Consider the following 108,174-nt stretch of genomic DNA (forward strand, 5'->3'; position numbering starts at 1 on the left):
CCGAGATGCGGCGCGTCGCCGACCGGGTCATCGAGAAGTACCCGGTCCGCGCGCTGGCCGCGGTGCACCGCGTCGGCGACCTGGCCGTGGGCGACCTCGCCGTGATCGTCGCCGTCTCCTGCCCGCACCGGGGCGAGGCCTTCGAGGCCTGCCGGATGCTGATAGACGACCTCAAGCACGAGGTCCCGATCTGGAAGCACCAGACGTTCTCGAACGGCACGGAGGAGTGGGTCGGCGCCTGCTGACGCGGACGGCCGGGTACGGACACCCCGGGCACGGGGGCGTCCCCGCGGAGGAGTAGCCTCACACCCGTTCGGCCGCGCAACACGCCCTCGATTTGCGTAACCCCCTCCCGGGCACGAGCGTTGAAGCCACAGACGACACGTACTTTCGGGGCAGGGAGGCACGTCCATGGCGTCACTGGCGTGGTTGCTGATTCCGCTGTTCGCCGCGATCGGGGCGGCGATATGGGGCAGCTGGGCGGCACGCGACCGCACTCAAGGCGACATATCCGAGCTCGCCGGTTACGCGAGGTTCCGCGAGGTCATGGACGAGGCAGACCGGGCCCATCAGGCCCGTATGAAAGAAAAGGCGCACTCCGGTTCCGACGCCGTCTGAGGCGTCCCGAGAGTCCCGCCGGGAAGCACCGCCGGAAGGTTCCGCGGGAAGGCAGCGCGGGGAGTACCGCGAGCCCCATCCGCCGGAAGGTTCGGCTCCGCTGAGAATCCCCTGAGAGTTCCGCCCGAGGACCCCGTACGGACCGGCCCCGGGGGCCGCCCGCAGAGGCCGTCACGTACTGTCGAGCCATGCCACGCCGCACCGCGACGATGCTCGCCTCCTTCCTCGTGCTGTTCGCGCTGCTCTGCGTGGGAGTGTTCGTCAGGGTCCCGTACTCGGAGATGAGCCCGGGCCCCACCGTGAACACGCTCGGCGACTCGCGCGGCGAGCCGGTCCTGAACATCTCGGGCCGCAAGACGTACCCGACCAGCGGTCACCTCAACATGACCACGGTCCGCGTCACCGGCGCCGACTACGACATGAACCTGCTGGAAGCGGTCTACGGCTGGGTGGCCGGCGACAACATCGTCGTGCCGCACGAGAACCTCTATCCGAACGGCAAGACGGACAAGGAATCGACGCAGGAGAACGCCGAGGAGTTCAGCCAGTCGCAGGAGAGCGCCAAGGTGGCGGCCCTCAAGCAGCTCGGCATCCCGGTCACCGCCCGGGTCATCGTCTCCACCGTCGTCAAGGGCAGCCCCTCCGAGGGGAAGCTGCACGCCGGGGACGTGATCAAGGACGTGGACGGCTCCCCGGTCAACGAGCCGGGCGACGTGGCGAAGCTCGTCACCAAGCACAAGCCCGGGGAGCCGGTGGAATTCACCATCGTCCCGGCCGCCGACGCCGCCGCGGCCGAGAAGGAGAACCGCGAGCCCACCGGCAGCACCAAGATCACCATCACCGCGGGCAAGGCGCCCGACGACGGCCACGCCATCGTCGGCATCCGGGCCGGGACCGACCACGCCTTCCCGTTCCCGATCGACATCAAGCTCGCCGATGTCGGCGGCCCCAGCGCCGGGCTGATGTTCGCCCTCGGCATCGTCGACAAGCTCACCCCGCAGAGCCTGACCGGCGGGAAGTTCATCGCGGGCACCGGCACCATCGACGACACCGGCAAGGTCGGCCCCATCGGCGGCATCCAGATGAAGACCATCGGAGCCCGCCAGGCCGGCGCCGAGTACTTCCTCACCCCGGCCGAGAACTGCGCCTCCGCCGCGGCGCACACCCCCGACGGCCTGACCCTGGTGAAGGTCTCCACCATCGACGACGCCACCAAGGCCCTGGAGAAGATCGGCAAGGGGGACACGGCGGGGCTGCCGCGGTGCACGAAGTCCTGACCGCCGGACCCCGCCGCACCCGCACCCGCACCCGCCGCACCCGCCGGGTCCCGCCCGGTCGGTCCGACTAGTCCAGGAAGGTCGCGGCCAGGGCCTCGGCCAGGCCCGGCACCAGGGTCGCCCCGGTCAGCACCTCGCTGGAGGAGTCCTTCTCCCGCAGCCGCACGGCGGACTCCCGCGACCCGTCGCGCAGCACGCCCACCGTCAGGCGGACCTCCTGCCGGTCGGGGTGCCCGGCGACCCACTTGGCCAGCTGCTTGTCGCTGAGCCCCTCCGGTACGGAGGCCTCCGCGGACGGCGGCAGCATCAGCCGCTCCACGGTGAGGGCGCAGCCGACGATCGCATCGGGCCAGGCGATGGTCCCCAGGAACTTGTCCAGCGGCATCCCGGCCGGGACCTGGTCCTGCTCGATCGGGGTCAGCTGGCTCTTGCCGGCGTCGTCGAGGTCGAGGCCCAGCTGGTTCGCGAGGCCCGGCTCCGAGCGGCGCAGGCGGGCCGTGTCGACCAGGGCGAAGAGCCGGGCGGGCTTGTCCCAGCCGAGGGTGGAGGCGTACTCGTCGATTTCGAGGACGGCGCGGGTCAGCGGACCGGCCGCCATCGGGGTGCCGGGGGAGGGAGAAAGGTTGGACATGGACAACATCCTGCCTCCTTTCTCCCCGATAGCGGGAACTGACTAAAGCCTCAGTAAGTTGCATGAGTGGGCCCTACGATCGGGGGCCCAGCTTTGGACACTTTTCCAGTACGCCAGAGACCGACCAGACCACAGCGACTTTCGAGGTGCGCACCTTGGCTTTCCAGATGCCGGACCGCGGCGGAGGCCCCTCCGGGCCACGGATGAGAGTCGGCCGCCCCTCCCGGCGCGCCCGGACTCTTCTGATGACCCTGGGCGTCCTGGCCGTCCTGGCCATGGCGTTCATCATGTTCGCCGGGTTCTGGACGGACTGGCTCTGGTTCCGCTCCGTCAAGTACTCCACGGTCTTCACGACCACCCTGTGGACCAAGATCGGGCTCTTCGCCGTCTTCGGTCTGCTGATGGCCGGTGCCGTCGGGTTCAACATCTGGCTGGCGCACCGGATGCGGCCGCCGCTCAGCGCGATGTCGATGGAGCAGCAGAGCCTCGACCGCTACCGGATGAGCGTCGCCCCGTACAAGAAGTGGCTGCTCCTGGGCATCGCCGCGGTCGTCGGACTGATCGCGGGCGCCTCGGCGGCCGGCCAGTGGAAGACCTGGCTGATGTACGTGAACGGGGTGCCCTTCGGGCGCAAGGACCCCCAGTTCGGTCTGGACGTGTCCTTCTACACCTTCGACCTGCCCTGGTACCGCTTCCTGCTCGGCTTCGGCTTCGCCGCCGTCGTGCTCTCGGTGATCGCCGCCGTCGTCGTGCACTACCTGTACGGCGGCCTGCGCGTGACCAGCCCGGGGGCCCGGGCCACCGCCGCGGCGACCGGGCACCTGTCGGTGCTGCTCGGCCTCTTCGTGACCTTCAAGGCCGTCGCCTACTGGCTCGACCGGTACGGCCTCGCCGTGAAGTCCAGCGACTTCAAGGCCGCCGACAACTGGACCGGCCTGCGGTACGTCGACGCCAACGCCTACCTGCCCGCGAAGACGATCCTCGTCGCCATCGCGGCCATCTGCGCGCTGCTCTTCTTCGCCACCCTGTGGCGCCGCACCTGGCAGCTGCCGGTCATCGGCTTCGGCCTGATGGTCCTGTCGGCGATCCTGATCGGCGGGCTCTACCCGGCGATCGTGCAGAAGTTCCAGGTCCAGCCGAACGAGCAGGCCAAGGAATCCCCGTACGTCGAGAAGAACATCAAGGCCACGCGCGACGCCTACGGGATCGCCGACAGCGACGTCAAGGACTACCCGGGCGTGCCCACCGCCGGCACGAACAAGGACCAGCTGCGCAAGACGGCGGACACCACCGCCAGCGTCCGGCTCCTCGACCCGAACATCGTCTCCCCGGCCTTCCAGCAGCTCCAGCAGGTCAAGGGCTACTACGCCTTCCCGTCCACGCTGGCCGTGGACCGCTACAGCGGCCAGGACACGGTCATCGGGCTCCGCGAGCTGAACATCGGCGGCATCCCGAAGAACAACTGGATCAACGACCACTTCCGCTACACGCACGGCTTCGGCGTGGTCGCCGCCAAGGGCAACACCGCCACCGACAAGGGCGCCCCCGACTTCACCCAGTCCGACCTGCCCTCCAAGGGCATGTTCGGCACGGACTTCGAGCAGCGCATCTACTACGGGGAGCAGACGAAGCAGTACTCGATCGTCGGCGGTCCGCAGAAGGAGCTCGACTACTCGGACGACAAGGGCGAGAAGGAGACGAGCTACAAGGGCGACTCCGGCGTCAACCTCGACAACCCGGTCAACCGGGCCGCGTACGCGCTCGCCTTCAGCGAGCCGCAGATCCTGTACTCGGGCGCCATCGGCGAGGGCTCGCGGATCCTCTACAACCGCACCCCCAAGGAGCGCGTCGAGGCCGTCGCACCCTGGCTGACCATCGACGGGGCCCCGTACCCGGCGGTCGTCGACGGCCGGATCAAGTGGATCGTCGACGCCTACACGACGACGAACGGCTACCCGTACGCCTCGCGCACCACGCTGGGCGACAGCACCGCCGACTCGCTGACCAACAGCCAGCGCGCGGTGGTGGCCCAGGAGAGCCAGGTCAACTACATCCGCAACTCGGTGAAGGCCACCGTCGACGCGTACGACGGCACGGTCAGCCTGTACCAGTGGGACACCGAGGACCCGGTCCTGAAGACCTGGATGAAGGCCTTCCCGGGCACGGTGAAGCCCAAGAGCGCGATCGACAAGCCGCTCATGGACCACCTGCGCTACCCGCAGGACCTCTTCAAGGTCCAGCGCGAGCTGCTCACCCGGTACCACGTCACCGACCCGCAGACCTTCCTCAGCGGCAGTGAGGCCTGGCAGGTCCCGGACGACCCGACGACCAAGGCCGGCACGGCGGTTCCGCCGTACTACCTGTCGATGAAGATGCCGGCGCAGAAGGAGAAGGACCAGGTCTTCTCCCTCACGACGACCTTCACGCCGAACGGCCGGGACAACCTGAGCGCCTTCATGGCGGTCAACGCCGATCCGGGCACCGCGGACTACGGCAAGATCAGACTCCTGAAGCTGCCGACCAGCAGCCCGGTCGACGGCCCCAAGCAGGTCCAGAGCAAGTTCAACTCCGAGCCGAAGATCGCGGAGTCGATCCGTCTGCTGCGCGGCGGTGACTCCGAGGTCGAGTACGGGAACCTGCTCACGGTCCCGCTGGACGGCGGCATGCTCTACGTGGAGCCGGTGTACGTCCGCAGCTCCGGGCTCAAGTACCCGCTGCTGCGCAAGGTGCTCGTGACCTACGGCGGCCAGACGGCCTTCGAGGACACCCTGGAGAAGGCGCTGAACGTGGTCTTCGGCGCCGAGGCCCCCACCACGCCCACCACGCCGACGCCCCCGACGACGACCCCGCCGGGTGAGGGAACCGTCACTCCGCCCACCGCCCAGGACCCGACGGTCAAGGCGGCCCTGGACGACGCCCAGAAGGCCATCGACGCGGCGGAGAAGGCCCGGCAGGCCGGCGACTGGACGGCCTACGGCAAGGCCCAGGACGACATCAAGGCCGCGCTGAAGCGGGCGATCGACGCCGAGGCGAAGCTGACGGCGCCCAAGACGGGCGGCTAGGCACCCACGTGGTCAAGGCCCCTCCCCGCGTCGTGATAGTGTGGTTTCACCGACGCGGGGTGGAGCAGCTCGGTAGCTCGCTGGGCTCATAACCCAGAGGTCGCAGGTTCAAATCCTGTCCCCGCTACTGAAGACGAAGGCCCGGATCCAATGGGATCCGGGCCTTCGTCATGTCCGGACGGGGGCCGGAGGAAGAAGCCGGGAGACACGGGGTCACTGGGGCGGGTGAGTTGGGGTGTGAGCGTGTTTGACTTGTCTCTCTGTGGGCATGTCGACAAAACGCTGTAGTGACCTCACTGGCTGCGACATACCAGGTGTACGCGGGTAGCAGGTGATGCGACGATGGGATTTATGGGGGACAGGTCAACTCTGCTGGAGACAGGGCGGTTTGTGAGGGCGGAGGCCGAGTCGGGTACGGAGTCCGGTGAGGCGGCTCAGTCTGTCAACGCGCAGACCGCACTGACCGATGCGGTGTTCGCGGAAGAAGCCTTCGGCGAGGCCGAAGGCGCCACCGAGGCCGAGCTGGAGGCCCGCCACCGGCTGGCCGCCGACAAGGGCGACTCGGGCGCCATGAGCGTGCTCGGGGCCCTCCTGCTGCGCCGCGGCGACCTGGCCGGTGCCGAACCGTACCTGCGCGGAGCCACCGCGGCGGGCGACCGCGCCGCCGCGAACAACCTCGGCGTCCTCCTGCACCAGCGCGGCTACCCCGACGACGCCGCCGGCTGGTGGCGGGTCGCGGCCGTCGCCGGATCGGCCCCGGCCGCACACGCCCTGGGCCGCCACTACCGCGAGCGCGGGGACGAGCCCGCCGCCGAGTACTGGCTGCGCCAGGCGGCCGAATCCGGCCACGCCCTGGGCGCCTACGGCCTGGCCGACCTGCTGGAGCACCGCGGGGACAAGGGCGTCGAGCGCTGGTTCCGCGCCGCCGCCGAGCAGGGGCACCGCGAGGCGGCGTACCGCCTGGCACGGCACCTGCGCAAGGGCGACCCCACCGAGGCCGAGCAGTGGTACCGCCAGGCCGCCGCGCGCGGCCACCGCCGCGCCGGGCTCCACCTGGGCGCCCTGCTGGAGGCGCGCGGCGAGCTCAAGGAGGCCGGGCGCTGGTACCTCAGCTCGGCGAAGCAGGGCGAGGCCCGGGCGGCGTGCGCCCTCGGCTTCCTGCTGCGCGACGCGGGGGACGAGGAGAGCGCGGCGTCGTGGTGGCTGCGGGCCGCCCAGGACGGCGACGGCAACGCGGCGAACGCCCTGGGCGCGCTGCACGCCGCCCGGGGCGAGACCCAGACGGCCGAGAAGTGGTACCGGGCCGCGATGGACGCGGGCGACCAGAACGGCGCGTACAACCTCGCCCTGCTGTGCGCCGCGCAGGAGCGCACGGCGCAGGCCGAGCAGTGGTACCGCCGGGCCGCCTACGCGGGCCACCGCGAGGCCGCCAACGCGCTCGCCATCCTGCTCCTCCAGGGCGGTGACGCGGCCGGGGCCGAGCCGTGGTTCTCCAAGGCGGCCGAGGCCGGCAGCGTGGACGCCGCCTTCAACCTGGGCATCCTCTTCGCCAGCCGCGACGAGGACCGCACGGCGCTGAAGTGGTACGAGCGGGCCGCCGCGGCCGGGCACACCGACGCGGCGCTCCAGGTCGGGATCGCCCTGGTGCGCGACGGGGCCGAGCGGGCCGCCGAGCGGCACCTGCGCTGCGCGGCGGGCGGCGGCAGCGCCGAGGCGGCGTTCCGGCTGGCCTCCCTGCTGGAGTCGCTCGCCCCGCCCCCGGAGCCGGTGGCGCTGGGCGAGCCGGTCGGCGGGGCCGCGCGGACCGAGAGCGAGGAGTGGTACGAGCGCGCCGCCGAGCAGGGTCACCGGCGGGCCCAGGTCCGGGTCGGGATGCTGGCCGCCGCCCGGGGCGACCTGACGGTGGCCGCGCGCTGGTACCGGGAGGCGGCGGAGGCCGGCTCCCGCAACGGCGCGTTCAACCTCGGGCTGCTGCTGGCCCGCGAGGGCAACGAGCCCGAGGCGGCCCTGTGGTGGACCCGCGCCGCGGTGGCGGGGCACGGCAGGGCGGCGCTGCGGCTGGGCCTGCTCGCGGCCCGCCACGGAGACCTGTCCGAGGGGCAGAAGTGGTGCGTCCGGGCCATGGAGCTGGGCCCGGCGGAGGTCTCCGAGCGGGCGGCCCGGCTGCGCGACGCGCTGGCGGAGGAGCTGTCGGCTTGAGGTGCCGGTTAACTGATTTGCATCTGCCGGGTGGCCTCACGTACAGTCGTGTTTACCGACGCGGGGTGGAGCAGCTCGGTAGCTCGCTGGGCTCATAACCCAGAGGTCGCAGGTTCAAATCCTGTCCCCGCTACTGAAGGCCCAAGGCCCGGATCCCATGGATCCGGGCCTTGAGTCGTTTCTGATCGTGAACGGCCGCCCCGTGGTGGCGGCCGTTCAAGGCAGCGAATGGGCCCGGGGTCGTAGGCAGCGAAAAGGCCCGGGGGCCGTGGCCCCCGGGCCTTTTTCCGTTCGTCCGTGACCCGGCTACGCGCCCGCACAGTTCGGGCAGAGGCCGCGGTACGTCACCTCGACCGCCGAGACCACGAAGCCGAAGCGCTCCGCGGCGGGCAGGTCGGCCAGCGGGTCCCCCGCCGGGTGGACGTCGCGGATGGCCCCGCACCGGGCACAGACCAGGTGCTGGTGGGGGCGGTGGGCGTTCGGGTCGTACCGCTTGGCCCGCCGGTCCGTGGAGACCTCCAGCACTTCGCCGAGGGTGACCAGCTCGCCCAAGGTGTTGTAGACCGTCGCTCGAGAGATCTCGGGCAGTTTGGTCACGGCTCGCGCGTGGACCTCGTCGGCCGTCAAGTGGACGTGGTCGCCGTCGAGCACTTCGGCCACGACGCGCCGCTGGGCCGTCATGCGCCAGCCGCGTCCGCGAAGTCGTTCCAGCAGGTCACTCATACACGCCAGCCTAACAGTGGGGATTCGGTGCAGATCCCGAACCGGTGTGGACTTGGATGCTTACTTGACTTAGACAAAGTCCATCGTAGGATCGAGAACGGCGAACGCCAAGGACAGGACACGCAGGAATGACGCAGGAGGCGCACGTGACGCAGCAGGGACCGCTCACCACGGAGGCCGGGGCTCCGGTCGCCGACAACCAGAACAGCGAGACCGCTGGCGTCGGCGGGCCCGTTCTCGTCCAGGACCAGCTCCTCCTGGAGAAGCTCGCCCACTTCAACCGCGAGCGCATCCCGGAGCGCGTGGTGCACGCCCGCGGCGCCGGTGCCTACGGAACCTTCACCGTCACCCGTGACGTGAGCCAGTGGACCCGGGCGAAGTTCCTCTCCGAGGTCGGCAAGGAGACGGAAACGTTTCTGCGCTTCTCCACCGTGGCGGACAGCCTCGGCGGCGCCGACGCCCGCCGCGACCCCCGCGGCTGGGCGCTGAAGTTCTACACCGAAGAGGGCAACTACGACCTCGTCGGCAACAACACCCCGGTCTTCTTCATCCGGGACGCGATCAAGTTCCCCGACTTCATCCACACCCAGAAGCGCGACCCGTACACGGGCTCGCAGGAGGCGGACAACGTCTGGGACTTCTGGGGTCTGTCGCCCGAGTCCACCCACCAGGTGACCTGGCTGTTCGGTGACCGCGGCATACCGGCGTCCTACCGCCACATGAACGGCTACGGCTCGCACACGTTCCAGTGGAACAACGAGGCCGGCGAGGTCTTCTGGGTCAAGTACCACTTCAAGACCGACCAGGGCATCAAGAACCTCACCCAGGCCGAGGCCAACACGCTGGCCGGCGAGGACCCCGACTCGCACCAGCGCGACCTGCGCCAGTCCATCGAGCGCGGCGAGTTCCCGACCTGGACCGTGCAGGTCCAGATCATGCCGGACGCCGACGCGGCGAACTACCGCTTCAACCCGTTCGACCTCACCAAGGTGTGGCCGCACGAGGACTACCCGCCGATCGAGATCGGCAAGCTGGAGCTCAACCGCAACCCGGAGAACGTCTTCGCCGAGGTCGAGCAGTCCATCTTCTCCCCGGCGCACTTCGTCCCCGGCATCGGACCGTCCCCGGACAAGATGCTCCAGGGCCGCCTCTTCGCGTACGGCGACGCCCACCGCTACCGCGTCGGCATCAACGCCGACCACCTGCCGGTGAACCGCCCGCACGCCACCGAGGCGCGCACCAACTCCCGTGACGGCTTCCTGTACGACGGCCGCCACAAGGGCGCGAAGAACTACGAGCCGAACAGCTTCGGCGGCCCCTTCCAGACGGACCGCCCGCTGTGGCAGTCCGCCGCGGTGACCGGCGGCACGGGCAACCACGCCACCCCGTCGCACTCCGAGGACAACGACTTCGTCCAGGCGGGCGACCTCTACCGCCTGATGTCGGAGGACGAGAAGTCCCGTCTGATCGAGAACCTGTCCGGCTTCATCGCCAAGGTCTCCCGTGACGACATCGCCGAGCGGGCGATCAACAACTTCCGCCAGGCGGACGGCGACTTCGGCAAGCGGCTGGAGGCCGCGGTCCAGGCCCTCCGCGGCTGACACCGGACCGCTTGCCGTGGCAGGACGACGGGCCGGCACCCCCTCGGGGGGTGCCGGCCCGTCGTCGTCGCGGTCTACGCGGCGATGCTGCGCCGCGCCCGCACCCAGCAGCGGATGACGTCGCGGACGGAGACGATGCCCACCGGGCCACCGTCCTCCAGAACGATCAGGTGCCGGAAACCGCCGATGGCCATGGCCTCGGCGGCCTCCTGCACGGTGGCCTCCGGGGTGCAGAAGACGACGTTGTTCGTGGTGTGCGCGCCCACCGACTCCCGGTCGGGATCGTGGCCCGCGCCGATCGAGTTGAGGATGTCGCGCTCGGTGAGGATGCCGATGCCGCTGTGGTCGGGGTCGAGGACCACGGCCGCGCCGACGCGCCGGCCGGACATCAGACAGGCCGCCTGTCGAAGGGTGTGCGCGGGTCCGAGGGTGAGGATCACGGTGCTCATGGCGTCACGGACGAGCATGAAGAGAGCCACCTCCTGGGTGAGTCCCCCGCTTGGGTGGGTGCACCCGTGGGCGCCCCTTTCGAGAATCGCTTCACAAGTGCACAAGCGGGGGAGTCTCAGATTCCCACGGATACGGAGAGTCATCAAGGGGGCGCGCTGAGCGCACTCACCCGCGCAGCGGGGTCAGGCCCGGGGGCGCAGGTGCGCGAGCATCTCGTCGTGCAGCAGGCCGTTGGACGCCGCCGCGTTCCCGCCGTGGACGCCCGGGGCGCCGTCGAGGTCGGTGAACCGGCCCCCCGCCTCCTGGACCACGACCGCGATCGCCGCCATGTCCCACAGGTTCAGCTCGGGCTCGGCGCACAGGTCCAGCGAACCCTCCGCGACCATCATGTACGGCCAGAAGTCCCCGTAACCCCGAGTGCGCCAGCAGGCGCGCGTCAGGTCCAGGAACCCGGGGAGCCGGCCCTGCTCCTCCCAGCCGCTCAGCGAGGAGTACGCGAAGGAGGCGTCACCCAGGCCCGCGACCTTCGAGACCCCCAGGGACGTCGGCTCGCCCAGCGCCCCGCCGGAGAAGGCCCCCGAACCCTGCGCGGCCCACCAGCGGCGGCCCAGCGCGGGGGCCGAGACCACGCCGACGATCGGGTGGAACGCCCCGTCGTCGCCCTCCTCCATCAGGGAGATCAGCGTCGCCCAGACGGGGACCCCGCGGACGTAGTTCTTCGTTCCGTCGATCGGGTCCACGACCCAGCGGCGCGGGCCGTCGCCCCGGAGTCCGTACTCCTCGCCCAGGATGGCGTCGGCGGGCCGGGCCGCGAGGATCCCCGCCCGGACGACCTCCTCGGCGGCCTTGTCGGCCTCGCTGACCGGGGTCATGTCCGGCTTCGTCTCGACCTGGAGGTCGAGGGCGCGGAACCGCCGCATCGTGACGGCGTCCGCCGCGTCGGCGAGTTCGAGGGCAAGGCGCAGATCATCGGCATACGTGGACATGCCCGAACAGTATCGACACCGGGGCGGCCCGGCGAACGAGGTCCACAGTGCGGCCGGGGAGGCGCCCTTGACAGGATCTGTCGGCCCGTCAACTCTGACGGGGGAGCCCAGCGGGAGACCGACAGCGGGGAGGCGACGATGCCGGCGGGCCGGGAGTCCTTGCTGCGTGCGGCCGGAGCGGCACTGTCCGCGCGCCCCTGGCCGGCCGTGCGGATGGTGGAGGTCGCGGCCGCCGCCGGCGTCTCGCGGCAGACCCTCTACAACGAGTTCGGCGGCAAGGACGGCCTGGGCCGCGCCCTGGTGCGCCGGGCGGCGGAGGAGTACCTCGACGGGGTCGACCGGGCGCTGGCCCCCCGGCCCCTCTGCGTACGGGACGCGGACGCGGACGCGGGCGCGGGCACGGACGCGGGCGCGGCTGTGGATGCGCACACGGACGCGGATGCCGCCGGCCGGCTCGCCGCCGTCGCGGAGTGGACCGTGCGCGCCGCCCGCACCCGGCCCCTCGTACGGGCCCTGCTCACCGGCGGCTGGGAGCCGGCACTGCCCGCGCCGCCCCCGCCGGGCACCCGGCAGGCCCTCGCGCCGGGGGAACTGGCCCGGACGGTGCGGGACCGGGCCGCGGCCGCGCTGAGCCCGGGAGAACCGGCCTGGCGCTGCGAGCTCGCCGTCCGGCTCGCGCTGTCCTACGTGATAGCCCCCGGTGAGGACGCCATCGGGGACCGGGCCGCCGCCGAGCTGCTGAGGCTGCTCGGACTGCCGGCCGTGCCGCCTCCGGCGACGCCCCCCGGTGCGCCGCTCAGTGCGCCGAACCGGACAGCTGGAGCCCGATGACGCCCAGGATCACCAGCGAGATCGAGACGAGTTTGAGGGTGGAGACCAGGTCGCCGAGGAAGACCATGCCGTAGATCGCGGTCCCGGCGGCCCCGATGCCCGTCCAGACCGCGTACGCGGGGCCCACGTCCAGCTTCTTCAGGGCCAGCGTCAGCAGGCCGAAGCTGCCCAGGGCGAAGCAGGCGAAGGCGACCGTGGGCCACAGCCGGGTGAAACCGTGGGACAGCTTGAGGCAGACCGCGAAGCCGGTCTCCAGGATCCCCGCGACCACCACGAGCAGCCACGCCATGTCGATTGCCTCCCCGCCTCGCGTGACGACGCGTCACTTGGTGCGATGATGCATTTACCAGACAGGACGCCCTGCAAACCCCGCCGCCCGGTCAGTCGCCCTCGCGACGCTCCCGCGTCTGCAGCAGCCGGCGCAGCGAGTACAGCCGTGCCGGGTCCGCGTGTCCGTCCTCCACCCACTGGTCGAGCGCGCAGTCCGGCTCGTCGTGGCTGCACGCGCGCGGGCACCCCTCCGTCCCCGGCACCAGCTCCGGGAAGGCCAGGATCACCCGGGACGGGTCCACGTGGTGCAGGCCGAAGGAGCGCACGCCCGGGGTGTCGATGACCCAGCCGTCCCCGGCGGGCAGCGGCAGGGCGAGCGCCGAGGTGGTGGTGTGGCGGCCACGGCCGGTCACCGCGTTGACGTGGCCGGTGGCCCGCTGGCGGCCCTCGGCGACCAGCGAGTTCACCAGGGTGGTCTTGCCGACGCCGGAATGCCCGACGAAGGCGGTGATCCGGCCGTTCAGGCGCTCGCGCACCCGGTCGGCGGCGCCGCCCGTCGCCAGCTCCTCGCGGTTGGTCACCACGTAGTCCAGGCCGAAGGTGGAGTAGATCTCCAGGATCTTGTCGGCCGAGGTCAGGTCGGACTTGGTGAGCACCAGCAGGGGCTCCAGCCCGGCGTCGTACGCGGCCACCAGACAGCGGTCGATCATGCGGGGCCGGGGCTCGGGGTCGGCCAGCGCCGTGACGATGGCCAGCTGGTCGGCGTTGGCCACGACCACCCGCTCGTACGGGTCGTCGTCGTCGGCGGTGCGCCGCAGGACGGACTTGCGCTCCTCGATCCGCACGATCCGCGCGAGGGTGTCCTTCTTGCCGGACAGGTCACCGACGATCCAGACCCGGTCGCCGACCACCGCCGCCTTGCGGCCCAGCTCGCGGGCCTTCATCGCGGTGATCGTGCGGTCCCCGACCAGGCAGGTCAGCCGGCCGCGGTCCACGGTCAGCACGAAGCCCTCGGAGGCGTCCTCGTGCTTGGGCCGGATGTTCGTCCGCGCCCGGTTGCCCTTGGGGTTCGGGCGCTGGCGGATGTCGTCCTCGTCGGTGTGCTTGCCGTACCTGCGCATGACGGGCCCTACGCTCCCGCTCCCGTGCCCGCGAGCATGTCTGTCCACATCTTCGGGAAGTCCGGCAGGGTCTTCGCGGTCGTCGCCACGTTCTCGATCTCCACGCCCTTGACGGCCAGGCCGATCACCGCGCCGGCCGTGGCCATCCGGTGGTCGTCGTAGGTGTGGAAGACGCCGCCGTGCAGCGGGCGCGGGCGGATGTGCAGGCCGTCGGCGGTCTCGGTGACGTCGCCGCCGAGCCCGTTGATCTCGGTGGTGAGGGCGGCCAGCCGGTCCGTCTCGTGCAGGCGCAGGTGCTGGACACCGCGCAGCACCGACTCCGAGTCGGCCAGCGCCGCGACCGCCGCGATGCCCGGGGTCAGCTCGCCGACCTCGCTCAGGTCCACGTCGATGCCGTGGATCTTGCCGGTGCCGGTGAAGACCAGGCCCGCGTCGGTCAGCTCGCAGGAGCCGCCCATCTCGGTGAAGATCCGGCGCAGCGCGTCACCGGGCTGGGTGGTGCGGCGCGGCCAGTCCGGCACGGTCACCGTGCCGCCGGTGATCAGGGCCGCGGCCATGAACGGCTGGGCGTTGGACAGGTCCGGCTCCACGACCATGTCGCGGCCGAGCAGCGCACCCGGCGCGACCCGCCACACGTTCTTCTCGCCGCCGGCCTCGGGGGTGTCGACCTGGGCGCCCGCCGCGCGCAGCATCTCCACCGTCATCCGGATGTGCGGCATCGACGGGAGCGTCGCGCCGGTGTGGCGGACCTCGACGCCCTGGTTGAAGCGGGGTGCGGAGAGCAGCAGGGCCGAGACGAACTGTGAGGAGTTGGAGGCGTCGATCTCGACCGTGCCGCCCTCCAGGGCCCCGCCGCCCTGGACGGTCATCGGCAGCGCGCCGCGGCCGTCGTCGTCGATCCGGGCACCGAGGGCGCGCAGGGCGTTGATGACCTCGCCCAGGGGGCGCTCGTAGGACCGCGGGTCGCCGTCGAAGCGGATGTCGCCGGCGGCCAGGGTGGCGACGGGCGGCAGGAAGCGCATGACCGTGCCCGCGTTGCCGACGTCGACGGTGGCCGGGCCGTGCAGGGCCGCCGGGATGATCCGCCAGGCCTCGCCGCCCGCGCCGTCACCGGAGCTGGAGGAGACGGTCTCCTCGATGCCGACGCCCAGCGCGCGCAGCGCGTCCGACATCAGCTGGGAGTCGCGCGAACGCAGCGGGCGGCGCACCCAGCCCGGCTCGGCGGCGAGGGCGGCCAGGACGAGGGCGCGGTTGGTGACCGATTTGGACCCCGGCACGGTGACGGTGGCGTGGACGGCCCCGTCGGCGAGGGGGGCGGGCCAGAGGGCGTGGAGCGCGGGGGTCTCGGTCATGGCCACCACTTTAGTGGCTTCCCCCGGGCCCAGATCTTGATCGCGGGCCCGTCTCAGAGGCCGAGAAGCCAGCGACCGCCGCCGATCAGCGAGCACAGCGCGACGGCGTGGAAGAGCAGCAGCCAGGCGAGCGCGGGCACATGGGTGAGCCGCCCCAGCTGATCGGCGTCCGAATCGGGGGCTCCGCCGTGCCGTCGCTTGGCCTGGAGCTCGAACACCGGCCGCACCCCGCCGAGCAGCAGGAACCACACCACCGCGTACGCGAACACCGCCTGCACCCCGGACGGCGCCAGCCAGGACACCAGGACGAACGCGGCGCCGGTCAGCACCACCGTCAGCAGCCCGTACGCGTTGCGGATCATCACCAGCATCGCCAGCAGCAGCGCGGTCGCCGCCCACAGCAGCAGCGTGATCCGGTGCGCCGACAGCAGGGCGGCCCCGCCCAGGCCCAGCAGCGAGGGCGCCGTGTAACCGGCGGCGGCCGTCAGGATCATCCCGAGCCCGGTGGGCTTGCCGCTGCTGACGGTGACCCCGCTGGTGTCCGAGTGCAGCCGGATGCCGTCGAGCCGCCGTCCGGTCAGCAGGGCCAGCAGCCCGTGTCCGCCCTCGTGCGCGATGGTGATCGCGTTGCGCGAGAGCAGCCACACCGGCCGCGGCCCCACCGCGGCCAGGGCGGCCAGGCCCGTCAGGACCACCAGCCACCAGGAGGGCTGGGGCTGTATGCCGGTCAGCCGGTCCCAGAGACCGGCCGTCGTGGTGCTGTCCATGGAGTGGCGGACTCCTTGCGGTGGAGGGCGGGTGCCATGGCAGTGTGTCAGCCATGTGCGGAAGGTTTGCGGCGAGTCGGACGCCCCGGGAGCTGGCGGCGGTATTCGGTGTCGAGCGGTGGGAGCCGCAGGAGACCCTGGCCCCCGACTGGAACGTGGCGCCGACGAAGGAGGTCCACGTCGTCCTCGACCGTCCCCTCAAAGACGCGGGGGACCCGCGTCCGGTTCGCCAGCTGCGGGTGCTGAAGTGGGGCCTGGTCCCCTCCTGGGCCAAGAACCCCGAGGGTGCCGCCCGGATGATCAACGCGCGCTCCGAGACCCTGCACGAGAAGCCGTCCTTCCGCCGCCCCTTCGCCCAGCGGCGCTGCATCGTCCCCGCCGACGGCTACTACGAGTGGGTCACCGCCCACGACGAGCGGCAGCTGGAGGTCGAGGGGAAGAAGAAGCGGTCCCGCAAGCAGCCGTACTTCGTCCTGCCCACCGACGGCTCCGTCTTCGCGATGGCCGGGATCTACGAGTTCTGGCGCGACGGGACCCTGCCGCCCGAGCACCCGCAGGCCTGGTGGGCCACCTGCTCGGTGATCACCGCCGAGGCCGAGACCGGGCCGCTGGGCTCGGCTCCCGCCGAGGGCCCGCGCTCGCTGTCCGACATCCACCCCCGGATGCCGCTCATGCTGACCCCGGACCGCTGGGACGCCTGGCTGGACCCCGCCCGCACCGACGAGGACGAGCTGCGCGGCCTCCTCGCCCCGCCGCCCGGCGGGCTGATGCGCGCCTACCCGGTGTCCACCGCCGTCAGCAACGTCCGCAACAACGGGCCGGAGCTGCTCGGCGAGCTGGCCGCGCCGGAGGAGGGCACCCTCTTCTGACCCGGCGACCGGCATGATCGGGGGATGACCACCGAGAGCGTCGACACCCCGGCGGGCGAGGCCCGCGTCACCTGGCACCCCGCCCGCGCCGCGCGGCTCGTCCTGGCCCTCGGCCACGGTGCCGGCGGCGGCATCGAGGCCCGGGACCTCGCGGCCCTGGCCGCCGCCCTGCCCGCGCGGGGGGTCACCGTCGCCCTGGTCGAGCAGCCCTGGCGGGTCGCGGGCAAGAAGGTCGCCGCCGCCCCCGGGACGCTGGACGCGGGCTGGCGGGCCGTGTGGCCCGTGCTGCGCCGGCCGGGCCTGCCCGTGGTGGCCGGCGGACGCAGCGCGGGGGCCCGGGTGGCCTGCCGGACCGCCGTGGAACTGGACGCCGCCGGGGTGCTCGCGCTGGCGTTCCCGCTGCACCCGCCGGGCCGGCCCGAGAAGTCCCGGGAGGCCGAGCTGCTGGGGGCCGACAGGCCGGTGCTGGTGGTGCAGGGCGGCCGGGACCCCTTCGGGCGGCCCGAGGAGTTCCCGGCGCCGGCCGGAGCGGACCCGTACGAGCTGGTGGAGGTGGCCCACGCCGACCACGGCTTCGCCGTGCCGAAGAAGGCGGGCCCGACCCAGGAGGAAACCCTCGCCGCGATCACCGGTGCGGTGGGGCCGTGGCTCGACCGGCTCATCGGATGAGCGCGGCCGAACGCCCGACCTGACGGATTCCGGAGTGATCCCGGTCACCCGCCCCCGGACGGACCGGAATATCGCCCAAGACCCTTGGCGGGCCCGGGAATGCCCCGCACCGCCCGCCTGTTGTGTGGAGTGTCGGAACGTAGGGGAATTCGTCGGAGGAGAGGGAGCGCATGACCCAGGTCATCAGCCAGAACCGTCCGCAGGCCGCTGACCTGGACTGGACGGTGCTGCCTGCCCCCAAGCGCGCCTCGCTTCGGGCGGCGGAAGGCCGGGATGGTCGACTATTCTCCGATTCGAGCGGATCCGCTTTCGGAGCCGCCACGCTGTCGGAGGAGGTGGGTCCTGTCGCTGGGACCGACGAAGGCCAGGCGCAGGAGACAACGGCGGAGCGCAACGCGCGTTTCGAGCGGGACGCCCTCGGCTACCTCGACCAGATGTACTCCGCCGCGCTGCGCATGACGCGCAACCCGGCCGACGCCGAGGACCTGGTCCAGGAGACGTACGCGAAGGCGTACGCGTCCTTCCACCAGTTCCGCGAGGGCACCAATCTCAAGGCGTGGCTGTACCGCATTCTGACCAACACGTTCATCAACTCCTACCGCAAGAAGCAGCGCGAGCCGCAGCGCAGCGCGGCGGAGGAGATCGAGGACTGGCAGCTGGCGCGCGCCGAGTCGCACATGTCGACCGGTCTGCGTTCCGCGGAATCGCAGGCGCTCGACCACCTGCCCGATTCCGACGTGAAGGAAGCCCTTCAGGCCATTCCGGAAGAGTTCCGCATCGCGGTCTATCTTGCCGACGTAGAGGGCTTTGCGTACAAGGAGATCGCGGACATCATGGGTACACCCATCGGTACGGTCATGTCGCGACTGCACCGTGGCCGCCGTCAACTCCGCGGAATGCTGGAGGACTATGCCCGTGAGCGCGGGCTGGTCCCCGCCGGCGCGGGAGAGTCGAACGACCTGAAAGGCTCGGGCTCATGAGCTGCGGAGAGCCGCACGAGACGGAGTGCGCCGAGGTTCTGGACCATCTCTATGAGTTCCTGGACCACGAGATGCCCGACAGTGACTGCACGAAGTTCGAGACCCACTTCGGCGAGTGCAATCCCTGTCTGGAGAAGTACGGCCTGGAGCAGGCCGTCAAGAAGCTGGTGAAGCGCTGCTGCGGTTCGGACGACGTGCCGAGCGATCTGCGTTCCAAGGTCATGGGACGGATCGAGCTGATCCGCTCGGGTCAGGCCGTGCCCGACCACGACGTGACCGCCGGTCCCGCGACCGGCTGAACAGCCGCCCCCGGAAGGCCACTTCGTTCACTCGAAGGTGCTAATCCGGGGGCGCCCGTACGGCGCAATGCATAAATGTGCCCTGCTTTCCCAGGGGGCCCGCCTATTCTCCCCTCTCGGTGCCGGTTCCCTTCGGCACCCGGTGCGCACGGCACAGGGGGGAGGCGAGCGCCATGCGGGCACTTCCGCCGACGGCGCGCGCGTACGTGTCGGCCGCCGTGCTCGCCGCCGCCGCGTGTGCCGCCCCCGCCCTGACGGACCCCGCGACGCCCTGGACGGCCGTCGTCCTGCTCGCCGCGCTCTACCTGGGCTGCGAACTGGTCCGGGTGTTCGCCCCGGCGGGCCGCCTGGCGCCCGACGGCCCCGGCTCCTTCTTCCCCGTCGTGATGGCCGCCGTCTTCCTGCTGCCGCCCGCGGCCGCCGCGCTCGTCGCCGTGCCGGGCGCGCTCGCCCAGACCGTCGTCCGGCGGCCCGCCGCGGTCCGCCGGGTGTGGCACGCGGCCCAGCAGGCGATAGCCGCCCACCTGGCCGGGCGGGTCTACGGGCTCCTCGGCGGCCGGGAGCCGACGGCCGGAGCCGGGGGATCCGCCGGCGGCACCGGACCCCCGGGCGGGACCGGACACGCCGCGGATCCGTCCCTGTGGGTGGCCGGCTTCCCCTCCGTGATGCTCCCCGCCGCGGTCGCCGCCGTCGCCTTCTGCCTGGTGCTCACCGCCCTCGACGGCGGGATCCTGGCCGCCGCCGAACACCGGCCGGCCGCCGACGCCTGGCACGGATTCCCCACCGGGTCCCTCGCCCCGCACTGCGTGCACGGCCTCGCCGGACTGATGATGGCCGTGATGTGGCGCAGCCCCTACGGGATCCCGGCCGCGCTCCTCGTCCTCCTGCCGATGTCCGTCTCCTGCTGGGTCTTCGCCCAGTACCACCGCGAGCGCGCCGCCCACCGGGCCACCATCCGCGCCCTGGTGCAGGCCGTCGACATCAAGGACCGCTACACGCGCGGCCACAGCGAACGCGTCGGCCAGGCCTCCGCGATGATCGCCCGCGAGCTGGGCATGGCCGACGACCGCCTGGAGGTCGTCCGCATCGCCGGGATCCTGCACGACGTCGGCAAGCTCGGCGTACCGACCCGGCTGCTGCGCAAGGACGGGCCGCTGACCCCCGAGGAACGCCGCGTCATCGAGCTGCACCCCGAGTACGGGCACGAGATGGTCCGGGGCATCGGCTTCCTGGGGGAGGCCCGGTCCGCGATCCTGCACCACCACGAGCGGGTGGACGGCTCCGGGTACCCCTACGGGCTGAGCGGGGAGCAGATCCCGGTGCTGGCCCGGGTGGTCGCGGTGGCCGACTCCTTCGACGCGATGACCTCGACCCGCTCCTACAGCCGGGCCCGGCCGGTGGCCGTCGCCCTGAAGGAACTGGAGCGCTGCGCCGGGGCCCAGTTCGACCCGGCCATGGTGCGGGCGCTGGTCACCGCGATCGGGCGGCACGGCTGGCACCCCGTGGTCACCTCCGACGACGACCTCCAGGTGATCGGCGCCACCGCCGGTACGACCGGCACCGCCGGCACGGCCGCAGCCGCCGGTACGACCGGTACGACCGGCACCGCCGGCACGGCCGCCTCCGCGGCGCCGGCGCTGCCCGCCGTGCCCGCCCAGCCGCCGGGGCACGCGGCCGACCGCCCGCGCGGCGAGGGCGAGCCGGCGCCCGGGCCGGCGCCCGAGCGGCCCGCGCCGGGTGCCCGGTGAGGGCCCCGTCCGCGTGGGGCGTGCGGGCGGCCGCCGCCCTGCTCACCCTGGCGGGGCTCGGCCACACCCTGTGGACCGGAGTCGCCGATCCGGGCGCCGCCCTCGCCTTCGGCATCCTGATCACCGTCGGGGAACTGGCCCGGTGCGACCACCGCGACCCCGCCGGGCACGTCCCCGGTGAGGACCGCCGGCCCGCGCCGCTCGGTTTCGCCGCGGCCCTCGCGTACGCCCTGCTCGGCCAGAACGCCGGGCACCCCACCCACCACGGGGTCCTGCAGACCGTCGCCGTCGTCGTCGCGGCGGCCCTGGCCGGGGTGGTGCCGCACGTCGCCCGGGGGTGCGGGCCGGCCCTGGACCACGTGGCCCGCAGGGTCCTGACCGTGGCCTTCGCCGCCGCCTGCTTCCAGCCCCTGCACCACTCCGGACGGCTGGGCCAGTGGCTCGGGCAGGGCCCGTACCTCGTCCTGTTCCTGGTGCTCCTGCTCGGCCTGACCGCCCTGTGCGACGCCGTCCTCGCGGCCGCGTCGGCCCGGTCCCGTACCGGATGGCCCTTCGGGCCGCTGCTGCGCGACGAGCTGCGCGCCCGGCTCGGCATCGGCGCCGCGATCTGCGCCACGGGGGTCGTCATGGCCCTCGGGGTGGCCGTGGCGGGCCTGTGGGCGCTGCCCGTCCTCAGCGTGCCGCTGCTGCTGACCCAGATGTCCTTCCACCGGATCACCGCGGTCCGCACCACCTACCGCCAGACCATCACCTCCCTGGCGCGGGCCACCGAGGTCGCCGGCTACACCCCACCGGGGCACTCCCGCCGGGTCGCGGCCCTGAGCTGTGCCGTCGGCCGGGAGCTGGGGTTCTCCGAGCGGGAGCTCACGGTGCTGGAGTACGCCGCCCTGATGCACGACATCGGGCAGCTCTCGCTGGTCGACCCGGTCCCCTCCGGCGCCACCGCCGCCCTGCCCGCCGACGAGGCCCGCCGGATCGCCGGGCTGGGCGGCGAGGTGGCCCGCCAGACCGGGGTGCCGCCCGAGGTCGCGGTGATCGTGGAGCGGCAGGCGGACCCGTACCGGGACCAGCCCGTCGCCGCCCGGATCGTGCGCGCGGTGAACGCGTACGACGACCTGGTGGGCGGGAACCGTCACCCGGGCGGCTCACTGGCCGCCCTGGAGCAGCTCCGGCTGGGCACCGGGCACGATTACCAGCCCGAGGTCGTGGAGTCCTTGGCGAGGGTTCTGGCCAGGGGCGGGCGGGGCGGAGTCGTCCCCGTCCCACCGGGGTAACCCATGGGTAATGAGCGGCCGTCCGAGCGGGCATGGTTGGATGCAGTAGGAGTGTCCGTGAGGGTGTCCGCAAGGCTGCACCGTTGGACCGGCAGGCGGGAATCGTGAGGATCTTCGGGAAGGTACGGCATCGGCCCTCCGCCTCGTGGCGGCAGGCCACCGACCGCGCGTTCACGCTGATCGGCGACGGTCGGTACGAGGACGCGGGCGCGCTGCTGACCAGGGCGGCGGATCTGGAGCCCTGGCTGTCCGAGTCCTGGTTCAACCTGGCCCTGCTCCACAAGTTCCGGCACGACTGGGAGCAGGCGAGGGCCGCAGGGCTGCGCGCCGTGGCCCTGCTGGACCGCGAGACCGGCGCCCCGGACTGGTGGAACGTGGGGATCGCCGCGACCGCCCTCCAGGACTGGCCGCTGGCCCGCCGGGCCTGGCAGGCGTACGGGCTGAGGGTGCCCGGCGACCCGCACAGCACCGCCGGGACGGGCGAGCCGGTCGGCATGGAGCTCGGCAGCGCCGCCGTACGGCTGTCGCCCGAGGGCGAGGCCGAGGTCGTGTGGGGCCGCAGGCTCGATCCGGCCCGGATGGAGGTCCTGTCCATTCCGCTTCCCTCCTCGGGACGGCGCTGGGGCGAGGTCGTCCTGCACGACGGCGTCCCGCACGGCGAGCGGATCACCGCGGCCGGCCCCTCCTACCCGGTCTTCGACGAGATCGAGCTGTGGGCCCCCTCCCCGGTGCCGACCTGGGTGGTGCTGCTGGAGGCGGCCACCGAGGCCGACCGCGACGCCCTGGAGCAGCTGGCCTCCGACGCCGGCTTCGCCGCCGAGGACTGGTCCTCGTCGGTCCGGCTGCTGTGCCGCACCTGCTCGGAGAGCGCGATGCCCAGCGGCGAGGGCGAGGGGGACCACCTGGACCCCCACGACCACAGCGAACCGGGCCATCCGGGCCCGCTCGGCCACCGCACGGCCGGTTCCGGATCCCTGTGGGTACCCGAGCGCGAATGCGGCATCGCGGCGCCCGCCGGCCTCGTGCGCGGACTGCTCGACGGATGGGTCGCGGACAGCCCGGACAGCCGCGAGTGGCGGGATCTCGAAGAAGTCTGCTGACCCCGGGCCGTAGGCTGTACGGGCACACCACGGACTTGAGGGAAGGCGTACGGCGGACATGGCGCAGCAGGAGAACCAGGTGACCCCGATCGACGACGAGGGCTACGTCGTGGACACCGAGGACTGTGAGGCGCGCGAGCTCGCCCACCGCGAGCGCGGTACCTCCCGTCCCATCACGGTGGTCGGCAACCCGGTGCTGCACCGGGAGTGCAAGGACGTCACCGAGTTCGGCGAGGAGCTCGCGCAGCTGATCGACGACATGTTCGCCAGCCAGAAGACCGCCGAGGGCGTGGGCCTGGCCGCGAACCAGATCGGCGTGGACGCCAAGGTCTTCGTCTACGACTGCCCGGACGACGACGGCAAGCGGCACACCGGCTACGTGGTCAACCCGAAGCTGGTGGAACTGCCGGCCGCCGGCCGCGTCCTGGACGACTCCAACGAGGGCTGCCTCTCGGTCCCGACCGCCTACGCCCCCCTCGCCCGCCCGGACTACGCCGAGGTGACCGGCCAGGACGCCCAGGGCAACCCGGTCAAGGTCCGCGGCACCGGCTACTTCGCCCGCTGCCTCCAGCACGAGACCGACCACCTGTACGGGTACCTGTACATCGACCGCCTCTCCAAGCGCGAGCGCAAGGACGCCCTGCGCCAGATGGAAGAGGGCACCCCCCGCTACCCGGTCGTCCCGAACGCCTGATCCCGCACGGGACCCGCACACGACGAAGGCCCCGCCCCGGAATCCGGGACGGGGCCTTCGTGCGGGCCGTGCGGTGGAAAGGGTGCCGGGACTAGAAGTCCTCGTCCAGGTCGACCGTGCCCTCGACCGCGACCTGGTAGGCCGACGGGCGGCGCTCGAAGAAGTTCGTCAGCTCCTGGACGCCCTGGAGCTCCATGAACGAGAACGGGTTCTGCGAGCCGTACACCGCCGGGAAGCCGAGGCGGACCAGGCGCTGGTCCGCGACGCACTCCAGGTACTCGCGCATCGACTCGGTGTTCATGCCCGGCAGGCCGTCACCGCACAGGTCGCGGCCGAACTGCAGCTCCGCGTCGACGGCCTCCTTCAGCATGTCGGTGACCTGCTGCTGGAGTTCGTCGTCGAAGAGCTCCGGCTCCTCCTTGCGGACCGTGTCCACGACCTCGAAGGCGAAGTTCATGTGCATGGTCTCGTCCCGGAAGACCCAGTTCGTGCCGGTCGCCAGACCGTGCAGCAGGCCGCGCGAGCGGAACCAGTACACGTACGCGAAGGCGCCGTAGAAGAACAGGCCCTCGATGCACGCGGCGAAGCAGATCAGGTTCAGCAGGAAGCGACGGCGGTCGGCCTGCGTCTCCAGCCGGTCCAGCTTCTCGACCTCGTTGATCCACTTGAAGCAGAACTGCGCCTTCTCGCGGATCGACGGGATCTCCTCGACGGCGTCGAAGGCGGCCGCGCGGTCGTCCGGGTCGGGCAGGTAGGTGTCGAGCAGCGTCAGGTAGAACTGGACGTGCACGGCCTCCTCGAACAGCTGGCGCGACAGGTACAGGCGCGCCTCCGGGGAGTTGATGTGCTTGTAGAGCGTCAGCACCAGGTTGTTCGAGACGATCGAGTCACCGGTCGCGAAGAACGCCACCAGACGGCCGATCATGTGCTGCTCGGCCGGCGTCAGCTTCGCGAGGTCGGCGACGTCCGAGTGCAGGTCGACTTCCTCGACCGTCCAGGTGTTCTTGATCGCGTCCCGGTAGCGCTCGTAGAAGTCGGGGTAGCGCATGGGGCGCAGGGTCAGTTCGAAGCCCGGGTCGAGCAGGTTCTTCTTCTTGTCGGTGGTGCTCATTACTGGCAGGCCTCGCAGGACTCGGGGTTCTCAAGGGAGCAGGCCAGCGCCTCGGCGTCGACGGCCTGCGGGAGGGGGGTGGCGGTGGCCGGGACGGCGCTGCCGGAGGCGGCGCGGGCGATCTTCGTGGCCGGGCGGGACCGCAGGTAGTACGTGGTCTTCAGACCCTGCTTCCAGGCGTACGCGTACATCGAGCTGAGCTTGCCGATGGTGGGCGTCTCCAGGAACAGGTTCAGCGACTGCGCCTGGTCCAGGAACGGGGTACGGGCCGCCGCCATGTCGATCAGGCCGCGCTGCGGGATCTCCCACGCCGTGCGGTACAGCTCGCGCACCTCGGCCGGGATCCAGCCGAAGCCCTGGACGGAACCCGAGGAGTCGCGCAGCGCCTCGCGGGTCTGCGCGTCCCAGACGCCCAGCTGCTTGAGCTCCTCCACCAGGTAGCCGTTGACCTGGAGGAACTCGCCCGACAGGGTCTCGCGCTTGAAGAGGTTGGAGACCTGCGGCTCGATGCACTCGTACACGCCCGCGATGGAGGCGATCGTCGCCGTCGGGGCGATGGCCAGCAGGAGCGAGTTGCGCATGCCGGTCTTCGCGATGCGGGCGCGCAGGGCGTCCCAGCGCTCCGGCCAGTTCAGCTCGACGTCGAAGTGGTCGGGGTGCAGCACGCCGCGGGCGGTGCGGGTCTGCTCCCAGGCCGGGAGGGGGCCGCTGCGCTCGGCGAGGTCGCAGGAGGCCTCGTAGGCGGCCAGCATGATGCGCTCGGAGAGCTTGGTGGACAGGGCCTTCGCCTCGGGGGAGTCGAAGGGCATCTTCAGCTTGAAGAAGACGTCCTGGAGGCCCATCGCGCCCAGGCCCACCGGCCGCCAGCGGGAGTTGGAGCGGCCCGCCTGCTCGGTCGGGTAGAAGTTGATGTCCACCACGCGGTCGAGGAAGGTCACGGCCGTGCGGACGGTCTCGTCCAGGCGCTCCCAGTCGATGTCCCCGTCCACCACGAAGGCGCCCATGTTGACCGAGCCGAGGTTGCAGACGGCCGTCTCGCCGTCGTTGGTGACCTCGATGATCTCGGTGCAGAGGTTGGAGGAGTGGACGACCGTGCCCGGCTCGGCGGTCTGGTTCGCCGTGCGGTTGGAGGCGTCCTTGAAGGTCATCCAGCCCTGGCCGGTCTGCGCGAGGGTGCGCATCATCCGGCCGTACAGGTCGCGGGCGGGCATGGTCTTGCGGGCCAGGCCCGACGCCTCGGCCTTGCGGTAGGCGGCGTCGAACTCGTCGCCCCACAGGTCCACCAGCTCGGGGACGTCGGCCGGGGAGAACAGCGACCAGTCGGCGTCGGCGTTCACGCGGCGCATGAACTCGTCCGGCACCCAGTGGGCCAGGTTCAGGTTGTGGGTGCGGCGCTGGTCCTCACCGGTGTTGTCGCGGAGCTCCAGGAACTCCTCGATGTCCGCGTGCCAGGTCTCCAGGTAGACGGCGGCGGCGCCCTTGCGGCGGCCGCCCTGGTTCACGGCGGCGACGGAGGCGTCGAGGGTCTTCAGGAATGGCACGATGCCGTTGGAGTGGCCGTTGGTGCCGCGGATCAGGGAGCCGCGGGCGCGGATGCGCGAGTACGACAGACCGATGCCGCCGGCGTGCTTGGAGAGGCGGGCGACCTGGTGGTAGCGGTCGTAGATCGAGTCCAGCTCGTCCAGCGGGGAGTCCAGCAGGTAGCAGGAGGACATCTGCGGGTGGCGGGTGCCGGAGTTGAAGAGCGTGGGGGAGGACGGCAGGTAGTCCAGGCGGCTCATCAGCCGGTAGAGGGAGGCGACTTCCTCGACGGCCTGGACGGTGTCGTTCTCGGCGAGGCCGCAGGCCACGCGCAGCATGAAGTACTGCGGGGTCTCGATCACCTGACGGGTGATCGGGTGGCGCAGCAGGTAGCGGCTGTGCAGGGTGCGCAGACCGAAGAAGCCGAAGCGGTCGTCCGCGCCCTCGGCGAGCGCGTGCTCGACCAGGGAGTTCAGGCGGGCCGCGTGGAGGGCGACGAACTCGGCGGTGCGGTCCGCGATCAGGCCCTCGCGGTGGCCGACGGCGACGGACTCGGCGAAGGAGCCCGAGCCCTGGCCCGCGGCCTCGTCGGCGACGGCCAGCGTGAGCAGGCGGGCGGCGAGGCGGGAGTACGCCGGGTCCTCGGAGATCAGGCCCGCGGCGGCCTCGGTGGCCAGCCCCCGCAGCTCGGCCTCGTCCGCGAGGGCGCTGCGCCCGCGCAGGGCGGCGGCGGCGACCCGGCCCGGGTCGGTGTCGGGGAGGTCGACGGTCAGCTCGGTGAGAGTACGCAGCAGCGCGGCCCCCGGGCCTTCGGTGGTGTCGCCAGAAGTGGACTCGGCGCGCGGTGCGGAAGGCGCGATGGTCACGGCGGGAGCTCTCCCTCGCTCGGCCCGGTCATCGGCGGGGGCGCGGGCGGGCGCATGCGGGCGCACGGGAAGGCGCGACGTGCCGCATGGCGTCCACCGGCCCAACCGCGAGGCCCGGACGTGTCTCTACCCGGTTCGGTCGATCCGGGCGCGCTGCCGGCAGGTCCTCGGACTTGCGGAATGCACCAATGGGTGCACGTCATACCGTTGCGGGACAGTTCCGGATTCACACCGGATTCCCCTGCGGCGACAGCGAGGATGAGCATACATGTGGGGGCGCCCCGATGCGTGACCCCCCACATGTTGTGTCGGCCCCTTGCTGAGCGTGGTGTTACAGCTCCAGCCGGTACGTGAGCAGGGTCAGCGCGGGGATCGGCGCCCAGTCCCGCTCGGGAGTGCGTACGAAACCCAGGCGGGCGTAGATCCGCTGCGCGCCCCGCATGGCGGGCTGGGTGGACAGCACCAGCGCCGTCACCCCGTCCAGGGCCCGCGCCCGGTCGACGCAGGCCCGCACCAGGGCCTCCCCGACCCCCGCCCCGCGCGCCTCGGCGGCCACGGCCAGCATCCGGAACTCGGCCTCGTGGGGGCCCGCGATGTCGGCGAGGGGGCTTCCGGGTGCGGCGAACGTCACTCCTCCGAGTACCTCGCCGTCCCGGGCCGCGACGATCACCTCCCCGTGGCCGGCCCGGCCGGCGACGTCGCGCAGGACGTTCAGGTAGTGGTCGTCCTCGTTCAGGTCGAGCAGCCCGTCTCCGGTGTAGGCCCGGCCGGTGATCTCCCCGAGCCGCTCGTACTCGACGGGCAGGGCCGCCCTGATCTCGATGTCCATGCCGTCGAGTGTGCGCCACGCGTGACGGTGCCCGGCGCTATCGTCGAACCAGCACCGTCGAGGAAGGCGAGCGAGGCGTGACCGTGATGACCGACCGTCCCCAGATGCTGACCGAGGAGTTCGAGATCCTCGCGCGTATAGCCGCCAGAGAGGTGGAGGGGCTGCGGCTGGAGTTCATCGACGGAAAGCTGGGGGTCAAGGCAGTGCCCGACGGAGATCACGACCGGATCGTCGTGTGGCTGTCCCGCATCTGCATGCAGCACAGGCCGGAGGTCTGGCTCCACGTGGAACGCGGCCTGAAGATCGACCAGTACCGTTCGGGCCGGGCGCGCCCGGACGCGTCCCTCGCGCCGGACGGCGCATTCGAAGGACAGGGGGAGTGGGCCGACCCGGCTCCTGTCCTGATGGTCGTCGAGGTCACGTCGTATGACTCCGACACCGACGAACGCGATCGCAAGGCGAAGCCCCGTGCGTACGCGGCTACCGGCATCCCCGTGTACCTCCTCATCGATCGGGACAACTGCCTGGTGCACGTCCACAGCGATCCCAACGGGATGCTGTACGAGACGGTGCGCACTGTTCCCTTCGGTAAGGACGTCGAGCTGCCCGAGCCCGTCGGGTTCGCCTTTCCGAGTGAGCCCCTCAAGGACTGGGTGCGCTGAGTACGCCGAAGGGCCCCGCCGGGTGTCCGGCGGGGCCCTTCGTGCGTGCGGCAGCGGTTCAGCAGCAGCGGAAGCCCTCGCGGGGGTCCGCCTCGCGGGCGTCGGTGCGGGCCCGCTCGAAGGCGCGCCGGGTCATGACCTCGGCGTCCGGGTCGTGGGAGCGGGCGTGGGCGACGTAGCGGTCGTACGCGCCCTCGCCGGAGAACTCCCGGACGTAGAACCGCGCCTTGGCCAGCGCCGAGCGGACCCCGCTCATGCCGCGGGCTCCTTGACCCGGCCGCCGCCGGAGTCGAGGCCGGCCGCCGCGAGCTCGGCCTTCTCCTCGGCGGAGGCCAGCAGGCCGGCCGGGGCGACGATCTTCGACTCGGTCCACGGCACCTCGGAGAGCCGCACGGAGCCCGGGTCGGCGACGGCCTTGAGGCAGGTCCGGGCGGCGTCGGCCAGCACGATCAGGATCAGGACGGCGAACAGCACCGACAAGACGCCGTCGACCGTGGCGTTGGTGACCACGGTGTGCATGTCGTCCATGGTCTTGGCGGGCGGCAGCACCTTCCCCGCGTCGATGCCGGTCTGGTACTTGTCGCGCTGGGCGAAGAAGCCGACCTTCACGTCATCGGAGAAGATCTTCTGGTAACTCGCGGTGAGGGTGACGGCCACGTCCCAGGCGAGCGGGACCCCGGTGACCCAGGCCCACTTGAGCCGTCCCGACTTCACCAGCAGCGTGGTGCAGACGGCCAGGGCCACCGCGGCGAGCAGCTGGTTCGCGATCCCGAACAGCGGGAAGAGCTGGTTGATGCCGCCCAGCGGGTCCTTCACTCCGACCCACAGGAAGTAGCCCCAGCCGCCGACCACGATCGCGCTGGCCAGCCAGACGCCAGGCTTCCAGCTGACGTCCTTGAAGGACTTGTGCACGTTGCCGAGGGTGTCCTGGAGCATGAACCGCCCGACGCGGGTACCCGCGTCGACCGTGGTCAGGATGAAGAGGGCCTCGAACATGATGGCGAAGTGGTACCAGAACGCCTTCATGCCGGCTCCGCCGATGACGGAGGAGAAGATCTCCGACATCCCGAGTGCGAAGGTCGGCGCACCACCCGTACGGGACAGCAGGCTCGCCTCCTCCACGTCCTTCGCGGCCTGCGCGAGGGCGTCCGGGGTGATGGCGAAGCCGAAGTGGGTGACGGCCTCGGAGGCGGTCTGGACGGTGGTGCCGATGACCCCGGCGGGGGAGTTGACCGCGAAGAACAGGCCGGGCTCGATGATGCACGCGGCGATCACGGCCATGATCGCGACGAAGGACTCGGTGAGCATCGCGCCGTAGCCGATGACCCGGACCTGGGTCTCCTTCTGGATCATCTTCGGGGTGGTGCCGGAGGCGACCAGCGAGTGGAAGCCGGACAGCGCTCCGCAGGCGATGGTGATGAAGACGAAGGGGAACATCGAGCCGGCGAAGACCGGGCCGTCCCCGCGGGTGGCGAAGTCGGTGACCGCGGGCATCTTCAGCGTCGGCATCGCGACGACCACGCCGACCGCCATCAGCGCGATCGTGCCCACCTTCATGAAGGTGGACAGGTAGTCGCGCGGCGCGAGCAGCAGCCACACGGGCAGCACCGAGGCGATGAAGCCGTAGACGATCATCCAGATGACCAGGGTCTCCTTCTCCAGGGTGAAGAACTCCGCCCAGGAGGACTCGGCGACCCAGCCGCCCGCGACGATGGCGAGGAGCAGCAGCGCCACGCCGATGACGGAGACCTCGGTGACCCGGCCCGGCCGCAGGACGCGCAGGTAGACGCCCATGAAGAGGGCGATCGGGATGGTCATGCCGATGGAGAAGACGCCCCACGGCGAATGCGCCAGGGCGTTGACGATGACGAGCGCGAGCACCGCCAGCAGGATGATCATGATGGCGAAGACGGCGAGGAGGGCGGCGGCTCCGCCGACCGGGCCGATCTCGTCCCGGGCCATCTGGCCGAGCGAACGGCCGTCGCGCCGCGTGGAGAAGAACAGCGTCACCATGTCCTGCACGCCGCCGGCGAAGATGACGCCCGCGACGATCCAGATCGTGCCGGGCAGGTAGCCCATCTGTGCGGCGAGCACCGGGCCGACCAGCGGGCCCGCGCCGGCGACGGCGGCGAAGTGGTGGCCGAAGAGCACGCGCCGGTCGGTGGGGTGGAAGTCGACACCGTTGTCGAGGCGTTCGGCCGGAGTGGCCCGGGTCCTGTCCACCTTCAGCACGCGGTGCGCGATGAACCGCGCGTAGAAGCGGTAGGCGATGGCGTACGAGCCCAGTGCGGCGGCGAGCAGCCAGGCGGCCGAGATCTCCTCACCCCGGGAGAGCGCCAGCACGCCCCAGCCGACGGCTCCCACGAGGGCCACGCCCAGCCAGGTGGCCAGGGACCGGGGGGAGAGCCTTCCCATCGGAGGGGGCGAGCCCGGCCCGCCGCCGGGGCTCGCCGCGCCCTTCGGGTTCGGAGCCCGATCTGTCCGTGTTGCTTCCGGTTCCGCCATGATCCTCGTCCCCTCGTTGATCATCTGCCGAGCGCAGGGAATCTACGGGGACCCGACCGCTGGACGTAAGTCCCCGTCCGTATAGCGGTACGAGGTTCCACCGGAGGCCGAACGGGAGTCAACCGTCTTCTACACGGCGGGTCGCTGAAGGCGGGCCACGAACTTGTAACGGTCGCCGCGGTACACCGATCGCACCCATTCGACCGGTTCGCCGTCGGCGTCCAGCGAATGGCGGGAGAGCATCAGCATCGGCAGGCCGACGTCGGTGCCGAGCAGTCCGGCCTCGCGCGGGGTGGCGAGCGAGGTCTCGATGGTCTCCTCGGCCTCCGCGAGCCGTACGTCGTACACCTCGGCGAGCGCGGTGTAGAGGGAGGTGTACTTGGCCAGCGAACGGCGCAGCGCGGGGAAGCGCTTGGCCGAAAGGTGCGTGGTCTCGATGGCCATCGGTTCGCCGCTCGCCAGGCGCAGCCGCTCGATGCGCAGGACCCGGCCGCCGGTGGCGATCTTGAGGAGTCCGGCGAGGGTGTCGTCCGCGGTCACGTAGCCGATGTCCAGCAGCTGGGAGGTCGGCTCCAGCCCCTGGGCCCGCATGTCCTCCGTGTAGGAGGAGAGTTGGAGCGGCTGCGAGACCTTCGGCTTCGCCACGAAGGTGCCCTTGCCCTGGATGCGCTCCAGCCGGCCCTCGACCACGAGCTCCTGCAGGGCCTGCCGGACGGTGGTCCGGGAGGTGTCGAACTCGGCCGCGAGCGTGCGCTCGGGCGGCACGGGGGTGCCGGGCGGCAGCGTCTCGGTCATGTCGAGCAAGTGCCGCTTGAGTCGGTAGTACTTGGGCACACGCGCCGTGCGAGTGGCCGCCCCGCCTTCCGGCTCCGTGGTCGCCCCTTCGGTGGCCATCGCCGCCCGCCTTCCCGACTCCAGTTTCGCTGCCGTCACCGGCTCCTCCGATATGTGCGGTCACATGGTGACACGGGTGGGAGGACAGGCCTCCTTCCTCCCCCAGGTGTCGGTCCGGTAACGGACCGAGCACCCGCTCATTAGACCCTTGACACCCCTAAAGGTCTAGGCCAAGCTCCGGTTACTGGTCTACACCAATATGGATCGGATCCCGGCCCCACGGGCAGTACTTGGTACGTACGTCACCGCGGCGGGCGAGGGAAGTTGCAGGCAGCATCCCTGAGGAGGGTGGCGTGAAGCGCAAGCTCATTGCGGCGGTCGGTGTCGTGGGCATGATGGTCGGTGTCGCGGCGTGCGGCAACGGTGGCGACGACAAGCCGAAGGCCGACGCGTCGGGTGGCGCCAAGGAGATCACCGTCTGGGTGATGGACGGCTCCGCACCGAAGGCCTGGCTCGAAGAGGTCAACAAGCAGTTCTCGGCCAAGCACCCCGGTGTGACGGTGAAGGTCGAGGAGCAGAAGTGGACCGGCATCCAGGAGAAGGTCACCACCGCCCTCTCCGAGAACACCCCGCCGGACGTCCTCGAGCTCGGCAACACCCAGACCGTCGGCTACGCGGTCACCGGCGGCCTCGCCGACCTGTCCGGCGACAAGTCCAAGCTCGGCGCCGACGCCTGGTCGAAGGGCATGCTGTCCTCCGCCGAGGTCGACGGCAAGCTCTACGCCGCCCCCTGGTACGCCGCCAACCGCGTCGTCATCTACGACAAGAAGGCCTACGAGAAGGCCGGCATCACCGCCCCCAAGACCCGTGACGAGTGGGTCGCCGGTCTGGAGAAGCTGAAGGCCTCCGACCCGGCCGCCCAGCCGATCTACCTGCCCGGCCAGAGCTGGTACATCCTCGCCGGCTTCGTCTGGGACGAGGGCGGCGACCTCGCCGTCAAGGACGGCGGCAAGTGGAAGGGTCAGCTGAGCACCCCGCAGGCCGCCTCCGCGATGGACTTCTACAAGAAGCTCCAGTCCTACTCCACCGCCCCCAAGGACAAGGACGAGGCCACCCCGCAGCAGTCCACCGACATCGTCCCCAAGGGCGGCGTCTCGTCCTGGATCGGTCTCGGCTGGGAGGCCCAGGGCGCGCTGAAGGCCCTGAAGGACGCCGGCAAGGAAGGCGACTTCGGCTACTTCCCGATCCCGGGCAAGACCGCCGACAAGCCGGGCTCCGTCTTCCTCGGCGGCTCGAACCTCGCCGTGGCCGAGCGCTCCAAGAACAAGGAGCTCGCCAAGGAGTGGCTCGCCCTCGCCGCCGGCAAGGAGCAGATGACCAAGTACGCCGCCGCCACCGAGGGCGCCCTGCTCCCGAACCAGGCCGCCGCCAACTTCGCCGCCGCCCCCGGCTCCTTCGCGGAGTCCATGGCCAAGGCCGCCCTCTCCGGCAAGATCACCCCGGTCACGGCCGGCTGGGCGAACGTCGAGACCGAGCCGAACCCCATCAAGGAGTTCATGACCAAGGTCCTGAAGGGTGAGGACGCCGCCAAGGCGGGTGCGGACGCGGACAAGGAAATCGCGAACCGCATCAACAAGTAGGACCGCCCCGCAGCACCAGCAGCACCCGCAGCACCCAGCAGTGTGATCGCACCGGGGGGTGCGGCAGGCGCCCCGCAGCGCCTGCCGCGCCCCCGGTCGCGCATTTGACTCCACAGTCAACCGCGAGGAAGCCCAGACATGACCGTGCACTCCCAGGGAGCGGCGACCAGCGCTCCACAGGACGCACCACCGAAGTCCGCCGGCCTGCCGCCGAAGGCGCCCGCCGCCCCGGCCGGCCCCAGTCAACCGTCTCCTCGCGGGGGCAGAAAGCAGCTCCCCACGGGGTGGCTGCCGTACCTGCTGATCGCACCGGCGGTGCTCAGCCTCGCGGTGCTGCTCGTGTACCCGCTGATCAAGAACGTGATCCTGTCCTTCCAGGACATCAACAAGATCGAGTTCATCCAGCGCAAGTACCCCTCCGCGGGCTTCGACAACTACACCCAGCTGCTGGGCGACTCGAACTTCTGGACCGTCGTCCTGCGCAGCTTCGGCTTCACCCTCGCCAACGTCGTCCTGATCATGGCGATCGGCAGCCTCATAGGCCTCCTGCTGAACAAGCTCGGCAAGAAGATGCGCCTGGTCCTGTCGATGGCCCTGGTGATGGCCTGGGCCATGCCGATCGTCGCCTCCGTGCAGGTCTTCTACTGGCTGTTCGACGAGCAGTTCGGCGTGATGAACTGGGTGATGCGCACCGCCGGCTTCTCCGGCTACGAGCAGCACAACTGGTTCGAGACCGGCCTGTCCACCCTGACGATCGTCACCGTCCTCGTGGTCTGGGGCTCCATCCCCTTCGTCGCCCTCAACATGTACGCCGCGCTGACCACCGTCGGCGCCGAACTGTACGAGGCCGCCCGCATGGACGGCGCCAACGGCTGGCAGACCTTCTGGAAGGTCGTCTTCCCGCAGCTCAAGCCCTTCTTCCTGATCACCACCTTCCTCGAGGTGATCTGGGTCTTCAAGGCCTTCACCCAGGTCTACGCGATGAACAAGGGCGGCCCCGACCGCGCCTCCGAGATCCTCCCGGTCTTCGCCTTCGTCGAGGGCCAGAGCCAGTCCCACTACGGTCTCGCCGCCGCGATCTCCGTCCTGACGATCCTGATCCTGATCGTCATCATGTCCTTCTACTTCCGCCTGATCCTGAAGCAGGAGGAGGAGCAGTGAGCACCACCACCGCCCCGAAGCCGGCCCAGACCACCCCGTCCGCACGGCCCGCCCAGCGGCTGCGCACCCGCGGGCCGCTGCGCCCCGCGACCGTCGCCAAGAACCTCGGCGCCCTGCTGCTGGCCCTGCTCTTCCTCTTCCCGGTCTACTGGATGTTCTCCTCGGCACTGAAGCCGTCGAGCGAGATCCTCACCAAGGACCCGGTGTTCGTCTTCACCCCGACGACGGAGAACTTCGAGAAGGCCACCGGGGTCGACAACTTCTGGACGTACGTGACGAACAGTCTCGTCGTCACCGTCAGCGCGGTCCTGCTGGCCCTGCTCGTCGCCCTCGCCGCGAGCTTCGCGATCGCCCGCATGAGGTTCCGCGGCCGCAAGGGCATGGTCCTGGCCGTGATGATGGCGCAGATGGCCCCCTGGGAGGTCATGGTCATCGCGATGTACATGATCCTGCGTGACGCCGAGATGCTGAACAGCCTCCCGATGCTCACCGCGATCTACTTCGTGATGGTCCTCCCCTTCACCATCTGGACCCTGCGCGGCTTCATCGCCGCCGTCCCGGTGAGCCTGGAGGAAGCCGCCCAGATCGACGGCTGCACCCGCGGCCAGGCCTTCCGCAAGGTGATCTTCCCGCTGCTGGCCCCCGGCCTGATGTCCACCTCGCTCTTCGGCTTCATCACCGCCTGGAACGAGTTCGCGATGGTCCTGATCCTGAACAAGGACAAGACCGCGCAGACCCTGCCCCTGTGGCTGACCCAGTTCAAGACCGCCTTCGGCAACGACTGGGGCGCCACCATGGCCGCGTCCTCGCTGTTCGCCGTCCCGGTCCTGCTGATCTTCATCTTCCTCCAGCGCAAGGCCGTCGGCGGCATGACCGCCGGCGCCGTGAAGGGATAACGGCCCATGACTGTCCTTGCGCACCGAACGGACACCCTCACCCGCGACGCCCTCGCCGTCCTCCAGCCCGGCTTCGAGGGCACCACCGCCCCCGCCTGGGTGCTGCGGCGGGTCGGCGAAGGCCTCACCGCCGTGGGCCTCTTCGGCCGCAACATCGCCTCCGCGGAGCAGCTCGCCGCCCTGACCGCGCAACTGCGCGCCGAACGGGACGACGTCCTCGTCGCCATCGACGAGGAGGGCGGGGACGTCACCCGCCTGGAGGTCCGCGGCGGCTCCTCCTTCCCCGGCAACCTGGCCCTCGGCGCCGTCGACGACACCGCCCTGACCCGCGAGGTCGCCCGGGAACTGGGCCGCCGCCTCGCCGAGTGCGGGGTCAACCTCAACTGGGCGCCGTCCGCGGACGTCAACTCCAACCCCGACAACCCCGTCATCGGCGTCCGCTCCTTCGGCGCCGACACCGCTCTGGTGGCCCGGCACACCGCCGCCTACGTCGAGGGGCTCCAGGACTCCGGGGTCGCCGCCTGCACCAAGCACTTCCCGGGCCACGGCGACACCAACGTCGACTCCCACCACGCCATGCCCCGCATCGACGTGGACCTGGACACCCTCCAGGTCCGCGAACTGGTCCCGTTCAAGGCGGCCATCGAGGCCGGCACCAGGGCCGTGATGAGCGCGCACATCCTGGTGCCCGCCCTCGACCCGACCCGCCCGGCCACGCTCAGCCCGCAGATCCTGACCGGTCTGCTGCGCAAGGAGCTCGGCTACGAGGGCCTCATCGTCACCGACGGCATGGAGATGAACGCCATCGCCGGTACGTACGGCATCGAGCGCGGCTCGGTGCTGGCCATCGCCGCCGGCGCCGACGCGATCTGCGTCGGCGGGGGACTGGCCGACGAGGCGACCGTCCTGAGCCTGCGGGACGCCCTCGTGGCCGCCGTACGCGAGGGCACGCTGCCGGAGGAGCGGCTCGCCGACGCCGCCGCCCGGGTGCGCGCCCTCGCCGAATGGACCCGCCGGGCCCGGCCGGACGCGCGACCGGAGGGGAGCCGCGCGTCCGGCATCGGCCTGACGGCGGCCCGCCGCGCGGTGGTCGTCTCGGGCGCCCCGGCCACCGTGTCCGCCCCCTACGTGGCCACGCTCGCGCCCGTCGCGAACATCGCGGTCGGCGACGAGACCCCGTGGGGGGTGGCCGCGGAGCTGGCCGAGCTGGTTCCGGGCACCGGGTCGGGCGTCTACCCCGAGGGCAGCGCCGCCGGGGACGTCCTGGCCGCGGCGGGGTCCCGTACGGTCGTCGCCGTGGTGCGCGACGCGCACCGGCACCCCTGGATGACCGAGGTGCTGGACGCGCTGGTCGCGGCCCGGCCGGACACGGTGGTCGTGGAGATGGGCGTACCGCTCGCCGAGCCGCGCGGGGCCCTGTACGTCGCCACGCACGGAGCCTCCCGCGTCTGCGGGCGGGCCGCCGCCGAGGTCATCGCGGGCACCCGGCGGGACTGACCCCGCCGGACGCGGCGCCGGGCACCCGTCACGGGGGTGTCCGGCGCCGCCCCGTCCGGGCACGCGGAAAGGGCCGGGCCCCCGAGGAGGGGGGCCCGGCCCTTTCCGCGTGGCGCCGGTGTTCCTACAGGCCCTGCCAGGAGGGCTTGTTGGCGAAGGTGTGGCGGAAGTAGTCGGCCAGCTTCAGCTTCGATGCGGCCGCCTCGTCCACGACGACGGTGGCGTGCCGGTGCAGCTGCAGCGCGGAGGCCGGGACCAGCGCGGACAGCGGGCCCTCGACGGTCTGCGCGACGGCATCGGCCTTGCCCTCGCCGGTGGCCAGCAGGACCAGGTGGCGAGCGTCGAGGATGGTGCCGATGCCCTGGGTGATGACGTGGTGGGGCACCTGGTCTATGTCGTCCTCGAAGAAGCGCGCGTTGTCCACGCGGGTCTGCTCCGTCAGCGTCTTGATCCGGGTGCGGGAGGCCAGGGAGGAGCAGGGCTCGTTGAAGCCGATGTGGCCGTCCGTGCCGATGCCCAGCAGCTGGAGGTCCACCCCGCCGGCGTCCGCGAGGGCCTGGTCGTAGGCCGCGCAGGCGGCCTGGACGTCGGCGGCGGAGCCGTCGGGACCCATGAAGGACCCCTCGGTCAGCCCGAGCGGCTCCACGACCTCGCGGAGCACGACGGCGCGGTAGGACTCCGGGTGCCCGGCCGGCAGGCCGACGTACTCGTCGAGCTGGCAGATCCGGGCCCCGGAGGCGTCGACCTCGCCCGCCCTGACCTTGGCGGCGAGGGCCTCGTAGATGGGCAGCGGGGTAGAGCCGGTCGCCACGCCGAGCAGGGCGTCGGGCTTGCGGCGGACCAGGGCGGCCATGGCCTCCGCGATGAGCTCGCCGCCTGCCTTGGCGTCCGGGACGATGACAACTTCCACGCGGGGCCTGCCGATCTGAGAGGGGTGCGGACACTTGTGGTATAGACCAATCTAGCAGAGCGTGCCCGCCGATGGGCGGGCTCGTGCCCCTTCCATCGTGTTCCCGATCCCCGTCCCCCGCCCGGCCGCGCGCCGGGGTCCTACAGCGCCAGCTGGAGACCGCCGGTGGCGTCCAGGTGCTGGCCCGTGACCCAGCGGGAGTCCGGCGAGGCCAGGAAGGCCACCACGTCGGCGACCTCCTGCGGGGTGCCCACCCGGCCGAAGACCGACCGCGAGGAGGCGTGCGCGCGGGCCTGCGGGTCGGCGAGCCAGGCGGCGTTGAGGTCGGTCTCGGTGATGCCCGGACCCACCGAGTTCACGGTGATCCCGCGCGGGGCGAGCGCGGCGGCCAGGGACACGGTCAGCGCGTTCACCGCGCCCTTGGCCATGATGGTGGCGAGGATCGCCGGCAGCGCGATGGCGGGGGTGCCGGTCACGTTGACGATCCGGCCCCCGTCGGTCAGCCGCTCCAGCCCGTGCTTGATCACGAAGAAGGGCGCCCGGGCGTTGAGCGCCTGGATCCGCCCGAAGGTCTCCTCGTCCGTCTCCTCGATGCCGGCGAAGGTCGCCGCCCCGGCGTTGTTCACCAGCACGTCCACCCGCTCCGTGGCCCGCGGATGGGCCCCGTACGCCGCCCAGAGCGCCTGCGCGTCCCCTGCCACCCCCAGCTCCGCCCCGATGGCGAAGGCGCGGCCCCCGGCGGCCGTGATCGCCCCGACGGTCTCCTCGGCGGCCTTCTCGTCGTGTCCGTAATGGACCGCGACCAGGGCCCCGTCGCGGGCGAGGCGCTCGGCCACCGCCCGCCCGATCCCCCTGCTGCCGCCCGTGACCAGTGCCGTCTTCCCCTCGAGCACGCCCATGACGCGCCCCCCTTCAGCATTCGCTAGTGGTCGCTACAGAACGGACCGTATCAGATGTCTAACGGCCGCTATAGAATGTGGCGCATGGTGACCGGACAACGTGGCAGGCCCCGCTCCTTCGACCGGGACGCCGCCCTCGACAAGGCCATGCTCGCCTTCTGGGAGAACGGCTACGAGGCGACGTCCATCGCCGACCTGACCAGGACCCTGGGCATCGGCGCGCCCAGCCTCTACGCCGCCTTCGGCGACAAGCGCAAGCTCTTCGACGAGGTCGTGGTCGTCTACGGCGGCCGGTACGCGGACTTCGCGGGCGTCGCCCTCGCCGAGGAGCCCACCGCCCGCGCCGCCATCGGCCGGATCCTGCGCGAGGCCGCCGAGATCTACACCGACCCGGCCCACCCGCCGGGCTGCATGGTGATCAGCGCCGCGGTCAACACCACTTCGCGGGAGGTGGCCGACGCCCTGCGCGAGCGGCGCGACGCCAACCTGGAGATGTTCGAGAGCCGGATCCGGGCCGACATCGCCACCGGCGAGCTGCCCGCCGGCACGGACGCGCGGGCGCTGGCCCGCTACGCGGGGGCCGTGCTCCAGGGGATGTCGCAGCAGTCGCGCGACGGGGCGGGCCGGGAAGAGCTGGAAGCGGTGGCGGAGCTGGCGCTGGGCGCCTGGCCGGCGTAGGGACCCGCCCGGATTTCCGCGGCCTATCGGCGGGGGAATTCCCGGGCGGCGAATTCGATCGTGCCGCACCCCTTCGGCGCGCTCACTTTCCGTCGCGCCGGCTTTCCGCAGCGTTGCTTTCCTCTGGGCCACGGTGCAGGACGGGACCCTCAGCCCGCCCGGCACCGTAGCCCGGAGTACTTACGGCCGACCGGGTGTGCGGTTCCCGACGGCCGGTGGGAGGTGCCTGCGCGGTCAGGGCAGAGCGCGCGGTTACCTCGATCCGTCCTCCTGTGCGGGGAGGGCGGAAACTTGGCACAATTGTGGACTAGACCAATCTGTTCTGTCCATCCAATGGCGGGGTCTGCAATCCCGTCACTTCATCCAACAGTACGCGGAGTGGGCCCCTCCTGGGTACTCCTGAGTATTCGCCGTGTGGAAAGTCATCCTCGTACCCGGGGTACGCTCGCCACGTGCCCTCCATGAACGACCTCGTACGCCAGCACACCGCTCTCAGTGAAACCGACCTGGAGTGGCTCCACCTGCTGGTCTCGGAGTGGCAGCTGCTCTCCGACCTCTCCTTCGCCGACCTCGTGCTCTGGGTGCCCACCCTCGACGGCTCCCGCTACGTGTCGGTCGCGCAGATGCGCCCGAACACCGGCCCCACCTCGTACCAGGACGACATGGTCGGTCACCTGGTGCCGCGCGGCCGCCGCCCGCTGCTCGACGCCGCCCTAGACGAGGGCCGCATCGTGCGCGAGGGCGACCCCGAGTGGCGCGAGGAGGTGCCGGTGCGCGTCGAGTCGATCCCCGTCCGCCGCGAGGGCCGGGTCCTCGGCGTGATCGCGCGGAACACCAACCTGCTCACTGTGCGTACACCCAGCCGGCTGGAGCTCACCTACCTCCAGTCCGCCTCCGACCTCGCGCAGATGATCGCCGCGGGCTCCTTCCCCTTCCCCGGCCAGCAGGTCGACATGGACGCCTCCCCGCGCGCCGGGGACGGCCTGATGCGGCTCGACGCCGAGGGCGTGGTGACGTACGCGTCCCCCAACGCGCTCTCCGCCTACCACCGCCTGGGCCTCGCCTCCGACCTGGTCGGCCAGCACCTGGGCACCACCACCGCCGAACTCGCCCCCACCCGGGGCCCGGTGGACGAGGCCATCGTCAAACTGGCCAGCGGCTGGGCTCCCCGGGAGACCGAAGTCGAGGGCAACGGCGGGGTCATCCAGCTGCGCGCCATCCCGCTGAAGCCCAAGGGGACCCGGATCGGCTCCCTCGTGCTCTGCCGCGACGTCACCGAACTGCGCCGTCGCGAACGCGAACTGATCACCAAGGACGCCACCATCCGGGAGATCCACCACCGGGTGAAGAACAACCTCCAGACCGTGGCCGCGCTCTTGCGCCTCCAGGCCCGCCGGATGGATTCGGAGAACGGCCGGGAGGCGCTGAACGAGGCGGTGCGCCGCGTCGGTTCGATCGCGATCGTGCACGAGACGCTGTCTCAGAACCTCGACGAGCGCGTCGAGTTCGACGAGATCGCCGACCGCGTGATCGCGATGGTCGCCGAGATCTCGCCCGGAAAGGTGCGCTGCCGGCGCATCGGCCGCTTCGGGATCCTGGACGCGGAGGTCGCCACTCCACTGTCGATGGTGCTGACCGAGATCCTCCAGAACGCCCTGGAGCACGCCTTCACCCAGGGGGAGGGCGGCACGGTCGAGGTGTCCGCGACCCGCTCCGGAACCGGCCGCGCCGACGCCCGGTTGCTGATCACGGTGCTCGACGACGGGTGCGGTCTGCCCGAGGGCTTCGACCCGCAGCGGGCCGGCAACCTCGGGCTGCAGATCGTACGCACCCTCGTGGAGGGGGAGCTCGGCGGCACCTTCGACATGCTCAGGGCCGAGCCGCGCGGCACCAAGGTCGTCCTCGACGTGCCGGCGAGCCCGCAGAAGTAGCCCGCTGCGGGAACCGGGATCCCGTCACGCAACGTGACGGGAACAGCACTGAGCCCCGGACCGAATGGTTCCCGGTCCGGGGCTCAAGAGCACGTTGCTGAGCGCTTGTCTGGTACTACGCGCTGCGCGTCGAGGCTCGAAAAGTCGATGTCAGGCGGTGGCGTTACGCGCCCGGTTGCGAGCGGCGCGGCGCTTCATGGCGCGGCGCTCGTCCTCGCTGAGGCCACCCCAGACGCCGGAGTCCTGACCGGACTCGAGCGCCCACTGCAGGCACTGCTCCATGACGGGGCAACGGCGGCAGACGGCCTTGGCTTCCTCGATCTGCAGCAGCGCAGGACCGGTGTTGCCGATGGGGAAGAAGAGCTCGGGGTCTTCCTCGCGGCAAACGGCGTTGTGACGCCAGTCCATGGCTGCTCCATCTCCTTGTATTGCGGGCAGGTTGCTTGTGAATGTGAACGCTTTCACGAATCCCCCCGTGAGGGAAGGGCCGACCGCCAGGTGACTGGTGGGGTCCGAGGATTCGTGGAGGGGTTCTGGCGTTCTGTGTGGGTGCCGGGTTCTGCGGGCTGTCCCGATCGCCATGTAGAGATTCGCAAACCTCGGACGGGGATACAACCCCTTCCGGAAAGTTTTTTTGGATTCGTCGGTGTCTACTAGGTCACAGCCCTAGTTCCTGGGGGTGGACCGGCGTGTAAACGTTCGAGTGGAAGGACTTTTGGCCCTTCCACTCACACAATCACACGCAGTGCACGGCGTACGCCTGTGAACCGAACGCTGGTGCGCAGTCCGAGGTGGTCCCCGTCCATCTGGAACGGGAGGGGAACCTTCGAATGCAAGGTGAAGTCGGTCAGATCGTGCAGAGACACCGCATGCTTGCCGTGCGGACCGCGCTCAGGAGTCGAGGTCAGGAGCTGCGTGGCGTACCTGGCGACGGCCGGAGTTGACAAACGGTCGAGGGCCAATACGTCAAGCGCAGTATCGAACGACGCCTCCGGAGAGGCGTAAAGCGGACGATTGCCCAGATACGTCCAGGGCGAGGTGTTGCAGACTATCGACAGCACCAGATCCGTCACCGGATCCGCGCCGGGCTGCTCCAGAGTGATCGTCCCGCGCCGGCGGTTCGGTTCTTCCCAGAACTGGCGCATGAGCTGTCGCACGTACAGGGCGTGCGTCGAACGCTTGCCGCGTTCGCGCTGCTGCTCGACCCGCCCCACCACGCCCGCGTCGAAGCCGAAGCCCGCACAGAACGTGAACCAGCGCGCCGGGACCGACTCGTCCTCCGTCCCGGGGGCGCCGGCGGCCAGCCCCAGCCCCACCGTCCGCTCGCGCCGCTCCCGCAGCGCGTCCAGCAGGGCGCCGGTCGCCTCCACCGCATCGTTGGGCAGCCCGAGCGCGCGGGCGAAGACGTTCGTCGAACCGCCGGGGACCACCGCCAGCCGCGGCAGCCGCTCGGGATCGGGGCCCTCGTGCAGCAGTCCGTTGACGACCTCGTTCACGGTGCCGTCGCCGCCCAGTGCCACCACGAGGTCCACCCCCTCGTGCGCGGCCTTGCGGCCCAGGTCGCGGGCGTGCCCCCGGTACTCGGTGGTCACCGCCTCCAGCTTCATCTCGCTGGCGAGCGCATGGGTCAGGACGTCGCGCGTGCGCGCACTGGTGGTCGTCGCTGCTGGGTTGGCCACGAGAAGTGCACGCATGAGCGCCAGCCTACCCACCCCGTCATATGCGCCCCCTACCGACCGTACCGTCAGCGCCCCGCGGCCCGCGGCTACCCTGCTGGAGTGAGCAAAAAGCCGAGCCCCCGCACCCCCGCCGCCCCCACCCCCGTCGCCGCCGACGGAGCGGAGCCCGCGGCCCTGCCCGGCCGGCTGACCGGCGCCGCGGCGCTCACCGCGCTGGAGGGTCTGGCCCTGGCCGGACTCGGCCTCTACATGCTGTTCGTCGGCATCGCCGGCCACCCCGACTCCCCGCAGCAGGCGGAGACCGGGGGGATCACCCTGCTCGGGCTCGCCGCCCTACCGCTGATCGCGGCGCGCGGGCTGCGCCTGGGCCGCCGCTGGAGCCGCGGCCCGGCGCTGATCACCCAGCTGATGGCGATGCCGGTGGCCTGGACCCTGTGGAACACCGGCGGCGCGATGCGGATCGCCGCCGTCGCCCTGGCCCTGGCCGCGGTGGCCGTCGTGGTCCTCCTCGTGAACCCGACGGCGACCCGGGCGCTCGGAATCGGGCCCGGAGACCAGGCCCGATAGTCCGTCCCGCGCACCGCTCCCCGGCTACCCCTCGACGGCTACTCCTCGACCAGGAGCTTCTCGCGGAGCTGGGCCAGCGTGCGGGCCAGCAGCCGGGAGACGTGCATCTGGGAGATGCCGACCTCCTGCGCGATCTGCGACTGGGTCATGTTGCCGAAGAACCGCAGCAGCAGGATCCGCTTCTCCCGCGGCGGAAGCCCCTCCAGCAGCGGCTTGAGGGACTCGCGGTACTCGACGCCCTCCAGCGCCTCGTCCTCCGAACCCAGCGTGTCCGCGACCGCCGGCGACTCGTCGTCGGTGTCCGGCACGTCCAGGGAGAGCGTGCTGTAGGCATTGGCCGATTCCAGCCCCTCCAGCACCTCCTCCTCGGAGATCCCCAGCCGCTCCGCCAGTTCGTGCACGGTGGGGGAGCGGCCGTGCTGCTGGGACAGTTCCGCCGTGGCCGTGGTCAGTGAGAGCCGCAGCTCCTGCAGGCGCCGGGGCACCCGTACCGCCCAGCCCTTGTCACGGAAGTGCCGCTTGATCTCGCCGACCACGGTGGGCGTGGCGTACGTCGAGAACTCGACGCCCCGGTCCGGGTCGAACCGGTCCACCGACTTGATCAGGCCGATGGTGGCGACCTGGGTCAGATCGTCCAGCGGCTCGCCGCGGTTGCGGAACCGCCGCGCCAGGTGCTCCACCAGCGGCAGGTGCATCCGCACCAGCCGGTTGCGCAGCTCCGCCCGCTCCGGTGACCCCTCGGGCAGCTCGCGCAGCTCGAAGAACAGGGCCCGCGCACCGCTGCGGTCCCGCGGATCCGGCAGCGCGGGGGACGCGCCCGGGGCGGCCGGGGCCGTGGCGGCGGCCGCCGGTGGCCGTGATGGTTGTGGTTCCTCGTTCTGGTTCTCGCTCATAGGGCCCGCCCGTCGCTCCGCCGAGTCCAAAAAGCCGTCTTCCGCATCCGCGTCAGCCGGGTGCGGCCGGGCGTGCTGCTGTTCGGGGATGCCCCCGTCGACCTCGTGCCGTACCCGGGGCCGATCCCCGCCCCGCACCGGGATCTCCCCGCCGCTCACACCGGGCCTGGCCCCGCGCCGCGCTGTTTGTAGAGGCTGATGCTCACTGTCCGGTTCTCCTCGACCGTGGCCTCGACCTTGCCGGCCAGGGCCGACAGGACCGTCCACGCGAACGTGTCGCGCTCCGGTGCGCGCCCGTCGGTGGTCGGTGCCGAGACGGTCACTTCCAGCGAATCGTCGATCAGCCGGAAGACGCAGCTGAGGACGGAGCCGGGCACGGCCTGCTGGAGCAGGATCGCGCAGGCCTCGTCCACGGCGATGCGGAGGTCCTCGATCTCGTCGAGGGTGAAGTCCAAACGTGCCGCGAGACCGGCCGTGGCCGTTCGCAGCACCGACAGGTAGGCACCCGCAGCCGGCAGCCGGACTTCCACGAAGTCCTGGGTCCCGGGCTCGCCTGCGATCTGGGACACCCTCACCTCCAAGGTGGTACGAGCTCTGTTCGCCGGTGACGCTACCGCGATCCGGACGATCGTGTCGCGGCACCCCTCATGGCGCCCGTTTTGGAACGCCAGGGCCGACCCCGCTCCTGTCCGGTGACTGATGGTAAGCCCACGGGTACGCACAGTGGCTAGGGGTCTGCGGGCCCAAATAAGGGGAACCGGCGGAGGGTTGACCTACCCCGCTTCAGACGATCGAACCGTCGACAAAACACCACCGCCAGCTCTCGCCCGGCTCGAAGCTGCGCATGACGGGATGACCGGTCTCCGTGTGGTGCCCGGTGGCGTGCCGGTACGGGGAGGAATCGCAGCACCCCACGTGCCCGCACACCAGACACATCCGCAGCTGCACGGGGTGACTCCCGAGCACCTCACATTCGGGACAGGTCGGTGCATGCGGGACGGGCTCGGGGCGCGGCAGTTCGGCAACGTGGGTGCACTCGCTCATGATGGCCAGCGTACGGGTGGGGCGACGAGTGGGGATGTAACCGCATGGAGGTATTGCCGCTGGTGGCGCTGGTGGCGGGGAGCGCCGCCGTGGCGGGTCTGGCACGCAGGACGCCGGTGCCCGCGCCACTGCTGCTGGTCGCCGTCGGGCTGGTCGCCGCGTACGTGCCGGGACTGCCCGCGTACACGCTCGATCCGCACATCGTGCTGCCGCTGCTGCTCCCGCCGCTGCTGCACACGGCCGCGGTGGACAGCTCGTACCTGGACCTGCGGGCCAACGCGCGGCCGATCGCGCTGCTGTCGGTGGGGTACGTGCTCTTCGCGACGCTGGCGGTCGGCTGGGTGACGTACATGGTGGTGCCGGGGCTGACGCCGCCGGTGGCGCTGGTGCTGGGCGCGGTGATCGCACCGCCGGACGCGGTCGCGGCGACGGCGATCGCCCGCAGGCTCGGGCTGCCGAACCGGATCACGACCATCCTCCAGGGGGAGTCCCTGGTCAACGACGCCACCGCCATCACCGCCTACAAGGTGGCGCTCGCCGCGGCGGTCGGGGTCGGGGCGGGCTGGGCCGGCGGGATCGCGGAGTTCCTGCTGGCGTCGGTGGGCGGGGTCGGCGTCGGCCTGCTGCTGATGGTGCCGATCCACCAGCTGCGCACCCGGCTGAAGGAGCCGCTGCTGCAGAACACCCTGTCGCTGCTGATCCCCTTCGTGGCGTACGCGGCGGCCGAACGGGTGCACGCCTCGGGCGTGCTGGCGGTGGTGGTGGTCGCGCTGTACCTGGGCCACCGCAACTGGCAGGTCGACTTCGCGACCCGGCTCCAGGAGGAGGCGGTGTGGAAGGTCGTCGCCTTCGTGCTGGAGTCGGTGGTCTTCGCGCTGATCGGGCTCCAGCTGCCGGTGGTCCTCAAGGGGCTCGGCGAGTACGAGGGCGCGGCCGCCTTCGGGTACGCGCTGGTGGTGTTCCTGGCGGTGGTGGCCGCACGGTACCTGTGGGTGTTCCCGGCGACCTTCGTGCCGCGGTGGGTGTCGGAGCGGATCCGGCTGCGCGAGCCGGACACCGACTGGAAGGCGCCGGTGATCGTGGGATGGGCCGGCATGCGCGGGGTGGTGTCCCTCGCGATCGCCTTCTCGGTGCCGATGGGCGTGCCGCACCGGAACCTGATCCTCTTCCTGACCTTCACCACGGTCATCGGGACGCTGGTGGTGCAGGGGCTCACCCTGCCCCCGCTGATCCGGATGCTGAAGCTGCCGCCGAAGGACCGGCAGGCGGAGACCCTCGCGGAGGCACAGGCGCAGAGCGAGGCCTCGCGGGCGGCGGAGGAACGGCTGGTGGAGCTGCTGGAGTCCCCGGCGAACAACAGCCTGCCGCCGCCGCTGGTGGACCGGCTGCGGACGGTGCTGGAGCGGCGGCGCAACGCGGTGTGGGAGCGGCTGGGCGAGGTCAACCCGCTGACGGGGGAGTCCGCGGACGACGTCTACCGGCGGCTCGCGCGGGAGATGATCGCGGCCGAGCGGGAGGTGTTCGTGTCCCTGCGGGACCGGCGCCGGATCGACGACGAGATGCTGCGGGGGCTGCTGCGCAGGCTGGACCTGGAGGAGGCGGCGGCTTACCGGGAGGAGACGTAGCCGTTGCCCTGGCCGGGCCTTTGCCATGGTCGGGCGGGGTCGGGGGTGGCCGGGGTCGGTGCCGGGGCGGGGTGTCGTCCGGGACTGCATGATTCATGGCGCCCTGTCCGAGCCTCCAGCCGTACTGGGCACCGCGCGCCAACACATCACGTTTTACGTCCCGGCCGACACCCCACCCCGTCCCCGCCCCCGGCTACGGGCGGCCGGTGATGACCGCCGTCAGGGTGGTGCCGGAAGGGAAGGCGCCCTCGCGGGTGAGGGTGGTGAGGGCCCAGAGGAGCTTCGCCACGTAGATCCGTTCGACGGGGAAGGCGTGGCGGGACTCGAAGTCTGCGGCGAACGCCTCCAGGGGCTCCGGGATCCGGGCGTAGCCGCCGTGGTCGAAGCCCTCGGCCAGGGTCCAGTCGCCGGCCGGGGCGCCGAAGGCCTCGTGCTGGAGGGAACGTATCTCCGGGGCGAGGAAGCCGCCTGCCAGGACGGGTACGCCCAAGGCCCGCTGGTCCGGGTCCAGGCCCGCGGCCAGTCCGGCCAGGGTGCCGCCCGTACCGCAGGCCACCGCCACGACGTCGCAGGCGCCGCGCAGCTCGCGGCCCAGTTCGGCGCACCCGCGCAGGGCGAGCGCGTTGCTGCCGCCCTCGGGGACCACGTACGCGTCCGAGGCCCCGGCCGACTCCAGCAGCCGTCGCAGGGTCTGCGGTTCGGCCTTGCGGCGGTAGTCGGCGCGGGTCGTGAAGTGCAGCCGCATGCCGTCCGCCGCGCAGCGGGCGAGGGAGTCGTTCAGCGGCCGGCCGGCGAGTTCGTCCCCGCGGACGATGCCGACCGTCCCCAGCCCGAGCAGCCGGCCGGCCGCGGCGGTGGCCCGCAGGTGGTTGGAGTAGGCCCCGCCGAAGGTGACGAGCCGGCCGTGCCCGGCCTCCAGGGCCGCCCGCAGGTTGGGCACGAGCTTGCGCCACTTGTTGCCGGGCAGCTCGGGGTGGACGAGGTCGTCCCGCTTGAGGAGGAGCCGGACCCCGTGCGCGGCGAAGCGGTCGTCGTCGGCCTCGACGAGCGGGGACGGCGGCCGGGGGAGCAGCTCGGGGTGGGTCACCCGTCCATTGTGGGGTCAGGGCAGCCGGAGGGTGAGGTAGGGGACGGTGGCTCCGGGCAGGAGGTAGCGCTCGGTTTCGGTGAAGCCGTGGGTGAGGGCGAAGTGCAGGCCGTCCTGGTTGGACTCCAGGACGATCGTCTCCACGGCGGCCGGGGAGAGGGCGCGGGCCCGCTCCAGGACGTGGGTGTAGAAGGCGGTGCCCAGGCCCCGGCGGCGGTGGGCGGGGAGGATCCGGGCGATCACGGTGGCCGTGTGGTCGTTGTCGGGCGTGGGCGGGCGCAGGGTCGCGCAGCCGACGAGCGTGTCGCCGAGGTGGGCGACGTCCAGGCGGTTGCGCACGGCGCGTTCGCGGACCTCGGCGAGGGTGAGGGCGTCCGGGGGGACGATCAGGTTGTGGACGTCGTGCCAGTCGCGGACGGCCTGTTCGTCGTCGGCGGCCACGGGGAGGATGCGGAGGTCGGTGGACATGGGTGCAGGGGATCCCGGCGGCGGCCGGGGGGTCAACCGGTTTTGATCACTTGAGGCGTTCGGCCACGCGGGCGCGCATCGCGTCCATGGTGAACCCCTTGGGGTCGATCTTCCCGGGCTGCCATTCGAGGTGGCCCAGTACGGAGCGGGAACCCCAGCCGTGGACCCGGCAGACGGCCGCCGCCGCGCGGGCGATGGCGTCGAGCTGGACGGCCGGCCAGGGGTCCTCGCCGTCGCCGAGGTTCACGCACTCGAAGCCGTAGAAGTGGCGGTTGCCGTCGGTGTCGGCCTGGTGGTCCGGGGGGAGCCGCCGTTCGGCGATCACGGCCGCCAGGACGTCGGAATCGCCGGCTCCGGCGTGGTTGGCGCGGCCGTAGCCGACCAGGTGGACGCGGCCGTCCTTGCCGATGACCCCGTGGCAGAGGGGGCCGGGCAGGTCGGAGTCGCCGTCGCGGCAGAGTTCCACGCTGTAGGCGGTGCCCCGGGTGACGGTGTGGTGGATCATCACCCCGTTCACCGGCCCCCAGGGGCCCTTGTGGTTGCGGTTGTGGGTGCGCCAGGCGCCGACCTGGACGACGGTGAGGCCCTCGGCGCGCAGGGCGCCGAGGAACCGGTCCGCGGACATGGGTACGGACATGGCCGCCTCCTTGTGTGGCGGTGCACGACGGACACCCTGTGTGTTCGTCTCGTCACCTACCGGTTTAGTGGAGGCGGCCGTTCCGCCGCTAGGGCGTTCGTACGCTGTGCGATCCGATCCGGACAGCGGACATCAGGCCGAGGCGAGCCAGAGGTCCGGGCCGAAGACCTCGTAGTGGATGTCCGAGGCGGGCACCCCCTTCGCGATCAGCTGCGCGCGCACCGACCGCATGAAGGGGAGCGGGCCGCACAGGTACGCCTGGGTGCCGGGGGCGACCGGTACGGACTGCAGGTCCACCAGCCCGGTGGCGTCGCCCGGTTCGGCGTCGGCCTCGTACCAGAAGCGGGCCGAGGCGTCGGGGAGCTTGTGGGTCAGGGAGCGGTGGTCGGAGCGGAGCGCGTGGTCGGACGGGGTGCGGTCGGCGTGCAGGACGGTGACGGGCGCGGCGTGCCCGGTGTCGGCGAGGTGTTCCAGCATCGACAGCATCGGGGTGCAGCCGATGCCGGCCGAGGCCAGCAGTACCGGCGCGGCGGAGTCCCGCAGGACCAGGTCGCCGTACGGGGCCGAGACGCGCAGGGTGTCGCCGGTGCGGACCCGGGCGTGCAGGTGGTTCGACACCTCGCCGTCGGGGCCGCCGGCGGCCGGGCCGTGGACCCGCTTGACGGTGATCGAGCGGACCGGCGAGCCGGGGGAGCAGGTGAGGCTGTACTGGCGGATCTGGTGCGCGCCGTCGGGGAGTTCGACCTGGACGGAGACGTACTGGCCGGGCCGGAAGGAGGGGGCGGGCGCGCCGTCGGCGGGGGTGAGGCGGAAGGTGGTGCAGTCCGCCGTCTCCTCGACGCGGGCGGCCACGGTCCACTCCCGCCAGACGTCGCCGGCGATGACCCGCTGCTCGGCGTAGAGCCGTTCCTCGATGGCGATGAGGGCGTTCGCCATCAGCCAGTAGACCTCGTCCCAGGCCTCGGCGACCTCGGGGGTGACGGCGTCACCGAGGACCTCGGCGATGGCCTCGAAGAGGTGCCGGTGGACGACGGGGTACTGCTCGCGGGTGACGCCGAGGGAGGCGTGCTTGTGCGCGATGCGGTTCAGCATCACGTCGGGGCGGGTGTCCGGGTGCGCCAGGAGGTGGGTCGCGAAGGCCGCGACCGAACCGGCGAGGGCCTGCTTCTGGAGTCCGGCGTTCTGGTTGCCGCGGTTGAACAGGTCCCGGATCAGGGCCGGGTGGGCGGCGAACAGCTTCTCGTAGAACAGCTCCGCTATCTCTCCGATGGCCGCTCCGACGGCGGGCAGGGTGGCGCGTACGGTCGCGGTCGACTTCTCGGACAGCATGTGGAGCTCCTCGCGTAATTGGTATTTCAGATTCATATTCAAGCCCACCGAAGGGTGCCGCCGCGATGCGGATGTTTGTTCGGGGGCCCTTCGGGGCTCAGGCTAGGTGGGCGGTGCGGCGCCGCTAATCGGCCATTGGGCCCTCGGCGGCGGGACCTTCGGTCCGGTTCCGGCCGCCACCCGAGATCCCCAGCAGCAGTGGCCCCGTCGGGGCCACCACCAACGCGTCCACCGTGAGCGGGTCCAGGGCGGCGAAGAAGGCCTCCTGGGCCCGGCGCAGCGCGCCGCGCAGGACGCACGCCCCGCGCAGCGGGCACGGGGCCGCCCCCTCGCAGTCCACGACGTCACCGTCCCCCTCCAGGTCCCGCACCAGGCCGCCGACCGACGCGGCTCGACCGGCGGGGGTGAGCGCGAGCCCGCCGCCGCGGCCGCGCCGCGCCTCGACCAGTCCGAGGTGCTGCAGGCGGGCGACCACCTTGGCCGTGTGGGTGTACGGGACCTCCATGGTCGCCGCCACCTCCCGGGTGGTGGGGAGTTCCTCGTCCTCGACGGCCAGGCGCATCAGGACGCGCAGCGCCAGGTCGGTGAATCGCGTCAGCCGCATGGCCCCAGGTTAGAAAACTTGCATCGCAGATACAACTTATGGACGGGGGCGTGGGAAGTGGCCGGAAACGGTGGGGTGCGAAGGGGGTCCTGTGAAGACGTTCAACCGGGGAGGATGCCCAGACCCACACGGAGTAGTCCCACCCTTTTGTGTAATGGTCCCACCACGACGCGTGCTGGAAGTGTTCCGTCCCGCAGACCATGGAGTGATCGAAAGGGAAAGACATGTCGGTCCAGGCGGGTTCCGAAACCGAACCCCAGACACCGCAGCGCAGTCTCGGCACCTCGGCCGCGCGGAACTTGGCGACCACGACCAAGTCCGCGCCGCAGATGCAGGAGATCACCTCGCGGTGGCTCCTGAAGATGCTCCCGTGGGTCTCGGTGCAGGGCGGCGCCTACCGCGTCAACCGCCGCCTGAGCTACTCCGTCGGCAACGGCATCGTGGAGTTCATCAAGACCGGCACCCAGGTCCAGGTCATCCCCGCCGAGCTCGGCGAACTCCCGCTGCTGCGCGACTACGACGACGAAGAGGCCCTCACCGAACTCGCCGCCCGCTGCCGCCAGGTCGACTTCGAAGCCGGCCAGGAGCTCACCTCCTTCGGCAGCCCCTCCGACCGGGTCTTCCTGCTCGCCCACGGCCGCATCGACCAGATCGGCCCCGGGCCCTACGGCGAGGACGCGGTCCTGCGCACCGTCGCCGACGGCGCCTACTTCGGCGAGGGGGCCCTCACCGACGAGGAGGCGATCTGGGAGTACACCGCCCGCGCCGCCACCTCCGGCACCGCCCTCGTCCTCTCCCGCCAGGACTTCCAGCTCCTCGCCGACCGGGTCGACTCGCTGCGCGCGCACGTGGACCGGGCACGGTCCGCGCCCGCCCAGCACACCAACACCTACGGCGAGGCCGCGATCGACCTCTCCGCGGGCCACCACGGCGAAGCCGTCCTGCCCGGCACCTTCGTCGACTACGAGGCCCGCCCGCGCGAGTACGAACTCTCCATTGCACAAACGGTCCTGCGCGTCCACACCCGCGTCGCCGACCTGTACAACCAGCCGATGAACCAGACCGAGCAGCAGTTGCGGCTCACGGTCGAGGCGCTGCGCGAGCGCCAGGAGCACGAGATGCTCAACAACCGCGACTTCGGCCTGCTCCACAACGCCGACTACGACCAGCGCATCCAGCCCCACGAGGGCGCGCCCACCCCCGACGACTTCGACGCCCTCCTCGCGATGCGGCGCGGCTCCAAGATGTTCCTCGCGCACCCCAAGGCCATCGCCGCCTTCGGCCGCGAGTGCAACAAGCGCGGCCTCTACCCGGAGTCGGTGGACGTGGGCGGCCACCGGGTGCCGGCCTGGCGCGGGGTGCCGATCTTCCCGTCCAACAAGATCCCGGTCAGCGACGCCCGGACGACGTCCATCCTGTGCATGCGCACGGGTGAGGACGAGCAGGGCGTGATCGGCCTGCACCAGCCCGGCATCCCGGACGAGATCGAGCCCAGCCTGTCGGTGCGCTTCATGGGCATCAGCGAGCAGGCGATCATCTCCTACCTGGTCACCGCCTACTTCTCCGCCGCCGTGCTGGTGCCGGACGCGCTCGGCGTGCTGGAGAACGTCGAGATCGGCCGCTGGCGCTGATGACCGCGAACGCCCTCGCCGCGGGCGAGGGGCAGGAGGCGGCGGCCCTGCTGGAGCGCACGAGAGAAACGGTCAACCCGGAACTGCGCAGGACCGTCGAGAGCCTGCCCGGGTCCATGCGGCGGGTGGCGATGTACCACTTCGGCTGGGAGGACGAGGAGGGCCGCCCGACGGACGGCGGCGCGGGCAAGGCCATCCGGCCGGCGCTCGTCCTCGCCTCCGCGCAGGCCCTGGGCGGCCCGCTCGCCGGTGGGCCCGGTGAGCCCGGTGGGTCGGGCGGCTCGGGTGTGTCCGGTGACCCCGCCGGGCGGGGGGTCGTACGGGCGGCGGTGGCCGTGGAGCTGGCGCACAACTTCACGCTGCTGCACGACGACGTCATCGACAAGGACGTCCGCCGGCGCGGGCGTCCCACGGCCTGGACCGTCTTCGGGATACCGGACGCGATCATCACCGGCGACGCCGTGATGGCGCTCGCGCTGCGGCTGTTCTCCGAGGATCCGCACCCGGCCGCGGCGGCCGCCTCCGCCCGGCTCGCGGCCTGCGTCATCGAGCTGTGCGCCGGACAGCAGGCGGACTGCGCCTTCGAGCGCCGCCCGGACGTCGCGCTCGACGAGTGCCTGACCATGGCGACCGCGAAGACCGGAGCCCTGCTGGGCTGCGCCTGCGCCCTGGGCGCGCTCTACGCGGGGGCCGGGCCGGAGGAGGTCGAGGCGATGGACGCCTTCGGCCGGGAGGCCGGGCTGGCCTTCCAGCTGATCGACGACCTGATCGGCATCTGGGGGGATCCGGGGCACACCGGGAAGCCCGCCGGGGCCGATCTGCTCGCCCGCAAGAAGTCCCTCCCGGTCGTGGCCGCCCTCACCTCGGGCACCCGGGCCGGGGCGGAGCTGGCCGATCTGTACGCGGGCCCGATGGCCGGGGACGACGTGCGCGCCGCGGCCCGCGCGGTGGAGCGGGCCGGCGGGCGGGACTGGGCGCAGGCCCATGCCGCCGACCGGATGGGCCGGGCGGTGCAGGAGCTGTCCCGGGCCGTCCCGGACCTCGCGGCGGCGGGCGGGCTGCTGGCGCTCGCGGAGTTCGTGACGCGCCGTACGAGGTGAGCGCGTAGGGCGGGGGCGTACGGGGGAAGGCCCGTTCCGGCACCGGGAGGTGCCGGAACGGGCCTTTCTGCGCAGGTGGCCCAACTCTAGGATCACTCAGTGTTGTTGAGACCAGAGTGGAGGGTGTGACCTGTGGTGCTGGAGATACGCCAGGCGGATCAGTCGGACCGGGACGCGGTGGCGCGGCTGCTGGACGAGGCCTTCCGCAGCGACCCGGTGAGCTGCTGGGTCTTCCCCGATCCGGAGCACCGGGCCGCCGTGCACGGCCGCTTCCTCGGCGTCTTCGTGGACGTGGCGCTCGCGGAGGGGCGGATCGACTACGCGGCGGACGGCTCGGCGGCGGCGCTGTGGCTGCGGATCCCGGCGGACGATCCGGCTGCGGAGCCCGTCGAGGACGAGGTCCCGGCGAGGATGCGGGCGGTCGCCGATCCCGACAACGAGCGCTGTGAGCTGGTGGGCCGGCTCACCGGCGCGGTGCACCCCACCGCGGAGGAGCACGAGTACCTGCTGATGATCGCGGTGGCACCGGGGCGGCAGGGCGAGGGGCTGGGCACGGAGCTGATCCGGCCGGTCCTGGAGCGCTGCGACCGCGAGGGCGTGCCCGCGTACCTGGAGGCGAGCAGCGAGCGCAGCCGCGCGCTCTACGAGCGGCTCGGCTGGGAGTTCACGGGCGAGGCGGTGCGGCTGCCGGACGGGCCGCTGATGTGGCCGATGTGGCGCAAGCCGGTGGGCTGAGGCGCCGGGCCGAGCCGCCGGGCCGGGATAGGGGTTGTTGAAGTACTTCAGGTGAAGTACTTTCGTCGACGTGCCCCGGAGCGGTGGCACTGCCTGACGGAAGAGAATCGCTTGCGCAAGCTCACGTACTTCATCGCCGCCACGGTCGACGGCTTCATCGGAGCCCCCGACGGCGATGCCGATTTCCTCTACGCCCACCTCGATCCGGAGTTCATCGGCCACCTGACGGCCGAGTACCCCGAGACGATCGCCTCCGCCGGCCGGGCCCAGCTCGGGATCGCGGACGCCGCCCCGAAGCGGTTCGACACGGTCCTCATGGGCCGGGGCACCTACGAGCCGGGCCTCAAGGCGGGCATGACCAGCCCCTACGGCCACCTGCGCGAGCAGTACGTCGTCTCGCGCTCCCTCGTGACCCCGCCGGACCCGCAGGTCCGGCTGATCTCGGGGGACGTCGCCGCCGCGGTCCGCGGGCTCAAGGCGCGGGACGGGCTCGGCATCTGGCTCTGCGGCGGCGCCGACCTCGCGGGACAGCTGGCCGATGAGATCGACGAGTACATCGTCAAGACGTACCCGGTGGTCGTGGGGACCGGCATGCCGATGTCCCGGGCGGGCTTCGGGGTGCGCCCGCTGGAGCTGACCGGCTGCACCGTCCTCGGCGGCGGCCAGATCATCACCTCGTACGACGTCAAGCGCTGAACCGCGCCGCACGCGCCGAACCGGCCTACCGTGGAGGTATGGCCGGTGAACAGCAACAGCGGGCGCGCGGGACGGTGGCCCCGCGGGCCGGGCACGAGCAGCTGACGTGCCAGGCCTGCGGGCACGCCGTCGACACCCTGCTCAGACGACGCAAGTCCCTCGGCATCTTCGTGCCGGAGTGGAGTCCGGGTCCCTGCCGGAACCCGGACTGCACGCGGTACGCCGCCGGAGGCTAGCCCTTGGTGCCCATGCCCGAGGCGACCAGGCCGTTGGCCCACAGCTGGTTCACGCGCGAGCGCTCGGCGCTGTTGGGGTTGGGGTTCGTGCACGAGGTGCCCGGACCGCCGCCCGACATCAGTTCGCTGCACGGCCCCGAGTAGTGGTCCGGCAGGCCCAGCACGTGACCGGTCTCGTGCGCCGTCACGCGGGTGGAGTTGTACTGCTGGTTCTGGGCGTAGTCGAGGAAGATGTAACCCCGTCCGTGCCCGTCGGTGCTCGCGTACGAACCGCGGGAGTCGTTGCCCTCGTAGTACGAGAAGTTCCCGCCGGAGGAAACCTCCTGGAGCTTCACGTTGGACACCGAGCCGTTCCATATCTGGGTGGAACGGGCGATCACGCTGCGGAAGCTCGGCGCGTTGCGGGTGTTGTAGGTGACGGTGACGGCCGCCAGGCCGGGGTTGGCGGCGCGCTGCTCGGCGACCGAGCGCTTCACGGCCTCGAAGAAGGCGCTGTTGGCGGCCTGGTTCTCCGCGGAACGCTCGTAGGCGGCGTAGCTGGCCGGGTTGCCGGCCGGGGCGTTCGCCGCCGTGGCCGTGGGGACCACGCCGCCGAGGGCGGCGGCGATGCCGAGGCCGATGGTCGCGGACAGCGTGATCCTGCGGGAGTGGCGCATGTGGGGGGCTCCTACTCAGCCGGTGCGGTGGGGGGTGGATGGGTCATCCGGTACCGGAGTCTGCGGGAGCCGAAGGGGCCCGGGGATGATGTCAGCACCCGATAGCGCCGGCCTATCGGGAAGTTTTCGACAGGGCGACTGGCATGAGAATGGCGGGATTCGGGGGGCTATAGGTGGCTGGTGCGGTCCGTCGGCCGCCCCCTACCCTCGGGACATGGAGCTTGAGGTCAGGCACCTGAGGGCGCTCTGCGCCATCGCCGACGCCGGCAGCCTGCACAAGGCGGCGCGGCAACTCGGCGTGAGCCAGCCCTCGCTGACGACCCAGCTGCGCCGGATCGAACGGGCCCTGGACGGCGAGCTGTTCCTGCGGGAGCGCACCGGCTGCCGGCCGACGCCGTTCGGGCGCACGGTGCTCGGCCGGGCCCGCCCCCTGCTCGCGGAGATGGCCGCGCTGGTCGCCGAGGCCCGAGCGGCCGCGCACGGGCCCCGGCTGAGGCTCGGTTCGACCGCGAGCCGCGCCCTGCCGGGGTGGCTGCGGCGGCTGCACCGGCGCGCGCCCGACACGGAGACCTCGCTGGTCGTCGACGTGTCGGCCAACGCGCTGCTGCGGATGGTGGCCGCCGGGCAGCTGGACGTGGCGTTCGTCCACGAGGTCGAGGGCTGCCCGCTGCGGGTGCCGGAGGGGCTCCAGCTGCACGTGCTGATGGAGCGCGAGCCGCAGTTCGTGTCCATGGCGCGGGACCACCCCGCCGCGCGGTCGTCGGTGGTGGAGTTACAGGACCTGGCCCGCGACCGCTGGACCGTCGACCCGTCCGTGGACGGCGAATGGGACGGGCTGCGCAGGGTCTTCGCCGGGGCGGGCCTCGACCCGCCCGTGCTGCACGCCGACTACCACACCGCGACCTCGCTGATCATCTCCGGCGAGGCGGTCGCGCCCTGCCAGCCGACGTCGGGGCCCCGGGACGACATGGCCATCCGGCCGCTGTCGGGGGACCCGCTCGCGGTACGGCTGCTGCTCGCCACGCGGCCGGGGGCGCACGCGGAGGTCTACGAGGACCTCCGCGCGGCCTATCGCGAGGCGGCGTTGCGCACGCCGCCGTACCGGGCCTGGCTGCGGCACCACGACAGCCCGCTGCTGGCCGCCTGACCCGTCAGCCGGCCGGCGGCCGCCTGCCCCGTCGGCCCGCCGCCGACCGCCCGACCCGTCGTCGCGGCTCGCCCCCCATTCCGTCCCCGCCCCCGGCGGGGACGGTCCTCGTCGTGCGCGGTGCTTGACTTCGGCATGCCGCGATATATCGTGTTCTACAGAAGACGCGATATGTTGCGTGCGTCAGCCCACGAGGAGGAGCAGCACCATGGCAGAGCAGATGACGTGGTCCGTCGCCGCACCGCAGAAGCTCACCTTCGAGCGGCCGGTGACCGACCTGCGCGTCCGTGTGGTCGGCGGCACGGTCAATGTGGTGGCCGCCGCCGACGCGGGGCCGGCGCGGCTGGAGGTCGCCGAGGTCGACGGGCCGCCCCTGCACGTGGTCCAGGAGGACGGCACCCTCACCCTGTCCTACGAGGACCTCCCCTGGAACGGCTCCCAGGGCTTCAAGAAGTGGTTCGAGGGCAAGCCGTGGAAGGCCTGGAAGGGCGCGTCCGAGGACGGCCGCAAGGCCTGGGAGCGCAGTGTGACCGTGACGCTGACCCTGCCGGCCGGCACCCACGTGCAGCTGGCCACCGTCAGCGCCACCGTCTTCGTCTCCGGCATCGCGGGCGGCACCGAGGTCAACGGGGTCTCCGGCGACGCGACCCTCGTCGGGCTGTCCGGCCGGGTCAAGGCGCACACCGTCTCCGGCAGCGTCGAGGCACAGTCCCTGACCGGCGAGCTCGGCTTCCACTCCGTCTCCGGCGGCCTGACGGTGGTCGACGGCTTCGGCGGCAACGTACGGGCCGACTCGGTCAGCGGCGACATGCTCATCGACCTCGCCCCCGACCCGGCCGCCCCCAAGCCGGTGGACATCTTCCTCAACTCCGTCTCCGGCGAGGTGGCGATCCGACTGCCGCACCCGGCCGACGCGAAGGTGGAGGCCAACACCGCCACCGGCGGGGTCTCCAACGCCTTCGAGGACCTGCGGGTCTCCGGGCAGCTCGGCGCCAAGCGGATCACCGGCACGCTCGGCACGGGTGCCGGCACCCTGCGGGCGACGACCGTCTCCGGGGCCATCGCCCTGCTGCGCCGCCCGCAGGCCGACGCGGACGCCCCCCTCCAGCTCGACAAGAAGGTGCTCTGACATGCCGCCCGTCTTCGCCCACGGCCGACTCCGCCTCTACCTGCTCAAGCTCCTGGACGAGGCGCCCCGCCACGGGTACGAGGTGATCCGCCTGCTGGAGGAGCGCTTCCAGGGCCTCTACGCCCCCTCCGCGGGCACCGTCTACCCGCGGCTGGCGAAGCTGGAGGCGGAGGGGCTCGTCACGTACGCGACCGAAGGCGGGCGCAAGGTGTACTCCATCACCGAGGCGGGCCGGGCCGAACTGGCCGACCGCGGCGGTGAACTGGCCGACCTGGAGCTGGAGATCCGCGACTCCGTTTCCGAGCTGGCCGCCGAGATCCGCGACGACGTCCGGGGCGCCGCCGGCGACCTGCGGCGCGAGATGCGGGCCGCCGCCTCCGCCACGGCCACCCAGGTCGACGACGAGTCCTGGAAGGCCGCCAAGGAGGAGCTCCGCAAGGCGAGGCAGGAGTGGAAGGAACAGGCCCGCCGGGCGAAGGACGAGAGCCGCCGGGCCCGTGAGGAGGCCCAGCAGGCCCGTCGTCAGGCCAAGGAGGCCCAGGAGCGGGCCCGCGAGGAGGTCCAGCGGATCGCCGCCCAGCTCCAGGAGCAGTTCGCCAAGCCCGGCGGGGTCTTCGGGAGCCTCGCCGGAGCCTGGCTCGGCGGGGGATCCGCGGGGGGTACCGCCACCGCGGAGTCGGCCGGCGCCCCGGGACCCTCGGGCGCCGGGTGGGCCGAGGACCTCGCGCCCACCGCCGACCCGGCACGGGACCTGGACCGGCTGCTGGACCGCTTCCGCGACGACGTCCGCGACGCGGCGCGCGACCACGGCGTGACCCCCGCCCAGCTGGCGGAGGCCCGGGCCCACCTGGCCGCGGCCGCCGCCCGCATCGAGGCCGGGCTGCGGCCGGGCGCGTAGGGCTGAGGCCGGGCGCTCGGGGGAGGGTCAGGCCGCCAGGCCCGTCTCGGCCGCGGCGTAGGTGATCCCGTGGTCCGCGAGGACCTCGGAGACCGTGCCCGGCCGGGACAGCAGGGCCAGCAGCAGGTGCAGGGTGCCGATGTGCTTGTCATGGCGGCCCAGGGCGATGCGCAGAGACTGCTCCAGCACCTTCTTCGCGTCCGCCGTGAAGGGGACGTGCTGGTCCGGTTCCCGGTCGCGGCGGCGCGGCGGGAGGATGCGGCGCCGGCGCGGCGGCGGGGCCGCGAGGGCGCCCGCGCCGTGGGTCTCCTCGATCCGGGCGACGATCTCGCCGAGGTCGATGCCGAGCCCCGCGAGGGCCTGCTCGTCGGCCTTGGACATCCCGCCCCGCCGCCGGGACTCGGCGAGCCGGGCCCGTACGGACTCCCGGTCCACGCCGAGCGGGTCCAGGGCGCCGAGGCCCATCAGGGAGAGCAGCAGGTGCTCCTCGGTGACCGTGGCGGCGCCGGCCCGCCGGGCCTCGTCCAGCGCGCCCTTCACGGTGGCGCGGGCGTCCCGGGTGAAGCGTTCGAACATCACAGCCTCCCGTACTTCTTGTGTACGGCCTGCCGGCTGACGCCCAGCTCGGCCGCGATCTCCTGCCAGGACCAGCCCTGCGCGCGGGCACTGCGCACCTGTACGGCCTCCAGCTGCTCCAGCAGCCTGCGGAGGGCGGCCACGGCGTGCAGGCCCACACGAGGGTCCTGGTCTCCGGCCCGTTCTGCGAGGTCGGTGGCTTCCGTCATGCACGTCAATCTAGGTTGACAGGGGAGGGCTGTCAACCCAGATTGACAAGCGGGTGTCGTCGGGGCGGGCTCAGGTGGTGAGGACGATCTTGCCGAAGAGGTCGCCCGCCTCCAGCTTCTCGAAGCCCTCGCGCGCCCGGTCGAGCGGCAGCACCTCGTCGATGACGGGCCGCACGCCGGTGGCGGCGCAGAACGACAGCAGGTCCTCCAGCTCGTCCTTCGAGCCCATCGTGGAGCCGACCACCTTGAGCTCCAGGAAGAAGATCCGGGTCAGCTCGGCGTGCGCCGGCCGGTCGCCGCTGGTGGCGCCCGAGATGACCAGGGTCCCGCCGGGCCGCAGGGACTTGACCGAGTGCGACCAGGTGGCGGCCCCCACCGTCTCGATGACCGCGTCCACCCGCTGCGGCAGCCGGGCGCCGGGCTCGAAGGCCTCCAGGGCGCCCAGCTCCACCGCCCGCTTGCGCTTGGCCTCGTCGCGGCTGGTGGCGAAGACCCGCAGGCCGGCCGCCCGGCCCAGGACGATCGCGGCGGTGGCGACCCCGCCGCCCGCGCCCTGGACGAGGACGGAGTCGCCGGGGCGCACCCCGGCGTTGGTGAAGAGCATCCGGTAGGCGGTCAGCCAGGCCGTGGGCATGCAGGCGGCCTCCGCGAAGGAGAGCTCGGCGGGCTTGCGCAGCACGTTCCAGGCGGGGACGGTGACCTGCTCGGCGAAGGTCCCCTGGTAGCGCTCGGTCAGGATCGAGCGCGGCTCGTCGGGGCCGACGCCGTGGCCGCTCTGGCCGATCACGGAGTGCAGGACGACCTCGTTGCCGTCCTGGTCGGTTCCGGCGGCGTCGCAGCCGAGGATCATCGGCAGTTTGTCCTGGTCCAGGCCGACTCCGCGCAGCGACCACAGGTCGTGGTGGTTGAGGGAGGCGGCGCGGACGTTCACGGTCACCCAGCCGGGGCGGGCCTCGGGTGCCGGGCGGTCGCCCAGCACAAGGCCGTTCAGCGGCTGGTCTCGGTCGATTCGGGCGGCATAGGCAGCGAACATGCGGCCAGAGGCTACCGGTCGGTAGGCCCGTCTGACCAGGGGTCGAAGCGTGTCGCCACGCCGGAACGGAAGATGGATATCCCTCCTCAAGTTCCCTCCGTACCAGGCGGTTTGTCCGCCGGATAGGACTAAACGGAACGTCGGTAGGGGGTCTGGATGGAGGTAGGATTCAAGCCATGCGACGTGCTCGTCATGAGCCTGTCATTCTCGTCGCCTTCTCACTTTGCGTTCCCGCGTTCTCTCGCGCGCCAGGCAAGGAAAGACGGAACGACCCCTCCCGGTTCGGGGGCCGGGAGGGTGCGTTCTGCGAGGGAACGACGCGCACGCGAAGAGGCCCGGCCGGATCATCCCGGCCGGGCCTCTTCGTGTGGGGCTCAACGTGGCGTTCAGGCCAGGCGGGCCACTCCGTCGGCCTTCGCCGCCGCGGCGACCGCGGCCGTGACGGCCTCGGCGACGCGCTCGTCGAACGGCGAGGGGATCACGTAGTCGGCGGCGAGCTCGTCACCCACGACACCGGCGATGGCGTCGGCGGCGGCGATCTTCATGCCCTCGGTGATCCGGGTCGCGCGCACCTTGAGGGCGCCCGCGAAGATGCCGGGGAAGGCCAGCACGTTGTTGATCTGGTTCGGGAAGTCCGAACGGCCCGTGGCCACGACCGCCGCGTACTTGTGCGCGATGTCGGGGTGGACCTCCGGGTTCGGGTTGGCCATGGCGAAGACGAAGGAGTTCTTCGCCATCGTGGCCACGGCCTCCTCGCCGACCGTGCCGCCGGAGACGCCGATGAAGACGTCCGCGCCCGCGAGGGCCTCCTCCAGCGTGCCGCTCAGGCCCGTCTTGTTGGTCAGGCCCGCGATCTCCGCCTTGACGTCCGTCAGGTCGGAGCGGTCCGCCGAGACGACGCCCTTGCGGTCGGTGACGCAGACGTCGCCGATGCCCGCGTCCACGAGGATCTTGGCGATGGCGATGCCCGCCGCGCCGGCGCCCGCGATCACGGCGCGCAGGTCGCCGAGGGTGCGGCCGGTGAGCTTCGCCGCGTTGCGCAGGGCGGCCAGCGTCACGATCGCCGTGCCGTGCTGGTCGTCGTGGAAGATCGGGATGTCCAGCGCCTCCTGGAGGCGGCGCTCGATCTCGAAGCAGCGGGGCGCGGAGATGTCCTCCAGGTTGACCCCGCCGAAGGACGGCGCGAGGCGGATGACCGTCTCGATGATCTCGTCCGTGTCCTTGGTGGCGAGCGCGATCGGGACCGCGTCCACTCCACCGAACTGCTTGAACAGAATCGCCTTGCCCTCCATGACGGGGAGGGAGGCCTCGGGACCGATGTCACCGAGTCCGAGCACGGCCGTACCGTCGGTGACGACGGCGACCACGTTCGACTTCCAGGTGTACTCGTTCACGAGCTCGGGCTGTTCGGCGATGGCGGTGCACACCTTCGCCACGCCGGGGGTGTACGCCAGGGACAGGTCGTCCTTGTCGTTCACCGGCACCGTGGCCTGGATGGCCATCTTGCCGCCCCGGTGCAGTGCGAACACCGCGTCGGGGTTGTTGTCCGTCGCACTGTCACTGCGAGGGTTGACGATCTCCGCTGCCACTTCGTGTGACCCCTTAAGTCCTTTGAATCGTTGAGGGTGGCCACTCCTGGTTAAGGGGTGGGCGGGCACCGCGTCCGTACTCCGCGTCGGCGGTTGGCCCGCCTCCGCGAAGGGGAGGTTCGTACGCGCGGGCGCGCCGCACGCGCGCCCTGAGCCCCGGATGAGGGGTGTAAGGATCTGTTCTACCCGAAGAACGCATGCCCAGACGAGTCGATTCCCGCTCAACTGTAGGTCGCTTGTCCCGTTTTTGGCTAAAGGTCCAAACCTCTCTGTCCAATGGGTGAGACAGGCCGGAAATAGTGAGGACAAAAGGGCTGGTCACGGCGGTTTGTGCGGCTCCGAGGGGCCTTGTCCGCAGTCCTGTTGGGTAGTCGGCAGCGCCCGTTATCTGATTTTGACCTGATGGGCAGCCTGAATGCGTCAGTCCGAATGGCAAGATGCCGTAACCACACAGGGACGCGGCACTCGATGGTGCGTGCGCGGCCCCTCTCGGATGCTTTCCACCCCTGCCGGAGGAACCAGCTCATGACCGCAAGCACCACCCGTCGTACGACCGCCGCCCGGTCCCGGATCGCCGCGGTCGGCGCGATCGCGGTCGCCGGCGCCCTGATCCTCACCGGCTGTGGCGACCAGACGGACAAGGGCTCCTCGCAGTCCTCGGGCAAGACCGACAACAGCGCCCCGCTGTTCTCGAAGCTCCCGAAGAAGATCCAGGACGCCGGTGTCATCAAGGTCGGCTCCGACACGGCCTACGCACCGATGGAGTTCGTCGAGAACGGCAAGATCGTCGGTGTGGACCCCGACATCGCCGCCGCGCTCGGCAAGCAGCTCGGCGTGGAGCTCAAGTTCACCTCCGGCACCTTCGACGGCCTGATCACCTCCCTGGAGACCGGCCGCCAGGACGTGGCGATCTCCTCGATCACCGACAACAAGAAGCGCCAGGAGGGCCTGGACGACAAGGGTCAGAAGATCGGTAAGGGTGTCGACTTCGTCGACTACTTCTCCTCCGGCGTCTCCCTGATCCTGAAGAAGGGCAACCCGGACAACATCAAGTCCCTCGACGACCTGTGCGGCAAGACGGTCGCCGTCCAGCGCGGCACGATCTACGAGGACACCTTCAAGGCGCAGGCCGAGAAGTGCGGTGACAAGAAGCTCACCATCGAGGCCTTCGACACCGACGCCGAGGCCCAGACCCGCGTCAAGGCCGGCGGCGCCGTGGCCGACCTGAACGACTACCCGGTCGCCGCGTACATCGCGAAGACCTCGGGCGGCGGCAACGACTTCGAGGTCGGCGGCCAGCAGTCCGACGTCGGCCTCTTCGGCATCGCGGTCTCCAAGGACAACACCCAGCTGCGCGACGCGCTCAAGGAAGCCCTCGACGCCAGCATCAAGGACGGCTCCTACGCCAAGGCCCTGGAGAAGTGGAACGTCCAGGGCAGTGCCGTGCAGTCCGCCACGATCAACGCGGGCAAGTAAGTCCGAGCGTTCCACTGAAGGGCAGTCATTGTGACTGACAAGATCGACAAGGGTCCGGCCGCGACGCCGCCGGCCGGGCCCGGCGCCTCGGGCACCACCCCCTACGAGGCCATCAAGGCAATCCCCGTACGGCACTACGGCCGCTGGATCAGCGCCGTGGTCGTCGCCGTACTCCTCGGGTGGCTCGTCTACGCCTTCTCCCAGGGCAAGATCATCTGGGCGACGGTCGGCGACAAGCTGTTCGACCCCGCCGTGATCGCGGGCATGGGCAACACCATCATCATCAGCATCTCGTCCATGGCGCTGGGCCTCGTGCTCGGCATCCTGTTCGCGGTGATGCGCCTGTCGAAGAACCCCGTCACGAGCTTCGTGTCCTGGCTCTACATCTGGTTCTTCCGCGGCACCCCGGTCTACGTGCAGCTCCTGGTGTGGTTCAGCCTCCCGCTGATCTTCCAGTACATCAACCTGGGGCCGATCTACAAGAACGAGACCGTCGACGTCATGACGCCGTTCATGGTCGCCCTCCTGGGCCTCGGCCTGAACGAGGGCGCCTACATGGCGGAGATCGTCCGTGCGGGCATCCAGTCCGTCGACGAGGGCCAGAGCGAGGCCTCGCACGCGCTCGGCATGACCCAGACGCAGACCATGCGTCGGATCGTGCTCCCGCAGGCGATGCGCGTGATCATCCCGCCGACCGGCAACGAGTTCATCAACATGCTGAAGACCTCCTCCCTGGTCTCGGCGGTGCAGTACACCGAACTCCTGCGGGCCAGCTCCAACATCGGCAGCACCGCCGGCGCGGTCATGGAGATGTTCTTCGTCGCGTCCATCTGGTACCTGGCCCTGACGAGCGTGTTCAGCGTCGGCCAGTACTACCTGGAGCGCCGCTACGCCCGCGGCTCGCTGCGCAGCCTGCCCCCCACCCCGTTCGAGCGGCTCAAGGCCAACCTGAACATGTTCCGCCGTACGGAGGTGGCGAAGTGACCGCCCAGCCGATGGTCAAGGCCGAAGGCGTCCACAAGTCGTACGGCGCCGCACACATCCTGCGGGGCATCGACCTGGAGGTCGCCCCCCGTGAGGTCTTCTGCCTGGTCGGTCCGTCCGGCTCCGGCAAGTCCACCTTCCTGCGGTGCATCAACCACCTGGAGCGCATCAACGCCGGCCGGCTCTCGGTCGACGGCCAGCTGGTCGGGTACAAGCAGAAGGGCGACAAGCTCTACGAGCTGAAGGACAGCGAGGTCGCGGCCCAGCGCCGGGACATCGGCATGGTCTTCCAGCGCTTCAACCTCTTCCCGCACATGACGGCCATCGAGAACGTCATGGAAGCCCCGGTCATGGTCAAGGGCGAGTCCAAGGCGGTGGCCCGCGAGCGGGCGATCAAGCTCCTGGACCGCGTCGGCCTCGGCGACAAGGGTGGGAACTACCCGACCCAGCTCTCCGGCGGTCAGCAGCAGCGCGTGGCGATCGCCCGCGCGCTGGCCATGGAGCCGAAGCTGATGCTCTTCGACGAGCCCACCTCGGCGCTCGACCCGGAGCTGGTCGGTGACGTCCTCGACGTCATGCGGGACCTGGCCGAATCGGGCATGACCATGATCGTGGTGACCCACGAGATGGGCTTCGCCCGCGAGGTCGGCGACAACCTCGTCTTCATGGACGGCGGCGTCGTGGTCGAGTCCGGCCACCCGCGCGAGGTCCTGGGCAACCCGCAGCACGACCGCACCAAGGCGTTCCTGTCCAAGGTGCTGTAGCCGCGGCACGCGCGTGAGGGGCGGTACGGGATTCGGTTCCCGTACCGCCCCTTCGTCGTGCCCTGCCCCCGCGCGGGCCGCCCGCTCGCCCGCTCGCCTTCTTGAAGTCCCTACTTCAGGCCTAGGACCAGCGCGTCCGAGGGGGAGCGCCAGACCGTGCGGGCCTCGGCGAAGCCGGCCGCGCGCAGGGTCCGGGCGTGCCAGGCCTCGTCCGGGGTGTCGCCGTCCGCGTGCTCCCCGTAGATCTCGAACCGGGCCGCCGTGGGCTCGGCCAGGACCGGGTCGGCCGCGGCCAGGGCCCACCACTCGCGCCAGTCCGGGACGCCCAGGGCGCGGGCCCGGTCCATCCCGGCGTGCCGGTGGGCGTGCTCGGCGGCGTCGATGCGCGGGGTGGCGGGGTCGGGCATGTGGTCGGCGTTCATGAAGACCCCGCCGGGGCGGACCAGCGGGGCGATCCGCCCGTACAGGACGGCCAGGTCGGCGCTGGGGAGCCAGTGCAGCGCGGTCGCGGTCAGGACGGCGTCGTAGGACTCGTACGGGAGGGCCGCGGGCCAGTCGGGGTCCTTGAGGTCGGCGGTGACGAAGGTGACCCGGTCGTCGCCCGCGAAGTGGCCCCGGGCGATCGTCAGCAGCGCGGGGTCGAGATCGAGCCCCGTACTGGAGGCTTCCGGGAACCGCTTGAAGAGCCTGTCCGTGATACTTCCCGTACCGCACGCGAGATCCAGTACCCGGGGGGCGGGGCCGACCAGTGCTTCCACCATGTCCAGCATGACCCGGAACCGTTCCTCGCGGTCGGGCATGTACCACTCCTGCTGGCGGTCCCAGCTGTCCTGCCAGGCCTGCCAGTCCGTACCGAACGAGCCGGTCGCCGTATCCGTCATCGAGAACCCCTCCATACGTAATACCCTCGAACCAGTACCAGCCGTTACCGCGCGGCCGTTGCTGACACTAATCCGCATCCGTAAGGACTACAAGTGGAACTGGCCCATTACTCGGACTATGCCGTGCGCCTGGTCAACACCGAGGAGCCGGCCCGCAACAAGGACGCGCTCACCTCGGTGGACGACGTCCGCGCCCTCTTCGGGGCCAGCGTGCAGATGGCCCGCCGGGTCACCGACACCGACGTCACGCGCTTCCGCAACGTGCGCGGCCGGCTGCGCGCCGTCTTCGAGGCCGCCGACGGCGGCGACCACGTCCTCGCCGTCGACCTGCTGAACTCCCTGCTCATGGAGTTCCCCGTCAGCCCCCAGGTCTCCGGCCACGAGCTGGTCGGAGACGACGGCCGCCCCGACTGGCACATCCACCTCGCCGAGCACCCCTCCAACGCCTCCGCCGGCTACGCCGCCATGGCGGCGATGGGCCTGGCCTTCGCCCTCACCGAGCACGGCCCCGACCGCCTGGGCCTGTGCCAGGCGCCGCCCTGCCGCAACGCCTACCTCGACACCTCCACCAACCGCTCCCGGCGCTACTGCTCCGACCGCTGCGCCACCCGCGCCAACGTCGCCGCCTACCGCGCCCGCAAGCGGCTGGAGGCCGAGGAGTCCGCACGCATCGGCCGCACCGCGGAGGCCGCCCAGGACAGCCACGCCCTCAGCGAGCGCTGACCGTCCGGCCGCGGCCGCAGCCGCAGCCGGGCCACCGCCAGTACCAGCTCCTCGGGGACCGCGCCGTAGTCGGTGCTGTCCCCGGTCTCGTTGAACGGGTTGTCGCCGAGCATCCACCAGCCGCCCGCCCGGCGCTCGGCCGCCCGCTTCACCACCAGCAGGTCCTGCTGCAGCGGATGGCGGAAAACCACCACGTCACCCGGCCGGACCAGCGCCTCGTACCGGACCACCAGCCGGTCCCCGTCCGCCAGGGTCGGGGCCATCGACGGGCCCGTCACCTCGGTGATGCCGATGCGCCCCCGTGTGCGCCTGTTCTCCGTCATGTCCGGCCTCCTCGTCCTCCCCGCATGCTGCCGTACGGCCCCGTACGTTCGCTCACCACTCCTCGACCGCCCCTGGACTTTTGTCCTAAGCCCATGGGGGCGCCCGCGATTTCCGGTTTCTCAGCGAGTAATCTCCACCCTTGAGAAGACGATCACGAGGAGGACCCACTCCATGCTTTCCCGCTTCTTCGCCCCCAAGGTGAAGGTCTCCGCCCACTGCGACCTGCCCTGTGGCGTGTACGACCCGGCCCAGGCCCGTATCGAGGCCGAGTCGGTCAAGGCCGTCCAGGAGAAGTACCAGGCCAACGAGGACGCGGACTTCCGCGCGCGCGCCATCACCATCAAGGAGCAGCGCGCCGAGCTCGCGAAGCACCACGTGTCGGTGCTCTGGAGCGACTACTTCAAGCCCCCGCACTTCGAGAAGTACCCGCAGCTGCACACCCTGGTCAACGACACCCTGAAGGCCCTCTCGGCCGCCAAGGCGTCGAACGACCCGGCGACCGGCGCGAAGGCCCTGGAGCTCATCGCCGAGATCGACCGCATCTTCTGGGAGACCAAGGCCGCCTGATCCCGGGCGCCCGAAAGATCCCGCTGCGCTGCTGTTCAGAGCGCACATGACAACGGCCCGACCGCTCCACGCGGCCGGGCCGTTGGGCTTCCCGAGATCATCTGGGAGCCGTTCGGGAGAGGAGCGCCTTTGGCGCGCTGGCGAACGGGGAGCCCCAACCGGCAACCGGCCAGGGCTCTTTCCGTTCACCCGCCACCCGGCGGCGGGTACCGTCCCGGTAGGCCTACCACGCAGGACGGAGCAAAGACAGAATGCCCCAGAACCCTGTCGCTGGCACGGGTACTCGCATTGCCGCGTACCGCAGACTCTGCCGGCTCACCCAGACGCAGCTCGCCACCAAGGCAAACATCTCGTACAGCCTCCTCGTGAAGGTCGAACAGGGCAGGCGCCCCGCCTCGGGCCCCCTGATCGCCGCTCTCGCTCGCGCCATGGGCGTCCCCATCACCACCTTCACCGGACAGCCCTACGCAGCCGACCATGCCCGCGACCGCCTCGACGGCCCCCTGGCCGACCTGCGGGCCTCCCTGGACAACTGGGATCTGCCGCTGGACGAGGTCGCCGTCCGGGGCCTCCCCGAGATCGGCGCCGATGTCCGCCTGGTCCTCGATGCCCGGCGCGCGTCCAACTACGCCAAGATCGTTTCCATGGCGCCCCCGCTGATCGACGAACTGGTACAGATTTCGCAGACCGCGACCGGTGAGGCCGAAGAGCGGGCCCACCGGATGCTCGTGCACGTGTACAGGTCCGCCTACGACGTCGCGTACAACCTCGGCCTCTCGGACCTGGTGTCGCTGCTGCTGTCCCGGATGGACTACTCGGTCGAACGGGGCAACGACCCCTACCTGATGGCCCTGCACCACTACATGCGCGCCTACGCCACCTTCTCGACGGGCCGCCTGGAGGTCGGGCAGGCAATCATCGGCAGAGCCTTGACGGTCGTCGAGGACGGGGTCCGGGCAGCCGCGGTGCCCGCTCTGTGCTCTGCCGGGAATTTGCGCCTCCGAGCCGCCATGCTGGCCTGCCGCCGGGGCGACGCCGACACTGCCCGGGCGGAACTGTCCGAAGCGCGCCGGCTCGCAGACCGGCTCGGGCGCGAGGTCACCGGGGCCGGCGGCGACGGCCCGCACATCCAGAGCTTCGGCCCGACCAATGTGGCCATCCACGCCTCCGCCGTGGAGATGGAGCTCGGCAACCACGGCCGGGCGCTACAGCTCGCCAAGGAGGTACGGCCGCCGGCCGACTACTTCCCCGACCGCCTCGGGCACTTCTGGATCGACACCGCCCGCGCACAGCTGTCCACCGGCAAGACGGACGCCGCCCTGTCGTCGCTCTTCAAGGCGCGCGCCATTGCCCCGCAGCAGGCCAAGTACCACCCCAGCGTGCGGGAGACCGTCAGCGGCCTCGTGCACGCGGCGCGGCGCACCCCGGACACGCTGATCGGGTACGCGTCGTGGTGCGGGGCTGACCTTTAGCCTCACCAGTCACACGCGCCACACCAGTCACACGCGCCACACCTGTCACGCAGCGTCCCTTAACTGTCACAACCTGTGCCAGTTGCGGGGCGCTGTCGCGCGTTCACTGGTCATCAGCCGCCGCGACTGAAGCCTGATCCCTTCCTCCAGGCACCGGCCGGGCGGCACCCAGTCCCCGGCGCTGCCGTTGACGATCTGACGCGGCAGCGCCGGGCACCACCACTCATCGAAGGAGGCGCCGGATGAGCGCCACGATGCCCACCCCGGCCGAGGTCGTCGGCCGCGCGACGCAGGTAATGGCCGCAGTCATGGCCGACGAGGAGTTCGCCGCCTTCGAGGCTGCGACGCTGGGGTACTCCAGCGACTGGCAGTGCTTCACCGGCTTCCCCGTCATCGAGCGGTGGAACCTCGACACCGACAAGGCCCCGCTGTTCCGCGAAGGCCTGCGCGCCCTGGCGCTGAAGGCCGCCGTGTTCGACCTGACCGAAGACGAGCGCCTGGCCGAGGTGCCCGTCGCGGTCCCCGTGGACGAGATGACCCACGCGATGATCGCGCAGCCGCAGCTGTTCGCCCGGATCGCCGAGCGGGCCGGCTTCGCCCTCATCCACCAGACCGACCAGGAGCACACCGACTACGAGGCAGGGTGCTTCACCAACCTGGCCTACCGCCTCACGTGGGGTGAACCCCCGTCCCGCTACTGGCTTCCGGCCGAGGAGGTCGAGCGGCGGTTGAAGATCCTCACCGCGCGGTACGCCTCCATCGGCCTGGACCGCGCCGGCCGCGAGCACGACATCTCCTTCAGCGCCGCCTGAACCACCGGCGCCTGATCGGCTCCGGCTCGATCCGGGCCGCGAGGGGCTCCGGGGGCGGGGCGATCCGGTCCGGCTCGAGGCCGACCTTGTCGGGGTGAACGCAGGCGGGGATCCGGTCGGCGGTGTACCGGAATCCGTCGGCCGGGTCGAACGGGCACTCACGGCTCGGCCGGTCGTAGACCACGAACCCCTCCCGGGGCAGCCGGTGGGCCGGGCAGATCCCGCACGCCGGGTGCTCGCCTCGGGCGAACGGCTCGCTCATGCCCCCGCACCGTACACCCCTTCCCGCAGGGGGCCCGAAGGAGAGCAGAGCCATGACCACGCCACTCCCTCGTCGAACCCCGCCGGCCCGACAGTCGGCAGATCAGCCCAACGAGCGCATCCCCGGCGGCGTCTTCGCCGCCGAACCCGACGCTGGCGGAACGTACGCCATCCGCAACCACCCGGAGGAAACGATGGCAACTCCCACAGCGGGGGCCACCCCGTGAACCGCGACTTCCGGAGGTGGCTCGCGGGCAGCAATCCCCAGCCGCAGCAGGCGGAGGCGGAGTGGCAGGAGCATGGGCTCGCGCTGCTGCGACTCGGCCGCTTCGAGGCCGTCCGCATTCCCGACGACATCGTCCACGCGGCCACGGAGAGCTCGGTGAGCGGCGTCGCCGACCTCGCCGTCGCCTGGGCCCTGGAGGGAGCCGTCATCCACGATGCGCGGGGCCGGAACCACTACGCCCTCGTCGAGCCCGGCACTTCGGAGCGCTGGAGGATCCGGGCGGGCGTCGAGTGTCTCGGACCCGGCACACACCTCGGGGTGCCGGACACCACCCTCGTCCGCGCCACCCCGCACCGGCCGATCCACTGGGCCGCGCTGCCCCCTTCCGGGGCGTACTTCTGCCGGACGGCGGCGATCCGGCTCCTCGTCCGGGTCGGGGCCGCCCGCATCGCCGAGGCCGGCGTACCCGCCCCGCCCACGGAGGCGGCATCACATGGGTGAGCGCTCCCGCCAGGCCGCCTGCGTCATGGTCCTCCTCGCGGGCGTGGCGGCCCTCGTCATCGGCATCCTCCGGGGATCTGGGTGACGGGGGAGGCCCGGACCGGGACAGTACGTGTGGCTGGACGACCCGGGCCGGCTCGTCGGGGCCTGATCCGTGGCCCAGGCGGGGCGGACCGCCTGTTCCGGCCAGGCGGCCCGGGGCGGGCCGCCCGAATCCTGGCCGCGGGCGCTCCGGGGAACGGCGCGGACCGGTCCCGGTCCGCGCCCTCCCCCGTTCCTACTCCTCGTCCTCGTCCTCGTCGTCCAGGCGGGCCAGCCAGGTCGCCAGGCGTTCCACCGGGACCTCGAAGTCCGGGTTCAGGTCGACGAAGGTGCGCAGCTGCTCGGCCAGCCACTCGAAGGTGACCTCCTCCTCGCCGCGCCGCTTCTCCAGCTCCTCGATGCCGCGATCGGTGAAGTACAAGTCGCGCTCCGTGCGTGTGGTGATGGGGGTGTTTCCCGCCAGGATAAGCCGGGTCCCGGCGACACCTCCCGCTCGTCCCGGCAGCGGCGCTAGCGTGGAGGTCCCGGTGGGGCGAGCGGGAGACGGGGGCCGAGGGATGCCTGATGGGCGCACGACCGGCCCCGCGCGCGCTTTCGAGCTCCTGGAGCCCTTGGTCCGGGCCGCCACGGTACGCGTCCACGCGCCCCCGGGCGGGTATGAGAACCCCGGCAACGACTGGACCGGACCCACGTGGGGGAGCGGCTTCTTCATCGCCCCCGGCTGGGTCCTGACGTGTGCGCACGTGGTCGGTGAAGGGGGTGCTGCGGTGCGTCTTGCGGGACGTGAGGTCGGGATCAGCTTCTCCTCCGGACCGGGCCCGGGAACGGGGTCCGGCCCGCCGGGGCCGCGGGCCGACGCGGGCATCGGGACGGTCACCGGCCGCGTGGAGTGCGTGCTGCCCGAACGGCTGGAGGAACGGCGCCCCGGCCGGCGCGCCCTGTGGGACCTGCCCGACCTGGCGCTCGTGCGGGTGCTCTCGCCGATCTCCCACGCCTGCGTGTGGCTGACCGACCGGGCCGGACCCCGGCTGGAGGAGGCTGCCTACTTCGGCTGCACCGAGGAACTCGGCATCCGCGAGATCACCGGCCGCACCACCCGGCTGCGCGGCACCGCCGCCGGCGGCGCCGCGATCCGCCTCGGCGACGAGGACGAGATCGAGGCCGGCATGTCCGGCGGGCCCGTGGTGGACCTGGCGCGCGGAGAGGTCATCGGCGTGGTCAAGGCCCGGCGGCACGGCGGCGGGGGCGGGCTCGCCGTGTCCGTGGACCGGCTGCGCACCCTGCCGATGGCCGCGACCGGACAGACCGGCCTGTACCGCAGGGTCATGCAGGCCCACGACCTCTACCACTACGACCGCCACGTCAGCGACCTCGACAGCCGCCGGACCTGGACCGACGTGCACGACGAGCTCGCCGCCGCGGACGGGGACCCGTACGGCGGGCGCGGGCGGCTCACCCCCGGCGAACGCACCACCCTGTGCGGGCTGCTCGCCGAACTGCCGCCGCCCGGCTCCTCGGAGGCCGTACGCGAGCTGGCCGAGCGGGCCCGGGGCGAGGAGCCCGACACCGCCCTGCCGGCCCCGCTCAGCTGGCGCGACGGGCTCGGGCTGCTCCACGACCCGCCCGGCGCGGGCGGGGAGGCCGCCGCGATGCTCCGCTACGCCACCGACGTGAGCGTGGCCGACCACCGCGAACCCCCGGCGCCGGGCGCCGACGAGGAACTGTGGGACTGGGTCCGCGCCACCGCGGAACGGCTGTGGCGCCCGCTGCGGCGCGAGCTCGCCGAGCGGCACGAGCGCGGCCTCGCCGAGCGGGAACGGCGCCGGCGCGCCGCCGTGGGCCGGGCGGCGCACGGACCGGTCCGGCGGGACCGGGGACTGCCCGCCGGGCCCTCCGTGCTGCTGGAGGTGTGGGCGCACGGCTGGGAGGACGTCTACGACTGGCGGGTCTCGGTACTCGCCGGACCGGCCCGCCCCGGCCGGGTCACCCCGGTGGACGCGGGCGTACGGGAGACCCTCGCCGCGCTGCCGGAGGCACTGCGGGCCCCGCTCGCCGAGGGCTTCCGCCGGTGCGACACGCACGAGTCGGCCGCGCTCCTCGAAGTGGCGGCGGCACCCGACCTGTTCGGGCTCGCCGTGGACGCCTGGACGGTGTCCGGCGGGGTGCCGGTCGGCGTCCAGCGGCCGGTGGTCTTCCGCCTGCCCCCGGGGCCGGCCGGGGAGGCGGCCGACCCGCGCTGGGCCCGCGTCCAGGCCGGGCCGCTCCTGGACCAGCGCGCCGACTGCGTGCGGGGGCGCCCCCGCAGCCCCTCGCCGGAGTGGACGGCGGGGCTGGCCGACAACACCGTGCCGGTGCTCTGCCGGGCGCCGGACGCCGAACCGACCCTGGGCGCGCTGCACGTCCTGCGGGACGCGGGCTACGGGGTGGTGGTGTGCCGACGGCCCCCGGCCGACCCCGGGGCGTCCTGCGCGCCCTACCACCGGGGCGTCCGGGAGGAACTGGCCGAAGCGGGCCGGGGCGCGGCGCTGCCGCAGCGCGTCCAGGCACTGCGCGGGCGGGCGTACGGGGCGGATCCCGACGCCTACTGGGCGGCCGGGCTGGCCCTCGTATGGGAGGACCCGGCGCGGGCCCTGCCGGAGGACGAGCCGTTGCAGGGGGATCTGTGAACCGGCGGGCCGGTGGCCGGCGGGAGGGGCGCCGGCCGGGCGGGAGCCGGTGCGGGCGAGTCGCGTTGCGTGGGAGGGGACGGCCGTGAACGACGAATGGCTCATCTACCGGGGCGTGGGCGAACCCCACGACGGGATCGCGGCACTGCCCGATCCGCCGCCGTGGCGGGACTTCGACGGCGGCCCCGTCGAACCGCCGGGCGGGGCGGCCGCCACCGCCGACGGCAACGTGGCGCGCCGCCTGGGAGCCCACCGGCAGGCCGCCGAACTGCACCGGCCCGAACCGGAGGAGCTGGAGGCCGTCAACGCGGCGCTCTACCTGCGCAGGCCGCTGCTGGTCACCGGCTACCCCGGCACCGGCAAGTCCACCCTCGCGCACGCCGTCGCCCACGAGCTCAAGCTCGGCCGGGTGCTGCGCTGGCCCGTGGTGTCGCGGACCGTGCTCCAGGAGGGGCTGTACCGCTACGACGCGCTGGCCCGGCTCCAGGACGTGCAGATCGCCGCCGGCGCGGGCGGCGGCGGGGCCGGGGCCGGGGGGATCGGCAAGTACATCCGGCTGGGGCCGCTGGGGACGGCGCTGCTGCCCACCGAGCGGCCGCGCGTCCTGCTGATCGACGAGCTCGACAAGAGCGACATCGACCTGCCGAACGACCTCCTGAACGTACTGGAGGAAGGCGAGTTCACCCTCCCGGAACTGGAACGGGTCGCCGACTCCGAGCCGGAGGTGCGGGTGCTCACCGACGACGGGGCGAGGGTGACCGTCCGGGACGGCCGGGTGCGCTGCCGGGCCTTCCCGTTCATCATCCTGACCAGCAACGGCGAACGGGACTTCCCGGCGGCCCTGCTGCGCCGGTGCATCCAGCTCAAGCTCGGGCAGCCCGGGGAGAAGCGGCTGGCCACCATGGTCCGGGCGCACCTGGGGGAGGACGCCGCCCGGCTGGGCGCCGACCTGATCCGGGAGTTCCTCAGCCGCTCGCGCTCCGAGCTCGTCGCCGCCGACCAGCTGCTCAACGCCATCTACCTGACGCACTACGCCGCCCCGCCCACCCGGGAGGACCTCGCGGACCTGCTCATCCAGCGCCTCGACCGTCCGAGGTGAGGGCCCGTGGCCGCCTCCGCTGACCAGGGGCCCGTGGACCCCGACATCCGTGCCCTGGCCGGGCTGCTGCGGGCCGCCGGGCTCGATCCGTCCGCCGGGGAACTGGCCGACGCCCTCTGGCTGGCCGGGCGTACCCGCACCCGTGCCCGGCCCGTCCCCGCCGGTCCGGATCCCGTCCGCGCGGATCCGGCCCGGCAGGGACGGGAGGACCCGGGGGAGCCGCCGCCCCCGCCGCCGCGCCGGGACGAAACGGAAACGGAGGATCCGGTCAGGCTCTACGCCGCCGGGGCACGGCACGCCGCCGACGGAGACCCGGACGCGGAGATCCCGCTCGGGGGCGGGGTGCCGGTCCGGGTGCCCGGCGCCGCCGCCCTGCCCCGCATCCTCGACATCCAGCGGGCCCTGCGCGCCCTCCAGCGCCACCGGCCCCCCGGCCTGCCCGTCCGTACGGTCCTCGACGAGGCCGCCACCGCCGAGGCCAGCGCCCGCGCCCCGGGCCTGGTCATCCCGGTGCTCCGGCCCGAGACCCGGCGGGAGGCGACCGTCAGGCTGGTGATGGACGCTTCCCCCTCCATGGCGGTCTGGCAGGAGATGTTCGAGGAACTCCGGTCGGTCTGCGAGCGGCTGGGCGCCTTCCGGGACGTCCAGGCGCACTACCTGCACCGCCTCGCGGACGGCACGGCCGCCGTCGGACGCGGCCCCTCGCCCGCCGCCGCCCTGCGCTCGGGCGACCAGCTGCGCGACCCCACCGGGCGGGCACTGACCATGGTCGTCTCCGACTGCACCGGCCCGGTGTGGCGGGAGGGCGAGGCCCAGCGGCTGCTCCACCGCTGGGCCGAGTGCACGCCCTGCGTGATCGTGCAGCCCCTGCCGCAGCGGCTGTGGAACCGCAGCTGGCTGCCGACCGAGCGCGGGGTGCTGGAGCACGCCGAGGGCGGTGGCGGAGCCGTCGGCGGCGGACTGAAGCTGAGGTTCCGCCCGGACCGGCCGCCGCGGCCCGGACAGCCCACGGGCGGGCTCACCGTCCCCGTGCTGCCGCCGCACGCCGCCGCCCTCGGCGCCTGGGCCCGGCTCGTCGCCGGACTCGGCACCGGCCCGGTGCCCGCCGAGGTCGGCCGGGTCCTCGCCCGGCACCCCGCCGCCCCCGTCCCGCTGCCCCGCACCGCCCGGCCGCCCCGCGAGCTGGTGAGCCGCTTCCGCGCCTCCGCCGCGCCCGGCGCCGTACAGCTCGCCGTGTACCTGGCGGCGGCGCCGTTGACGCTGCCCGTGATGCGCCTGGTCCAGCGCACGATGCTGCCGGACTCGGAACCCTCCGACCTGGCCGAGGTACTGCTCGGCGGGCTGCTGCGGCGCAGCGGCGAACCCGCGGGGAACTGGTACGAGTTCGTCCCCGGGGTGCAGGACGTGCTGCTGGGGCCGCTGGGGCGCGACGAGGCCGCCCTGGTGCTCAAGCACTGCTCCGAGTACGTACGGGCGCACTTCGGCCGCGGCGTGCGCGACTTCCCCGCGCTCGCCGTCTCCCAGCTCACCGGCGTTCCGCCGGACGCCCCCGCCGACGACCCCGGCCGGGTGCCCGCCGGGCGGCTCCCGCAGGCCTTCGCGCACGTCTCGGCCAAGGTCGTACGGCGCTACCTGCCCGGTCCCCCCGAAGACGACCAGGACGCCGCCCCGCCACAGCCCGCCCCACCCGCCCCCGCGGGCCGGGCCCCCGGGCTGCGGGCCGCCCGGGACCGCCTCGCGGACGGCGACGCCCGGGCCCTCTACGAAGCCGCCGCCCTGCTGCGGCGGGCCGTGGCGGCCCCGGCCGGTCCCGAGGACCCGCCGGAGGAGGCGGAGACCGAGCTCGCGGGGGCACTGCTGCGGCTGTGGGCCGTCCAGCGGGACCCCGAACTCCTCGACGAGGCCGAGCGGGCGGTGGCCGGGCTGGGCTCCCCGCCCGCCCGGGCGGCCCGGGGCCGGGTGCTGTACGAGCGGGCCCTGGCGGCCGGGCCCGACCCGGAGCTGCTGGCCGCCGCCGACCGGGAGTTCGCCGCGGCGGGCGCCGCCGCCGGCCCCGCCCTGCGCCGCGACTGCGCCGTGCGGCGGGCGCAGACCCTGATCCGGCTGGGTGCGCTGCGCGACGACCCGGGCCCGCTGCACGAGGCCCGGTCCGTACTGGAGGCCCTCACCGGCCCGGACACCGCCCCCGGCACGGGGCCGCAACCCGCCCTGGCCCTCGGGCGCGTCCTGCTGGCCCTGCTGCCCCGCACCCCGGACCCCACCGAGCGCGCCGCCCTGGCCGAGCAGGCCGCCGACCACCTGTCACGGGGCCTCACCGCGCTCCTCGCCGAGCAGGCCGCCGCCTCCGCCCCGGACGCCGGCGCCGGCACCGGCACCGGCACCGCCGGGGCACCCGCCGCCGGGGAAGGCCCCGCGGCCGAAACCGCCGCCGCGCGCACCGCCCACGTCCGGGTGGAGCTGGCCGAGGCCCTGCGGTACCTGCCCGCCCGGCTGGAGGAGGCGGCCGGACAGCTGGCCCGCGCCCTGGACGGGGCGGCCGCCGAGCCCGACGCGCGGCTCGCCGCCCTGCTGTGCCTGGCCCGGGTGCACCGGGCCCGGTACGCCCGTGACGCGGATCCGGCGGCCCTGGAGGAGGCCTCGGAGGCGTACGGGCGCGCCCGCAGGCTGATCCCCCGGGACGGGGAGGCCTTCGCCGAACTGCTGCCCGAGTGGGGTGACGTACTCCTGGACCGGACGCGCGCCGCGGACGGGCGCCGCTTCGCCTCCACCGCCGTACGGGTCCTGCGCGAGAGCCGCTCGGCGGTGCCCCAGTCCGACCCGGGAGCCGCCCCCCGGCTGCTGCGACTGGCCACCGGCCTGCGGCTGCGGCACGCCTACGAGGGGGACCTGGTCGACCTGCGGGAAGCGGAGTACCTGCTGGAACTCGCCGTCCGCCAGAGCCACCACCCCCTGGAACGGGCCCGCGCCTGGCGCGACCACGGGGACGTCCAGCGGGAGATCCACGTCCACACCCGCACCGTCGACCGCCTCGACCGGGCCGCGGACTCCTACCGCCGGGCCTGGCGCGCCGCACTGGAGGTCGACCGGGACGAACGGCAGGACACCGCGCTGCGGCTGGCGGCCCGCGTCCAGGAGCTGCGCGGCGAGGTACTGGAACGCCTCGCCCGGCCGCGGGCCGCACTCGACGCCTACCGGGCCGCCCTGGAACTGCGCCGGCGCCTCGACCCGGCGCGGGACGGGGCGCCCGACGCGGAAACGGTGGAGTGCGAGGCGGCGGCGGCCGGCGCGGCGGAGGCCGCACCGTCCGGGGTGCCGTGGTCCGCCGAGGCGCTCACGGCGCGGATCCGCGCCCTGGAGGAGGGCCTGTGAGCCGTTTCCCCCCGCCGGACGGCGGGAAGAGGCAGTGGACCGGAAGAGCGGGACGACAGGGGGACGGGCAGCCCATGGTGACCGGACGTCAGGAAGCGGCAGCACCGACCCGCCCGTGTCCCGGGCGGCTCCCGGACCTCTCCGGTCTCGACCTGGCCGCCCTGCGCGGGATCGACCATCCCGTGCTCGCCGAGGTCATCGAGAGCATGGTCGAGCGGGTCACCCACCCCGCCGAGATCCTCAACGCCTTCGACTCCGGCGTCGCCTGAGCGCACGTCGCGCCGACGCGGGTTGACCACTTTCCGCCGTTAGCCGGGCCCGTCCGGGGGGCAGGGATGGACCGTCCCGGGGGTCCCCCCGGGTGTCGGCCGGGGGAGGGAGGTGCCGACGGATGAGGCGAGCGATCACGAGCGGTCCCGTGCTGCCCGCGCACCCGACCCTCGACCGGCACGCGCGCCACGCCCCCTGGCCCTACGCCCGCCTCGACGTGCCGGCCCTGCGCGCCGCCGGCCACCGTCCCCAGCCGATCCGGCAGTTCGTCCTCAAGACCCACAGCCGCTGCAACCTCGCGTGCACGTACTGCTACGTCTACGAGATGGCCGACCAGAGCTGGCGCACCCGCCCCGCCGTCATGACCCGGGCCACCGCCCTGCGCGCCGCCGAACGGATCGCCGAGCACGCCGCCGCCCACGACCTGCCCCGCGTCGACCTCGTCCTGCACGGCGGAGAGCCCCTCCTGGCGGCGCCCGCCGCCCTCGCCGTGCCCGTCGAGGCGGTACGGGCGGCCGTGGCCCGCCGCGCACCCCGCACCCGCGTCACCGCGAGCGTGCAGACCAACGGCACCCTCCTGACCCGGGGCCGGATCACCGCCCTGGCCGCCGCCGGGATCCGGGTCGGCGTCAGCCTCGACGGAGGCCTGCCCGCGCACAACACCCGCCGCGTGGACCACGGCGGGCGGCCCGGCTTCGGCGCCGCCGCGCGCGGGCTGCGGCTGCTCGCACGGCACCCCGAGGGCTATGCCGGGGTGCTGTGCGTGGTGGACCTGGCGCAGGACCCGGTGGAGACCTACGAGTCCCTGCTCGACTTCGCGCCGCCCGCCATCGGCCTGCTGCTGCCGCTGGCCAACTGGAGCACCCCGCCACCGGGCCGGCCGGGGCCCGGGACCCCGTACGGCGACTGGCTGCTGGCCGTCTTCGACCGCTGGTGGCACGACGGGGTGCGGCGGACCCGGATCCGGATCTTCGAGGAGGTCATCGCACTGCTGCTGGGCCTGCCCACCGCCACCGAGACGCTCGGCCTGGCCCCGGCCGCCACCGCCGTCGTCGAGACCGACGGCGCCATCGAGCAGGCCGACTCGCTGAAGTCCGCCTACGAAGGGGCCGCCGCGACCGGCATGACCGTCGACACCCACAGCTTCGACCAGCTGCTCGACCACCCCGGCTTCGCCGCCCGCCAGCTGGGCCGGGAGGCCCTCGCACCCGGCTGCCGCTCCTGCGAACTCGTCGAGGTGTGCGGAGGCGGCCACTACCCGCACCGCTACCGCGCGGGGGAGGGCTTCCGCCAGCCGTCCGTGTACTGCGCCGACCTCCAGGCCGTCATCCGGCACATCGCCGGGGCCCTGCACCTGGCCGCGACGACGGGACGGGCCGCCTCATGACCCACCACGCCCGAGCCGATGCCCGTTCCCGGGCCGGATCCGATGCCCAGAACCCCCCGGACGGGGACCCGCCCCAGGGCCGCGACCCGTCCCGGGGCAGGGAGGCCCCGTTGGACGGGGACCCGCCCCCGGGCCGGAACCTGCTGCCGGTCCCGGCCCAGGGCAGGATCCGGGACCAGGCCCCGGGCCCGGCCCAAGGCCAGGCCCAGGCCCTGGACCGGGCCCAGGACCAGGACCAGGCCCTGGACCGGGCCCAGGAACGGGGTCAAGGCCAGGCCCAGGAACGGGGTCAAGGACCGACACAGGGCAGGATCCGGGACCAGGTCCCGGACCGGGCCCAAGGCCAGGCCCCGGACCGGGCCCAGGCCCAGGCCCAGGCCCAGGAACGGTGTCAAGGACCGGCTCGGGGCAGGATCCGGGATCGGGAGCGGGGGCAAGGCCGGGACCGGGAGCAGGGGCAAGGCCCGGACCGGGAGCAGGGGCAAGGCCCGGACCGGGAGCAGGGGCAAGGCCCGGACCGGGAGCAGGTCCGGGGGGACGGTCTGGGTCCGGGGCGGGACCCGGGTGTGGTCCGGGGTGGCGCGGCGGAGCCCGGCGGCGGCTTCGCGCGCTTCACCGTCAGCTCCCACACGCTGCGCGCCCTCGCCTCCACCGAGCCCTCGGCCGAAGGCACCCGCCTGGTGCGCGACGTACGCCGCTCCAAGCGGCTCCTGCTGCTGCGCGCCGTCCTCGACTCCGTCCTCGACGCCCCGCCCGGCGCGGAGGCCGCCGAACGCTGGGCGCTCCTGGAGGAGGCCGAACGGCAGGACCCCGAGGCAGTGCGCGACGTCCTGCACTACCCCGCCACCGGCGTCTGGGCCGAGGAGACCCTGCGCCGCCTGCACGCTCCCCAGGGGCCCCCGCCCGACCTCGCCCACCTCGGGGCGCTCGCCGTCGCCGCCGCGCTGCGCGCCGGCATCGGATTCAAGGCCACCCTGCGGCCCGTCGGCGGCCGCCTCGCCCTGCCCACCCTCGGGCTGCTGCGCCCCGACCGCCCCGGCCCGCTCGCCCTCACCGAACGCTCCTGGGACTCCTGCGCCACCCTCCCGCTGCACGCCCTGCCCGGCGGCCGGACCGCCCTCGACGACCTCGACCCCTACCGCGCCCCGCCCGCCGCACACCCGGCACCCGTACGCCCGGCCCGGCGGCTCACCCCCAAGGGCCACAAGCGCTGGGACACCCAGTGGTCCGGCGCCCTCACCCTGCTGGAGCGCTACGACTCCACCCGCGCGGACGAGATCGGCCGGCTGCTGCGCTCCGTGGTTCCCCTCGCCGGCGGCACCCGCTCCAGCGGTGCCACCCTCCCCGCGGCCGCCGGTTCCGTCCTGGCCCGCGCCCAGGCCCCGCCGGCGCTGGCGGCGACCCTGGTCCACGAGGTGCAGCACGGCAAACTGGCCGCCCTCGCCGACATCCTCACCCTGCACACCGCCGACCGCACGCCCCGGCTCTGGGCCCCCTGGCGCAGCGACCCGAGGCCGCTGGAGGGGCTGCTGCACGGGGCGTACGCCCACCTGGCGCTGGCCGGGTACTGGCAGCGGGCCGCGCTGTACGGGGCCCGGGGCGCCTGGGCCCAGCACGCCCGGGTGCGCGCACAGGTCGCCGCCGTCCTCCCCGTACTGCGGGCTCAGCCGCAACTGACGCTAGCCGGGCGGGAGTTCGTGGACGGAATGGCGGCCGCCGAGCGGACCATGGACGAACTGCCGCCCCCCGGCGACCAGCACGCGACCGCCCGGCGCGCGCTGGAGCGCGAGCGGCGCGCCTGGTGCGAGGCCCACCCCGAACTCGCGGCATTCGTACAGGTCTGAGGGCCCCGGGCTGCGGTACCTTTCAAGCCCGCACAGAGCCCCCCGCACTGCCCCCGCACAGCCCTCCGCACCGCCCCCGCAACACCCCCGCACCGCCCCTCGCACCGCCTCACGTCCCGTCCACCGCCCGGACCCCAGGGAGACGGCCGCATGACCGGTACCGGTACGCGACTCGACCGCGACGGAGCCGCCCAGCCGCAGCGCTTCGTCATCAGCTTCGCCGGCTTCAACCGCCCCTGGGCGGTGTGGATCGCCCACCGCCTGGAGGAGCACGGCCACCGCGTCGCGCTCCAGCGCTGGGACCCCCAGACCAGCCCCGGCCTCGCCGAGGCCCTGGACGACCTCCCCCGGGCGGGGGGCAAGGTCCTCCTCGTCCTCAGCGAGCGGTACTTCTCCGCCGGCACCCACACCGACGAGGAGTGGAACACCGCCCTGCGCGCCGTCACCGAGGCCCACCCGGACCGGTTCGCCGCCGTCTGCCTCACCGACGCCCCGCTGCCCAGTGCCGTGGCCGCGCTGGAGAAGACCGACCTGTGGGGCCTGGACTCCTACGAGGCCGAGTACCGGGTGCTGCGCCGCCTGGACCTGCCCACCGACCGGATCGGCACCGAGAGCGGCCGCCGCGGGCCCCGCTTCCCCAACGACCCGCCCGAGATCTGGGGCCGGGTCCCGCGCCGCAACCCGCGCTTCACCGGCCGCAACGACGTCATCGGCCGGCTCCGCGAAGCCCTCACCGAGGCCCCGCCCGGCGCGTCCACCGTGACCCTGCTCGGGCTGTCCGGCGTGGGCAAGACCCAGGTGGCCACCGAGTACGCCTACCGCTTCGCCTCCGAGTACGACGTCGTCTGGTGGGTGCCCGCCGAGGACCGCCCCACCCTGCGCGAACGCCTCGCCGACCTGGCCCCCGCCCTCGGCCTGCCGCGCGGCGCCGGCAGCTACGGCGAGCAGATCCGGGCCGTCCTGGAGGCGCTGCGGCGCGGGGCGCCGTTCCACCGCTGGCTGATGGTCTTCGACGGCTGCGACAGCCCCGACGACCTCACCGACCTGCTGCCCTCCGGCGCCGGCGACGTGATCATCACCTCGCGCAACCGCGAATGGGCCGCCCGCCACACCAGCCTCGTCGAAGTCCCCCTCTACGCCCGCCCCGAGTCCATCACCTTCATCCGCCGCCGGGCCCGCCGCCTCACCGGCGAGGAGGCCGACCAGCTCGCCGAGGCACTGGAGGACTACCCCCTCGCCCTCGACCAGACCGCGGGCTGGCTCGCCGACTCGCCGATCGGCGTGGGCGATTACCTGAACCTCCTCCAGCGCCGGCTCGACTCCCACGAGGCCGTCACCCTCTCCGACGACTACCCGCTGCCCTTCCCGACCGCGCTGGCCATACTCCTCAACAACGTCCGGGAGAACTTCCCCGACGCCCTCGCCCTCCTGCGGCTGTTCGTCTTCTTCGCCCCCGGCAGGGTCCCGCTGCGGCTGCTGCGCGAGTTCCCCGCCGACGACGTGCCCGAACACCTCGCCGGGCTGATCAACGACCAGATCCGCTGGAACGCGGCCCTCAACAAGCTCGTCCAGTTCTCCGTCGTCCGTCTGGAGTACTCCGACCTCTCCGTGGAGGAGGGCGGTGGCCTGGAGACCGTGCAACTGCACCGCATGGTCCACAACATCGTCCGCGAGAACCTCGCCGAGGACGAGGCCGACCAGCTCTCCCGCGCCGTCCGCCAGGTCCTCGCCGCCGCCGACCCCGGCCGCCCCACCGACTCCCGGCTCTGGCCCCGCTACGCCGAACTCATCCCGCACCTCGACTCCGCCGGCGTCCTGACCAGCAGCAACCCCCGCATCCAGACCTTCCTGCTGCACTGTCTGCGCTACCTGATCCTCGCCGGCGAGTACCGCACCTGCCTGCGCCTGTCCGAGCAGACCGACGGCGTCTGGCGGGCCATGCTCGGCGACGACCACGACCAGGTCCGCGAACTCAGCTACCACTACGGCGGCGCCCTGCGGATGCTCGGCCGCTTCCGGCAGGCCGAGACCCTCGCCCGCTCGGTCGCCGACCGGCTCGTCACCGAACGCGGCGACCGCGACCTGGAGACCCTGCGCGCCACCAGCACCTACGCCGGGGTCCTGCTCAGCACCGCCAAGTTCGACCAGGCCCGGACCCTGCTGGAGCACGCCTTCGCCACCTACCGCGAACTCCTCGGCGAGGACGACTCCACCACCCTCAACGCCCAGAACAACGTCGCCGTCGTCCTGCGCCTCCTCGGCCGCTACCAGGAGGCCTACGACACCGACCTGGACACCCTGCGCCGCCGCGAACGGGTCCTGCGGGTCCGCCACATCGCCACCCTCTCCTCCGGCATCGGCTGTGCGATGGGCCTGCGCCTGATGGGCCGCTACCGCGAGGCCCTCGCCCGCCAGGAACAGGGCCTCAAGCTCAACACCCAGGTCCTCGGCCTCAACCACCCGCAGACCCTGCGCGCCGAACACAACCTCGGCATGTGCCTGCGCCGCTCCGGTGACATCCCCGGCGCCGGCGCCCGGCTGCGCGGCGTCCTGGAACGCTCCACCCGGGTGTTCGGGGCCGAGTTCCCCTGGACGCTGATGGTCGCCTCCGACTACGCCACCTACCTGCGCGAGTACGGGGACATCGAGGAGGCCCGCCGGATCTCCGAGGAGGTCGTCCGCGGCTACCAGTCCCAGCTCGGCCTCGCCCACCCGTACAGCATCGGCACCGTCGGCAACCTCGCCCTCGTACTGCGCGCCCAGGGCGAACGGACGGAGGCCCTCAACCTCGCCGAACAGGCCCTGGTCGGCATGCGGGCCGCGCTCGGCGACCGCCACCCCTGGACCCTGGGCTGCGCCCTGAACACCACCGGGCACCGCAACATCACCGGCCGCCTGGAGGACGCGCTCGACCTCAGCCGCGAGACCCTGCGCGGGGCCGAACGGATCCTCGGCCCCGACCACCCGATGGCGCTCAGCGCCCAGATCGCCCTCGCCGCGGACCTGCGCTCGGTACGGGAGGACGCGGAGGCCTCCAAGCACGAGGAGGCGGGCCTCAAGGCCCTCACCCGCACCCTGGGCCCCCAGCACGTCCACACCGTCTCGGCCCGCCAGCAGGCCCGCCCCTACTGGGACTTCGAGCCCCAGCCGTAGACGGCCGGTTCCCCGATGCGGCCCGGCAGGTCCCCGGACGGCCGGAAGGCCCGGCCCCCATCGGGGACCGGGCCTTCCAACTGTTCGGATCGGCGCGGCGACTACGCCTCGAAGACCTCGTTCATCAGGAGCTGCTGCTCCGCCTGGTGGCGCTTCGCGGAGCCCACCGCCGGGGACGAGCCGTGCGGACGCGAGACGCGGCGCAGGCGCTCGCCGGCCGGGATGTCGGCGCCGACGGCCAGGTCGAGGTGGTCGATCAGGTTCAGCGCGATGAACGGCCACGCACCCTGGTTCGCCGGCTCCTCCTGGGCCCAGATGTACTTCGCCGCGTTCGGGAACTTGGCGATCTCCGCCTGGAGTTCCGCTCCGGCCAGCGGGTACAGCCGCTCGATGCGGACGATCGCGGTGTCGGTGATGCCGCGCTTCTCCCGCTCGGCCTCAAGGTCGTAGTAGACCTTGCCCGCGCAGAAGACGACCTTGCGGACCGCGTTCGGGTCCACGGTCGAGTCGCCGATGACCGGACGGAACGAACCGGTCGTGAACTCCTCCGCCTTCGACGCCGCCGCCTTCAGACGCAGCATCGACTTCGGGGTGAAGACGATGAGCGGCTTGTGGTGCGGGTTGTGGACCTGCCAGCGCAGCAGGTGGAAGTAGTTCGACGGCAGGGTCGGCATCGCGACCGTCATGTTGTCCTGCGCGCACATCTGGAGGAAGCGCTCGGGACGCGCGGACGAGTGGTCCGGGCCCTGGCCCTCGTAGCCGTGCGGCAGCAGCAGCGTGACGCCGGAGGTCTGGCCCCACTTCTGCTCGGCCGAGGAGATGAACTCGTCGACGACGGTCTGCGCGCCGTTGACGAAGTCACCGAACTGCGCCTCCCACAGGACCAGCGCGTCCGGGCGGGCCAGCGAGTAGCCGTACTCGAAGCCCATGGCCGCGTACTCGGAGAGCAGCGAGTCGTAGACGTTGAAGCGGGCCTGGTCGTCCGACAGGTACAGCATCGGCGTGTAGTCCTCGCCGGTCTCCCGGTCGATGAGGACCGCGTGACGCTGGCCGAAGGTGCCGCGGCGGGAGTCCTGGCCGGACAGCCGGACCGGGGTGCCCTCCATCAGCAGCGAGCCGAAGGCCAGGGTCTCGCCCATGCCCCAGTCGATGGTGCCGTCGTCGATCATCGCCGCGCGGCGCTGCAGCTGCGGCAGCAGGCGCGGGTGGACGGTGACGTTCTCGGGGATGTTGACCTGGGACTCGGCGATCCGCTTGACGACGTCCTGGGAGATCGCGGTGTTCACGGCCACCGGGAACTCGGCCGCGGCCTGCGCCGGGGCCGGCACGCTGACGGGGGGCTGCGTGGCGGCCTCGCGGACCTCCGCGAAGACCTTCTCCAGCTGGCCCTGGAAGTCCTGGAGCGCCTGCTCGGCCTCTTCCAGGGTGATGTCGCCGCGACCGATGAGGGACTCGGTGTACAGCTTGCGCACCGAGCGCTTCTTGTCGATCAGGTCGTACATCAGCGGCTGGGTGAACGCCGGGTTGTCGGACTCGTTGTGACCGCGGCGGCGGTAGCAGATGAGGTCGATGACCACGTCCTTGTTGAACGCCTGGCGGAACTCGAAGGCGAGCCGCGCGACGCGGACCACGGCCTCCGGGTCGTCACCGTTCACGTGGAAGATCGGCGCCTCGATCATGCGGGCCACGTCGGTCGCGTACATCGACGAACGCGAGGACTCCGGGGCGGCGGTGAAGCCGACCTGGTTGTTGATGACCACGTGCACGGTGCCGCCGGTGCGGTAGCCGCGCAGCTGCGACATGTTCAGCGTCTCGGCGACCACACCCTGGCCGGCGAAGGCCGCGTCGCCGTGCAGGGCGAGCGGCAGCACCGTGAAGTCGGTGCCGCCCTTGTTGATGACGTCCTGCTTCGCGCGGGCCACGCCTTCCAGGACCGGGTCGACGGCCTCCAGGTGGGACGGGTTCGCGACGAGCGAGACCTTGATCTGCTCGCCGTCCAGGCCCGTGAAGGTGCCCTCGGCGCCCAGGTGGTACTTGACGTCGCCGGAGCCGTGCATCGACTTCGGGTCGAGGTTGCCCTCGAACTCGCGGAAGATCTGCGCGTACGACTTGCCGACGATGTTGGCGAGGACGTTCAGGCGGCCGCGGTGGGCCATGCCGATGACGACCTCTTCGAGGCGGGCCTCGGCCGCGGAGTCGATGACCGCGTCGAGCAGCGGGATGACGGACTCGCCGCCCTCCAGGGAGAAGCGCTTCTGGCCGACGTACTTCGTCTGCAGGAAGGTCTCGAAGGCCTCGGCGGCGTTCAGGCGGCGCAGGATGCGCAGCTGCTCCTCGCGCTCCGGCTTGGAGTGCGGGCGCTCGATGCGGTCCTGGATCCAGCGGCGCTGCTTCGGGTCCTGGATGTGCATGAACTCGACGCCGGTGGTGCGGCAGTACGAGTCGCGCAGCACGCCGAGGATGTCGCGGAGCTTCATCATCGACTTGCCGGAGAAGCCGCCGACCGCGAACTCGCGCTCCAGGTCCCACAGGGTGAGGCCGTGCTCGGTGATGTCGAGGTCGGGGTGCTTGCGCTGCTTGTACTCCAGCGGGTCGGTGTCGGCCATGACGTGGCCGCGGACCCGGTAGGAGTGGATCAGCTCGAAGACGCGGGCGGCCTTCGTGACGTCGTCGTCGTGGGAGGCGTCGATGTCGCGGTTCCAGCGGACCGGCTCGTACGGGATGCGCAGCGCCTCGAAGACGGCGTCGTAGAAGCCGTCCTGGCCGAGCAGCAGGTTCGCGACGATGCGCAGGAACTCGCCGGAGGCCGCGCCCTGGATGACCCGGTGGTCGTAGGTCGAGGTCAGGGTCATGACCTTGGAGATGCCCAGCTTGTTCAGGGTGTCCTGCGAGGTGCCCTGGAACTCGGCGGGGTAGTCCATGGAGCCGACGCCCATGATGACCGACTGTCCGGGCATCAGGCGGGGCACGGAGTGCACGGTGCCCAGGCCGCCGGGGTTGGTCAGCGAGACGGTGACGCCGGTGAAGTCGTCCATCGTCAGCTTGCCGACGCGGGCGCGGCGGACGATGTCCTCGTAGGCCTGCCAGAACTCGAAGAAGTTGAGGGTCTCGGCCTTCTTGATGCCGGCGACGACGAGCTGGCGGTCGCCGTTCGGCTTCACCAGGTCGATCGCGAGGCCGAAGTTCACGTGCTCCGGCTTGACCAGGGTCGGCTTGCCGTCCTTCTCCGCGAAGGAGTGGTTCATGGCCGGCATGGCCTTGATCGCCTGGACCATCGCGTAGCCGATGAGGTGGGTGAAGGAGATCTTCCCACCGCGGGCGCGCTTGAGGTGGTTGTTGATGACGATGCGGTTGTCGAACAGCAGCTTCACCGGGACGGCGCGGACGGAGGTGGCCGTCGGCACGTCGAGGGAGGCGTTCATGTTCTTGGCCACGGCAGCGGCCGGGCCGCGGAGCGTCACCAGTTCGGGGCCGGAGGGGGCCTCGGTGGCGGGCGCGGCCTTGGCTACGGGGGCGGCGGCCTGAGCCGGAGCCTGAGGGGCGGGCGCGGCCGGTGCGGCGGCCGGGGCCTGGGAGGTGACAGTCACAGCAGGGGCACCAGAGGGGGTGGCAGGAGCAGGGGCAGGAGCTGACACAGGCGGAGCGGCCGGAGCGGCCGGGGCCGCCCCGGGGGAGCCGTTGCCGGCGACGGGAGGCACGGCGCGCGCCGCCCCCGTGGCGGCGGCGACGGGGGCCTGAGGAGCTGCGGCGGAGGTGGCGGCCTGTGCGGAGGCGCCATCCGTCGTCGTGGACTTCCCGGGACCGTCCGCCTTCACCGGAGCGGCAGCGCCCCCCGGCTTGTAATCGGCGAAGAAGTCCCACCAGGCCCGGTCGACCGAGTTCGGGTCCTGGAGGTACTGCTGATAGATCTCGTCGACGAGCCACTCGTTCGCGCCGAAGCCTGAGGCAGGGGTCTTCCCGCCCTCTGCTGCTTCGGTCGTGGTGCTCGGGTTACTGGGGGACTGTGGCGACACGGCGGCAACCGCCCTCTTCCGCTTCACAAGGTATGGACAGCGGGAATAAAGGCTACGCCTCCTGGACGGTGCCTTGCAGGCCGGGCGGGACTTACGTCGCGCAGGTCACATCGAACGGCGGGTTTCACCACGTGGAATGGCGGGAAACAAGCGTGGTTCGGGTAGGGGGCACCCAGGTTGCGACCCCCGTGGCTTCGCACCCCTGACGACCCCGGGCACGTGTGGCCGAGATCATGTCCTTCCCACCAGAACCCTACGTCAAGACGATGCCGGTGAGCTGCCCGGAAGAGTGACAAGGATTCGGCAACCCCGTGACGATTCGGCCACGCCGATGTGCCCGCCGTGCAGGCCGACGGCCCAGCGGGCGATCGCCAGACCCAGCCCGGTACCCCCGTCCCCGCCGCGCGCCGCGCCCCGGTTGAACCGCTCGAAGACCCGGTGCCGCTCCGCCTCCGGAATTCCCGGACCCTCGTCGACGACCTCCAGGGCCAGGCTCCCGGGCGCGTCGCCGGCCCGGGCGCGGACCGTCACCCGGCCGTGCGGCGGACTGTGCTTGACCGCGTTGTCGATCAGGTTCGCCACCACCTGGTGCAGCCGCTCCGCATCGGCGTGCGCCGTCAGCTCCGGCGGGAACACGTCCAGGTGGAGGTGCACGTCATTACGGGTGTGCCCGCCCGAACCGGACGTCAGCCCCGGCCGCCCCGCGGCCGCCAGCCCCGACTCCTTCAGCACCCCCGACAGGTACGGCCACACCTCGAACCGGCGCGCCTTCAGCGGCACCACCCCGTTGTCCACCCGGGACAGGTCCAGCAGGGTCTCCACCAGCCGGCCGAGCCGTTCCGTCTGCTTCAGGGCCGTGCGCATCGTCTCCGGATCGGCCTGCGAGACCCCGTCCACGACGTTCTCCAGCACCGCCCGCAGCGCCGCGATCGGCGTGCGCAGCTCGTGCGAGACGTTCGCGACCAGTTCTCTACGGTGCCTGTCCACGGCCTCCAGGTCATCGGCCATCAGGTTGATCGTCGCGGCCAGATCGCCCAGCTCGTCGCGGCGTCCGGCGCCGCGCACCCGGCGCGTGTAGTCCCCGTGGGAGATGGCGCGGGCCACCGTCGTCATGTCGTCCAGCGGGGCCGTCAGGCTGTGCGCCACGAACTGGGTGATCAGCATCGAGGCGATCACCGAGAAGACCGTGATGAACCGGACCTCCGTGGCCGTGCGCAGCGCCACCATCAGCAGACCCGTGGTGATGAACACCGACACCACGACGAGCGTGCCCAGCTTCGTCTTGATCGAGAACGGCGAGTAGGGCCGCAACCCCGGTCCCGGGGGCCGGTCGCTCACGCCTGCGCCGGGGTCTCCAGGGCGTACCCGACGCCGTGGACCGTCCGGATCCGCTCCGCGCCGATCTTCCGGCGCAGCGCCTTGATGTGACTGTCGACCGTACGGGTGCCCGAGGCGTCCGCCCAGTCCCAGACCTCCGCGAGCAGCTGCTCCCGCGAGAGCACCGCGCGGGGCGTCCCCGCCAGGCACACCAGCAGGTCGAACTCGGTCGGCGTCAGGTGCACGTCCTCCGCCTGCACCCGGACCCGCCGCTGCGCGTGGTCGATCTCCAGGTCGCCCAGGCGCAGCGTGGCCCCGCGCGGGGCGGTCGCGGCCAGCGTGGCCCGCTCCACCCGGCGCAGCAGTACGTGGACCCGCGCGGCCAGCTCCCGCATGGAGAACGGCTTCGTCATGTAGTCGTCCGCCCCGACCCCGAGCCCGACCAGCATGTCGGTCTCGTCGTCCCGGGCGGTGAGCATCAGCACCGGAACGGGCCGCTGCGCCTGGACCCGGCGGCACACCTCCAGCCCGTCGAAGCCCGGCAGCATGACGTCGAGCACCAGCAGCTCCGGCAGCCAGCTCTCGGAGGCGGCCACGGCCGCCGGCCCGTCGTAGGCCGTCTGCACCTGGAAGCCCTCCGCCCGCAGCCGGGCCGCGATGGCGTCGGCGATGGTGCGGTCGTCCTCGACCACGAGCACGCGCCGCTGGGCGCCCGGGGTGGCCGCGGCGCCGTTGTGGGTGGTGTGTGTCTGTTCCATGTCCCGCCCCTGAAGATCCCGCGTGATGGGGTGCAGCGTAGAGGAGGCACCGGCCTGCGGCTATGTGCGGTTCGGACAGCGAACGAACGGGTGAACGGGCCGCGCACCGTGTTGCCGGACAACGCGCGGGGCGGTGGCCGGAAAGGGTCGGCGGCCCGGTGGACCCGTCCGGGCACGGCCCTAGAAGCCCGGCAGGGCCGCCAGGACCCGCTCCAGTCCGGGTGTCAGCGAGCCCTGGTCGGAGCTCACCGTGGACCCCTCGTACACGAACGTGTAGGCGAAGCCGTCGTAGACCGGCGGGTCCGTCGTCGCGTCGGCCGGCAGGCGCGGCAGGTCCGCGGCGCGCAGCGCGGTGCGCAGCGCCTCCAGAGCGGACGGGGGCAGCTGCCCGGCCTCCGGCCGCGCGGTGCCCGCCGTCCGGGTCCACGAGCCGTCGCCCCGGACGGTGAGGACGACCGTACGGCCGGCGAACCCGCCGGTGCGGGTGACGGTGACCAGCCGCTCGGCGGCGGGATCCGGGCTCGGGGACGCCGACGGGGCCGGACGGCCCGGGGACGCCGGGGTCCCGGCGGTGGCGCCGGATGTCACCCCGGCCGTCACCCCGGCCGTCGCGCCGGATGTCGCCCCGGCCGAGGGTCCGCCGGGCCCGGGGGAGCCGCCGCCCGCGCCGCAGCCGACCAGTACCGCCACCGCCAGCAGGGCCCCCGCCGCCGTCCCCGCCGTCCGCCCGTTCCGTACCGTTCGCACATTCGCCTCCCGGGTACCCCGGCCGACCCCGACCATGGACTTCCATCCCACCACGGAACCCATCCCCGGAGGCCGTCATCCGCCGCATCGCCGCATGGCGCTTGCTGCCCCCGCTGCTCGCCGTCCTCCTCGGCGTCCTCGCGCTGGAACGCGGACCCGGCGGCGGCAGCATGTGGCGCGACGAGTCCACCACCTGGCAGGTCGCCCACCGCCCCCTGGCCGATCTCGCCGGACTCCTGGCACGGGTCGACGCCGTCCACGGCCTGTACTACCTGCTGATGCACACGGTCTTCGACCTGTGGGACGGGGGCCTGTGGGCGTTGCGCCTGCCCTCCGTGGCCGGCGCCGCCCTCGCCGCCGCAGGTGTGGCCGCGATCGCCCACCGCCTCGCGGGGGAGCGGGCCGCGCTCCTCGCCGGCACCGCCTACGCCCTGCTCCCGCCCGTACAGGCCTACGCCCAGGAAGGACGCTCGTACGCCCTCGTCTCGGCGGCGGTGGTCTGGGCCACCCACCTGATGCTGTGCGGGCGGTGGGCTGCCTACGCCGCCGTGCTGCTCCTCGGCTGCTGGCTGCACGAGTTCGCCGTCCTGGCCCTGCTCGCCCATGCCCCCGTCGCCCGTCGCTCGCGCGGCTGGCGGTGGAGCGCGGCGGCCGTGGTGGCCGGGCTGGCGCCGCTGGCACTGCTGAGCGCCGGACAGGCGCGGGCGCAGCTGGGCTGGCTCGGACGGCCCTCCTGGCAGGACTGGGCGGCCTACGGGGTGCTGGCGGGCGCGGTGCTGCTGCTCGCGCGGGGCGCCCGCGAGCGGGGCCTCGCGGACCTGGCGCGGGTCGCCGTACCGCTGGCCCTGCTGCCGCCCGGACTGCTGATGACGGTGTCCCTGGTGCACCCCTGGTACGTCGACCGGTACGTCCTCTACGCGCTCGCCGGACCCGCCCTCCTCGTCGGGGCCCGGCTCGCCCCCGCGCGCGGCCGGCGGCCCTGGCTGCTGGTCGCCGTCCTGCTGGTGCCCCTGGGCTGGTGGTCGGTGTGGCTGCGGACCCCCGAGAGCCGCAAGGACGACGTCCTCGCGGTGGCCGCCGCCGTCCGGGAGCGGGCCCGCCCCGGGGACGCGGTGCTGTTCATGCCGTCGCGGCGGCGCGAGTGGCTGCTGTCCTCGCCCGCCGCCTACGCGGGCCTGCGCGACGTGGCCCTGGAACGCTCCCCCCGGGCCTCGGACACCCTCCAGGGCACCGAACTGCCCCCGGAGCGGATCCGGGAGGCGCTGCTGCGCTCGCCCCGGGTGGTCGCCCTGCTGGACCCGGACGGGCAGCCGCTGGACCCGTACCCGCGCGAGGCCGCCAAGCGGGAGGCGCTGGCCGCCGGCTTCGAACGCTGCTCGGTGACGCCGGTGCGGGGAGCCCGGGTCGCGGTGTACGCGAGGGCGGGCGGCTGCGGCTGAGCCGGGCCGGGGCCACGGTGGGCGGCTGCGGCTGCGGCTGCGGTTGAGCCGGGCCGGGGTCCGGCCGGGCCGGCCGGGGCCGACTCGCCCCCGGCCGGGGCCCGTTGCCCCCGCCGGCGGGGGCCGGGGGAGGATGGTGCGACCCGCGTCAGACACCCCGTCGGGCGGCACGCCCCGGCGGGCGGAGCCCGGCGCGCATCCGGAGGTGCCGCATGCCCACACCCGACCCCACCGGTCCGGACCCCACCGGTCCCGACGCCGCCGGTCCGGACTCCACCCGTCCCGACCCCGCCGCGTTCGGGCCGCTCGTGGGGGTCGAGTGGCTCGCGGAGCGGATCGGCGGGACCGGGCCGGTCCTGTTCGACGCCTCCGTCGGCGCCCACCGGGGCGCCCCCGCCCGGATCCCCGGCGCGCGGCCCTTCGACCTCGACGGCGTCCTGTCCGACCACACCGCCGCCGCGCCGCACACCATGCCCGCCGCCGCGGAGTTCGCCGACGCCATGCGCGGCCTCGGCCTCGACGACACCGACACCGTGGTCGTCTACGACGGCGCCGGGATCTACTCCAGCGCCCGCGCCTGGTGGATGCTGCGCGCCATGGGCTTCACCCGCGCCGCCGTCCTCGACGGGGGCCTGCCCGCCTGGACCGCCGCGGGCCTGCCCGTCGAGGACGTCCCGGCGGCGTACGGGGGCCTGCGCGGCTCCTTCACCGCCCGGCCGCGCCCCGGGCTGCTGGTGGACGCCGACACCGTCTCGGCGGCGCTGGCCGATCCGGCGGCCGTCGTCCTGGACGCCCGCACCCGGGAGCGCTTCGAGGGCACCGCCCCCGAACCGCGGCCCGGACTGCGCGGCGGTCACATGCCGGGCGCGGTCAGCCTGCCGTTCGGGGAACTGCAGGGGCCGGACGGGCGGATGCGGCCGACGCAGGAGCTGCGTACGGCGTTCGCCGCCGTGGCGGACGGCCGCGAACGCCTCTTCTTCAGCTGCGGCTCGGGGGTGACGGCCTGCGTCCTCGCCCTCGGCGCGACCCTGGCCGGCCGCGAGGACGGGCTGGCGGTGTACGACGGCTCCTGGAGCGAATGGGGACTCCCCTCCCCGGACCGCCCGGTGACCTCCGGCCCCTGACCGCCCCGCCCCGACCGGGGGACAACCCCACCCCGGCTCCGGGTGCCGGCCCCAGCGCCCGGCGGCCCCGGGGCGGCGAGAGTGGACGGCATGTCAGCCCACATCGCGTCAGCCCGCCCCGGCCGGAAGGCCCTCGGCGGCGTCGTCACCGTCGCCGCGCTCCTCCTCGCCGGCTGCTCCCTGCCCGGGGGCACGACCAGGAGCCTCACCGCCGACGCCACCGTGACCGAGGCCGTCACGGCGGTCGAGGTGACGGACGCGCGCCGCGGTTCCATCGAGGTCACCCCCGGCACCGGCCCGGGGGTGAACGTCCACCGGACCGTGCACTACCGCGGCGACCGGACCCCCGAGCCCGGCCAGCGGGTCTCCGACGGTGTACTGACCTTCACCACGGGCTGCGCGGACTCCTGCTGGGTCGACTACCGCCTGGAGGTGCCCGCCTCCGCGAAGGTCCGCCTCGACAACAGCAGCGGCCGCATCACCGTGGCGGGGGTCGCGGCCGCCGAGGTCACCTCCGACTCCGGGGACGTGCGCGCCGAGCGGATCGCCGGCCCGCTGAGGATCCGTACCGCGTCGGGCGACATCGAGGCCACCGACCTGCGCGCCCCCGACGCCGAGATCCGCTCGGGCTCCGGCGACGCCACCCTCGGCTTCGCCGCGCCCCCGGCCTCGCTGTCGGTCACCACCGCCTCGGGGGAGGTCCGGGCCCGGCTGCCCGAGGCCCCGTACGAGGTGACGGCCTCCACGACCTCCGGCGACCGTGACGTCACCCTGGCCTCCACCCCCGCCGCGCCCTCCCGGCTGTCCTTCCGCACCACCTCGGGGGACCTCCACGTCTCCGGCTGACGCGGACGCCCGTGCCACCCCCGCAGCGGGCCGGAACGTCCCGTCCTCAGCGGGAGGGGCCGGGAGGCGCGTCGACGCGGCGCTGGTTGCTCGTGCCGCAGGCCAGGCAGACGATCCAGTCCCGCATCCCGCCGTCCTCGTGCCGCCACGGGACTCCGGCGACGTTCCCCTCGGACCCGCAGAACACGCACACCTCCTCCTCCCCCTCCAGCCGCCGCATCGGCCGGAGGGGGCCGTCCGGCGGGTTCCGGACGCCCAGCCAGTCGCAGCCGGGGCAGTTCCACCACTCCTCGTCGCTCCTCGGCCGCGGCGGCCCGCCGCCCCAGAGGTTCCTGCGCCGCAGGACCTGGAACGACGCCGGCTCCCGCCCGCAGCGCGGGCATTCGGGGACGGTCACGGCCGCCCTCCCTTCTTCGCGTCCGGTCTTCTCGGGTCGAGAACTCGCAGCTCACAGCAGCCCCGGGGGCCTGCGCGCAGGTGTTCGCCCCCGGCGAACGGGAGTTGGGGAACATCGTGGGGCGCAGATGCATTGAGTCGGCATAGCTCAACTTCACTGCCGGAGGGAAGATCATGGCTTCGACGTCCGTAACGCTCACCCTGCCCGTGCTGCCGCTCGACGACGAGGTCGTGCTGCCCGGAATGGTCGTTCCGCTGGACCTGTCCGACGCCGAGGTGCGCGGAGCCGTGGAGGCAGCGCAGGCGGCGGCCGGGAGCGGAAAACCCCGGGTCCTGCTCGTGCCCCGGGTCGACGGCAAGTACACCGGCACCGGCGTGCTGGGGACCGTCGAGCAGGTCGGCCGGCTCTCCGACGGGGATCCCGGCGCGCTGATCCGCGGACGCGGGCGCGTCAGGATCGGGGCCGGCACGACCGGGCCCGGGGCCGCGCTCTGGGTGGAGGGCGAGACCGTCGACGAGAAGGTGCCCGATCCGCTGCCCGGGGCGGTCGCCGAGCTCGTCAAGGAGTACAAGGCCCTCGCCACCACGTGGCTCAAGAAGCGCGGCGCCTGGCAGGTCGTGGACCGGGTCCAGCAGATCGAGGGCGTCTCGGCGCTCGCCGACAACTCCGGCTACTCGCCCTTCCTGACCACCGCCCAGAAGGTGGAACTGCTGGAGACCGCCGACCCGGTCGCCCGCCTCAGGCTCGCCGTCAAGGCGCTCGGCGACCACCTCGCCGAGCAGGACGTCGCCGAATCCATCGCCAAGGACGTCCAGGACGGCGTCGACAAGCAGCAGCGCGAGTTCCTCCTGCGCCGCCAGCTCGAAGCCGTCCGCAAGGAGCTGCGCGAGCTGAACGGGGAGCAGGAGGGCGAGGAGTCCGACGACTACCGCGCCCGCGTCGAGGCCGCCGACCTCCCCGAGAAGGTCCGCGAGGCCGCCCTCAAGGAGGTCGAGAAGCTCGAACGCGCCAGCGACCAGAGCCCGGAGGGCTCCTGGATCCGCACCTGGCTGGACACCGTCCTCGAACTGCCCTGGAACGAGCGGACCGAGGACCGGTACGACATCCAGGGCGCCCGCGCCGTCCTGGACGCCGAGCACGCCGGACTCGGCGACGTGAAGGACCGCATCACCGAGTACCTCGCCGTCCGCAAGCGGCGCGGCGAGCGCGGCATGGGCGTCATCGGCGGCCGGCGCGGCGGAGCCGTGCTCGCGCTCGTCGGCCCGCCCGGCGTCGGAAAGACCTCCCTCGGCGAGAGCGTGGCCCACGCCATGGGCCGCAAGTTCGTCCGCGTCGCCCTCGGCGGCGTCCGCGACGAGGCGGAGGTGCGCGGCCACCGCCGCACCTACGTCGGCGCCCTGCCGGGCCGCATCGTCCGCGCGATCAAGGAGGCCGGTTCCATGAACCCGGTCGTCCTCCTCGACGAGATCGACAAGGTCGGCTCCGACTTCCGCGGGGACCCGGCCGCCGCCCTCCTGGAGGTCCTGGACCCGGCGCAGAACCACACCTTCCGCGACCACTACCTGGAGGTGGAACTGGACCTGAGCGACGTGGTCTTCCTGGCCACCGCCAACGTCCTCGAAGCCATCCCCGAGGCCCTGGCCGACCGCATGGAACTGGTCCGCCTCGACGGGTACACCGAGGACGAGAAGGTCGTCATCGCCCGCGACCACCTGCTGCCCCGCCAGCTGGAGCGTGCGGGCCTGGCCGCCGACGAGGTGGTACTGGAGGAGGAGGCCCTGCGCAGGCTCGCGGGCGAGTACACCCGCGAGGCGGGCGTGCGCACCCTGGAGCGGTCCATCGCCCGGCTGCTGCGCAAGGTGACCTCCCAGCACGAGCTCGGCGAGCGGGAACTGCCCTTCACCATCGGCGCCGACGACCTGCGCGCCCTGATCGGGCGGCCGCACCACGTCCCGGAGTCCGCTCAGGACCCCGCGGAACGGCGCACCGCCGTCCCCGGCGTGGCCACCGGCCTCGCCGTGACCGGCGCCGGAGGCGACGTGCTCTTCGTCGAGGCCTCGCTCGCCGACCCCGAGACGGGGGCCGCCGGGCTCACCCTCACCGGCCAGCTGGGCGACGTGATGAAGGAGTCGGCGCAGATCGCGCTGAGCTTCCTGCGCTCGCACGGCGCGGAACTGGAGCTGCCGGTCGCCGACCTCAAGGACCGGGGCGTGCACATCCACTTCCCGGCCGGCGCGGTCCCCAAGGACGGCCCCAGCGCGGGCATCACCATGACCACGGCCCTCGCCTCGCTGCTCTCCGGCCGCCAGGTCCGCACCGACGTGGCCATGACCGGCGAGGTCTCCCTCACCGGCCGGGTGCTGCCCATCGGCGGGGTCAAGCAGAAGCTGCTGGCCGCGCACCGGGCGGGCCTGACCACCGTGATCATCCCCAAGCGCAACGAGGCCGACCTGGACGACGTCCCGGCCGAGGTGCTGGAGGGGCTGGAGGTGCACCCGGTGACGGACGTGCGCCAGGTGCTGGAGCTGGCCCTGTCCCCGGCCGCGATCTCCTTCACCAAGGCCGCCTGACCTGCGCACGAGAGCTCCGCACGGCCCGGGGACCCGCATCGGCGGGGCCCCGGGCCGTCGGCACGCCCCCTGCGAAATACTGGGCCCCTACAGCGGGCCCGGAGCGGGCCCGCAGCGGGACACCACCACCGATCGGAGCCGGACGTGCACGGGAGCGAAGACCAGGAGTTCCTTGCCCTGGAGCGGGAGCTGTCCGTCTTCCTCCGGCGGGCCCGCGCCTCCTCCGGCGAGATGGCCCGGGCGCTCCACCCGGAGCTGGAGCCCGCCGCGTACGGGCTGCTCGTCCGGCTGGAGGCCGCCGGCCGCCAGCGGGCCACCGAGCTCGCCGCCTACTTCGGGGTCGGCAAGGCCACCATGAGCCGCCAGCTGCGCGCCCTGGAGGTCCTGGGCCTGGTGGCCCGCGAGCCGGACCCGGCCGACGGCCGCGCCTTCCTCGTCGGCCTCACCGACGAGGGCCGGGCCCGCTTCCTGCGCGTACGGGGAGCCCGCCGCGAGCAGTACATGCGCAAGCTGGCCGACTGGGACCGGGGCGAGGTGGCGGAACTGGCCCGCCTGCTCAACCAGCTGAACTCCGGCGAGGAGTAGGAGGAGCAGGCGGAGCAGGCGGAGCGAACCGGCCGGCCCGGGGGAATGAGGGCCGGTCGCCCCGGGGGAGCGGGGCCGGTCGCCGTGCGGGCTCAGAGCTCCGCGTAGACCGCCGAGGCGTCGTCGTGCCGCTTGTGCCGGGCCGGCGGACGCAGCGGATCGGACTCGATCGCCCGTACCCGCCCGATCAGCCCCTCGGCGCCCTCCTCGCGCAGCACGTCCAGACAGGCGGCCCAGTCGCCCTCCCCGAACGTGTCCGTCCACCGGCTCGCCCCGTCCGTCAGCGCCGCGACCGCCGCCACCTCCCCGCGCGGGGTGTGCCCGGTGACCGCGCGGGCCGCCACCGCCGGATCGGCCGCCGCGGTGAAGAAGCCCCCGGCGGCGTTGCGCAGCGCGTCCGTCGCCGCCACCGAGCCGAGCACCTCGCGCGGGATCCGGTCCAGCCGGTCGTCGAGCACCGCCGTCACCCCGCCGTCGGGCGCGCGGAGCAGGAGCACGGAGTCCGAGAGCACGAGGTGTTCCACGCGGGCCCCGTCCCAGCGCACCACGACGACCGTCGCCTGCGGGGTGCGGACGTGAGAAAGGTCACAGGTTTGACGGTGTGCGTCGGCGGTGTCGCCGATGGCGCGCGCCAGGATCCGGTCCAGCGGCATGTCCCGTCGCGATCCGGACAGTTCGGTCAATCGGCCGCCGAGCCGCGCCGAGAACCAGGGCACTCCGTGCACGCACCCGTCGTCGCCGCGCGGCGGGGTGACTCCGTCCAGGACGACCAGGACGCCACCTCCCGTCGCAGGTATCGCGGCCGACACCCAGTCCTCGTTGGGGCGTTCCGGGTTGCCGGGGGCCGAGGCCAGGTCGATGCGCATACGGACATTCTGCCCGCCGGGAACTCCCGGGCCCCGTAAGGTCCATACCAATCACGGTGTGTACGGGCCGCGCGCCCGCACCGCGGCCGGAGCGGCCCCGCGGGCATGTGGGCGGGCATAGTGCCAAAGCCCGGCTCGATCTTTCAACCACCCGTCCACGGCGGCCCCCTGACACGGGGTGCCCGAGTTGGTCGGCCACTCCTCCGTGATGTTCACTCCTTCGAGTGGCCGGGTGGGCGATGTGCGGCTCTCCTCCCAACACGCTGCAAAGGTCTGAGGCGGTACGAGGGGGCAGGGGGCGTTTACTTGTTGACCGGCCGTTACCTCGGCCACACGAGTAGACGAGCACGAGCACACGTACAGGATTGCGAGCACCGGTGCAGAAGAAGCGGTCTCGGAAGAACGGCACCGCCAGCGCCGACGGACCCGCCATCGCAGGACGGCGCGTCCGCGTCCGCCGCAGGCTGGTGATCGGGGTGGCAGTCGCCGGACTCACCGTCCTCGCGGCCGGCACCCCCGCCGTCGTCTCCGCCACGAGGGAACTGAACGACTCACAGCGCCTGGTCACCCTCGCGGAACAGACGCAGCACACCCTCACCCTCGCCCACCTCCTCGGCGACGAGCGCGACGCCGTCGTCGAGTACGCGGCGAAGGGACGGCCCGGCAACGCCAAGGCCGCCATCGACGAGCGCACGGCGCGCACCGACCGGCAGATCGCCGAGATCAGGCCCGAGGCCGACGGGGAACTCGCCCGCGCCCTCGGCCGGATCAAGGGCGTCCGCACCGAGGCCGTCGACGGCAAGGGCACCGCCCTCGCCGCCCAGCAGGCCTACGCGGGCGCCATCACCGAACTCCTCGCGCCCGGCGACCGGCTCGCCGAACTCACCCCGCCCCGCGCGGAGGCCGCCCTGGCCCTCACCCGGCCCATGGCCCCGCTGGGACAGGCCGTCGACCAGGCCTCCGCCACCCGCGGACTGCTGCTCGCCGCGCTGGCCGTCCCCCGGGCCGAGCAGCCTCCGGGCGCCGCCGTCGCCGACGAACTCACCGCCGCCGCCCAGCGGTCCCGGGTCCGGGAGCAGGCCGCGCTGGACGACTTCAACCGCGCCGCGCGCCCCGACGTACGGCAGACCCTCGCGGTCACCGTCACCGGCCCCGAGGTCAAGACCGCCGAGGACCACCTCAAGCGGCTCACCGACCGGCCCACCCTCACCCCGGCCGACCGCAAGGTCGACGCCGGCGCCGTCGCCACCGCGCTCACCGCCCGGATCGACCGGATGCGGTCGGTGGAGTCCACCCTCGCCGGCCAGCGGGCCACCGCCCTCGCCACCCTGCGCGACGACGACGTGACCCGGCTCGAACTGATGGTCGCCGGCCTCGGCGTGCTCTTCCTGTTCGTCATCGGCTTCTCCACCGCGATCGCCCGCTCCCTGACCCGTCCGCTGTCCGTGCTGCGCCGCGGCGCGGAGCGGCTGGCCACCCCGGAGGGCTCCGTCGAGCCGGTGCGCTTCACCGGCCGCAACGACGAGTTCGCCGAGGTCGTGCGCCACCTCAACGCCGTACGGGACCAGACGGTCGCCCTGCACACGAAGATCGCCGGCCTCGACGCCGACCGGCGCCGCCTCATCGGCCGCAACGAGGCCCTCTCCTCGGGCCGCGAGGCGCTGGAGGCGGAACTCAAGGAACTGCGGGCCGGGCTGGAGGAACACCGCCGGGTCATGTCGACGACCTCGGTCTCCCTCTCGCTGCGGACCCTGGGCCTGGTCGAGCGGCAACTCGCCGTCATCGAGGAACTGGAGTCCAAGGAGGGCGACCCGGACCGGCTCGCCACCCTCTTCAAGCTGGACCACCTGGCGACCGTGATGCGCCGCCACAACGAGAACCTGCTGGTCCTCGCCGGACAGGAACACGGCCACGGGCAGAGCCTGCCGGTGCCGCTGGTCGACGTCATGCGGGCCGCCGTCAGCGAGATCGAGCGCTACGAGCGGGTCGACCTGGCCGTCATGCCGATCGCGACGCAGGTCGCCGGGCACGCCGCCGACGACATCTCGCACGTCCTGGCCGAACTCCTGGAGAACGCCACCACCTTCTCGCCGCCCGAGGTCAAGGTGAAGGTCTCCGGCCTGGTCCGGGACTCCGGCGACGTCGTCCTGACCGTCGTCGACGAGGGCATCGGCGTCAGCGGCGACCGGCTCGACGCGCTGAACCTGCGCCTGTCCACCCCCGAGGCCTACGACGAGGAGCCCGAGGCCGAGCACGGTCTGGGCCTCGGCCTGTACGTCGCCGGGCGGCTCGCGGCGCGCCACGGCGTGACGGCCGAGCTGCGTGCCCCGCGGCACGGTGGCACGGAGGCGCTGGTCGTCATCCCCGCGCACCTGCTCCCCGCCGGTCCGCCGGCCTCTCCGGTGCACACCCTGGCCTCGCCGGGCGCTCCCGCGCTCCAGCTGCCCGGGGTGGTCGCCGAGGCCAACGAGAACACCCTGCCGCCGAGGCTCCGCCCGGAGCCCGTGACGGCGGAGGCGGAAGTGGAAGGCGCCCTCGCGGAGGCCCTGCCGGGCGAGGTCGCGGACGGCTCCGTGACGGACGGCTCCGTGACGGACGGCCTCCTGTCGGACGGCCCGCTGTCGGAGGGGCTGCTCGCGCGCTCCGAGACGGCGGCCGAGGACACGGAGCCGGAGGCTCCGGCCCGCGTGGTCACCCTGGCCGAAGCCTTCGAGGCCGACGCCCAGGTGCCGGACGCCCAGGTGGCCGACGCCCTGGAGTCCGAGTCCCCGGAGTCCGAGTCCCCGGAGCCTGACGCTCCGGCCTCCGACGCCCAGGCGACCGAGCCCCTGGCGTCCGACGCCCCGGTGTTCGACGCCCTCGTGTCCGAGTCGCCGGGGTCAGAGCCCCCGGCGTCCGACGCCCCGGCGGAGCCCGCCGAGGTACCGGACGAGGAGGCCCCCACCCGGGTCGTCCCGCTGGCCGAGGCCTTCGAGGACGCCCCGCCGCCCCCGGCCGACCAGGTCTTCACGGCGTTCGCCGAGCCGGAGACCCCGGCCGAGGAACTGCTGGCCCGCGTCGTCCCCCAGGCCGAGGGCCAACCGGACGCGCAGGGCTTCACCGTGACCCCACCCGAGGCCGAGACGACCGCCCACCGGCGCGTCGCCGACGCCGAGGACGGTTTCGTACCGCGCCAGGGCAGCCACCCCGGCCACGCACCCGAGGCCGGCACCGGAACCACCCCCGGACCCGTCGCCGCAGCCCTCTCCGAGGCCGTCACCGACAAGGGCCTCCCCAAGCGCACCCCGCGTTCCGTCCCCGGCCCCGCCGCCGGACGCCCCGCCGCGGCCCGCCCCGAGCCGCGCCGGGTGGACGCCGAAGAACTGCGCCGTCGCCTCGGCGGGTTCTACCAGGGCGCCCAGGACGGGCGGCGCGTGGCCGCCGCCGAACTCGCGCAGGACCGCGGGCAGGGGCAGGGACACACCGACCAGGGGGACACCGCACAGGAGGCCCGCACATGACCGCGCCCAGTACGTACGGACTGAGCACCCAGGCCCGCAACCTGCAGTGGCTGCTGACCGACCTGGTCGAGGAGGTGCCCGGAGTCAACTCCGTGGCCGTCGTCTCCTCGGACGGTCTCCTGCTGCTCTCCTCCGAACCGGGGGCCTCGGACACCCCCCAGGAGGGACGCCCCAAGGGCCCCCGCGGAGCCTCGGCCGACCTCGCCACCATCGTCTCCGGACTCGGCAGCCTCACCACCGGCGCCGCCGCCCTCATGGAGTTCGGCGCGGTCAAGCAGACCATGGTGGCGATGGAGAACGGCTCCGTCTTCGTCATGGCCATCAGCGACGGCTCCCTGCTCGGCGTGCACGCCACGCCCGACTGCGACATGAGCGTCATCGCCTACCACATGGCCCTGTTCGTCGGCCGGGCCGGCCACGTCCTGACCCCCGAAGTCCGCAGTGAACTGCGCCAGTCGATGGAGAAGACCCCGTGAGGAGTACGGCCTCCGACCGACTGCCGATACGCGGCGCCGACCGCCGCCCCGCCCGCGTCCGCCCGTACTCCCTCACGGGCGGCCGCACCCGCTTCACGCAGGTCCTGCTGGTGGAGACCTTCGTCGCCGCCCTCGACACCGGCCCGGCCAAGACGCCCGACCGCATGCCCGAGATGCGGGCCATCGTCGAGGTCTGCCGCCGCATGCGCACGATCGCCGAGATCGCCGCCCTGCTGAAGCTGCCCCTCGGTGTCGTCCGCGTCCTCGTCAGCGACCTCGCCGACCAGGGCCGGGTCCGCGTCTACGGCACCGGGCACGGCACCGGCCGGCCCGAACGCGCGCTGCTGGAAAGGGTGCTCAGTGGTCTTCGCCGTCTCTGACCCCGCCGCCCTGCTGGACGACGAACCGGTCCAGCCCTGGCAGTACGACCGTTCGCGCGCGCCCGTCGCCGTCAAGGTGCTCGTCGCGGGCGGCTTCGGCGTCGGCAAGACCACCTTCGTCTCCTCCGTCTCCGAGATCACCCCACTGCGCACCGAGGCGGTGATGACCCAGGCCGCCGCACCCACCGACGACCTCACCGGCACCCCGGACAAGCACACGACGACCGTCGCGATGGACTTCGGCCGCATCACCCTCGACGACGACCTCGTGCTGTACGTGTACGGAACCCCGGGCCAGGAACGGTTCTGGTTCATGTGGGACGACCTCGTCCGCGGGGCCATCGGCGGACTCGTCCTCGCCGACACCCGCAGGCTGCGCGACTGCTTCCCCGCGCTCGACTACTTCGAGAGCTGCGGGCTCCCGTACGCCGTCGCCGTCAACCACTTCGAGGGCTCACAGGCCTACGACGTCGAGGACGTGCGGGAGGCGCTCACCATCCCGCCGGAGGTCCCCGTCGTCATCATGGACGCGCGGCGCCGGGCGACGGTCGTCGAATCCCTGCTGACCCTCGTGGGCCACGCGCTGGACGCCACCCCCGAATAGCCCGAACCGTCCCGCAGATTGAGAACGTGAGATGCGCAGGATACTTGTCGTGGGGGCCGGCCAGTCCGGTCTCCAGCTCGCCCTCGGCCTCCAGGCGAAGGGGTACGAGGTCACCCTCATGTCCAATCGGACGGCGGACGAGATCCGCACCGGGCGGGTCATGTCCACGCAAGTCATGTTCGACTCGGCCCTCCAGCACGAGCGCGACCTCCAGCTGAACTTCTGGGAGCGCCAGGCCCCCCGGATCGAGGGCGTCGGCGTCTCGGTCGCCGCCCCCGACGGCTCCCGCCCCATCGACTGGCTCGGCCGTCTCAAGGGCTACGCCCAGTCCGTCGACCAGCGCGTGAAGATGGCCGGCTGGCTCGACACCTTCACCCAGCGCGGCGGCCAGCTGGTCATCCACGGCGCCTCCGTCGCCGACCTGGACTTCTTCTCCCGCACCTACGACCTGGTGCTGGTCGCCGCGGGCAAGGGCGAACTGGTCTCCATGTTCGAGCGGAACGCGGTGCGCTCGCCCTACGACGCCCCCCAGCGCGCCCTCGCCGTCAGCTACGTCCACGGACTCGGGCCGCGCCCCGAACACCCGGAGACCGAAGCCGTCCGCTGCAACCTGGTCCCCGGCGTCGGCGAACTGTTCGTCATGCCGACCCTCACCACCTCCGGCCGGGCCGACATCCTCTTCTGGGAAGGCCTCCCCGGTGGCCCGCTGGACGTGTTCCGGGGCGTCAACGACCCGGGGGAGCACCTGGCGCTGACGCTGGAACTCATGGAGAAGTTCACGCCCTGGGAGTACGCCCGCGCCACCAAGGTGGAGCTGACGGACGCCGGCGGCACCCTCGCGGGCCGCTACGCCCCCGTGGTCCGCAACCCCGTCGGCCGGCTGCCGGGCGGCGGCCTGGTGCTGGGCGTGGCCGACGTGGTCGTGGCGAACGACCCGATCACCGGCCAGGGCTCGAACTCGGCCGCCAAGTGCGCGGCCTCGTACCTCTCCTCCATCCTCATGCACGGCGACCAGCCGTTCGACGAGGCCTGGATGAAGGCCACCTTCGACAAGTACTGGTTCACCACGGGCATGCCGGTCACCGAGTGGACCAACGCCATGCTCGGCGTCCCGCCGGAGCACGTGCTGGAGCTGATCGGCGCGGCCGGCCGGCTCCAGCCGGTGGCGGACCGTTTCGCCAACGGCTTCGACAACCCGGCCGACTTCGACTCCTACTTCTACGAGCCCGAGGACACGGCCGACTACCTGGCCGAGGTGTCCTCGTCGCTGTCCCCCATCTCGGCGGAATAGCCCGCGTCGTCCCCCGCCGTCGCGCCCTCGGGCAGCGGCGGCGGGGTGAACTCCGCCAGCGGAATCCCCTCGGGATCCGGCCGCACCGCCCCCAGCAACGGGTTCGCGGCGATGGGGGACACCTTCACGGTGGCACCCGGACGGGGCGCCTGGATCACCTTCCCGTCCCCGATGTACAGGGCCACGTGGGTCGCCTTCGGGAAGTAGACCACCAGATCGCCCGGCCGCAGCCGGTCCAGCGGCACCCGGGGGAGCCGCGCCCACTGCTCCTGGCTGGTCCGGGGGATGGAACGCCCGGCGTGCTCCCAGGCCTTCGAGGTCAGCCCCGAGCAGTCGAAGGAGGCCGGCCCCTCCGCGCCCCACACGTACGGCTTGCCGATCTGCGCCGTCGCGTACCGCAGGGCGGCGCCCCCGGCGGCGGTGGGCGTCCCCGTACGGGCGGGCAGCCGGCCGGAGTCCACCAGCTCCCGCTGCGCCCCGGCGGTGACGGCCGCCTCCCGCCGGTCCAGCCCCGCCACTTCCTCGGGCGTCAGCGCCGCGAGCAGCCGCTCGACGTCCTTCAGCCGGCCCGTCACCTCCTCGCGCTGCTTCCTGCGCTCGACGGCGAGGCCCTGCTGGGTGTCGAGGGCCTTGCGTGCCGCCCCGGCGAGGGCGTCGGCCTGCTGCTCGCCGCGCTCCAACCGCGCCACGACCCCGGCCTGCCGGGCTCCCTGGCGGGCGGCGATCCGGCGCTGGTCGACGGCCTGTTGGGGGTCGCCGGAGAGCAGCATGCGCAGGTACGGGGAGAGCCCGAGGGTGCCCTGGTACTGCTCCCGGGCCAGCCGCCCGGCGGTGGCCCTCTCGGCACCGAGCGCGGTACGCGCCCGCCCGAGCTCGGCGGTGAGGCGCCGCTCCTCGTCCTGGCCGGCCTTGAGGGCGACCTCGGTGGCGTTGTACGCCTCGCTGGCTTCCTCGGCCCGCTGGTACAGCCCCTGCAGCCGGGTCAGCAACTCCCCGACGGGCTCGGCCCGCGCGACGGGCGGCGGCCCGGCGGCAGCGACGAGGACGGCGGCCAGACAGGCCAGCCGCAACAGTCGTTTTGTCATGTAATCACCTCCGCGACACCGCCCGATGCTGCCACGTCCCCGCCCCGCAACCCCCGAGGCGGAACGGCGGGGTCACCCGGGTGGGGGTGGGGGCTTTGCGTGCCGGGTGGGGTCGGGGGGTGGGCGGTGCTCTCTTGGGCGGGGTGGGGGGACGGGTGGGGTCGGGGGGCGGCGGGACTCGACCTGGCCGGGATCGGGGGAGGGCTGGGGGCTTCCCGACAGTCTTTGGCATTCCGTGGCGGGCCGGTCCCTCAAGGGCGCTCCTTCGTCGCGTCGCTTCGCGATGGCCTTCGGCCACCCTTGACCGACCGTCCCGCCACGGAATG

The 108,174-nt window shown here is 72.6% G+C and carries 99 protein-coding genes, 2 tRNA genes and 1 riboswitch (1 of these 102 cut by a window edge); of the genes, 59 read left to right on the plus strand and 42 right to left on the minus strand.

Going from position 1 to position 108,174, the window contains the following annotated elements:
* From ABZW32_RS05260 to ABZW32_RS05270, 3 genes are all read left to right on the plus strand, one after another.
* Positions 1-245: the 3' portion of a molybdenum cofactor biosynthesis protein MoaE gene (locus tag ABZW32_RS05260; protein ID WP_356211376.1), read on the plus strand. 217 nt of this gene lie to the left of the window's left edge; the window shows 245 of its 462 coding nt (coding positions 218-462); its start codon lies off the left edge, out of view; the stop codon is at positions 243-245.
* Between the two features lie 166 nt (positions 246-411).
* Complete coding sequence (locus tag ABZW32_RS05265; protein ID WP_356211379.1) at positions 412-618, plus strand: hypothetical protein; 207 nt, start codon at positions 412-414, stop codon at positions 616-618.
* A gap of 188 nt (positions 619-806) precedes the next feature.
* Positions 807-1,895, plus strand: a complete 1,089-nt coding sequence (locus ABZW32_RS05270) for a PDZ domain-containing protein (RefSeq protein ID WP_356211382.1) — start codon at positions 807-809, stop codon at positions 1,893-1,895.
* 67 nt (positions 1,896-1,962) lie between these two features.
* On the opposite strand, the gene ABZW32_RS05275 is transcribed toward ABZW32_RS05270, so the two are convergent.
* Positions 1,963-2,535, minus strand: a complete 573-nt coding sequence (locus ABZW32_RS05275) for a PPA1309 family protein (protein ID WP_356211385.1) — start codon at positions 2,533-2,535, stop codon at positions 1,963-1,965.
* 158 nt (positions 2,536-2,693) lie between these two features.
* Between ABZW32_RS05275 and ABZW32_RS05280 the strand changes: the two genes are divergently transcribed.
* The 4 genes from ABZW32_RS05280 (at position 2,694) to ABZW32_RS05295 (ending at position 7,920) form a co-directional block, all read left to right on the plus strand.
* Positions 2,694-5,588, plus strand: a complete 2,895-nt coding sequence (locus tag ABZW32_RS05280; protein WP_356211615.1) for a UPF0182 family protein — start codon at positions 2,694-2,696, stop codon at positions 5,586-5,588.
* A gap of 53 nt (positions 5,589-5,641) precedes the next feature.
* Positions 5,642-5,715 (plus strand) — tRNA-Met (locus ABZW32_RS05285).
* A gap of 215 nt (positions 5,716-5,930) precedes the next feature.
* Positions 5,931-7,787: a tetratricopeptide repeat protein gene (locus ABZW32_RS05290; RefSeq protein ID WP_356211388.1), complete on the plus strand. Its 1,857-nt coding sequence runs from the start codon at positions 5,931-5,933 to the stop codon at positions 7,785-7,787.
* Between the two features lie 59 nt (positions 7,788-7,846).
* Positions 7,847-7,920: transfer RNA gene (locus ABZW32_RS05295), tRNA-Met, on the plus strand.
* 173 nt (positions 7,921-8,093) lie between these two features.
* On the opposite strand, the gene ABZW32_RS05300 is transcribed toward ABZW32_RS05295, so the two are convergent.
* On the minus strand, positions 8,094-8,510 hold the full coding sequence (locus ABZW32_RS05300) for a Fur family transcriptional regulator (protein ID WP_356211391.1): 417 nt from the start codon (positions 8,508-8,510) through the stop codon (positions 8,094-8,096).
* Positions 8,511-8,638: 128 nt separating this feature from the next.
* Between ABZW32_RS05300 and ABZW32_RS05305 the strand changes: the two genes are divergently transcribed.
* Positions 8,639-10,111 carry a catalase gene (locus tag ABZW32_RS05305; RefSeq protein ID WP_356211394.1) on the plus strand — a complete coding sequence of 491 codons (1,473 nt, stop codon included), beginning with the start codon at positions 8,639-8,641 and terminating at the stop codon, positions 10,109-10,111.
* A gap of 74 nt (positions 10,112-10,185) precedes the next feature.
* On the opposite strand, the gene ABZW32_RS05310 is transcribed toward ABZW32_RS05305, so the two are convergent.
* Positions 10,186-10,578, minus strand: a complete 393-nt coding sequence (locus ABZW32_RS05310; protein WP_356211397.1) for a CBS domain-containing protein — start codon at positions 10,576-10,578, stop codon at positions 10,186-10,188.
* Positions 10,579-10,743: 165 nt separating this feature from the next.
* Entirely contained in the window at positions 10,744-11,547 is an 804-nt protein-coding gene (hisN, locus tag ABZW32_RS05315; RefSeq protein WP_356211400.1) for a histidinol-phosphatase, read from the minus strand.
* Positions 11,548-11,685: 138 nt separating this feature from the next.
* Here hisN and ABZW32_RS05320 point away from each other — a divergent pair, with 138 nt between their 5' ends.
* Positions 11,686-12,378: a TetR/AcrR family transcriptional regulator gene (locus tag ABZW32_RS05320; protein WP_356211403.1), complete on the plus strand. Its 693-nt coding sequence runs from the start codon at positions 11,686-11,688 to the stop codon at positions 12,376-12,378.
* Here the strand turns inward: ABZW32_RS05320 and ABZW32_RS05325 are convergent.
* The 4 genes from ABZW32_RS05325 to ABZW32_RS05340 form a co-directional block, all read right to left on the minus strand.
* Positions 12,344-12,667 (minus strand): multidrug efflux SMR transporter, encoded by a 324-nt coding sequence (locus tag ABZW32_RS05325; RefSeq protein WP_069921864.1) that lies wholly within the window; start codon positions 12,665-12,667, stop codon positions 12,344-12,346. The two genes, ABZW32_RS05320 and ABZW32_RS05325, sit on opposite strands and share 35 nt — an antisense overlap.
* A gap of 91 nt (positions 12,668-12,758) precedes the next feature.
* Entirely contained in the window at positions 12,759-13,769 is a 1,011-nt protein-coding gene (rsgA, locus tag ABZW32_RS05330) for a ribosome small subunit-dependent GTPase A (RefSeq protein WP_356211407.1), read from the minus strand.
* Between the two features lie 8 nt (positions 13,770-13,777).
* Positions 13,778-15,121: a 3-phosphoshikimate 1-carboxyvinyltransferase gene (gene aroA / locus ABZW32_RS05335; protein ID WP_356211410.1), complete on the minus strand. Its 1,344-nt coding sequence runs from the start codon at positions 15,119-15,121 to the stop codon at positions 13,778-13,780.
* Between the two features lie 53 nt (positions 15,122-15,174).
* A complete protein-coding gene (locus ABZW32_RS05340; RefSeq protein ID WP_356211413.1) occupies positions 15,175-15,888 on the minus strand; it encodes a M50 family metallopeptidase in 714 nt (237 codons plus the stop codon).
* Between the two features lie 53 nt (positions 15,889-15,941).
* On the opposite strand from ABZW32_RS05340, the gene ABZW32_RS05345 reads away from it, so the two are divergent.
* The 8 genes from ABZW32_RS05345 (at position 15,942) to def (ending at position 23,521) form a co-directional block, all read left to right on the plus strand.
* The gene (locus ABZW32_RS05345; protein ID WP_356211416.1) at positions 15,942-16,757 is read left to right on the plus strand and encodes an SOS response-associated peptidase; all 816 of its coding nucleotides are present in this window, start codon (positions 15,942-15,944) and stop codon (positions 16,755-16,757) included.
* Between the two features lie 24 nt (positions 16,758-16,781).
* Positions 16,782-17,426 carry an alpha/beta family hydrolase gene (locus tag ABZW32_RS05350; protein WP_356211419.1) on the plus strand — a complete coding sequence of 215 codons (645 nt, stop codon included), beginning with the start codon at positions 16,782-16,784 and terminating at the stop codon, positions 17,424-17,426.
* 335 nt (positions 17,427-17,761) lie between these two features.
* Entirely contained in the window at positions 17,762-18,406 is a 645-nt protein-coding gene (locus tag ABZW32_RS05355; protein ID WP_007266438.1) for a sigma-70 family RNA polymerase sigma factor, read from the plus strand.
* Positions 18,403-18,705, plus strand: coding sequence for a mycothiol system anti-sigma-R factor (gene rsrA, locus ABZW32_RS05360; protein ID WP_030225838.1), 303 nt, complete (start codon positions 18,403-18,405; stop codon positions 18,703-18,705). Before ABZW32_RS05355 ends, rsrA begins: the two co-directional genes overlap by 4 nt.
* A gap of 173 nt (positions 18,706-18,878) precedes the next feature.
* Complete coding sequence (locus tag ABZW32_RS05365; RefSeq protein ID WP_356211422.1) at positions 18,879-20,453, plus strand: HD-GYP domain-containing protein; 1,575 nt, start codon at positions 18,879-18,881, stop codon at positions 20,451-20,453.
* A complete protein-coding gene (locus ABZW32_RS05370) occupies positions 20,450-21,727 on the plus strand; it encodes an HD domain-containing protein (protein ID WP_356211425.1) in 1,278 nt (425 codons plus the stop codon). The genes ABZW32_RS05365 and ABZW32_RS05370 overlap by 4 nt, the downstream gene beginning before the upstream one ends.
* Before the next feature lie 104 nt (positions 21,728-21,831).
* A complete protein-coding gene (locus ABZW32_RS05375; protein ID WP_030225829.1) occupies positions 21,832-22,827 on the plus strand; it encodes a hypothetical protein in 996 nt (331 codons plus the stop codon).
* Positions 22,828-22,885: 58 nt separating this feature from the next.
* Complete coding sequence (gene def, locus ABZW32_RS05380) at positions 22,886-23,521, plus strand: peptide deformylase (protein ID WP_285535706.1); 636 nt, start codon at positions 22,886-22,888, stop codon at positions 23,519-23,521.
* A 91-nt stretch (positions 23,522-23,612) separates the two neighbouring features.
* Here def and ABZW32_RS05385 read toward each other — a convergent pair whose 3' ends face one another.
* The 3 genes from ABZW32_RS05385 to ABZW32_RS05395 all read right to left on the minus strand — a co-directional run bounded on the left by ABZW32_RS05385 (position 23,613) and on the right by ABZW32_RS05395 (position 27,848).
* A complete protein-coding gene (locus tag ABZW32_RS05385) occupies positions 23,613-24,632 on the minus strand; it encodes a ribonucleotide-diphosphate reductase subunit beta (RefSeq protein WP_356211430.1) in 1,020 nt (339 codons plus the stop codon).
* A complete protein-coding gene (locus ABZW32_RS05390) occupies positions 24,632-27,019 on the minus strand; it encodes a ribonucleoside-diphosphate reductase subunit alpha (RefSeq protein ID WP_356211433.1) in 2,388 nt (795 codons plus the stop codon). The genes ABZW32_RS05385 and ABZW32_RS05390 overlap by 1 nt, the downstream gene beginning before the upstream one ends.
* 140 nt (positions 27,020-27,159) lie before the next feature.
* Positions 27,160-27,288, minus strand: a riboswitch (cobalamin riboswitch).
* Positions 27,289-27,350: 62 nt separating this feature from the next.
* Positions 27,351-27,848 carry a GNAT family N-acetyltransferase gene (locus tag ABZW32_RS05395; protein WP_356211436.1) on the minus strand — a complete coding sequence of 166 codons (498 nt, stop codon included), beginning with the start codon at positions 27,846-27,848 and terminating at the stop codon, positions 27,351-27,353.
* Positions 27,849-27,925: 77 nt separating this feature from the next.
* On the opposite strand from ABZW32_RS05395, the gene ABZW32_RS05400 reads away from it, so the two are divergent.
* On the plus strand, positions 27,926-28,510 hold the full coding sequence (locus ABZW32_RS05400; RefSeq protein ID WP_356211439.1) for a Uma2 family endonuclease: 585 nt from the start codon (positions 27,926-27,928) through the stop codon (positions 28,508-28,510).
* Positions 28,511-28,568: 58 nt separating this feature from the next.
* Here ABZW32_RS05400 and ABZW32_RS05405 read toward each other — a convergent pair whose 3' ends face one another.
* From ABZW32_RS05405 to ABZW32_RS05415, 3 genes are all read right to left on the minus strand, one after another.
* Positions 28,569-28,766, minus strand: coding sequence for a YbdD/YjiX family protein (locus tag ABZW32_RS05405; protein ID WP_356211442.1), 198 nt, complete (start codon positions 28,764-28,766; stop codon positions 28,569-28,571).
* On the minus strand, positions 28,763-30,925 hold the full coding sequence (locus tag ABZW32_RS05410; protein WP_356211445.1) for a carbon starvation CstA family protein: 2,163 nt from the start codon (positions 30,923-30,925) through the stop codon (positions 28,763-28,765). The genes ABZW32_RS05405 and ABZW32_RS05410 overlap by 4 nt, the downstream gene beginning before the upstream one ends.
* Before the next feature lie 219 nt (positions 30,926-31,144).
* A complete protein-coding gene (locus tag ABZW32_RS05415) occupies positions 31,145-31,909 on the minus strand; it encodes a GntR family transcriptional regulator (RefSeq protein ID WP_123080305.1) in 765 nt (254 codons plus the stop codon).
* Positions 31,910-32,202: 293 nt separating this feature from the next.
* On the opposite strand from ABZW32_RS05415, the gene ABZW32_RS05420 reads away from it, so the two are divergent.
* The 4 genes from ABZW32_RS05420 (at position 32,203) to ABZW32_RS05435 (ending at position 37,043) form a co-directional block, all read left to right on the plus strand.
* Positions 32,203-33,489, plus strand: a complete 1,287-nt coding sequence (locus ABZW32_RS05420; RefSeq protein WP_356211448.1) for an extracellular solute-binding protein — start codon at positions 32,203-32,205, stop codon at positions 33,487-33,489.
* Between the two features lie 138 nt (positions 33,490-33,627).
* Positions 33,628-34,650 carry a sugar ABC transporter permease gene (locus ABZW32_RS05425; protein ID WP_356211451.1) on the plus strand — a complete coding sequence of 341 codons (1,023 nt, stop codon included), beginning with the start codon at positions 33,628-33,630 and terminating at the stop codon, positions 34,648-34,650.
* A 59-nt stretch (positions 34,651-34,709) separates the two neighbouring features.
* Positions 34,710-35,546 (plus strand): carbohydrate ABC transporter permease, encoded by an 837-nt coding sequence (locus ABZW32_RS05430; RefSeq protein ID WP_356211618.1) that lies wholly within the window; start codon positions 34,710-34,712, stop codon positions 35,544-35,546.
* 6 nt (positions 35,547-35,552) lie between these two features.
* Positions 35,553-37,043 (plus strand): glycoside hydrolase family 3 protein, encoded by a 1,491-nt coding sequence (locus ABZW32_RS05435; protein ID WP_356211454.1) that lies wholly within the window; start codon positions 35,553-35,555, stop codon positions 37,041-37,043.
* Between the two features lie 124 nt (positions 37,044-37,167).
* On the opposite strand, the gene nagB is transcribed toward ABZW32_RS05435, so the two are convergent.
* Positions 37,168-37,953: a glucosamine-6-phosphate deaminase gene (gene nagB / locus ABZW32_RS05440; protein WP_356211457.1), complete on the minus strand. Its 786-nt coding sequence runs from the start codon at positions 37,951-37,953 to the stop codon at positions 37,168-37,170.
* A 140-nt stretch (positions 37,954-38,093) separates the two neighbouring features.
* Positions 38,094-38,852, minus strand: coding sequence for an SDR family oxidoreductase (locus ABZW32_RS05445; protein ID WP_356211460.1), 759 nt, complete (start codon positions 38,850-38,852; stop codon positions 38,094-38,096).
* An 84-nt stretch (positions 38,853-38,936) separates the two neighbouring features.
* Here ABZW32_RS05445 and ABZW32_RS05450 point away from each other — a divergent pair, with 84 nt between their 5' ends.
* Positions 38,937-39,530 (plus strand): TetR/AcrR family transcriptional regulator, encoded by a 594-nt coding sequence (locus tag ABZW32_RS05450; protein ID WP_356211463.1) that lies wholly within the window; start codon positions 38,937-38,939, stop codon positions 39,528-39,530.
* Between the two features lie 461 nt (positions 39,531-39,991).
* The gene (locus ABZW32_RS05455) at positions 39,992-41,461 is read left to right on the plus strand and encodes a PAS domain-containing sensor histidine kinase (protein ID WP_266844024.1); all 1,470 of its coding nucleotides are present in this window, start codon (positions 39,992-39,994) and stop codon (positions 41,459-41,461) included.
* A gap of 150 nt (positions 41,462-41,611) precedes the next feature.
* Here the strand turns inward: ABZW32_RS05455 and ABZW32_RS05460 are convergent, their stop codons facing one another.
* Positions 41,612-41,869 carry a WhiB family transcriptional regulator gene (locus tag ABZW32_RS05460; protein ID WP_004937597.1) on the minus strand — a complete coding sequence of 86 codons (258 nt, stop codon included), beginning with the start codon at positions 41,867-41,869 and terminating at the stop codon, positions 41,612-41,614.
* A 320-nt stretch (positions 41,870-42,189) separates the two neighbouring features.
* Positions 42,190-43,155, minus strand: coding sequence for a diacylglycerol kinase family protein (locus tag ABZW32_RS05465; protein ID WP_356211467.1), 966 nt, complete (start codon positions 43,153-43,155; stop codon positions 42,190-42,192).
* Positions 43,156-43,239: 84 nt separating this feature from the next.
* Between ABZW32_RS05465 and ABZW32_RS05470 the strand changes: the two genes are divergently transcribed.
* The gene (locus ABZW32_RS05470; RefSeq protein WP_356211469.1) at positions 43,240-43,707 is read left to right on the plus strand and encodes a hypothetical protein; all 468 of its coding nucleotides are present in this window, start codon (positions 43,240-43,242) and stop codon (positions 43,705-43,707) included.
* A 38-nt stretch (positions 43,708-43,745) separates the two neighbouring features.
* Here the strand turns inward: ABZW32_RS05470 and ABZW32_RS05475 are convergent, their stop codons facing one another.
* The 3 genes from ABZW32_RS05475 to ABZW32_RS05485 all read right to left on the minus strand — a co-directional run bounded on the left by ABZW32_RS05475 (position 43,746) and on the right by ABZW32_RS05485 (position 45,644).
* Positions 43,746-44,738: an RNA polymerase sigma factor SigF gene (locus tag ABZW32_RS05475; protein ID WP_356211472.1), complete on the minus strand. Its 993-nt coding sequence runs from the start codon at positions 44,736-44,738 to the stop codon at positions 43,746-43,748.
* Between the two features lie 17 nt (positions 44,739-44,755).
* On the minus strand, positions 44,756-45,169 hold the full coding sequence (locus tag ABZW32_RS05480) for an anti-sigma regulatory factor (RefSeq protein WP_266842211.1): 414 nt from the start codon (positions 45,167-45,169) through the stop codon (positions 44,756-44,758).
* Between the two features lie 214 nt (positions 45,170-45,383).
* The gene (locus tag ABZW32_RS05485; protein ID WP_356211475.1) at positions 45,384-45,644 is read right to left on the minus strand and encodes a UBP-type zinc finger domain-containing protein; all 261 of its coding nucleotides are present in this window, start codon (positions 45,642-45,644) and stop codon (positions 45,384-45,386) included.
* 44 nt (positions 45,645-45,688) lie between these two features.
* On the opposite strand from ABZW32_RS05485, the gene ABZW32_RS05490 reads away from it, so the two are divergent.
* Positions 45,689-47,269, plus strand: coding sequence for a Na+/H+ antiporter (locus tag ABZW32_RS05490; protein WP_356211478.1), 1,581 nt, complete (start codon positions 45,689-45,691; stop codon positions 47,267-47,269).
* A gap of 193 nt (positions 47,270-47,462) precedes the next feature.
* On the opposite strand, the gene ABZW32_RS05495 is transcribed toward ABZW32_RS05490, so the two are convergent.
* The 5 genes from ABZW32_RS05495 to ABZW32_RS05515 form a co-directional block, all read right to left on the minus strand.
* Entirely contained in the window at positions 47,463-48,356 is an 894-nt protein-coding gene (locus tag ABZW32_RS05495) for a pyridoxal-phosphate dependent enzyme (RefSeq protein ID WP_356211481.1), read from the minus strand.
* Positions 48,357-48,371: 15 nt separating this feature from the next.
* On the minus strand, positions 48,372-48,824 hold the full coding sequence (locus ABZW32_RS05500) for a GNAT family N-acetyltransferase (RefSeq protein WP_356211484.1): 453 nt from the start codon (positions 48,822-48,824) through the stop codon (positions 48,372-48,374).
* 46 nt (positions 48,825-48,870) lie between these two features.
* On the minus strand, positions 48,871-49,461 hold the full coding sequence (locus ABZW32_RS05505) for an N-acetylmuramoyl-L-alanine amidase (RefSeq protein WP_356211487.1): 591 nt from the start codon (positions 49,459-49,461) through the stop codon (positions 48,871-48,873).
* A gap of 132 nt (positions 49,462-49,593) precedes the next feature.
* Positions 49,594-50,790 (minus strand): globin domain-containing protein, encoded by a 1,197-nt coding sequence (locus ABZW32_RS05510; RefSeq protein WP_356211490.1) that lies wholly within the window; start codon positions 50,788-50,790, stop codon positions 49,594-49,596.
* 124 nt (positions 50,791-50,914) lie between these two features.
* Positions 50,915-51,394 (minus strand): Rrf2 family transcriptional regulator, encoded by a 480-nt coding sequence (locus tag ABZW32_RS05515; protein WP_356211493.1) that lies wholly within the window; start codon positions 51,392-51,394, stop codon positions 50,915-50,917.
* Positions 51,395-51,618: 224 nt separating this feature from the next.
* On the opposite strand from ABZW32_RS05515, the gene ABZW32_RS05520 reads away from it, so the two are divergent.
* The 5 genes from ABZW32_RS05520 to ABZW32_RS05540 all read left to right on the plus strand — a co-directional run bounded on the left by ABZW32_RS05520 (position 51,619) and on the right by ABZW32_RS05540 (position 55,792).
* Positions 51,619-53,025, plus strand: a complete 1,407-nt coding sequence (locus tag ABZW32_RS05520; RefSeq protein WP_356211496.1) for a family 2B encapsulin nanocompartment shell protein — start codon at positions 51,619-51,621, stop codon at positions 53,023-53,025.
* Positions 53,025-54,125, plus strand: a complete 1,101-nt coding sequence (locus ABZW32_RS05525) for a family 2 encapsulin nanocompartment cargo protein polyprenyl transferase (protein WP_356211499.1) — start codon at positions 53,025-53,027, stop codon at positions 54,123-54,125. Before ABZW32_RS05520 ends, ABZW32_RS05525 begins: the two co-directional genes overlap by 1 nt.
* 132 nt (positions 54,126-54,257) lie before the next feature.
* A complete protein-coding gene (locus tag ABZW32_RS05530) occupies positions 54,258-54,860 on the plus strand; it encodes a GNAT family N-acetyltransferase (protein ID WP_356211502.1) in 603 nt (200 codons plus the stop codon).
* A 111-nt stretch (positions 54,861-54,971) separates the two neighbouring features.
* A complete protein-coding gene (locus ABZW32_RS05535; RefSeq protein ID WP_356211505.1) occupies positions 54,972-55,556 on the plus strand; it encodes a dihydrofolate reductase family protein in 585 nt (194 codons plus the stop codon).
* A gap of 38 nt (positions 55,557-55,594) precedes the next feature.
* Positions 55,595-55,792, plus strand: a complete 198-nt coding sequence (locus ABZW32_RS05540) for a hypothetical protein (protein WP_356211508.1) — start codon at positions 55,595-55,597, stop codon at positions 55,790-55,792.
* Here the strand turns inward: ABZW32_RS05540 and snpA are convergent.
* Positions 55,789-56,448 carry a snapalysin gene (gene snpA / locus ABZW32_RS05545; RefSeq protein ID WP_356211511.1) on the minus strand — a complete coding sequence of 220 codons (660 nt, stop codon included), beginning with the start codon at positions 56,446-56,448 and terminating at the stop codon, positions 55,789-55,791. The genes ABZW32_RS05540 and snpA overlap by 4 nt on opposite strands.
* 214 nt (positions 56,449-56,662) lie before the next feature.
* Here snpA and ABZW32_RS05550 point away from each other — a divergent pair, with 214 nt between their 5' ends.
* The 3 genes from ABZW32_RS05550 to ABZW32_RS05560 all read left to right on the plus strand — a co-directional run bounded on the left by ABZW32_RS05550 (position 56,663) and on the right by ABZW32_RS05560 (position 59,622).
* Positions 56,663-57,595: a LysR family transcriptional regulator gene (locus tag ABZW32_RS05550; RefSeq protein ID WP_356211514.1), complete on the plus strand. Its 933-nt coding sequence runs from the start codon at positions 56,663-56,665 to the stop codon at positions 57,593-57,595.
* A gap of 208 nt (positions 57,596-57,803) precedes the next feature.
* Positions 57,804-58,724 carry a DUF4097 family beta strand repeat-containing protein gene (locus ABZW32_RS05555; RefSeq protein WP_356211517.1) on the plus strand — a complete coding sequence of 307 codons (921 nt, stop codon included), beginning with the start codon at positions 57,804-57,806 and terminating at the stop codon, positions 58,722-58,724.
* Between the two features lies 1 nt (position 58,725).
* Entirely contained in the window at positions 58,726-59,622 is an 897-nt protein-coding gene (locus ABZW32_RS05560; RefSeq protein ID WP_356211520.1) for a helix-turn-helix transcriptional regulator, read from the plus strand.
* A 27-nt stretch (positions 59,623-59,649) separates the two neighbouring features.
* Here ABZW32_RS05560 and ABZW32_RS05565 read toward each other — a convergent pair whose 3' ends face one another.
* From ABZW32_RS05565 to ABZW32_RS05580, 4 genes are all read right to left on the minus strand, one after another.
* A complete protein-coding gene (locus ABZW32_RS05565) occupies positions 59,650-60,198 on the minus strand; it encodes a Clp protease N-terminal domain-containing protein (protein WP_356211523.1) in 549 nt (182 codons plus the stop codon).
* Positions 60,198-60,407 carry a helix-turn-helix domain-containing protein gene (locus ABZW32_RS05570; protein WP_030225748.1) on the minus strand — a complete coding sequence of 70 codons (210 nt, stop codon included), beginning with the start codon at positions 60,405-60,407 and terminating at the stop codon, positions 60,198-60,200. The genes ABZW32_RS05565 and ABZW32_RS05570 overlap by 1 nt, the downstream gene beginning before the upstream one ends.
* 70 nt (positions 60,408-60,477) lie before the next feature.
* On the minus strand, positions 60,478-61,440 hold the full coding sequence (locus ABZW32_RS05575) for a zinc-binding dehydrogenase (protein WP_356211526.1): 963 nt from the start codon (positions 61,438-61,440) through the stop codon (positions 60,478-60,480).
* A 386-nt stretch (positions 61,441-61,826) separates the two neighbouring features.
* The gene (locus tag ABZW32_RS05580) at positions 61,827-63,029 is read right to left on the minus strand and encodes an NADP-dependent malic enzyme (RefSeq protein WP_356211529.1); all 1,203 of its coding nucleotides are present in this window, start codon (positions 63,027-63,029) and stop codon (positions 61,827-61,829) included.
* 525 nt (positions 63,030-63,554) lie between these two features.
* Here ABZW32_RS05580 and ABZW32_RS05585 point away from each other — a divergent pair.
* The 3 genes from ABZW32_RS05585 to ABZW32_RS05595 are packed head-to-tail and all read left to right on the plus strand — an operon-like array spanning position 63,555 to position 66,253.
* Positions 63,555-64,505, plus strand: a complete 951-nt coding sequence (locus tag ABZW32_RS05585) for an ABC transporter substrate-binding protein (protein WP_356211532.1) — start codon at positions 63,555-63,557, stop codon at positions 64,503-64,505.
* Between the two features lie 30 nt (positions 64,506-64,535).
* Positions 64,536-65,489 (plus strand): amino acid ABC transporter permease, encoded by a 954-nt coding sequence (locus ABZW32_RS05590; protein ID WP_266842233.1) that lies wholly within the window; start codon positions 64,536-64,538, stop codon positions 65,487-65,489.
* 11 nt (positions 65,490-65,500) lie between these two features.
* Positions 65,501-66,253 carry an amino acid ABC transporter ATP-binding protein gene (locus ABZW32_RS05595; protein WP_030225732.1) on the plus strand — a complete coding sequence of 251 codons (753 nt, stop codon included), beginning with the start codon at positions 65,501-65,503 and terminating at the stop codon, positions 66,251-66,253.
* A 110-nt stretch (positions 66,254-66,363) separates the two neighbouring features.
* Here the strand turns inward: ABZW32_RS05595 and ABZW32_RS05600 are convergent, their stop codons facing one another.
* Positions 66,364-67,134: a class I SAM-dependent methyltransferase gene (locus tag ABZW32_RS05600; protein ID WP_356211535.1), complete on the minus strand. Its 771-nt coding sequence runs from the start codon at positions 67,132-67,134 to the stop codon at positions 66,364-66,366.
* 93 nt (positions 67,135-67,227) lie between these two features.
* Here ABZW32_RS05600 and ABZW32_RS05605 point away from each other — a divergent pair, with 93 nt between their 5' ends.
* Positions 67,228-67,857 carry a CGNR zinc finger domain-containing protein gene (locus ABZW32_RS05605; RefSeq protein ID WP_356211538.1) on the plus strand — a complete coding sequence of 210 codons (630 nt, stop codon included), beginning with the start codon at positions 67,228-67,230 and terminating at the stop codon, positions 67,855-67,857.
* Here the strand turns inward: ABZW32_RS05605 and sodX are convergent.
* A complete protein-coding gene (gene sodX, locus ABZW32_RS05610) occupies positions 67,761-68,180 on the minus strand; it encodes a nickel-type superoxide dismutase maturation protease (RefSeq protein WP_356211541.1) in 420 nt (139 codons plus the stop codon). The two genes, ABZW32_RS05605 and sodX, sit on opposite strands and share 97 nt — an antisense overlap.
* 172 nt (positions 68,181-68,352) lie before the next feature.
* Between sodX and sodN the strand changes: the two genes are divergently transcribed.
* The 3 genes from sodN (at position 68,353) to ABZW32_RS05625 (ending at position 71,032) form a co-directional block, all read left to right on the plus strand.
* Positions 68,353-68,748 (plus strand): superoxide dismutase, Ni, encoded by a 396-nt coding sequence (gene sodN, locus ABZW32_RS05615; RefSeq protein ID WP_007266490.1) that lies wholly within the window; start codon positions 68,353-68,355, stop codon positions 68,746-68,748.
* 251 nt (positions 68,749-68,999) lie between these two features.
* Positions 69,000-70,220: a helix-turn-helix transcriptional regulator gene (locus tag ABZW32_RS05620; protein ID WP_356211544.1), complete on the plus strand. Its 1,221-nt coding sequence runs from the start codon at positions 69,000-69,002 to the stop codon at positions 70,218-70,220.
* 242 nt (positions 70,221-70,462) lie between these two features.
* Positions 70,463-71,032: a hypothetical protein gene (locus ABZW32_RS05625; protein ID WP_356211547.1), complete on the plus strand. Its 570-nt coding sequence runs from the start codon at positions 70,463-70,465 to the stop codon at positions 71,030-71,032.
* On the opposite strand, the gene ABZW32_RS05630 is transcribed toward ABZW32_RS05625, so the two are convergent.
* Positions 71,019-71,294 carry a hypothetical protein gene (locus ABZW32_RS05630; RefSeq protein ID WP_356211550.1) on the minus strand — a complete coding sequence of 92 codons (276 nt, stop codon included), beginning with the start codon at positions 71,292-71,294 and terminating at the stop codon, positions 71,019-71,021. The genes ABZW32_RS05625 and ABZW32_RS05630 overlap by 14 nt on opposite strands.
* 222 nt (positions 71,295-71,516) lie before the next feature.
* Between ABZW32_RS05630 and ABZW32_RS05635 the strand changes: the two genes are divergently transcribed.
* Positions 71,517-72,020: a hypothetical protein gene (locus tag ABZW32_RS05635; RefSeq protein ID WP_356211553.1), complete on the plus strand. Its 504-nt coding sequence runs from the start codon at positions 71,517-71,519 to the stop codon at positions 72,018-72,020.
* 277 nt (positions 72,021-72,297) lie between these two features.
* On the opposite strand, the gene ABZW32_RS05640 is transcribed toward ABZW32_RS05635, so the two are convergent.
* Positions 72,298-72,483 (minus strand): DUF6104 family protein, encoded by a 186-nt coding sequence (locus ABZW32_RS05640; protein ID WP_030190019.1) that lies wholly within the window; start codon positions 72,481-72,483, stop codon positions 72,298-72,300.
* Between the two features lie 136 nt (positions 72,484-72,619).
* On the opposite strand from ABZW32_RS05640, the gene ABZW32_RS05645 reads away from it, so the two are divergent.
* The 7 genes from ABZW32_RS05645 (at position 72,620) to fxsT (ending at position 85,850) form a co-directional block, all read left to right on the plus strand.
* Positions 72,620-74,728 (plus strand): trypsin-like peptidase domain-containing protein, encoded by a 2,109-nt coding sequence (locus ABZW32_RS05645; RefSeq protein ID WP_356211556.1) that lies wholly within the window; start codon positions 72,620-72,622, stop codon positions 74,726-74,728.
* 85 nt (positions 74,729-74,813) lie between these two features.
* Positions 74,814-75,827: a MoxR family ATPase gene (locus ABZW32_RS05650; protein WP_356211559.1), complete on the plus strand. Its 1,014-nt coding sequence runs from the start codon at positions 74,814-74,816 to the stop codon at positions 75,825-75,827.
* Between the two features lie 6 nt (positions 75,828-75,833).
* Entirely contained in the window at positions 75,834-79,196 is a 3,363-nt protein-coding gene (locus ABZW32_RS05655; protein ID WP_356211562.1) for an SAV_2336 N-terminal domain-related protein, read from the plus strand.
* Between the two features lie 74 nt (positions 79,197-79,270).
* The gene (gene fxsA, locus ABZW32_RS05660; RefSeq protein ID WP_266842240.1) at positions 79,271-79,465 is read left to right on the plus strand and encodes an FxSxx-COOH cyclophane-containing RiPP peptide; all 195 of its coding nucleotides are present in this window, start codon (positions 79,271-79,273) and stop codon (positions 79,463-79,465) included.
* A gap of 122 nt (positions 79,466-79,587) precedes the next feature.
* Positions 79,588-80,853 (plus strand): FxsB family cyclophane-forming radical SAM/SPASM peptide maturase, encoded by a 1,266-nt coding sequence (locus ABZW32_RS05665; protein ID WP_356211565.1) that lies wholly within the window; start codon positions 79,588-79,590, stop codon positions 80,851-80,853.
* 566 nt (positions 80,854-81,419) lie between these two features.
* Positions 81,420-82,697, plus strand: coding sequence for an HEXXH motif domain-containing protein (locus ABZW32_RS05670; protein WP_356211568.1), 1,278 nt, complete (start codon positions 81,420-81,422; stop codon positions 82,695-82,697).
* Between the two features lie 150 nt (positions 82,698-82,847).
* Positions 82,848-85,850, plus strand: coding sequence for an FxSxx-COOH system tetratricopeptide repeat protein (fxsT, locus tag ABZW32_RS05675; RefSeq protein WP_356211571.1), 3,003 nt, complete (start codon positions 82,848-82,850; stop codon positions 85,848-85,850).
* Positions 85,851-85,951: 101 nt separating this feature from the next.
* Here the strand turns inward: fxsT and ABZW32_RS05680 are convergent, their stop codons facing one another.
* From ABZW32_RS05680 to ABZW32_RS05695, 4 genes are all read right to left on the minus strand, one after another.
* Positions 85,952-89,863 carry a multifunctional oxoglutarate decarboxylase/oxoglutarate dehydrogenase thiamine pyrophosphate-binding subunit/dihydrolipoyllysine-residue succinyltransferase subunit gene (locus ABZW32_RS05680; protein ID WP_356211574.1) on the minus strand — a complete coding sequence of 1,304 codons (3,912 nt, stop codon included), beginning with the start codon at positions 89,861-89,863 and terminating at the stop codon, positions 85,952-85,954.
* A gap of 258 nt (positions 89,864-90,121) precedes the next feature.
* Entirely contained in the window at positions 90,122-91,201 is a 1,080-nt protein-coding gene (locus ABZW32_RS05685; protein ID WP_356211577.1) for a HAMP domain-containing sensor histidine kinase, read from the minus strand.
* The gene (locus ABZW32_RS05690; RefSeq protein WP_030225711.1) at positions 91,198-91,938 is read right to left on the minus strand and encodes a response regulator transcription factor; all 741 of its coding nucleotides are present in this window, start codon (positions 91,936-91,938) and stop codon (positions 91,198-91,200) included. Before ABZW32_RS05690 ends, ABZW32_RS05685 begins: the two co-directional genes overlap by 4 nt.
* 180 nt (positions 91,939-92,118) lie before the next feature.
* Positions 92,119-92,685 (minus strand): hypothetical protein, encoded by a 567-nt coding sequence (locus tag ABZW32_RS05695; RefSeq protein WP_356211580.1) that lies wholly within the window; start codon positions 92,683-92,685, stop codon positions 92,119-92,121.
* Positions 92,686-92,786: 101 nt separating this feature from the next.
* On the opposite strand from ABZW32_RS05695, the gene ABZW32_RS05700 reads away from it, so the two are divergent.
* The 3 genes from ABZW32_RS05700 (at position 92,787) to ABZW32_RS05710 (ending at position 96,094) form a co-directional block, all read left to right on the plus strand.
* Entirely contained in the window at positions 92,787-94,124 is a 1,338-nt protein-coding gene (locus ABZW32_RS05700) for a hypothetical protein (RefSeq protein ID WP_356211583.1), read from the plus strand.
* Between the two features lie 212 nt (positions 94,125-94,336).
* Positions 94,337-95,248, plus strand: a complete 912-nt coding sequence (locus ABZW32_RS05705; RefSeq protein WP_356211585.1) for a sulfurtransferase — start codon at positions 94,337-94,339, stop codon at positions 95,246-95,248.
* A gap of 90 nt (positions 95,249-95,338) precedes the next feature.
* Entirely contained in the window at positions 95,339-96,094 is a 756-nt protein-coding gene (locus ABZW32_RS05710; protein WP_356211587.1) for a DUF4097 family beta strand repeat-containing protein, read from the plus strand.
* 46 nt (positions 96,095-96,140) lie between these two features.
* Here the strand turns inward: ABZW32_RS05710 and ABZW32_RS05715 are convergent, their stop codons facing one another.
* The gene (locus ABZW32_RS05715; RefSeq protein ID WP_356211590.1) at positions 96,141-96,491 is read right to left on the minus strand and encodes a hypothetical protein; all 351 of its coding nucleotides are present in this window, start codon (positions 96,489-96,491) and stop codon (positions 96,141-96,143) included.
* A 173-nt stretch (positions 96,492-96,664) separates the two neighbouring features.
* Between ABZW32_RS05715 and lon the strand changes: the two genes are divergently transcribed.
* Together lon and ABZW32_RS05725 are read left to right on the plus strand one after the other, a co-directional pair.
* Positions 96,665-99,061 (plus strand): endopeptidase La, encoded by a 2,397-nt coding sequence (gene lon, locus ABZW32_RS05720; protein WP_356211592.1) that lies wholly within the window; start codon positions 96,665-96,667, stop codon positions 99,059-99,061.
* Between the two features lie 144 nt (positions 99,062-99,205).
* Entirely contained in the window at positions 99,206-99,646 is a 441-nt protein-coding gene (locus ABZW32_RS05725) for a MarR family transcriptional regulator (protein WP_030225696.1), read from the plus strand.
* A 92-nt stretch (positions 99,647-99,738) separates the two neighbouring features.
* Here the strand turns inward: ABZW32_RS05725 and ABZW32_RS05730 are convergent, their stop codons facing one another.
* On the minus strand, positions 99,739-100,512 hold the full coding sequence (locus ABZW32_RS05730) for a protein phosphatase 2C domain-containing protein (RefSeq protein WP_356211595.1): 774 nt from the start codon (positions 100,510-100,512) through the stop codon (positions 99,739-99,741).
* A 377-nt stretch (positions 100,513-100,889) separates the two neighbouring features.
* On the opposite strand from ABZW32_RS05730, the gene ABZW32_RS05735 reads away from it, so the two are divergent.
* The 5 genes from ABZW32_RS05735 to ABZW32_RS05755 are packed head-to-tail and all read left to right on the plus strand — an operon-like array spanning position 100,890 to position 106,763.
* Positions 100,890-104,012 carry a nitrate- and nitrite sensing domain-containing protein gene (locus ABZW32_RS05735; RefSeq protein WP_356211597.1) on the plus strand — a complete coding sequence of 1,041 codons (3,123 nt, stop codon included), beginning with the start codon at positions 100,890-100,892 and terminating at the stop codon, positions 104,010-104,012.
* A complete protein-coding gene (locus ABZW32_RS05740) occupies positions 104,009-104,488 on the plus strand; it encodes a roadblock/LC7 domain-containing protein (RefSeq protein ID WP_030225687.1) in 480 nt (159 codons plus the stop codon). Before ABZW32_RS05735 ends, ABZW32_RS05740 begins: the two co-directional genes overlap by 4 nt.
* Complete coding sequence (locus ABZW32_RS05745) at positions 104,485-104,868, plus strand: DUF742 domain-containing protein (protein WP_030225685.1); 384 nt, start codon at positions 104,485-104,487, stop codon at positions 104,866-104,868. The genes ABZW32_RS05740 and ABZW32_RS05745 overlap by 4 nt, the downstream gene beginning before the upstream one ends.
* Positions 104,849-105,472 (plus strand): ATP/GTP-binding protein, encoded by a 624-nt coding sequence (locus tag ABZW32_RS05750; RefSeq protein ID WP_051840307.1) that lies wholly within the window; start codon positions 104,849-104,851, stop codon positions 105,470-105,472. Before ABZW32_RS05745 ends, ABZW32_RS05750 begins: the two co-directional genes overlap by 20 nt.
* Positions 105,473-105,503: 31 nt before the next feature.
* Complete coding sequence (locus ABZW32_RS05755; protein WP_356211602.1) at positions 105,504-106,763, plus strand: styrene monooxygenase/indole monooxygenase family protein; 1,260 nt, start codon at positions 105,504-105,506, stop codon at positions 106,761-106,763.
* Here ABZW32_RS05755 and ABZW32_RS05760 read toward each other — a convergent pair.
* The gene (locus ABZW32_RS05760; protein WP_356211604.1) at positions 106,715-107,848 is read right to left on the minus strand and encodes a C40 family peptidase; all 1,134 of its coding nucleotides are present in this window, start codon (positions 107,846-107,848) and stop codon (positions 106,715-106,717) included. The genes ABZW32_RS05755 and ABZW32_RS05760 overlap by 49 nt on opposite strands.
* Positions 107,849-108,174 lie beyond the last annotated feature (326 nt).

This window comes from Streptomyces sp. NPDC004667 (assembly GCF_040609475.1).
Lineage (GTDB): Bacteria > Actinomycetota > Actinomycetes > Streptomycetales > Streptomycetaceae > Streptomyces.

Excerpts from the sequence above, each read along its gene's own strand:
- ABZW32_RS05415 (WP_123080305.1), bottom strand. The coding sequence starts at position 31,909 with ATGGCCACCGAAGGGGCGACCACGGAGCCGGAAGGCGGGGCGGCCACT.
- aroA (WP_356211410.1), bottom strand. The coding sequence starts at position 15,121 with ATGACCGAGACCCCCGCGCTCCACGCCCTCTGGCCCGCCCCCCTCGCC.
- ABZW32_RS05570 (WP_030225748.1), bottom strand. The coding sequence starts at position 60,407 with ATGACGGAAGCCACCGACCTCGCAGAACGGGCCGGAGACCAGGACCCT.
- ABZW32_RS05280 (WP_356211615.1), top strand. The coding sequence starts at position 2,694 with ATGCCGGACCGCGGCGGAGGCCCCTCCGGGCCACGGATGAGAGTCGGC.
- ABZW32_RS05410 (WP_356211445.1), bottom strand. The coding sequence starts at position 30,925 with ATGGGAAGGCTCTCCCCCCGGTCCCTGGCCACCTGGCTGGGCGTGGCC.
- ABZW32_RS05385 (WP_356211430.1), bottom strand. The coding sequence starts at position 24,632 with ATGAGCACCACCGACAAGAAGAAGAACCTGCTCGACCCGGGCTTCGAA.
- ABZW32_RS05325 (WP_069921864.1), bottom strand. The coding sequence starts at position 12,667 with ATGGCGTGGCTGCTCGTGGTGGTCGCGGGGATCCTGGAGACCGGCTTC.
- ABZW32_RS05760 (WP_356211604.1), bottom strand. The coding sequence starts at position 107,848 with ATGACAAAACGACTGTTGCGGCTGGCCTGTCTGGCCGCCGTCCTCGTC.
- ABZW32_RS05645 (WP_356211556.1), top strand. The coding sequence starts at position 72,620 with ATGCCTGATGGGCGCACGACCGGCCCCGCGCGCGCTTTCGAGCTCCTG.
- ABZW32_RS05690 (WP_030225711.1), bottom strand. The coding sequence starts at position 91,938 with ATGGAACAGACACACACCACCCACAACGGCGCCGCGGCCACCCCGGGC.
- ABZW32_RS05405 (WP_356211442.1), bottom strand. The coding sequence starts at position 28,766 with ATGAGCGGGGTCCGCTCGGCGCTGGCCAAGGCGCGGTTCTACGTCCGG.
- lon (WP_356211592.1), top strand. The coding sequence starts at position 96,665 with ATGGCTTCGACGTCCGTAACGCTCACCCTGCCCGTGCTGCCGCTCGAC.
- ABZW32_RS05560 (WP_356211520.1), top strand. The coding sequence starts at position 58,726 with ATGCCGCCCGTCTTCGCCCACGGCCGACTCCGCCTCTACCTGCTCAAG.
- fxsA (WP_266842240.1), top strand. The coding sequence starts at position 79,271 with ATGGTGACCGGACGTCAGGAAGCGGCAGCACCGACCCGCCCGTGTCCC.
- ABZW32_RS05290 (WP_356211388.1), top strand. The coding sequence starts at position 5,931 with ATGGGATTTATGGGGGACAGGTCAACTCTGCTGGAGACAGGGCGGTTT.
- def (WP_285535706.1), top strand. The coding sequence starts at position 22,886 with ATGGCGCAGCAGGAGAACCAGGTGACCCCGATCGACGACGAGGGCTAC.
- ABZW32_RS05500 (WP_356211484.1), bottom strand. The coding sequence starts at position 48,824 with ATGTCCACCGACCTCCGCATCCTCCCCGTGGCCGCCGACGACGAACAG.
- ABZW32_RS05320 (WP_356211403.1), top strand. The coding sequence starts at position 11,686 with ATGCCGGCGGGCCGGGAGTCCTTGCTGCGTGCGGCCGGAGCGGCACTG.
- ABZW32_RS05595 (WP_030225732.1), top strand. The coding sequence starts at position 65,501 with ATGGTCAAGGCCGAAGGCGTCCACAAGTCGTACGGCGCCGCACACATC.
- ABZW32_RS05455 (WP_266844024.1), top strand. The coding sequence starts at position 39,992 with ATGAACGACCTCGTACGCCAGCACACCGCTCTCAGTGAAACCGACCTG.
- fxsT (WP_356211571.1), top strand. The coding sequence starts at position 82,848 with ATGACCGGTACCGGTACGCGACTCGACCGCGACGGAGCCGCCCAGCCG.
- sodX (WP_356211541.1), bottom strand. The coding sequence starts at position 68,180 with ATGACGGAGAACAGGCGCACACGGGGGCGCATCGGCATCACCGAGGTG.
- ABZW32_RS05540 (WP_356211508.1), top strand. The coding sequence starts at position 55,595 with ATGGCCGGTGAACAGCAACAGCGGGCGCGCGGGACGGTGGCCCCGCGG.
- ABZW32_RS05490 (WP_356211478.1), top strand. The coding sequence starts at position 45,689 with ATGGAGGTATTGCCGCTGGTGGCGCTGGTGGCGGGGAGCGCCGCCGTG.
- ABZW32_RS05305 (WP_356211394.1), top strand. The coding sequence starts at position 8,639 with ATGACGCAGGAGGCGCACGTGACGCAGCAGGGACCGCTCACCACGGAG.
- ABZW32_RS05275 (WP_356211385.1), bottom strand. The coding sequence starts at position 2,535 with ATGTTGTCCATGTCCAACCTTTCTCCCTCCCCCGGCACCCCGATGGCG.
- ABZW32_RS05465 (WP_356211467.1), bottom strand. The coding sequence starts at position 43,155 with ATGCGTGCACTTCTCGTGGCCAACCCAGCAGCGACGACCACCAGTGCG.
- ABZW32_RS05265 (WP_356211379.1), top strand. The coding sequence starts at position 412 with ATGGCGTCACTGGCGTGGTTGCTGATTCCGCTGTTCGCCGCGATCGGG.
- ABZW32_RS05525 (WP_356211499.1), top strand. The coding sequence starts at position 53,025 with ATGACCGCGAACGCCCTCGCCGCGGGCGAGGGGCAGGAGGCGGCGGCC.
- ABZW32_RS05665 (WP_356211565.1), top strand. The coding sequence starts at position 79,588 with ATGAGGCGAGCGATCACGAGCGGTCCCGTGCTGCCCGCGCACCCGACC.
- ABZW32_RS05395 (WP_356211436.1), bottom strand. The coding sequence starts at position 27,848 with ATGGACATCGAGATCAGGGCGGCCCTGCCCGTCGAGTACGAGCGGCTC.
- ABZW32_RS05505 (WP_356211487.1), bottom strand. The coding sequence starts at position 49,461 with ATGTCCGTACCCATGTCCGCGGACCGGTTCCTCGGCGCCCTGCGCGCC.
- ABZW32_RS05755 (WP_356211602.1), top strand. The coding sequence starts at position 105,504 with ATGCGCAGGATACTTGTCGTGGGGGCCGGCCAGTCCGGTCTCCAGCTC.
- ABZW32_RS05600 (WP_356211535.1), bottom strand. The coding sequence starts at position 67,134 with ATGACGGATACGGCGACCGGCTCGTTCGGTACGGACTGGCAGGCCTGG.
- ABZW32_RS05565 (WP_356211523.1), bottom strand. The coding sequence starts at position 60,198 with ATGTTCGAACGCTTCACCCGGGACGCCCGCGCCACCGTGAAGGGCGCG.
- ABZW32_RS05510 (WP_356211490.1), bottom strand. The coding sequence starts at position 50,790 with ATGCTGTCCGAGAAGTCGACCGCGACCGTACGCGCCACCCTGCCCGCC.
- ABZW32_RS05345 (WP_356211416.1), top strand. The coding sequence starts at position 15,942 with ATGTGCGGAAGGTTTGCGGCGAGTCGGACGCCCCGGGAGCTGGCGGCG.
- ABZW32_RS05705 (WP_356211585.1), top strand. The coding sequence starts at position 94,337 with ATGCCCACACCCGACCCCACCGGTCCGGACCCCACCGGTCCCGACGCC.
- ABZW32_RS05740 (WP_030225687.1), top strand. The coding sequence starts at position 104,009 with ATGACCGCGCCCAGTACGTACGGACTGAGCACCCAGGCCCGCAACCTG.
- ABZW32_RS05625 (WP_356211547.1), top strand. The coding sequence starts at position 70,463 with ATGAGCGCCACGATGCCCACCCCGGCCGAGGTCGTCGGCCGCGCGACG.
- snpA (WP_356211511.1), bottom strand. The coding sequence starts at position 56,448 with ATGCGCCACTCCCGCAGGATCACGCTGTCCGCGACCATCGGCCTCGGC.
- ABZW32_RS05555 (WP_356211517.1), top strand. The coding sequence starts at position 57,804 with ATGGCAGAGCAGATGACGTGGTCCGTCGCCGCACCGCAGAAGCTCACC.
- ABZW32_RS05585 (WP_356211532.1), top strand. The coding sequence starts at position 63,555 with ATGACCGCAAGCACCACCCGTCGTACGACCGCCGCCCGGTCCCGGATC.
- ABZW32_RS05620 (WP_356211544.1), top strand. The coding sequence starts at position 69,000 with ATGCCCCAGAACCCTGTCGCTGGCACGGGTACTCGCATTGCCGCGTAC.
- rsrA (WP_030225838.1), top strand. The coding sequence starts at position 18,403 with ATGAGCTGCGGAGAGCCGCACGAGACGGAGTGCGCCGAGGTTCTGGAC.
- ABZW32_RS05630 (WP_356211550.1), bottom strand. The coding sequence starts at position 71,294 with ATGAGCGAGCCGTTCGCCCGAGGCGAGCACCCGGCGTGCGGGATCTGC.
- ABZW32_RS05520 (WP_356211496.1), top strand. The coding sequence starts at position 51,619 with ATGTCGGTCCAGGCGGGTTCCGAAACCGAACCCCAGACACCGCAGCGC.
- ABZW32_RS05425 (WP_356211451.1), top strand. The coding sequence starts at position 33,628 with ATGACCGTGCACTCCCAGGGAGCGGCGACCAGCGCTCCACAGGACGCA.
- ABZW32_RS05575 (WP_356211526.1), bottom strand. The coding sequence starts at position 61,440 with ATGTTCGCTGCCTATGCCGCCCGAATCGACCGAGACCAGCCGCTGAAC.
- ABZW32_RS05515 (WP_356211493.1), bottom strand. The coding sequence starts at position 51,394 with ATGCGGCTGACGCGATTCACCGACCTGGCGCTGCGCGTCCTGATGCGC.
- rsgA (WP_356211407.1), bottom strand. The coding sequence starts at position 13,769 with ATGCGCAGGTACGGCAAGCACACCGACGAGGACGACATCCGCCAGCGC.
- ABZW32_RS05340 (WP_356211413.1), bottom strand. The coding sequence starts at position 15,888 with ATGGACAGCACCACGACGGCCGGTCTCTGGGACCGGCTGACCGGCATA.
- ABZW32_RS05485 (WP_356211475.1), bottom strand. The coding sequence starts at position 45,644 with ATGAGCGAGTGCACCCACGTTGCCGAACTGCCGCGCCCCGAGCCCGTC.
- hisN (WP_356211400.1), bottom strand. The coding sequence starts at position 11,547 with ATGTCCACGTATGCCGATGATCTGCGCCTTGCCCTCGAACTCGCCGAC.
- ABZW32_RS05710 (WP_356211587.1), top strand. The coding sequence starts at position 95,339 with ATGTCAGCCCACATCGCGTCAGCCCGCCCCGGCCGGAAGGCCCTCGGC.
- ABZW32_RS05300 (WP_356211391.1), bottom strand. The coding sequence starts at position 8,510 with ATGAGTGACCTGCTGGAACGACTTCGCGGACGCGGCTGGCGCATGACG.
- ABZW32_RS05460 (WP_004937597.1), bottom strand. The coding sequence starts at position 41,869 with ATGGACTGGCGTCACAACGCCGTTTGCCGCGAGGAAGACCCCGAGCTC.
- ABZW32_RS05450 (WP_356211463.1), top strand. The coding sequence starts at position 38,937 with ATGGTGACCGGACAACGTGGCAGGCCCCGCTCCTTCGACCGGGACGCC.
- sodN (WP_007266490.1), top strand. The coding sequence starts at position 68,353 with ATGCTTTCCCGCTTCTTCGCCCCCAAGGTGAAGGTCTCCGCCCACTGC.
- ABZW32_RS05435 (WP_356211454.1), top strand. The coding sequence starts at position 35,553 with ATGACTGTCCTTGCGCACCGAACGGACACCCTCACCCGCGACGCCCTC.
- ABZW32_RS05550 (WP_356211514.1), top strand. The coding sequence starts at position 56,663 with ATGGAGCTTGAGGTCAGGCACCTGAGGGCGCTCTGCGCCATCGCCGAC.
- ABZW32_RS05310 (WP_356211397.1), bottom strand. The coding sequence starts at position 10,578 with ATGCTCGTCCGTGACGCCATGAGCACCGTGATCCTCACCCTCGGACCC.
- ABZW32_RS05365 (WP_356211422.1), top strand. The coding sequence starts at position 18,879 with ATGCGGGCACTTCCGCCGACGGCGCGCGCGTACGTGTCGGCCGCCGTG.
- ABZW32_RS05730 (WP_356211595.1), bottom strand. The coding sequence starts at position 100,512 with ATGCGCATCGACCTGGCCTCGGCCCCCGGCAACCCGGAACGCCCCAAC.
- ABZW32_RS05445 (WP_356211460.1), bottom strand. The coding sequence starts at position 38,852 with ATGGGCGTGCTCGAGGGGAAGACGGCACTGGTCACGGGCGGCAGCAGG.
- ABZW32_RS05350 (WP_356211419.1), top strand. The coding sequence starts at position 16,782 with ATGACCACCGAGAGCGTCGACACCCCGGCGGGCGAGGCCCGCGTCACC.
- ABZW32_RS05270 (WP_356211382.1), top strand. The coding sequence starts at position 807 with ATGCCACGCCGCACCGCGACGATGCTCGCCTCCTTCCTCGTGCTGTTC.